A 112,457-nucleotide genomic window follows, 5' to 3' on the forward strand; every position below is an offset into this window, starting at 1 on the left:
GACCAGCACCACCAAAGCCTGGCGCTGCTGCAGCGGTGCGGGCCGCAGACTCGGTGGCAGCGGGTGCCTGTCAGGGATGTCAGTGCTTCGCATGTTTCATCACCGCCTCTTCAATCGCTTCAAAGCGGAATTCACGGGCCAGCTGACGCCACTGTGCGGCCAACTGGGCCTGTGCCGGACCGCTGGCTGCCCAGTCATCGAGCCACCGCAGAACCCCTCGGGCGTAGCCCAGGCGCAGACATTCCAGCAGCGAGGCCTCTTCGCCGGGCTTGAGCAAGGCGGCCTTATCCTCCGGCGCGGTGGGTGGCGGTACCGGCCCAGAGGCTGACCGATCGGACTCAGCCACCTCGATCCAGTCGATCGACAACTGTCGTCCCAGCCAGCCCAGCAGCTCCTCGCGCCGGACCGGCTTGACCAGAAAGTCCTGTGGCAACAACCCCTGGCCATGGCCCGGGTCCGTCTGCAGCAGCCCCTTGTCGAAGGCATTGGCCGACACGATCGCCATCGGCACCGACGACCAACCTCCCGCCAGCAGGCGCCGCCGGGTCTCCCAGCCATCAATGCCTGGCATGGCCAGGTCCAGCAGGATGACATGCGGTGCCGCAGCATCACCAGGCTGCAAGCCGTCCAGCCACCGGAGCGCGTCGTCACCACTGGTCGCCATCTGCACCTCGAACCCCAGTGGCTGCAGCCAGCGGGTGACCAGCTCACGGTCGGCTTCCTCGTTGTCGACCACCAGCACCCGGCGTCGCGGCCCCGAGTATCCTTTCATGGCCTGAACGGCTGGACGTTGGACCACCACATCCCGCAACTCGGGCAGAAACAGGCGGACCGTGAACACCGTGCCTTGCCCCGGGGTGCTGCGCACGGACATCTCCCCTCCCATCAGATCGGTGAGCATGCGTGCAATGGTCAGCCCCAGGCCGGTTCCATTGCTGCCGGCCGCCCCTGGCTGGGAGCCAGATGTCTCGCCCTGGTGGCCCCGCGCAAAGGGCTCGAACACGCGTGCCAGCTCTTCGGGACTCATGCCGGGTCCCGTGTCGCGGACCTCGAACTGCGCCATCTCGCGGGCGTAGGACACCCGCAGGCAAACACTGCCCTGCCGCGTGAACTTGACCGCGTTGCCCAGCAGGTTGATCAGGATCTGACGCAGGCGCTTTTCGTCGGCCCTCACGGTGAGCGGCAGGGTCTGCCGGCCCTGCATCACCGGCTCATAGACAAAGCTCAGCCCCTTGGCCGCCGCCTGCAATTCGAACAGGCTGGCCACCTCCTGAAGGCTGGCCGCAAACGCCATGGGGCGCACATCGAGTGCCAGCTTGCCCGACTCGATGCGCGCAATGTCCAGCGTGCCCTCGATCAGCGACAGCAGATGCTCACCACCGCGCCGGATCACCCGGATGGCGTGCGCGCGGTGCTCGGGCATGTCCGCGTCCTCCTGCAGCAGTTGCGCATAGCCGAGGATGCTGTTGAGCGGCGTGCGCAGTTCGTGGCTGATGGTGCTGATGTAGCGGGTCTTGGCCTGGCTGGCCGTTTCGGCCACGCGCCTGGCCTGCTGCAGGGCTTCGTCCGTCTTGCGATGCGATTCGATCTCTTTCATCAACAGGCGGGTCTGCCGGTTGGACTCCTCCTGCGCCACTTCCCGGCTCTTGTGGGCCAGCACCAGCCACCAGCAGACGGTGGCCGCCACCAACATCAGCACGGCATACACCCGCAGAAAACCGGAGCGTACCGCGGCATCCAGTGTCTGCGCCAGACCGGCGTCGCTGTCAAACAGCCGATCGCCAAGGCCGAGCAATTCCTGCCGGTACAGCAGCCCCAGCACCGCCGCCAAGGCAGGGGCGACCACCATCATCAGCAGCAGGTAATGCGCCAGTCCGCCCTTGAGGTAAGGCCATGCCCGCCTGGGCAGCACATGGCGCAAGGCCGACTGCCACTGGACCGACAGGCGCGCATGGGGCTTGCAGAGATCACCGCAGCGCGCATCCAGCGAGCAGCACAACGAGCAGATGTGGCCCTGGTAGGCGGGACAATGAGCCATATCGGGGCCTTCGTACTCCCGTTCGCAGATGACGCACCGGTGAACGCTCCAGCGGTGGTCGCTGCCCGGCGGCGGGGCGTACGGAGCGGGCTCCCTGGCCATGTAGTAGCGCCCCTTGGTGACCCTGGCAATGATCGGTGCCGCCACCAGTGCCGTCACCATGGCAATCACGGCCGAAAACGCCTGCGCGCCCTCTCCCATCAGTCCGATGTGGGCAGCGATGGAGAGCAACGAGGCCAGCCCCATGGCCCCGACACCCACCGGGTTGATGTCGTACAGGTGGGCGCGCTTGAACTCGATGCCCCGGGGAGACCACCCCATCGGCTTGTTGATGACCAGGTCCGCCACCACCGACATGATCCAGGCAATCGCGATGTTGGAATAAAGCCCGAGCACCTCACCAATGGCCTGAAACACATTCATCTCCATGAGCATGAACGCGATCAGGATGTTGAAGACCACCCAAACGACCCGGCCAGGATGGCTGTGCGTCAGGCGGGAGAAGAAGTTGCTCCAGGCCAGTGACCCGGCGTACGCGTTGGTCACGTTGATCTTCATCTGGGAGACGACCACGAACACGGCCGTGGCAGCCACCGCCCACCCGTAGGGAAGCAGGTACTCATAGGCCACCAGGTACATCTGGTTGGGATCGACAGCCCGCTCCACCGGCACCATGTGGGTAATGGCCAGGTGACACAGGACAGCGCCCCCCAGCATCTTGAGCACCCCGGGGACCACCCACCCCGGCCCCCCGGCGATCACACCGGCCCACCAGCGCCACTGGCGCCCTGGTCGCGCGGGCGGCATGAACCGCAGGTAGTCCGCCTGCTCACCCATCTGGGTGATCAGCGCAATGCCCACGGTCAAGGCAGCACCAAACAGGTGCCAGGAAAAGGCACCACCCTGACCATCTGCACCTCCGTAGTGCATCACCTGCCCGAATGCACCGGGTTCATGCCAGGCCACCGCCAAAAAGGGCACCACCATCAGGCCCAGCCACAAAGGCTGCGTCCACACCTGGAACCGGCTGATCACCGAGACACCGTGCGTCACCAATGGGATCACCACCACCGCACAGATCAGGTAGCCCCAGGCCGGCGGGATGCCCAGCGCCAGTTCCAGGGCATAGGCCATCACGGCCGCCTCCAGCGCAAAGAAGATGAAGGTGAACGAGGCGTAGATCAGCGACGTGATGGTCGAGCCGATGTAACCGAAACCCGCGCCCCGCGTCAGCAGATCCATGTCCACCCCATGGCGGGCCGCGTACACGCTGATGGGCAGCCCCGCCAGAAAGATGATCAGACCGGTGCACAGGATGGCCAGCGCCGCGTTGACAAAGCCGTACTGCACCAGCAGCGTTGCACCCACCGCTTCCAGCACCAGAAAGGAAGAGACGCCGAAGGCCGTGTTGGCCACCCGCCATTCACTCCACCGGCGAAAGCGCTGCGGCGTGTACCTCAGCGCGTAGTCCTCCATGGTCTCGCTGGCCACCCAGCTGTTGTAGTCGCGACGCACCTTGATGATGCGCTGGGGAGCTTCCCCGGGCGCCGGCGCGGCCTTGTCGGATGTCATGGGGGGCAAGGATTCGTGCGCGTTCACAGGGACCGAGTCGCAGTTTTCATGCCACGCGGCAACCGGGGCACGGTATTTGCTGAACCCCGGGTGACATTCAGGACGAGTGACACCATGGAACTGACCCCGAGAGAGAAAGACAAGCTGCTGATCTTCACCGCCGCCCTGCTGGCCGAGCGTCGCAAGGCGCGCGGCCTCAAGCTCAACTATCCGGAAGCGGTGGCGCTGATCAGCGCGGCCGTGATGGAGGGCGCACGCGATGGCAAGACCGTGGCCCAGTTGATGAGCGACGGTCGCAGCGTGCTCAGCCGCGACGACGTGATGGAGGGCGTGCCCGAGATGATTCCCGACATTCAGGTCGAAGCCACCTTCCCCGACGGCACCAAGCTGGTGACCGTGCACACACCGATTGCCTGATTCCCGGAGCCCCTCATGAAGCACCTCACCTCCCTCGCCCTCACCTTCGCTGCCCTTCCTGCCTTGGCCCATGAAGGCCATGGCCTGTTCGGCAGCCACTGGCATGCCACCGACACGCTCGGGTTTGTCGGTACGGCCGCTCTGATCGGCCTCGCCCTCTGGATGTCCCGTAAGTAAGGGATGCCCCAATGATCCCCGGCGAACTCCTGATCGATGAGGGCGAACACCCCCTCAACCCCGGCCGATCCCCGCTGACCCTCGTGGTCCAGAACACCGCCAACCGCCCGGTACAGGTCGGGTCGCACTACCACTTTGCCGAGACCAACGCGGCGCTGTCTTTCGACCGCGTCGCCGCGCGCGGCAAGCGCCTGAACATCGCCAGCGGCACCGCGGTGCGCTTTGAGCCCGGCCAGCAACGCACGGTGGAACTGGTGGACTTCGCCGGCGACCGCGTGATCTTCGGCTTCCGCGGCCTGACCCAAGGAAAACTGTGATGGCCAGCATCCCCAAACGCGCCTATGCCGACATGTTCGGCCCTACCGTCGGCGACCGGGTGCGCCTGGCCGACACCGGCCTCGTCATCGAGGTCGAGAAGGACTACACCCTGGCCGCCGGCGGCTACGGCGAAGAGGTCAAGTTCGGTGGCGGCAAGACCATCCGCGACGGCATGGCGCAATCTCAACGCACACGGGCCGAAGGCGCTGTGGACACCGTGCTGACGAACGCCCTCATCGTCGACCACTGGGGTATCGTCAAGGCCGACATCGGCCTCAAGGACGGCCGCATCGTCGCCATCGGCAAGGCCGGCAACCCCGACACGCAGCCGGGCGTGGACATCGTCATCGGCGCCGGCACCGAGATCATTTCCTGCGAAGGCTACATCGTCACCGCTGGCGGCATCGACAGCCACATCCACTTCATCTGCCCGCAGCAGGTGGACGAGGCCCTGGCCTCGGGCGTGACCACCATGCTCGGCGGCGGCACCGGCCCGGCCACCGGTACCTTTGCCACCACCTGCACACCTGGCCCCTGGCATATCGAACGCATGCTGCAGGCGGCCGATGGCCTGCCCATGAACATCGGCTTCCTGGGCAAGGGCAACGCCAGCCAGCCGGCACCACTGCGCGAGCAGATCAATGCCGGCGTCATTGGCCTGAAGCTGCACGAAGACTGGGGTACCACGCCCAGCGCCATCAGCAACTGCCTGGACGTGGCCGAGGAGACGGACACCCAGGTCGCCATCCACTCCGACACGCTCAACGAGTCGGGCTTCGTGGAAGACACCATCGCCGCGACCAAGGGCCGCACCCTCTGCGCCTTTCACACCGAAGGCGCCGGTGGCGGCCACGCGCCCGACATCATCCGCGTGGTCGGCGAGGCGAACTTCCTGCCCTCGTCCACCAACCCGACCATGCCCTACACCGTCAACACGCTCGACGAACACGTCGACATGCTGATGGTCTGCCACCACCTGGACGCGTCCATCCCCGAAGACCTGGCCTTCGCCGAAAGCCGTATCCGCCGCGAGACGATCGCAGCCGAGGACATCCTGCACGACCTGGGCGCCATCAGCATCATGAGCAGCGACAGCCAGGCCATGGGGCGGGTGGGCGAGGTGGTGATCCGTACCTGGCAGACGGCCGACAAGATGAAAGCGCAGCGCGGTTCCCTGGCGGAAGACAGCTCGCGCCACGACAACTTCCGCGTCAAGCGCTACGTCGCCAAGTACACGATCAATCCAGCCATCGCACACGGCATCTCGCACATCGTCGGCTCGCTCGAAGTCGGCAAATGGGCCGACCTGGTGATCTGGAAGCCGGCCTTCTTCGGCGTCAAGCCCGCCCTGGTGCTCAAGGGCGGCAGCATCGCGCTGGCCGCCATGGGCGATCCGAACGCGTCCATTCCTACACCGCAGCCGGTTCACTACCGGCCGCAGTTCGGTGCCCTCGGCAGCGCGCTGGCCAGGGGCAGCCTGAGCTTCGTCTCGCAGGCCGCGCAGGCGGCCGGTGTGGCGCAGCGCTACGGCCTGGCCAAGACCACGGTGGCGGTGCAGAACTGCCGCGGCGTCACCAAGGCCAGCATGGTGCACAACAGCTACTTGCCCAAGATGGAGATCGACCCGCAGCGCTACACCGTGCGAGCCGACGGCGTGCTGCTGACCTGCGAGCCCGCCAGCCGGCTTCCCATGGCCCAACGCTACTTCCTTTTCTGACCACTCCCACCACTCCCACCCCTCCCACCCATTCGACCATGAGCATGCTGCAGGCCTCCAAAGTCATCCCTCAGGGGCAGGGTCTCGCGCCGGTGCTCGTGCGGCGCGCAGCCACCCTTACCCTGGACTGGGACATCCGCCAGAAGAGCCGTTTCGACGCCACCGCCTCGGACGGCCGTCAAGTCGGTGTGTTTCTGCCGCGCGGCAGTGTGGTCCGCGGCGGGGATGTCCTGCTCACCCAGGACGGGTCGCTGCTTCGGGTGCTTGCAGCGCCCCAGGCGGTGCTGCGCATCACGCCCTGCACCGATCATGGACATCACCATTCACATGACCACGGCAGCTTTGCCCTGATGCGGGCCGCCTATCACCTGGGCAACCGGCACGTGCCGATCGAGCTTCGGCCCGATCACCTCAAGATCGAACCCGACCACGTGCTGGCCGACATGCTGCGCGCCATGCACCTGAACGTCACCGAAGTTCGGGAGCCTTTCGAACCCGAAGGCGGCGCCTATGGGTCGCACGGCGGTGGCGCCCATCACCATGGGCACGGTCACGACCACGACCATCACCATGGGTGATGGCGGCATGGCGGACGCCGGTCTGCTGCAAGTCTTGTGGATCGCTTCTCCGGCCCTGCCGGTGGGCGGTTTTTCGTACTCCGAAGGACTGGAAGCCGCGGTGGATGCGGGCGTCGTCTCCTGCGAGGACTCGGCGGCTCGCTGGCTGGTGGACCAGTTGCACCTGGGCCTGTCCCGCAGCGACCTGGCGGTGGTGGCGCAAGCCATCCCGGCCTGGCGTGAGGACGATGTCGAACGCATCCGTGCCCTGAACTGCTGGGTCCTCACCACCCGCGAAACTCACGAACTTCGGCTCCAGACCGAACAGATGGGCCGCTCCCTGGCCGAGTGGGCGCGCGCTCTCGGTGAACTGGGACAAGGGCTGACGCAGCGCCTGAACCGGGCGCAGCTTGCCCCACCCACCTACCCCGTAGCCTGCGCATGTGCCCTCGCCAGCAGCCCGGCTGGCCTGCGCAGTTCATTGCTGGGGTTTGCCTTTGGCTGGGCCGAAAACCTGGTGCAGGCCGCGATCAAATCCATTCCCCTGGGGCAGAGCGCCGGCCAGCGCATCCTGGCCCGCCTGGCACGGGAGATCCCGGCCGCGGTGGACCATGCCCTGTCGCTCGATGACGACCGGCGACAGGCCTTCACCCCCATGCTGGCCATCCTCTCGGCCCGTCACGAGACCCAGTACTCCCGCCTGTTCCGATCCTGAAGGCCTCCCTATGACCGCCCTGCACCACATCCCGAACCGCACCAAGCCACTGCCCCCCTTGCGCGTGGGCATCGGTGGACCCGTCGGCTCCGGCAAGACCACCCTGCTGGAAATGCTCTGCAAGGCCATGCGCGAGCGCTACGACCTCATCGCCATCACCAACGATATCTACACCAAGGAAGACCAGCGCCTGCTCACCGTCAGCGGCGCGCTGCCGGCCGAACGCATCATGGGCGTGGAGACAGGTGGCTGCCCGCACACCGCCATCCGCGAAGACGCCTCGATCAATCTCGAGGCCATCGACCGGATGCTGGATCAATTTCCCGATGCCGATGTGGTCTTCGTCGAAAGCGGCGGCGACAACCTGGCCGCCACCTTCAGTCCGGAGCTGTCGGATCTGACCATCTACGTGATCGACGTGGCCGCCGGCGAGAAAATTCCCCGCAAGGGAGGCCCCGGCATCACCAAGAGCGACCTGTTCGTCATCAACAAGACCGACCTGGCGCCCCACGTCGGCGCCGACCTGGAAGTGATGAAGCAGGACACCGCCCGCATGCGGCCGGACGCCCAGCGCCGCCCCTGGGTCATGACCAACCTCAAGACACTGGACGGCCTGCAGGAGGTCATCGGCTTCATTGAACAGCGCGGCATGCTGACAGCTGCCGCGACAGGCTAGAATTCAGGACTCCCGGAGACGTGGGAGAGTGGTTTAATCCAGCGGTCTTGAAAACCGCCGAAGGGCAACCTTCCGTGAGTTCGAATCTCACCGTCTCCGCCAAGACACCCACACCACGCGGCCACCAGGCCGCTTTTTTGTGTCTGCCTGTTTTCAGGCTGCCCACTGAGCGGTCGCCCGGTGCTCGCCTGGCATTTAATGACCGTTCGTCGGAAACCCGGGGCTCAGTACCCCGTTTGAATTCCTTGTAACTAAACCCTGGAGTCACACGAATACCTCTGCTCTCTGTGCAGGAGCAGGGCTCTTGCCGATATGTCTGTCAATACAACAGACAAAGGTCAAGGGGTTCGAGATGAGTGGCTTCTCCCTGCGCACATCCTCGCTGGTGATCGTCGGCGCCAGCCTGTTGTCGGCTTGCGGTGGCGGCGGTGGGGAAGAGGACGGACCGCAGGCTTTCGGTCCCACCCCCCAGGTGCCTGCGAGCGTTCCCGCCGCCCAGGCCTGCGACATCCCCGACTTTGCCGCGCAGATGCTGGCCGCCATCAATGAGGCGAGGGCCACCGCCCGCACTTGCGGTGGTACCTCGTTCGCTCCCGCCCGTGCACTGGCCTGGAACGACCAGTTGGCGCAGGCTGCGGCGAAGCACTCCAGCGACATGGCCAGCCGCAACTTTGTCTCGCACACGGGCTCCGACGGCAGCAGCGCCGCTGACCGTGCCAATGCGGCCGGCTACCGAGGTGCCGTTGGTGAGAATCTGGCTGGTGGACAGACCAGCGTCGGCCAGATGATGAACGAATTGCTGCGCAGTCCCGCACACTGCGCCAACCTCATGGATCCGGCCTACCGCACGGCGGGTGCGGCCTGTGTCAGCAACCGCAGCACCACCTACAAAACCCACTGGACGCAGATGCTGGGTCGTTGACCCGCCATCGACGACCAGTAGGCAGCCGCCGCTGCCCGCTCACTTGGCGGCAGGCGCTTCTCCCACCGCGTCGCGCACGCACTTCTTGGTGAAGCTGTTGCGGGCGGCACCGGCGAGCTTCTTGTCCGTCGCCGCCAGATCGCAGCTGGCTGCAGCGTCCTTCTCGCACTTCTTCAGGAAGGAGTTCTTGGCTGCGCCCGCCAGCCTCTTCTCTGCCGCCGCCGCATGGCAACTGGGCCCCTCCGCCTGCGCAGAAAGTGCAGACACCGACAGCAGCACCACGGCAATCGCCCGGAAAAACGGCATGGACATGACTCACTCCTCAAACAGCTTCTGGAGCGGTAAGTCTGCCACAGACCCGGGCACCCGCCACCTGGCTCAAGGTCCGGCACAAATGACCGATATATTGTCAAATATGTCAAAACTGCATCAAACATCAAGATTGATCAGATCATGTCTACCGCCGCCCAACCCAACCCGCTGCTGACTCTGCTGGACCTGGTGCCCAGCCCGCTGCTGCTTTTCAGCCCGGACGGGCGAGTCGCCTTCACCAACCGGACGGCCAAGGCCATGGGCGCCCGTCCGGCTCTGTCGCTCCCCGGTGACCCTGTCGTGCGGGCGCTGGTGCGCGACATCGGACAGGGTCAGATGGCGGTCGATCGAGTGATTGAGGTGGAGGTCAACTCCGACGACGGTGTGGCCCGGCTGCGCTGTGAGTGTGCGCCCAAGCCGATCGCTGGCCTGGTGGCCATGGCGGTCAGTCTGGTGGAGAAGCCGACGGCAGCTGCGTCAGGACCCGCAGGTGAGCCGACTGCGCCCAAGACGGAGCGCCTGACCCTGCAGCAAATCATGGAACTGCTGCGCGAGGAGCTGATGGGTGCCATGGACGGTGTCATCGCCGCGCTGCCGCAAGCCCCGGAGCCGGTGCTGACACTCAGGGAACGCGTCGAGCGGCTGACGGACATGGTCAACGTTTTCGGCGAGGACGTGCTCATTGGTGACGAACGCATGCTGATGCCCGAGATGGTGCGGGGCACCTGCGCGGAACTCGCCAACCTGGCTCGTGACCGCGCCGTCGATTTCATCTTCGAAGGTGAAAAGGAAGACCTCCCGCCGGTGTATGGCAGCCGAAAGCTGATCCGGCGCGCCCTCTATGAGTGCCTGCGCAATGCGGTCGACCACACCCGCCCTGCCAATGCCACCGCCCCCCGCTCGGCGGTGCGGATCTCGTTCCTGCCCACCGGCAGCCACCTGATGCTGAGCATCCGGAACATGGGTGTCCTCACCGCGCCGGTGCTCAACCGGTATGCGGGCGCCATCTTCCGCGCGGATCAGCATACCGAAGCCAAGGGCACGCCAACTTCCTCGACCCTGCGCATCGGCTTGCCCTTGACCCAGCGGATCATGCAGTTGCACGGTGGCCGGCTAAAGATCGAGGACGTGGATGACGAAATTGATGTCACGCTGGAGCTGCCCACGGGCGCCCCACTGAAGAACACCCAGCATCTGGACATGCTGCAGGCACAAATCTACGCAGAAGACCTGTCGAAACTGCTGGCCCGCAGCCGCGGCCGAAAGAACCCATCATGACTGTCCGAATTCTCATCGTCGACGACCAGCCCGATATCCGCAAGCTCATCAGCCTGACACTGCAGCATCTGGACGATGCGGAATTGCATGAGGCCGATAACGGCGGTGATGCGTGGCGACTGGCCCAGGACCTCAAGCCCGACCTGATGCTGCTGGATGTGATGATGCCGGGCGAACTCGACGGCTACCAGGTCTGCAGCAAAGTCAAGAAAGACCCCCTTCTCGGGCCTCGCACCAAGGTCATCCTGCTGACGGCCCGCGCCCAGAAAGAAGACCTCGAAGCCGGACAGCGCGCGGGCGCCGACGCCTACCTGACCAAGGCATTCAGTCCGCTCAAGCTGCTGGACAAGGTCGACGAGATGCTGGAGGCGCGGTCATGAGTGCGTGGCGGCTGCTTTCATCCGCCTGCCTGCTGCTGGCGGTGTCGCACTCAGCCCTGGCCCAGCCGGCTGTCCAACCCAGCTTGACCCTGGGTGTGGTGCCCCAGTTTCCTGCCGTGGAAACGCAGCGGCGATGGCTACCCGTGACCGAGTCGATCGGTCGCGCATGCTCGGTGCAGATCCGACTGGAGATCTCAACCGACATTCCGGAGTTCGAGGGCAAGTTTCTCGACGGCAAGTTCGACCTCACCTACGTCAATCCGTACCATGCCGTCATGGCCCACAAGGCACAGGGCTACGTGCCCTTGGTGCGCGATGGCGAGAAGCCACTCAAGGGCGTCCTTGTCGTCCAAAAGGACAGCCCGATCAAGCGTCTGAGCGAGCTCTCGGGATCGACGATTGCCTTCCCTGCACCCAATGCCTTCGGGGCCTCCCTGTACATGCGGGCACTTCTTGAACGGGAGCATCAGGTCCGTTTCATACCGGACTATGTCAAGACCCATGGAAATGCCTATCGACACGTCGTCAAGGGCGAGGCGGCGGCGGCCGGCGGCGTGATGGCCACATTCAATGCCGAGCGTCCGGAGATCAGGGAGCAGTTGCGGGTGCTCTATGAGACACCGGGCGCGGCCCCGCATCCCCTGATGGCACACCCGCGGCTCGACACGCCGATCCGACGCTGCATCACCGAGCACCTGACCCAAGCATCGCCGACGATGTCGACGCTGATGGCCGCCATCCAGATGTCACAGCCGGTCAGGGCCGACTATGCGCGTGACTACCAGCCGTTAGAGAAACTGGCGCTGGAGAAGTACGTGGTCCACGGAGCTCCTTGAGGCACACCGATGATCAACCCACTGCTGGCTGGGGGTCGCTGGTTTGCGCACCGACCCTTGCGCACCCAGATCCTGGCGCTGATACTGGTGTCCGCCGTCGTCATCATCGGCCTGGTGGGTTCGATATCACTGAGAAGCCGTCTGCAGCAGGCCGAGGACGAAGCCGTGGATTGGGCTGTGGCGCTGTCGGTCATGGCCGCCCGAACAGCGGCGGCACCGATGCTGGAAAAGGACTACACCACGCTGGAACTCCTGATCCATGACCTGATCGCCCTGCCGGGCGTCAAATCGGTCACTCTCGTGCAACCTGGCGCAGAGATCGCCATGGAAGCTCGGTACCACGCGGAAGGCAGCACCACCACCTACCCGATCAACAAGCGGGCACCGGTCCCCACGGCCGCCTTCCAGAGAGATGAAACCCACGTCCACGCCGTCAGCGCCCTGATGTACGAAACCGGTACGGGCAAGACTGCCGTATTCCAGCCGGAGTTGGCGTCTCGCTATGGGTGGATCGAGATCGAGATGAGCTACTCGGATCGGTTGGCATCGGCCCAGCGCGATTGGATCACCGCGAGCCTGATCTCGGGGATGCTGATCATGATCCTGGTCTGGCTGATGTCGGTCTTCCTGCGCCGGGTGTTCGGGCCCATCTCTCAGTTGGCCCGATTCGCTGCCAACCTGACAGGACGCCCCGGCGAAGTCATCCGCATGCGATGGGGCAGTCTTGAGGTCCGGGAACTGGGTAGAAGCCTCAATGAGGCATCCCGGCAACTGGCAGAGCGCATCGAGGCGGAACAAATCCGGCTGAGCCGGCTCCAGGGCATTCTGGACACCGCAGCAGACGCGATCCTGGGCATCACTGCGGATGGTGTGATCAGGAGCGCCAACCCGGCGGCGGAGCGCATTTTTGGCGTGCCCATCCAGGAACTGCTGGGCAACCGAGTGAACAAGCTGCTCAAAGACACCGACGCCGGGGCGATCGCGTCGTCGCTCGAGTACGGCATGCTCGTGAGCAACTCCACCACCAGAATCGCCAAACTGGAGATCAACGCCTACCGGCACGATGGCACGGAGTTTCCGGTGGAGGTCATGGTGGGCGAAGTCCTGAATGACCAGGAGCTGCGATACACCTGCATTGTCCGTGACCTCAGCGATACCAAGCTTGCAGAGGAGTACCTGGCCCTCTACAGCCGCGCGGTCGACTGTGCCATCAACGGCATCGCCATCAGCGACGCCAGGCGACATCCGCAGCCATTTGTGTACGTCAATCCGTCCTTCACCCGCATCACCGGCTACGCGCCTCACGAGATCCTGGGCCGGGACGGCAGCATCCTGGAAGGACCCGACACCAATCGAAGCGAAATCGACCTGCTCTACCGCGCACAGCAAAATGGCAGCGACTTCACGGTGGTGCTCAAGAACTACCGCAAAGGCGGCGCCCTGTTTCACAACAAGCTGTCGGTATCTCCGGTACGCAACGCCGACGGCGAGATCACTCACTACATCAACATCATCGAGGATGTCTCGGGACAGATCGAGGTCAAACAGCGCCTGATCGAGCGCACCGCCAGGCTGAACGCCACCTTTGATCTGAGCCCTGACGGCTTTGCGGTCTTTGACAAGGAAGGTGATCTCGTCACCAGCAACCCGGCATTCCGTGCCATGGTGGGAGATATTCCAGGCTGGTGTTCCCTCAAGCGCTTTGACAGCTGGTTTCACACCCTGTGCGAAGAGCCCGACGGTTGCCGACCGATCGAGGAAGCGATCAGGGACCGGCGCAAGGACATCATCGCCATTGCCCGACCGGCTCCCAAGATCCTGGAGCGGGAAATCCGCAAGAACGTGGGTGGCAGCGGCGAGACCATCCTCTACTTCCGCGATGTCACCCACCAGGTCGAGGTGGACCGGATCAAGAGCGAGTTTCTGGCCACGGCAGCGCACGAGCTGCGCACGCCATTGGCGAGCATCCTGGGTTTCACCGAGTTGCTGCTGCACCGCAAGTACAACGAGGACCGCCAAAAGGACATGCTGGCCACCGTCCACCGTCAGGGCACCCTGCTGCAGAACCTGATCCAGGAACTGCTGGACCTCTCCCGCATCGAGGCCCGGCAGGGCAAGGACTTCCACATCGTGGCCCATCGGCTGGCGGACATCGTCCGCAATGCTGTCGGAGGCATCACCAACGCCGACGAGGGTCGGGTCGTGCAGGTCCAGGAGCCGATGGAAGACCTGCTGGTCATGGCCGATGCGACCAAGATCGAACAGGCGCTGACCAACCTGCTGAGCAACGCCTTCAAGTACTCACCGAATGGCGGCACCGTGTCCTTGCGGGTCGAGTCGGCCGAACACGAGGGTGAACCCGTGGCCCTGGTGCACATCAGCGACCAGGGCATCGGCATGACGCCCGAGCAACTCTCCCGCGTTTTCGAACGCTTCTACCGCGCCGACACCTCCGGCAACATCCCGGGTACCGGGCTGGGGCTCAACCTGGTGCGGGAGATCGCCCAGATCCATGACGGGGATGTCACCCTGTCCAGCCAGTACGGCGTGGGTACCGTGGCCACCTTGCGTCTCAAACTGGCCTCCCTGACCACGGAAGAACCCGTCACGGCCAACGCCTAACCCCTCAGCGGGATCGTGCGTGCTGCCAATCATTCCGGCAGGAACATGGCCTGCAGATCGCTCAGGAAATCAAAACCCTGGGTCGTGGGCTTGAACCATCCGCCGTCCCTGGTCAGCCAGCCCCTGGCCAGTCCCTGATCGAGCCCCGGCTGAAACGCCGACAGGGGCAGACCTGTGCGACCCAGCGCATCCTGCAAATCAAATCCGTCTCGCAGTCGCAGCGCATTGAGCATGTACTCGAACGGCAGGTCGCGCCGCGCCACTTCATCCACCGACACGACCGCGTCGCCCCCCTGCGCTCGCTCCATGTAGAGCCTAGGTTCACGGGCACGCACCTGCCGCACCACCCGGTGCGCGAAGCTCAGCTTGCTGTGCGCACCTGCGCCAATGCCCAGGTAGTCGCCAAACTGCCAGTAGTTCAGGTTGTGACGGCACCGGTGCCCCGCCTTGGCGTAGGCGGACACCTCGTACCGGTCCATGCCGGCCGCTGCCGTCAGCTCCGTGATCCGGTCGAGCATCTCGTAGGCATCATCGTCCTCCGGCACCGACGGCGGAAACTTGGCGAACACCGTGTTCGGCTCGATGGTCAGGTGGTAGATGGAAATGTGCGGTGGCGCAAACGACAGCGCCGTGCGGATGTCCGTCTCGCACTGCGCCAGGGTCTGCCCCGGCAGCGCATACATGATGTCGAGGTTGAAGGTATCAAAAGCCTGCGCAGCCTCTTCCACGGCCGCCAGCGCATGTGAGCGGTCGTGCACGCGCCCCAGGGCCTTCAGATGCTCATCATGAAAACTCTGCACACCGATGGAAAGCCGGGTCACGCCGGCTTGCCGGAAGGCCCGGAATCGGTCCTTCTCGAACGTCCCCGGGTTGGCCTCGAGGGTGATCTCGGCACCGGCCTCCAGTTTGACCCGTGACCGCACCGCCGCCAGCAAGCGGTCAATGGCCTCGGGCGAAAACAGGCTGGGCGTGCCGCCGCCCAGAAACACGGTGTGCACCGTGCGGCCCCAGATCAGGGGCAACGCGGCCTCCAGGTCAGCCACCAGGGCATCGACATACGCCTGCTCGGGCATCATCTGTCCTGGCGCCGCCGTGGCCGACCACTCGTGCGAATTGAAATCGCAGTAGGGGCACTTCTTCAGGCACCACGGCAGGTGGATGTAAAGCGACAGCGGTGGCAGGCCCTGCAATTGCAGGGTACCTGGACGCATCCAGTGACCGATGTCACTCCAGTGCGGTGCAGCACTCATGGTTTGGTCAACCAGCGCTCCCGCATCAGTTCCAGCATCTGCTGTGCGGCTCGGCCCCGATGGCTGTTGGCGTTCTTGACCTCGGTGGGCAACTGCGCAAAGGTCTGGCCGAACTGCGGCAGGAACATGACAGGATCAAAGCCGAAGCCATTGTCACCGATCGGCTCCTCTGTGATCAGACCGGGTGCCCGCCCCGTGGCCACCAGCGGCTCCGGATCGTCGGCACTGCGCAAGGCCACCAGTGTGCTCACCAGCGCCGCGCGGCGATCGGTCACATCGCGCATCTGCTCCAGGAGCGCACGCACGTTGTTGTCGTCGCCCTTCTCGTAACCGAACTGCGTGGCGTAGTAGGCTGTGTCCACCCCTGGCAGGCCGCCAAAGGCCTCGACACACAAGCCAGCATCATCCGCCAGCGCAGGCAGGCCACTGACCCGGGCAGCATGGCGTGCCTTGGCCAGGGCGTTCTCGAGGAAGGTGCGGTGCGGCTCCGGTGCTTCAGGGATGCCCAGATCGGCCTGACGCACCAGTTCCACACCCAGCGGCGCAAACAGCGCCTGCAACTCCGCCAGCTTGCCCCGGTTGTTCGACGCGAGGACCAGCTTCATGCGCCCAGCGCCGCCTTCTGCGCGACGATCAGCTCGCTGATGCCTTTCTCGGCCAATGCCAGCAGGACGTCCATTTCCTTGCGGGTGAAGGCCACGCCCTCGGCCGTGCCCTGCACCTCCACGTAGTGACCGGCACCGGTCATCACCACATTCATGTCGGTGTCGCAGGTCGAGTCTTCCACGTACTCCAGGTCCAGCAGTGGCTGGCCATCCAGGATGCCCACCGAGATGGCGGCCACATGGTCCTTGATCGGCGAAGTCGTGAGCTTGCCGTCGGCAAGGAGCTTGTTGACCGCGTCCTGGGCCGCCACAAACGCCCCCGTGATGGCCGCCGTGCGCGTACCTCCATCGGCCTGCAGCACGTCGCAGTCCAGCGAAATGGTGCGCTCGCCCAGTGCCTGCAGATCGAACACGGCCCGCAGCGAGCGACCGATCAGCCGCTGGATCTCCTGGGTCCGTCCGCTCTGCTTGCCCTTGGCCGCCTCGCGATCGCTGCGGGTATGGGTGGCGCGCGGCAGCATGCCGTATTCGGCCGTCACCCAGCCCTCGCCACTGCCGCGCTTGTGCGGCGGCACCTTCTCCTCCACCGACGCGGTGCACAGCACCTTGGTGTGGCCGAACTCGATCAGTACCGAGCCCTCAGCATGCATGGTGTAACCGCGGGTGATGCGCACCGGGCGCAGGGCATCGTGGGCCCGGTTACCGGGCCGTTGGACTTCGCTCATGGGGTCTGCTTTCAGGAATGGCGTTCGGCCGTGCGCCGGATCGCCTCATTGATTTCGGCGATCGAACGCTCGATCGCCTCGTCGTCCAGATCTTCGAGGGTGGAATCGGGCACGCCCGACTGGATGGTGGACGCGAACACGCCCTCTTCGATGTCGTCGGTGGACACCCGGGTGGTCTGGAAGTCGTCGGGCGTCTCCCACTCCATGGACAGCACGGTGACGTTGTCGCAACGCGCGCCACCGCGCTTGAGCGCGGTCTCCACCAGCTCCGGGACTGCCTGGTCCAGCGTGTGCCGGGACAATTCGTAGACGATCTCGTGGTCCTTGACGGTTCCCCACAGCCCATCCGAGCACAGCAGGATTCGGTCACCCTGCAGGAGTTGCAGCGGCCCGGAGATGTCATACACCGGTTTGGCGGGCGAACCGAGGCAGGTGAAGAGGATGTTGCGGTTGATGTTGTCCGTGGAGCGACCCATGTGGGCCTGCTGCTCCATGTAGGAGTGGTCGCGCGTGCGGGTCACCAGTTCGCCGTTGCGGACCACATACAGACGGGAATCGCCGCAATGGATCCAGTGCAGCTGGCTGCGTTCGACCACCGCCGCCACCAGCGTGGTGCGCGGCGTGTCCAGCATGCCTTTCTCGGCGGCATAGCGGATGATCTGGTGGTGCGCGGCCATCAGCGAGCTCGACAGGAACTCGGGAACCTCACGCACCGTGGGCGTCGCCGCCTTCTGGAAATAGGCAGACACGGTCTGCAGGGCCAGCTGGGCGGCCATCGCGCCTTCCGGATGGCCCCCCATGCCGTCGGCCAGCACGAACAGCCCCGCCTCACGGGTATAGGCATAACCCATGCGGTCTTCGTTGCGCTCGCGACCGCCTTGGCGGCTGATCTGGTAGACCGAAAATTTCATCGGAACTTGGTGCCGGCGTCGGTCGATTTGCGCAGGGGCTTCTTGTCCGTCACGAGGTTGTCAAACTGCAGGCGCATTTTCTCGGCGACGGTGAGCTTGGTATAGCTTCGTTCGCTCTCGCGGCTGAGTTCTTTCTGCAAGGCAAACACCGACTGCGGACGCGACAGGGGATCGAGCGACATGCACCATTCCACCACCTCGATGAGGTTGTCGGAATAGACGCCGCGCAAACGGGAGAGCGCAAGCGACAGACGGTCCTTTTCCAGGCGCTGGGGCGCGTCATTCGGGGGATAACCCTGCATGCTGGCATAGATGCAGGCACCGATCGCGTAGATGTCGGTCCAGGGACCCATGGACGAATCCCGGCGGTACATCTCCGGCGCAGCGAACCCGGGGGTGTACATCGGCCGGATGAAATTGCCTTCCTTGCTCAGCACCTCACGCGCCGCGCCAAAGTCGATCAGCACCGCCCGGTTGTCGTCGGTCACGAAGATGTTGGCCGGCTTGATGTCCAGATGCAGCATCTTGTGCTGATGCACGATCCGCAGCCCCCGCAGCACCTCGTCGTACAACGAGCGGATGGTGGACTCTCGGAACACCTTCTGCTTCTTCAGCTCACGCGCGGTGATGATGAACTCCTGCAGGGACGCGCCCTCCAGGTAGTTCATGACCATGTAGACCGTCTCGTTCTCGCGGAAGAAGTTCAGCACGCTCACCACCGACTGGTGGGAGATCTGTGCCAGCGCACGACCCTCCTCGAAGAAGCTCTTGAGGCCAAGCCGGTAGAGCGACAGCTTCTCGGGCTGCACCTGGGGCAGGAGTTCTCCCGGTGCGCGAGTGGCCAGCGACGAAGGCAGGTACTCCTTGATGGCGACCTGCTGCCCTTCGGTGTCCACGGCCAGGTAGACGACCCCGAAGCCGCCGGCGGCCAGCTTCCGGACAATGCGGTAGCCACCAATCACGGTATCGGGCGGCAGGGAAGCGGGTTTGACCTTTGACATAATGCGCAGAGAGTCCGGAACGCCTTGTTTGGGACCATGCAATCCAAGGGCCTCACAACGGCCCCACAAGTCCGATGGCAGTTTACAGCATGACCGGCTACGCCACGGCCCAAAGTGGTACCGCAGCCGCCACCGACGCCCCCCGCGCCGCCCTGGGCATCGAGATCCGATCGGTCAACAGCCGCTTCCTGGACCTGACCTTCAAGCTGTCGGACGACCTTCGAGGCGCCGAGCCCGCGCTGCGCGAACTGCTGCAAAGCCGGCTCAAACGCGGCAAGGTCGAGGTCCGGGCCTGGATCGAGGGCCGTCAAGATGCCGCCACCCGCACCCCCAGCCCCCACGATCTGCAGAAACTGGTGGCCTTGCAGGACGGCATTCAGGCCTGGTGCCCCAAGGCCGCCCCCCTTTCGGTGGCGGAAATCCTGCAGATCACCTCTCGCCAGTCCGCTCAACCAGGCGACTGGCAGGATACCCTGATGGACCTTGGGCGTCAGGCCATGGAGGCGTTTCTGGCCTCCAGGGCCCGTGAGGGCGCCAAGCTGGTCGAGATGCTTCTGGACCGGCTTCGGCAACTGCGCCAGCTGGCGCGTGATGCCCAGCCCCTGATCCCGGCCCTGGTCGAGCAGCAGCGCCAGCGCTTTCTCGACCGCTGGAACGAAGCCCTCGGATCAGCCGGCGCCCAGACAGGCAGCGAAGCTGCCCAGGACCGCGCCCTGGCCGAGGCCACCGCCTATGCCATCCGCATCGACGTCGCCGAAGAGCTCACCCGGCTGGATGCCCACCTGGCTGAAATCGAGCGCCTGCTGGGCAAGGGTGGTGACGTGGGCAAGCGGCTCGATTTCCTGATCCAGGAACTGCACCGCGAAGCCAACACCCTTGGATCCAAGTCGTCCAGCCTGGAACTGACCCGCATTTCCGTGGACATGAAGGTGCTGATCGAGCAGATGCGCGAACAGGTCCAGAACCTTGAGTGAGCGCCGTTTCGGTAAACTCGGCAGATGGAATACCCCGGCAACCTGTTCGTCGTCGCCGCCCCCAGCGGGGCTGGCAAATCCAGTCTGGTCAAGGCCTTGATGGAGCTGGACAAGCGTGTCTCTCCCTCGGTGTCACACACCACACGGGCACCCCGAGGCCAGGAGGTGCATGGCCGCGAGTACTACTTCGTCAGCCACGAGACCTTTGACCAGATGGTCGCCCAGGATGCGTTCCTGGAGTGGGCTCATGTGCACGGCAACCGCTATGGCACCTCCAAGCACGCGATCGAACAGCGCATGCAGCAAGGCGCGGACGTGGTGCTGGAGATCGACTACCAGGGCGCCCTCCAGGTCAAACGTATCTTCCCCAACGCGGTGCTGGTGTTCATCCTGCCGCCCAGCTGGGAGGAGCTCCGCTCCCGCCTGGAGCGCCGCAACGAAGACAGCGCCGATACCATCGAACTCCGGCTGAAGAACGCCGCCCTGGAAATGGTGCATGCCCGGGAGTTCGATTTCGTTATAATCAACGAGTTATTCGAGCGCGCCTTGTTCGACCTCAAGGCCATCGTCCACGCGCAACGTCTGAAGTACGTTGCCCAGCGTAACGCCCGCAGCGATACGTTTGAAGCGCTCAACATCCATTGAATCCGCTTCCCGCCCGAAGCCCACCCGAGAACGCTATGGCACGCATCACCGTCGAAGATTGCCTGGAGAAGATCCCCAACCGCTTTCAGCTGGTGCTGGCTGCGACCTACCGTGCCCGCATGCTGAGCCAGGGTCACGCGCCCAAGATCGAGAGCAAGAACAAGCCAGCGGTCACCGCCCTGCGCGAGATCGCCGACGGCAAGGTCGGCCTGGAAATGCTCAAGAAGGTTCCGACCTGATCTCAGCCCAGACCCCATGAAAAAACCCGCCGCTGGCGGGTTTTTTCATGGCCGAGAAGCACCCGAGCGCATCAGGCGGCCCCGATGTTCGGCACCAGGGCGCCGGCATCCTGACCGGCCTTGTGTGCAGCCGTGAAGGCCAGCATGCGGTCGATCGGCAGGCGGGCACGGTCAATCAGCGCCGGATCGACATGGATCTGGTTGGCACCCGTCTCCAGCACCCGCGCCACGCCGGCCAGGCCGTTCATCGCCATCCAGGGGCAATGCGCACAACTCTTGCAGGTGGCGCTGTTGCCAGCGGTCGGTGCCTCGATGAACACCTTGTCCGGGTTCTGCTGTCGCAGCATGTGCATCATGCCGTTGTCGGTGGCCACGATGAATTCGCGGGCATCCATCTCACGCGCCGCCTTCAGGATGCCCGAGGTCGACCCCACCGCATCGGCCAGCGCGACCACATCGGCCGGGCTTTCGGGGTGAACCAGCACCTTGGCGCCCGGGTGCTCCTTCTTGAGCAGCTCCAGTTCGATGGCCTTGAACTCGTCGTGCACGATGCACGAACCGGTCCACATCAGCATGTCGGCACCGGTTTCGCGCTGGATGTAGGCGCCCAGGTGCTTGTCCGGCGCCCACAGGATCTTGTGCCCCTTGTCCTTGAGCGCCCGCACGATGTCCAGCGCGCAGCTGGAAGTGACCAGCCAGTCGGACCGGGCCTTCACGGCAGCGCTGGTGTTGGCGTAGACCACCACGGTGCGGTCCGGATGCTGGTCGCAGAAAGCGCTGAAGGCATCGATCGGGCAACCCAAATCGAGCGAGCAGTTTGCGTCCAGATCGGGCATCAGCACCGTTTTTTCGGGGCTCAGGATCTTGGCAGTTTCGCCCATGAAGCGCACCCCGGAAACCACCAGGGTCTGCGCCGGGTGGTCCCGGCCAAAACGCGCCATCTCCAGCGAATCGCTGACGATGCCACCGGTCTCGACGGCCAAGTCCTGCAGATCCGGGTGCACGTAGTAGTGCGACACCATGACGGCGTTGCGTTCCTTGAGCAGTTGGCGGATGCGCGACTTCAGCGCCACCCGCTCGTCGGGCGACGGCTCTTTCGGTACCCGCGCCCAGGCGTGTTTGGTCGGACAGGCCGGCTGTTCGTATTCGACGTCGATGACGCCGTCGGCGGTGGCGGTATTCATGGCGGAGTGTCCTCAGAGCGACTCGAATCGCATGGAGAAATCAACGGCCTTGACATCCTTGGTCAGGCCTCCGATGGAAATGCGGTCGACGCCGGTTTCTGCAAGGGCCCGCACCGTCTGCAGGTTCACACCCCCCGAAATCTCCAGGATCGCACGGCCGGCGTTGCGCCGCACGGCCTCGTGGAGGGTCGGGATGTCCATGTTGTCCAGCAGGATCATGGTCGCCCCGCAGGCCAGGGCCTCATCCAGCTGGGCCAGCGTCTCGACCTCGATCTCGACGAACCGGGCCTGTGGCGCCGTGTCCCTGACCCGCTGCAGCACAGGCGCAACGCCACCGGCAGCCGCGATGTGGTTTTCCTTGATCAGCACAGCGTCGTACAGACCGATGCGGTGGTTGACACCACCACCGGTCTTCACCGCGTACTTCTGGGCCAGGCGCAGGCCGGGCAAGGTCTTGCGGGTGTCCACGATGGCCGCCCGGGTACCTTTGACCGTCTCCACAAACGTGGCGGTCTTGGTCGCCACCGCCGAGAGCAGCTGCAGGAAGTTCAGCGCCGTGCGCTCGGCTGTGAGCAGGGCCTGCGCCCTGCCCTCGATGTGCAGGACCACCTGGTCGGGCGAGCAATGCTCGCCTTCGCCCACATGCCAGGTCAGGCGCGCCTGCGGGTCACAGGCCAGGACCGCAGCCTCCACCCAGGGGCGCCCGCAGATGACCGCGGATTCACGCGCCAGGATGCGGGCACGCGCCGGTCGACCGGCATCCACCAGGGCAGCGGTCAGGTCGCCGCCGCCCACGTCTTCGGCCAGTGCCCGGGACACGTCCGAACGGGCCAGATCGGCCAGATCGTCGGCCGAGAAATCGGAGAAGTGCTTCATGGGCTCCGAGCATAACGCCAGTGAGATCCCCACATCGTCTATAGTGCGCCCCATCTTTTCACCTCGCAAGGGGATGACGATGAACGCAACCACGACCAGCTCGAACAACGCCACGCCGTACGGTACCCTGCCGGCGGCCTCTCCCCTGCCGCAGCGCAAGCCCGTCAGCCTGCCACGCTTGGCTGAGATGCGCGAACGCGGCGAGAAGATCACCATGCTGACGGCCTACGACGCCACCTTTGCCGCCGTGGCCGACGCGGCAGGGGTCGAGTGCATCCTGGTCGGCGATTCGCTGGGCATGGTCTGCCAGGGCCTGGCCAGCACGGTCGGCGTGACGCTGGAGACGATGCGCCACCACACCGAGTGCGTGGTGCGTGGCCTGCAGCGGGTCCAGGCCACGGCCTGGGTCATCGGGGATCTGCCCTTCGGCAGCTACCACGAGAGCCCCGAGCAGGCACTGCGCAGCGCCACGGTGCTGATGCAGGCCGGTGCGCACATGGTCAAGCTCGAAGGCGGCGGCTGGACCACCGACACCGTGCGTTTCCTGGTCGAACGCGGCATCCCGGTCTGCGCCCACCTGGGGCTGACCCCGCAGACGGTGCACTCCCTCGGGGGCTATCGGGTCCAGGGCCGGGGCCATGACGCAGGCGAACAACTCAAGCGTCAGGCGATTGAGTTGCAGCATGCCGGTGCGGCGATGCTGGTGCTGGAGATGGTGCCCGCCGCCCTGGCCACCGACATCACCCACCAGCTGCACAGTTGCCACACGATCGGCATCGGCGCCGGCAAGGGCACTGCCGGGCAGGTGCTGGTCATGCACGACATGCTGGGGATCAACCTGGGAAAGAACCCCAAATTCGTCCGCAACTTCATGGAGGGCGCCACCAGCGTGCGTGGCGCCATGGAAGCCTACGTTCGCGCCGTCAAGGACGGCACATTCCCGGACGACAGCCTCCACGCCTGGTAACCAACACATGAAAATCGTCCACACCATTGCCGACCTGCGTGCGGCCCTGGCTCCCTTCGAGTCGCCCGCCTTCGTGCCCACCATGGGCAACCTGCACGACGGTCACCTGAACCTGGTGCGCACCGCCAAGCCCCTGGGGGACGTGACCGTCGCCAGCATTTTCGTGAACCGGCTCCAGTTTGCCCCTCACGAGGACTTCGATACCTACCCGCGCACCCTGGAGGCCGACTGCGCCAAGCTGGCGCCGGCCGGCTGCGACATCGTGTTCGCACCGTCAGAGAAAGACCTGTATCCGCAGCCCCAGGGCTTCAAGGTCCATCCACCCGCGGAGTTGGCCGACATTCTGGAAGGTCACTTCCGGCCGGGGTTTTTCACCGGCGTCTGCACGGTGGTGATGAAGCTGTTCCAGTGCGTGTTTGCCGAGGCCAAGGGCCCCCGCTACGCGGTGTTCGGCAAGAAGGACTACCAGCAGCAGATGATCATCCGCCGCATGGTCGACCAGTTTGCCCTGCCGGTGACGGTGGTCAGCACCGAAACCGAACGCGCAGCCGACGGTCTGGCGCTGAGCTCCCGCAACGGGTATCTGAGCGAGAGCGAGCGGGCCGAAGCCGTGCAGCTGTCACTGGCCCTGCGTGACCTGGCACGGGACGCGCTGGCGGCCGGCAGCTCGCTGCCCGATCATCAGGCCGGGCTGGAACAGCGCGCCCTCCAGGCCCTGACGGCTCGCGGCTGGCAGCCCGACTACCTGACGGTGCGTCGCCGTATCGACCTGCAGTTGCCCGATGCTGCCGACGCGGTCACCGGCCAATCGCTGGTGGTCCTGGGTGCCGCCCGGCTGGGCAAGACCCGCCTGATCGACAACTTCGAGATCTGAAGCCTACAGGGCTTCCACCTTGGGGTCGCGACCCATGAGCGTAGCGACCGCTTGGGCCGGCGCCAGCTTGCCCTCCAGCAAGGCCACCACGCCTTCGCTGATTGGCATTTCAACCCCGAGGGCACGGGCGCGCTGCACGACGGTGCGGGCACTGTAGACGCCTTCGGCGACGTGTCCGAGCGAGTCGATGGCCTGCTGCAGGCTCAGGCCCTGGGCCAGCAGTTGCCCCACGCGGCGATTGCGCGAGAGGTCACCCGTGGCGGTGAGCACCAGATCGCCCAGACCGGACAGCCCCATGAAGGTATCGGCCCGGGCGCCCAGCGCCAACCCCAGCCGGGTCATTTCGGCCAGGCCCCGGGTCACCAGCGCGGCGCGGGCGTTCAGGCCCAGGTCCAGCCCGTCGCACAGGCCAGTGGCAATCGCCAGCACGTTCTTGACGGCACCACCGACCTCGACACCGACGATATCGTCGTTGGCATACACGCGCAGACTGGGGCTGTGGAAGGCCGCCACCAGCGCCTCGCGCACCACTTCGTGCTCACTGGCGGCCACCAGTGCCGTGGGCTGGCCGCGAGCGACTTCCTGCGCAAAGCTGGGGCCGCTGAGCACGCCCGCCAGCAAACCCGGTGCCACCTGAGCACGGATTTCATGGCCCAGAAGCCCCCCGGTGCCGTCCGCCTGAGGGGCTTCGAAACCCTTGCAAAGCCAGGCCACCGGCACACGGACATCGCGCAACGTGGCGAGCATGCCCCGCAAAGCCGCCATGGGAGACCCGATGACAACCAGGTCCGGCGCCTGGTCGCCGGCAACGACCGTCCCCAGAGAACCAGAGACCACTTGCAGAGGGGCGGGAAAAGGCAGTCCGGCCAGGTAGCGCCGGTTTTCACGGGCTTGCTGCATGGCAGCAGCCTGCTCGTGGTCCCTGGCCCAAAGCACCACGGACGAGCCTTGCCGACGCGCGGCGCTGATGGCCAGCGCCGTTCCCCAGGCACCTGCCCCCAGGACAGCAATGCGCATGACCAGGCGACTTACTGGGTGACGATCTTCGGTGCGTCGGCCGCCTGCTGGGCCTGTTGCTGCTCGTACATGGCCTGGAAGTTGATTTCGGCCAGGTGCACGGGCGGGAAACCGCCGCGCTGGATCAGGTCGGCCACGTTGCCACGCAGATAGGGATACACGATCTGCGGGCAGGCGATGCCCATGATGGGACCCATCTGGTCTTCCGGCAGGTTGCGGATTTCGAAGATGCCCGCCTGCTTGACCTCGACCAGGAACACGGTCTTGTCCTTGATCTTGGTGTGCACGGTGGCGGTCACGGCGATCTCATAGACACCGTCGGCCGCCGGCTGCGCTTCCACGCCCAGCTGGATGTCGACCGACGGCTGCTCCTGTTCCAGCAGGATGGCCGGGGAATTGGGTTGCTCCAGCGAAGACTCTTTCATGTAGATGCGCTGGATCTGGAAAACGGGATCTTGGTCGGCCATGGATGACTCTCGGTGGTTGGCAAGCAAAAACCCGCCGGGGAAAGACGTTCCCGCAGCGGGCACAAGGGGCAATTATGTCAGCCCGGCAAGAGCGGCCGGGCGCGCCTGTCACTCAGGCCTGCAGCAGCGGAACCAGTCCGCCCCGGGCGTCCAGCGCGTGTAGGTCATCGCAGCCACCGACATGCTGGTCCCCGATGAAGATCTGAGGGACGCTGGTGCGTCCGGTGATTTCGGTCATGCGGGCTCGCACCTCCGGCTTCCCATCGACAACGATCTCTTCGAAGTCGTGCACACCGCGCTCGCGCAGCAAGGACTTGGCCCGGCTGCAATAGGGGCAGAAGTCACTGGAGAAAATCTTTACGTGGGCCATGAGGTCTCCTTCGATGCCGATGGTCAGGCTTTTTCAACCGGCAGGCTCGCCGCGCGCCAGGCACCCATGCCGCCGGCCAGGGATTGGGCCTTGTCGTAACCCAGCTTGCGAGCCACGGCCACCGCCCGGCCCGAACGTGCACCAGAAGCGCAGACCATCACCACGGGCAGTGCCTTGTTCTTGACCACCTGCGGCAGGCGGGATTCGAGCTCGTCCAGCGGAATGTGACGGGCGCCCACCACGTGGCCAGCGGCGAATTCGTCGGCAGAGCACACGTCGATCACCTGCGCCTTCTCACGGTTCATGAGCTGCACCACTTCGTTCGGGTTGAGGCCACCGCCACGGGCGGCACCCCCCAGGGCAGGCCATAGCAGCATGCCACCGGAAGCGATGGCGATGGCAAACAGGGTCCAGTTGTCAAGAAAGAAGCTCACAGGGTCACCTTAGTCGTTGAGGCGGAGATTTTAGAATGTCGGGCTGGCATGCGTGGGCGGTGGTCCATGCAGACCCCGCTTTCCCGCCCCATCACCCTTCCAAACCGACCGCCTACCCATGTACAAGCTCGTCCTCATCCGCCACGGTGAATCCACCTGGAACCTCGAAAACCGCTTCACCGGCTGGACCGATGTCGACCTGACCCCCACCGGCGTCTCCCAGGCAATGTCGGCCGGACAGCTGCTCAAGGCCGAGGGCTACGACTTCGACATCGCCTACACCAGCGTGCTCAAGCGTGCCATCCACACGCTCTGGTATGTGCTGGACGCCATGAACCTGACCTGGCTGCCGGTGGTCAAGAGCTGGCGCCTCAACGAACGGCACTACGGCGCCCTGCAGGGCCTGAACAAGGCCGACATGGCCAAGCAGTATGGTGACGAGCAGGTGCTGGTCTGGCGCCGCAGCTACGACACCCCGCCACCAGCACTGGAGCCGACCGACCCGCGCTGCGAGCGTGGCGACCGTCGCTACGAAAAGCTCAACCCGTCGGATGTGCCCCTGACGGAGTGCCTCAAGGACACCGTCGCCCGCGTGATCCCGTTCTGGAACGAGGCCCTGGCGCCCGCCATCAAGGGCGGCAAGCGGGTGGTCGTCGCCGCCCACGGCAACTCCATCCGTGCGCTGGTCAAGTACCTGGACGGCATTTCCGATCAGGACATCGTGAACCTGAACATTCCCAACGGTATTCCCCTGGTCTATGAACTCGATGCCGAGCTCAAGCCCATCCGCAGCTACTACCTGGGCGATGCAGAGGCCGCCGCCAAGGCCGCCGCCGCCGTGGCAGCCCAGGGAAAAAAGGCCTGACACCGCGCTTGGTCGATCACGATACCCGGGATTGCGGAACCGATCCCGGGCTTTGTTGTCCAAGGTGTATATTGGCCTGATGGCAGGGCTGTGAGCAAACTGCCGGTTATGGATTGGGGTCCTCGGGATGGGTAAGCAAGTCAGTCAGAAATTCCGCATCGCGGGCTGGGTCGCCGTCGGCGCCGTGGCCGGCGCCTTGACCACGGTCCAGCTGCAGGCGGTGGCCCGCGGCTCGCTGGCACCACTCCCCCTGGAGGAGCTGCAACAGTTGGCGGCCGTCTTCGGGATGGTCAAGAGCGACTATGTCGAGCCCGTGGATGAGAAAAAGCTCATCTCCGAAGCCATCTCGGGCATGGTGTCCAGCCTGGACCCGCACTCCCAGTACTTCGACAAGAAGTCCTTCAAGGAATTCCGTGAAGGCACCACCGGCCGCTTCGTGGGCGTTGGTATCGAGATCACGATGGAGGATGGTCTGGTCAAGGTGGTGTCCCCGATCGAGGACTCCCCCGCCTTCCGGGCCGGCCTGAAGTCGGGTGACCTCATCACCAAGATCGATGACACCATGGTCAAGGGCCTGACCATCAACGATGCCGTCAAACGCATGCGCGGTGAACCCCGCACCAAGGTGCTGCTCACGGTGTTCCGCAAGGATGAGAACCGCACCTTCTCGGTGACCATCACCCGCGAGGAGATCAAGACGCAAAGCGTCAAGTCCCGCGTGGTCGAACCGGGCTACGGATGGGTGCGCGTGTCCCAGTTCCAGGAGCGCACGGTCGAAGACTTCGCCCGCAAGGTCGAGGAGATCTACAAGGCCGAGCCCAAGCTCAAGGGCCTGGTCCTGGACCTGCGCAATGACCCGGGTGGACTGCTGGATGCCGCGGTGGCCCTGTCGGCCGCCTTCCTGCCCGAGAACGTCACGGTGGTCTCGACCAATGGACAACTGGAAGAGAGCAAGTTTGTCTACAAGACCATCCCGCAGCACTATCTGCGCCGCGGAGGCACCGATCCGATCAAGCGACTGACCGAGGCGACACGGGGTGCCCTCAAGACCGTGCCACTGGTGGTGCTGGTGAACGAGGGATCGGCGTCCGCCAGCGAAATCGTGGCCGGCGCGCTGCAGGACCACAAGCGGGCCACGATCATGGGCAGTCAGACCTTTGGCAAGGGATCGGTCCAGACGGTGCGCCCGCTGGGTCCGGACACGGGTCTGAAGCTCACCACTGCCCGCTACTACACCCCCAGCGGCCAGACCATCCAGGCCCGCGGCATCATCCCGGACGTGATGGTGGACGAAACACCGGAAGGCAACGTGTTTGCTGCCCTGCGCACGCGGGAATCGGACCTGCAGAAGCACCTGGGCAACGGGAACGGCAATGGCAACGACAAGAACGGGGTCGACAAGCCGCTGACCGACGCCGAGCGTGCGGCCGAACAGCAGCGCGAGCAGGAACGCGAGCAGGCCCGCAAGCGCCTGGAAGAAGAGGCCCGCAAGAACCCGGGGCAGCGTCTGGTGCCTGAACTGGGCAGCGAGAAGGACTTCCAGCTGCAACAGGCCCTCAACCAGCTCAAGGGCAAACCGGTGGTGGTCAGCAAGACGCTCACCGCCCGCCCTGACGAGAAGAAGGAAGACTGAGCCACGCGCTGTCCGGCCAACACCGGGCAGTGCCCACTGCCATGGACGATACCCAGCTGCTGCGCTACTCGCGCCACATCCTGCTCAACGAGCTGGGCGTCGAAGGGCAGGAACGCCTGCTGGCGTCGCACGCGCTGGTCATCGGTGCTGGCGGACTGGGTTCTCCGGTGGGCTTGTACCTGGGCAGTGCCGGCGTGGGACGCATCACGGTGGTGGACCATGACGAAGTGGACGCCACCAATCTGCAGCGGCAGATCGCCCACAACCTCGCCCGGGTGGGTCACCCCAAAGCCGAATCGATCCGGGAGGCCATCACGGCCATCAACCCGGACCCGGTGATCACGGCCATCCGGCAGCGGGCCGACGAGGCCCTGCTTGATCATCTGGTGCCTTCAGCCGACGTGGTGATCGACTGCACCGACAACTTCACCACCCGGCACCTGATCAACCGCCTGTGTTTCCGTCACGCCAAACCCCTGGTGTCCGGTGCGGCCATTCGCATGGATGGCCAGCTCAGCGTGTACGACCCCCGCGATGCCGCGTCCCCCTGCTACGCCTGCGTCTTTCCCCCGGAAACGGCGGTGGAGGAGGCCCGCTGCGCAACGATGGGCGTCTTTGCACCGCTCGTGGGCATCGTCGGCACGATGCAGGCCGCGGAAGCGCTCAAAATCCTGTCCGGCATCGGTTCAAGAATGACCGGACGGCTGTTGATGATCGACGGCAGGGATCTGGCCTTTCACAGCCTGGACCTGCCCCGTCAGATCCATTGCCCCGTCTGCGCGCAACGCGGCACCGGTCAGCGCTGAGGACAAGGCCCGTGCCGGCGACGGAAGTCGCGCGGCTCTTCCGAAGGTTGAGCAAACAGGCCACGGCGCAAGGCGCGCGCCAGCAGTTCCTCCATGGCATAGGGGCCGGAGCTGTTCTGGTAACGGTAGGACCACGCATGACCTTCACGAACCAGCCAGGCACCCACATCACCCTCTTCCACCTTGAGTCGTGCCAGGGGGCGGCCATAGCGATCGAGATGGCGGGTCCGCACCTGCACGGGTTGGTCCTGCAGGTGGCGCGCCAGCGCATCGCGTGAGGCTTCACCACCAGCCTGGCAGATTTCCGGCGCATCGACCCCATCCAGGCGCAGCTTGATCCTGGGCCCGCCCTCCTCCGGCTCGACCCACAAGGTGTCACCATCGTGGACATGGACCACGCGCGCGAGAAACTCCTGGGGCACATCCCCACCCCGCGCCTGGGCATACGAACCCACGAGGGCAACAATGAGCGCCGTGGCGATGGCACGCCACCAAGCCAGCGTCGAAAAATCAGGAAAGGACATGCACCGAGTCTGCCACGCCCTGAGCGGCCACTCGACCCTGTTCGGGGGATCAGACCGCCATGTAGCGGCCTGGCCGGTGATTGATCGCCAGGGACAGGTTCAGCACCACGGCCCCCACCACGGACCAAAGGACCTGTGCTCCACCGACCACCACCAGCGCCACAAGGACAATGGCGCAGTCCATGACCATCTGGATGTGTCCGGCGCGCCAGCCATAGCGCTCCTGAAGCCACAGCACCAGCACATTGAAGCCCCCCAGGCTGGCCCGGTGGCGGAACAGCATGAGCATGCCGGCACCGGTCAGCAGGCCGCCGGCAATGGCTGCAAAGCCGGTGTTCAGTGCAGCGATATCGATCCAGGCCGGTACCAACTCGGACAGCAAGGCCAGCAGCGCCACCGAGGCAAAGGTCTTGGCCGTGAAAACGGGGCCCATGCGGCGCCAGGCCAGCCAGTAAAAGGGCATATTCACGAGGAAAAACAGCAGGCCGAAGCTCCACCCGGTCGTGTAGTGCAGCAGGAACGCCAGACCGGCCGTGCCGCCGGTGAACAAGCCGGCGTGGCGGAACAACACCACACCCAGGGCCACGAAGAGTGTCCCGGTCAGCAGCGCCTGGACGTCCTCATAAGGCCGATGGGCGGTGGTGGAAGCGACGTCGGAAGCGGACACGGCGCGGCGGGATAGGATGGACATGGTGGCGGCGGTGCATCAACCCAGCCAGTTGGCTGGACGCGCGAGTGTCCCTCAACCCGGCCTGTCCTGACCTTGATGCAGGTCAGTTCTGGGCGAAATGGGCTCGATGGGCCAACACAGGCCGCTCAGGCACCCAGGATCCAGCCTTCCAGCGGATCGAAAGCCGGCAACCCCCAGTGCTCGTCGCCCCTCTCGTGCAGTTGCCAGGCCCAGGCCGCCTGAATCAGGCACAGCACGGCATCCAGACTGTCGCCGCTGGCATCGTCGGCCAGGGCATCACGCTGGCTGTGGGTGAGCCTCAGCCGCAAGCCAGCGTCGCGCATGAGCGGCGGATCCCCGTTCTCCAGGGCATGAATGAGCGTTCGCCGGGCAATCAGGCGATCGGCGGTCTGGCGCCGGACCTCATCGCTCTTGTAGCTCGTGGCCCCCAGTACCGATCGGGCGAGCAAGCCCGGATAAGCCTCCAGCGCAATGCGTCGTGGATCTCCGGTCGCCAGCCCGGGGAATTCCGCGCCCGCACCGAGCAGCCTGGGCACACCCGCGTGGAGCATGAAGGCCACCGGCGGATTGACCCATTTCATGCTCGGACTGGAACCGGCCGGTCCGTCGGTGGCGCGGTGGGCAAATTTGCCACCGATGGGGCGCTGGTGGCAGAAGGCCGCAAAGGCATCCCGGATGTCCTGCCGGGAAAGGCTGGCGTAGTGGCGGATACAGTCCACCCAGCTGGTCGGCCAGCCCAGGTGTTCGACAAGCTCTCGCGGCAATCCGAACGGCAAATCGAATCCCCCCACCCAGGGCAGGTGGGCATCGTCGGCCAGCCAGGCGGCCCAGTCGTCCAGGGACTCGAAGCGGTCCTGGCGCTGCAGAACCACCCTGCCACGATCCACATGGCCCACCGCATGCACGATGGCCTTGCGGCGCGAGGGCGCGCTGCTGAAATCACATCCCAGCAGGGTGGTCAAGGCGGCTCAGAATTCGATGGGGCAGAGACCCATGCCAAACCAAGGCCAGGCATGGAAACGCAATACCGGAGCCTCAGGCGCGGCCGATGATCGACGCCGTGGCCATGAGCTCCTCCAGCAGGGCCAGGGAGACCTTGCCCGAGACGCTGTAAGGGTCGAACTCGGGCCGCTCGGAGTATTTCAGCACGATGGAAGTGTTGAGCTTGGACAGGTTGACCTGACCCATGGTCCAGCCACCGAACCGGCGCTCGCTGATCTCTTCGTAGTGCAGCAGAACCACATCGCTGTGGCGCTTGTCCTCGACGATGTGGTTGTAGAGGCGGTTGACCGAATCGCGCCCGCCTTCGATGGCCTGAAGGAACACGCCACCGCCGTAGCACAGCACACCCGTGATGCCGTTGTGCAGGTTGTGGGCGCGCGAGACCTCCAGGATGGACTCGATGGCGGACTTGGAGCAGTCCTTGTCGACTGCGCGGCTGACGTAGAGCAGACGGACCAGCATGGTGGATCAGGCTTTGCGAGGAATCAGGGAAAGGAACTCACGGCGCAGGTTGGCGTCCTTGAGGAACACACCGCGCATGACCGAATTGATCATCTTGCTGTCCATGTCCTTCACACCGCGCCAGGCCATGCAGTAGTGGCTGGCCTCCATGACGATGGCCAGGCCATCGGGCTGGGTTTTCTCCTGGATCAGGTCGGCCAGCTGCACCACGGCCTCCTCCTGGATCTGGGGACGCCCCATGATCCATTCGGCCAGGCGGGCGTACTTGGACAGTCCGATCACGTTGGTGTGCTCGTTGGGCATCACGCCGATCCAGATCTTGCCGATCACCGGGCAGAAGTGATGTGAGCACGCACTGCGCACCGTGATCGGGCCGACGATCATCAGCTCGTTGAGGTGCTCCGCATTGGGAAACTCGGTGACCGTCGGGCCCTTGACGTAGCGACCGGCGAACACCTCGCGGAGGTACATCTTGGCCACGCGGCGGGCGGTGTCCTCGGTGTTGTGGTCGTTGGCCGTGTCAATGACCATGGCGTCCAGCACGCCCTGCATCTTGGCCGTGACCTCGTCCAGCAGCAGCTCCAGCTCGCCGGGCTGGATGAACTCGGCGATGTTGTCGTTGGAATGGAAGCGGTGGCGCGCGGCCTTGAGACGCTCGCGGATCTTGACCGAGACGGGGGTGCCTTCTCCGTCGTCGAGCTGTTCGGTGTGGCTCATGGGTGTTCCGGATTTCATCAGCATGGGCCATGCTAACACCGGACCCGACGGCCCCGCCCCTGCTGGGGGCATCCGCGGCGACGGCGCTTCCGCGCCCTCAGTAGCGGTGTCCGGTCACGAACAGCAGCGTGCGCATCACCACGAAGGCGATGCGGTCCAGCACCCGCTGGTGCCAGGGCCTTGACCCGAGTGCGCCCGCGTCCAGCGTCTGTCCTGCGTGCTCCACCAGCGCATCGAGCCGCTGGTGCAGCAGTTGGGCAAAGCGCCGGTCGGTGGTCATGACGTTGGCTTCGCGCGCCAGCAACAGCGACAGCGGGTCCAGGTTGGTGGACCCGACGGTCGCCCAGGCCTGGTCCACCACCGCCACCTTGGCGTGCAGCGCGCTGGGCGCGTACTCCCGGATGTCGATGCCGGCGTCGATCAGCTTCTGGTACACCGGCCGGGCCGCACGGTACTGGAAGAAGTTTTCGTAGCGGCCCTGCATCAGCAGCCGCACCCGCACCCCGCGCGCGGCGGCCATGGTCAACGCACGCCGCAGTCGCCGGCCCGGGATGAAATAGGCGTTGGCGATCACGATGTCCTGGCGTGCCGCACCCAGCGCCTTCAGGTAGGCGCGCTCGATGTCGTGCCGGTGGCTCACGTTGTCGCGCAGCAGCAGCGCCGCGCGGGCGTCGTTGACACCCACCGGCCCCTCGCTGACCAGCACCGACGCTTCGTCTTCCGCATCGGCATTCACCCGCGACCCCATACCGGTGTAGACCTCGATCTTGCGCAGCAGACGCGTGAAGTCGCCGATGGGCCGGGTTTCGCGCAGCGCATCCCAGGCCGCCACGAACTCGCGCTGCCGGGCCTTGCGCACCGCCTGCAGGCGCCACCAGAGCTGCTCCATGGTCTCCACCATGTCGTCCACCAGGGGCCCGGCCACGCGCAACGCGAAATCCAGACGCGGTATCTCCAGCCGGCCCAGCGCCACGTCGTCGCGGTCGTCGATGATGTTGATGCCGCCACAGAAACCCACGGTGCCGTCCACCACGCACAGCTTGCGGTGCAGGCGCCGCCAGCGGCTGGGAATCAGCAGCCCGAGCCGGCCCAGGGGGGCATACACGCGCCAGCGCACGCCTGCGGCCGCGAACCGGCGCTGCCATTCGGGCGGCACCTCGGGCGTGCCCACACCGTCGACCACCAGCCGCACCTGCACGCCGCGGCGCGCGGTGCGCTCCAGCGCCTCGGCCACCGTCAGCGCGGAACCGGCGAAGTGGAAGATGTAGGTTTCCAGGTGCACCACGCTGCGCGCGGCATCCATGGCCTCGACCAGCGCCGGGAACAAGGCGTCGCCCCCCTCCAGCAGCAGGAGCTGGTGCCCGGGACGGGGTGAGGTGGCGCGCCGGCGGTCGGCCAGCGGCCCGGCAGGGACGGGCGTGGTCACAGTTCCAGCTCGGCGATCAGCGGCAGGTGGTCGGACATGCGGGTCCAGGCGCGCCCGTGCGGCACATGGGCGCTCAGGGGCTTGAGCCCGCGCATGTAGATGCGGTCCAGGTGCAGGATCGGCAGGCGCGCGGGGTAGGTGGGCAACCGGACGCCGTCGAAAGTCCGCAGGTCCAGGGCCGCCATCGGCTTGAGCAGCTGGGCACCCCAGTCGTTGAAGTCGCCGGCGACAATCAGCGGCGCGTCGGACGGAACCTCCTGCGCCACATAGCGGCCCAGGCGCTGGACCTGGCGCTCGCGGCTGGCGTGGATCAGGCCGAAATGCACCACCACGACATGCACCTCGCGCCCTTCGACCAGCAGCTGCACGTGCAGCAGGCCGCGCTGCTCGAAGCGGTGGTCGGAGACGTCCGAATGGCGCGTGTCCAGCACCGGCCAGCGCGAGAGCAGCGCATTGCCGTGTTCGCCGTGGCGCGTCACCGCGTTGGTGCGGTAGACCGACTCATAACCTTCGGGCGACAGGTAGTCGGCCTGTTCGAGTTCGGGCCAGCGGGTGAAGTGCTTTTCCAGCTTGCGGTGGTGACGCCGGACCTCCTGCAGACAGACGATGTCGGCGTCGAACTGCTCCACCGCATGTGCAAGGTTGTGGATCTCCAGGCGGCGCGCCGGCCCCAGGCCTTGAACGCCCTTGTGGATGTTGTAGGTCGCGACTCGCAGGATGCTCATGCGGTGAATGATCGCATGGCCGAGCCGTGCGCAGCGGCGCAGCGCGGGGATTTCAGAACCCGCTTTCGCGGATGAAAACCGAGGCGACTTTGCGGAACACGCCGGCCGCGACCGACTCGGCCTCGCCCTCGATGCGCACGCGCACCGTCGCCGCCTGTTGCGTCGGCAGCGGCTCGTCGAGCACGATGCGGATGCGGAACAGGGCGTCGCGCACCACGGGGCCCTGCTGCATCTGGCCGTCCTTGGGCGGCGATGCCACCGTCGCGATCGGCCCGCCATGGGTGGCATCGAGCATGGGATCGGGCAGCACCAGGGTGCGCGACACATCGATGGCCTCGATGCGCCCGTCGGTCCAGGTCCGCGGGTCGGCCATCAGCCCGGCCCTCACCGGCTGGCCGACCTGCAGGCGTCCCAGGTGGGCCTCCTCGATGAAGGCGTCCACCACCCATTGGCGCTGGTCGACCAGCACCGCCAGCGATTCGCGCGGCTTGACCCACACCCCCGGGGCCAGCGCCGGATCGATGTCGCGCAGCTCGCCGGCGAAGGGCGCGCGCAGGGTCAGCCGTTCGCGCTCGTCTTCGCTGAGCTTCTGTTCGGCTTCGTAATAGGCCTTCTGGGAGTTGAGGGACTGCCGCTGCGCCTCGCCGTCCGGCAGACCCAGCAAACCGGCAATCTGGGCCTCGCGCGCCTGGGCCAGCTGGCGCGACTTGTCCTGCGCAATGCCCAGGATGGACGAGTCCAGGACGAACAGCACGTCGCCCGCCTTGAATTCGCGTTGCGTCGGCATCGAGACGATCTGCGCCGGAAACGGGGCATGGATGGATTGCTGTTCCTGCGCGTGGTACCAACCGTAGCCGGTGACCCGGCTGCTGAACGGAATCAGCAGCAGCACCAGTCCCGCCAGCAACACTGCGAGCAGCCAGATCTTGCGGCGGGATGTGATCTCGGCGCGGCGCTTTTTCCAGACTTCAAGTTCCTTCATGACGGGTCTTCCGATGAACCAGGCCAGCTCCAGCACCATCAGCAGGATGCCCAGTACCTTGAAGAAGAAGTAGTACACCAGCAAGGCGATGCCGAGAAACACCACCAGCCGGTACACCCAGGTGACCAGCGCGAATGCGATCAGCGCCCGCCGTTTGGGCTCCGGAAAGACCTCCGGCCAGCGGTCCTGGAAACCCAGCAGGGTGCGGCGCAGCCACACCTTGGCCAGCGCGGTAGACCGTTCGTGCAGGTTGGGCAGGTCCAGCAGGTCGCTGGTGATGAAATAGCCGTCGAAGCGCATGAACGGGCTGGCGTTGATCGCCACCGTCAACACCCAGCTGGTCGTGGCCAGGAAGAACATGCCGTTGCGGAAGGCGCCGTCGGGCGCCAGGGTCCAGGCCAGGGTCGCGATGCCCGCCAGGGCCAGCTCCACGGCGATGCCGGCGCTGGCGATGGCCAGGCGCTGCCTCGAGTTCCTGAGCCGCCAGCTCTCCCCGGTGTCGGTGTAGAGCATCGGCAGCATCACGAGGAAGGCCACCCCCATGTGGGCGACCCGCACACCGTAGCGGGTGGCCGCCAGCGCATGCCCGAGTTCGTGCAGGGTCTTGGCAAACAGCAGGGCCACGCCGTAGCCGAGCAACCCCTTCCAGGTCATGTTGTCGACCAGGGTGTGGGTGAACTGGTCCCATTGGCGCGACACCAGGAAGATGCCCAGCAGGGTGATCGCCATCACCACGAGGCCCACCAGCGGCATGTTCAGGCGCAGCAGGAAGGGCCGGATGGCGGCCAGCCAGGTCTGGGGCCGCACCAGCGGCAACCGGAAGAACAGGTAGTTGTGCAGCAGCGACTCGAAAAACGAGCGCTTCATGCTGTCGGCCCGCGCGAGCGCCTTGGCCACGTCGGCCTTGCCGGTGATGCGCAGCAGCTGGTTGTCGCCCAGGAATTTCGTCAGCGCGCGCACATCGTCCGGCGTGACGTTCAAAGGGGTCTGCTGGTTGACGGTGCGCACCAGCGTGGCCAGATCGTTGTCGGCCCAGTTCACCAGCAGCTCGAAATCGAGCCAGCCGATGCGGAAGAAACGGTTGGTCACCGGGTCCTGGATCATCCAGGCGGGTGTGCCGTCCTCGTTGGGGGCGGCCGGAAACAGGATCAGTTCGTCGCGGATCGGTGGCAGGGGTTGCTTCTTGGGCGGCGGTGCCTTGAGCTGGATGCGGCCCCCCGCGGCCGGAACGGAGGAGCCGGTGCTCACAGCCCGCTCCACTCTCGCAGGTGGGCCAGCGGACGGCGGAACAGGTAATAGCCCAGCAGCACCCAGTCACCGGAAATGCGCGCCGTGCCTCGCAGCCCGATCCGTGGCAGTTCCGTGCCGGGATCGAACTTGGCCCGCAGCTTGTAGGACGCGACATTGTCCGGGCTCAGAGTCGACTGGTAACTGGCCTCGATGAGACTGCCGGACCGCGGGCTGAGGGGCTCGGTGTGCAGGAACAGGCGCACCGGCGCCGCGGGTTCCAGGTTGATGGCATCGGCCACCGCGAGCCAGATCTGGATGCCGCCGTCTTCGGGCTGCGCCAGCTGCATCACGCGTTCGCCGGTCATGACCGGTCGGCCGATCCAGTCGTTGGTGTCCGAGAAGATGGCGATGCCGTCGCGATCCGCGCGCACTTCCACCCGCTGCGCCTGGGTCTCCACCGCGGCCAGCTCGGCCTCCTTTTCGCGCACCCGCCCGAGGGCGACGGCGACGTCGGCCTTGCTCTTGAGGTCGTCGAACGCGCGCTGCTGCGCGATGTGGGCGTCGGCCTGCGCGATTTCCAGGGCCTTGCGCGCCACCGCCAGCCGGTTCAGAAGGGACGAGTCGTCCAGCGAGAACAGCAGATCACCCGCCTTCACCCGGGCGTTGGGCGAGACGGCGAACGAACCGACCACGCCGTCCTGCGGCGCCGCCACGGCGGTGGCGTTGAGGGCCACCACCTCAGCCGGCGCCAACACCGAAAGACGCACCGGAATGAACAGGCTGGCCAGCAGCACGGCGGCCAGGATCCAGCGGTTGCGCTTGTTGGTCATGGACCGCAACCAGCGCCAGCGGTCCGGAGAGGTCTGGCGCATGCTGGCCAGGCAATATCCGTAGGTGGCGTGCAAACGGCCCAGCAGCCCGCAGGCGGCGTCGGTCCACGGCTGCTCCGCGGCGTAGAGCACCATGCCCTTGAATGCACCGGTCCGGTCGCGCAAGGGCACCAGCGCCAGGTGCTCGGGCAGCCACTCGCTCCAGCCCGCGGCATCGTCGGGGGATGCGTCGGCGAAGTCGAGCCGATGGATTGCGCCGTCGCGCGGAAGCCGCTGGGCAAAACGGCTGAGCCAGACGGCGAACGGCGAGTCGTTGGCCACGCTGACCAGGCCCGAAGCGGCCACCAGCCGCAGCCGGTCGCCCTCCAGCTCGAACATCGCCGCCTGACGGTAGGGTGTGAGCGCGTGGGTTTCGTTGACGATGGTGAACCGCAGCGCGGCCACCGTCGCCGCTTCCAGCGCGCGGGCTTCGATCTGCAGCAGAACGCCCAGATCCGTTGCGTCGCTCATGACCGACTCACCGCATGCCGGTGAACGAGGCGACTCCACTCATGCCAGGCAGCAAGTCCGGGTGGGACTTGGTCATGGTCGCTTCCAGCTCGATGGTCTGGCTCACCGGGTCGACGCGGCCGTTGATGCGGTGCACCCGTGCCTGGTAGGTCTTGCCGGTCTCGTCGATGGTGACATCGAACAGCTGACCCATCTTCAGGTTCGAGATCCAGCTGGACGGCACGTTGAGCTTCATCAGCAACAGGCCGCTGCGCACCAGATCCAGCAGCGGCTGGCCGGCCGACACCGTCATGAAGCTGCGCACATGCAGCTTGGCGGTGCGTCCGTCCCAGGGCGCACGGATGCTGCACTGGGAAATCTGGAACTGGTAGAGCTCGACCTGGGCCTTGGCCTTGGCCACGGCGCTGGCGGCGAGCGCCACCTCGACATCGCTGGCCTGTTCCAGGCCCTGCATGCGCAGCTTGGCTTCGTACTGGTCGGTGGCCGCGGCCTGGTCGGCCTTGGCCATGGCCAGGCGGGCCTGGGGCTCGTCGCAGTCCATGGAGACCAGCACCGCGCCCTGCCGGAACGGAACGCCCAGCCCGACGTGGAGCTTGGCAATGCGGCCAGGCACCGGGCTGGCGAGCACCGTCTCGCCCGCGGGCAGCACCAGCACCCGCACCGAAGAGGCGGCAGCCGGTTCGGCCGCGGGTTTGGGGGCCGGGGCCGGAGCGGCCGCCGGGGCCTTGGGAGCAGCCGCTGGCGACTGGGCCGACGCCACGCTGGACAGCGAGCCCAGCAGGAGGGCTGCGCCCACGGCGCGCCAGGGGTTCAGAGCAAAGAGATCAGTCAACATTCAGCCAGGATTTGATATCGCCAAGATTGGCATTGAGCGCCGCCATCAGGCTCGACTCGTACACCGATGCACGCGCGTTGGCCGGGATGGTAGTGGCAAAACGGGCTTGCTGGGGCTTACCCGACTCGTCGGTCAGCTTGAGCGTCCAGGAGGCCTTCTCCACACCATTGCTTTCGGCAGAGGCGAACTCCAGCTTGAGCGGAACGCCGTCCTTGGCATCGGTGGCGATCTGGTGGCGTCCGAGCAGCTCGGTCACCAAGGCCTTCATGCGCACCTGCTGGACCGGATCCTGGATGCCGGCCAGGTTCACGTTCACCGCGGCCGCGCGGCCGAACAGGTTGGACGACAGCGAGAAGGCATCCTTCTCGGTGGCCTGCAGATGACCCTTGACGCGCTCGGTCAGCTGGGCCAGGTCGTTGCCTTCGAAGTCGTCGGCGATCGGGTCAAAGCCCAGCGTGTTGTAGAGACGGCCGAAAGCGATGTGTGCATTCGCGTAGGCATTGGCACGCTGGTAGGCGCCCAGCACGGCACGGGCCTGGGTGCGGATGGCTTCCAGCTCGCTTTCCAGCTTGGCCGTCACCGAGGCCTTGGTGAAGGCGGCCAGACGGGTGTCGACTTGCGAGGCCTGATCGGCCAGCTTGAAGTCCTCGAGTGCCATGCGATAGCGCTCGGCACTGACGCGGGTCTGCGTCAGGATGGCCATGGACAGCGCCATGCGACGGGCTTCGTCGGTGGCCTCCTGGTATTTCTGGGCATCCTTGAGCGCGGGCAAGGCGACCAGGCGCATCAGGTTCCACGCCAGGCTGACACCACCTTCGGACCAGCTGTTGTTATAGGTGAAGACGTTGGAGTCGTGACGGCGGCCGTAATTGAAGGTGATGCCGGGCAGCATGCCCAGAATCTGCTTGCGGGCCTCGTCGGCCGTGATGCGCTTGCGGAAGTCCTCTTCGCGCAACTCCGGACGCTGCAGCAGGGCCATTTCTTCCAGCTTGGCCACATCGCGGGGCGCGGCGGGCAACGCGGTCTCGTTCGCCTCGGCCACCTTGAAGTCCACGCCCGGGGGCACGTTTATGAGTGCCGCCAGCTCGCGCTTGGCGAAGTCCAGATCCTGGCGGCGCTGGTTCAGCAGCGTGGTGGCGTCCAGCAGGGCACGCTGATAGGCCAGCGCCAGACCCGGCGGAATGATCTTCTGGGTCTCGGCTTCACGCGAGCGGTTGAGCGCCAGGGAGGCGCGCTGCAGCACGTCGTCGGCCTGCGCATTCAGGCGCTGGGCACCCAGGGCGCGCCAGTAGGCGGCGCGCACATCCTGCAGCAGGTTCTGCACCACCTTGCGGCGCCGCTCTTCGGCGATCAGGAACTGGTCGCCCTGCTGGCGCGCGCGGTAGTACGACACGCCGAAATCCAGCACGTTCCACGAGAACTCGATGCCGCGCAGCGAGCGGCTGCGCTCGTCGGACGTGGTCGGGCGGTCCGAGAGTTCGCCATCGAGGATGCCCACGCTCACACCGCCCGAGTCGTTGCTGCGGCGGGTGTACCCGGCCGACGCCACCATCTGCGGCAGCATGTCGTAGCTGGCGTAGTCGGTCAGGCCCTGGGCCAGGGCCGACTCCATTTTCTTGAGCCGGTAGTCCAGGTTGTACTTGAGCGCACGGGCCACCGCCTCTTCCATGGTGATGGGCGCGGCGATCGGAGCCTGGTCGACATACATCCGGGCCGTGTCCGACTTGACGCGTTCGCGCACCTCGTCTGCGGTGATCGCCTTGGGCGTCACCGAACACCCGGCCGCCACCGCCGTCACCGCCAGAGCCACCAGGGTACGGGGAAGACGCTGGACCGCACCGGAAAAGGTCATTTGTTGCTTGTTCATGGGATGTCCTCTAAAGATATGTTGTTCAGCTGGAGACGGTGGAACGGGTGATCGGACGGGCACTGACCGCCCGGTCCTTGGCAAACTGCTGGAGCTGGTTGCGCAAGCCTGCCGCGGCGCGGGGCTTCTCCACCACCTTCTCCTGAACCGGCGCCACCTTCACAGGCTCCTGCGGCACAGCCTCCACCGGCGCGGCCTTGGCCACCGCCTCCTGGCGGGGCTCAGGCGTTTCCAGCTCGGCCAGCTTGACCGGACCTTCCGGCTGCGGCGCGCCCAGGGCGAACGGATCGAACAGCGTCGAAACACCAGGCGTTGCCGAGTTGTTGGCATCCAGCGAGGTCGAGCGCAGCATCGATTCGAGCTGCGAGGAACGCACGGCGTGCTGTACCCAAAGGCTCGGATCGGTCGAGATCGGCTGGTGACGCACGGCGTGCTGCACGTAAAGCGCCGGACGCACGGTCTGGACCTCACCGTAGCCGAGCTCCCGGATCAGCCCGATGTGTTCACCGCGCGAGTTCTGCTCGAACAGCAGGCTGTCGGGCAACTGCGCCATGGCCTCACCCAGCAGCGGAGCGCTGGCCTGCAGCGTGCCCAGCGGCGACGATGCAAGACCTCGTTCACCGCTGGCGTCGGCCACCGCATACAGCACATGCAGCGCACCGGGGGACGGCGGCAACACGCTGGGCACGCGGGGCGTTTCGCTCTCGGGTTCACGCCAGTCCGGATTGCTCGGCTCTTCCGGACGAGGCGGTGGCGGCGGCGGCGGCGGCGGAGGCGGTGGGGGCGGTGGGGGCGGCGGCGGTGGCGAAGGCTCGCTCGAAATCGCAGCAAACGACAGCACGGCGGACGACGTCGCGCTTCCATCGCTGACGGTGTAGGTCGCGCTGGGAATCGGCCCCGTGTAGCCCGGCACCGGCGTGAACGAGAACGAACCATCCTGGTTGATGACCAGGGTGCCCACACCCGGAATGGTGGCGGTGTCGCCCGGCCCGAAGGTACCCGGCACACCCGTGACCGTGAAGCCGGTGACGGTCAGCGGATCACCGTTCGGGTCGGTGTCGTTGGTCAGCACATTGCCCGTGACCGGGGTGTTGACCGCGGTCGGCAATGGCCCGTCGTTGTTGGCCACCGGCGCGGCATTGGGCACATCACCGAAGCTCAGGACGGCGCTGTCGGTCGCACCCTGACCATCGCTGATGGTGTAGGTGGCGGCCGGCACCGGACCCTCGTAGCCGTTGGACGGCGTGAAGGTGTACGCACCGTTGGCACCGATCACCAGCGTACCGATCGGATTGCCCGTGTCGTCGGTGATGGTCGCGGTCTGACCTGCGGTGAAGTTCTCGGGAACGCCGTCGCCGTTGGTGTCCACGGCAAAGCCCGTGACCGTCAGCGGATCGCCGTCGACGTCGCTGTCGACACCGGAGCCGTTGTTGTCCGTCAGCACATTGCCCGACACGGGGGTGTTGGGTGCGGTCGGGATCGGACCGTTGTCGGTCGCCACCGGCGCATCGTTCACCGGAGTCACCGTGAGGCGAATCGTGGCGGTGGCGGTGGCGCCGTCGGGGTCGGCCACGGTGTAGACCACCGGGATCGGCGTCGTCGTGTTGAAGTCCGGCTCCGGCGTGAACGTCAGCGTCCCGTCCGGGTTGAGCACCAGCTCGCCAATGGGATCCCCACTGACCGGGTCGTTGATCACCACCGGCGTGCCCGGGGTCACGTTCACACCGTTGATCTGCGTGATCTGCAGCGGCTGGCCTTCCGGATCGCTGTCGTTGGTCAGCGGGTTGAACGTCACCGGCTGGTCTTCCTGACCGCGCACGTTGTCGTTCTGCGCCACCGGCGGATCGTTGGACGCATCCACCACCAGGCTCAGCGTGGCACTGTCGGTGCCGCCGTTGCCGTCGTCGATCGTGTAGACCACCGGCGGCACCGCTCCTTCGAAGCCCGGCACCGGGTCGAACGTGTAGCTGCCATCCGGGTTGATCGTCAGCTCGCCCACGTTGGGAATCGTCAGCGGAACACCCGGTGTGCCCGTCAGTCCACCGGCCGTAAAGCCCGAGACGGTCAGCGCATCGCCGTCCGGATCGCTGTCGACACCGCCGGCCGCAGGGCCGTTGCCGTCGTCCGTCAGCAGGTTGCCGCTGACGTTGGTGTCCGGCGTCGTGATGGCGCTGTTGTCTTCGGCCACCGGCGCATCGTTGAGGCCCGTGACGTTGATCGTCAGCGTCGCCGTGGCGGTCTGGCCGCTGGGGTCGGTGATGGTGTAGGTGAACACGTCCTGCACCGTCGTACCCACCGGCAGCGCCTGCGCCGCCGCAGTGGGCGTGTAGCTGTAGCTGCCGTCCACGTTGAGCACCAGCGTGCCGTAGTCGCCCAGCACCGGCGCACCCACGCCGCCCGCTGCGCCATCGACCGCGCTGACCGACAGGCTGTCGCCGTTGGGGTCGCTGTCCACACCGCCCGGTGCAGCACCACTCTGGATCACGCCGTTGGCGGCCGAGACCGTCAGCGGGGTGTCTTCGTTGGTCGCGTTCGTGTCGTTCTGCGCCACCGGCGCCAGGTTGGCCTGTCCGACGTTGACGGTCACCGTCGCACTGTCGGTGGCGCCGCTGGGGTCGCTCACCGTGTAGTCGAAGTTGGCCGGGCCCGTGAATCCAGGCGCCGGCGTGAACACCAGCTGTCCGCCCACCAGGGCCACCGTGCCGTTGGGCACCGTGACGGGGGCGCCACCTTCGGTGATCGGCTGGCCGTTGACGGCGCTCACCGTCAGCGGGTCTCCGTCCGGATCTCCGTCGTTGCCCAGCACGTCGATCGTCGTCGGCGTGTCCGCCGGCGTGACCGTCGAATCGTCGCCGGCCGTCGGCGGGTCGTTGACCGGGGTCACTTCCACCGTCACCGGCGCATTGAGCTCGTTGCCCAGGCGGTCTTCCACGGTGTACTCGAAGCTCACCGGTCCGTTGTAGCCCGGCTCGGGCGTGAACACCAGCACGTCGTCCGTCGGGTCGCTGTTGCCTCCGTCGTTGAGGCTGACCACGCCGATCGGCAGGCCCGTCACCGGGTCCGTCAGCGTCACCGGCGTGCCCGCAGAGATCGGCGTGCCGTTGATCTCGGTGATCGTCAGCGGCCCTTCGCTGCCCGGGTCGTCGTTGCCCAGCACATCGATCGTCACCGGCGTGTCTTCCGGCGTGGTCGCCGCATCGCCCACCACCGACGGCGTCTCGCTCAGCGGCGTCACCGTGATGTTCAGCGTGGCCGTGTCCGTCCCACCGTTTCCATCGCTCACCGTGTAGACCACTTCGGGGATGTCGCCCACAAAGTCCGGCTCCGGATCGAAGCTGTAGCTGCCGTCGCTGCTCAGCGTGAGTTGCCCCACACCCGCAATCGTCACCGGCGTGCCCACCGTGCCGGGCACACCACCCACGGTGAACGCACTGACCGTCAGCACATCACCATCGACGTCGCTGTCCACACCGTCGCCCGTGTTCTCCGTGATCACGTTGCCGCTCACGGTCACATCCTGCACCGTCGTGTCCACGTTGTCGGTGGCCACCGGCAGATCGTTCACCGCTGCCAGCGTCAGCGTCAGCGTCGAGGTGTCCGTGCCACCGTTGCCGTCCGAGACGGTGTAGGTCGCCACCGGGATCGCGCCCGCGTAGTTGGGCGCCGGCACGAAGCTGTAGCTGCCGTCGGCATTGATCGTCAGCGCCCCCACCCCGGCAATCGTCGCCGTCTGGCCCGCCGTCAGCGTGTTGCCTCCGACCGTGAACTGCGTGATGCTCAGTGCATCACCGTCCACGTCGCTGGCGTTGTTCAGCAGGTCACCAGCGGCGCCGTCGGCCACCGTCAGCGTCGTGTCTTCCGTGACCGTGTTGGTCTCGTCGCCGTCCACCGGCCGATCGTTGACCGGCGCGATGTTCATCGTCACCGTCGCCGTGTCCGTACCCCCACGACCGTCGTCGATCGTGTACTGGAACGTCACCCCGTTGCCGTTGAAGTTCGGGTTGGGCGTGAAGGTCAGCGTGCCGTCCGGGTTCAGGCTCAGCACCCCCTCGGGCAGCGTCACCGGCGTCGTCGTCGTGATCGGCGCGCCGTTGATCTCGGTGATCGACAACGGATCACCGTCCGGATCCGTGTCGTTGGACCTCGGATCGAAGCTCACCGGGCTGTCCTCGCTGCCCGCCACCACGTTGTCCTGCGCCACCGGCGGGTCGTTCACATCGTCCACCACCACGCGCACGTTGGCCGTGTCCGAGGCCGTGCCGTCGCTGATCGTGTACGTGAAGTCCACCACCCCGTTGAATCCGGGGGCGGGTGTGAAAGTGACCGTGCCGTCGGGATTGAGCGTGGCCGTGCCGTTGGCCACCGGCACCGTGTCGCCCGGCGTCACCGCCTGGCCATCGATCTGCGTCACGGTCAGCGTCTCGCCGTCGACATCCGTGTCGTTGCCCAGCACCGGGATCGTCACCGGTGTGTCTTCCGGCGTCGTGCGGTTGTCGTCCACCGCCACCGGCGCGTCGTTCAGCCCGTTGACCGTGATCGTCAGCGTCGTCGTGGCCGTCAGACCGCCCGGGTCGGTCACCGTGTAGGTGAACACGTCGCTCTGGCTCTCGCCATCGTCCAGGCCCTGTGCCGCTGCGTTGGGCACATAGGTGTAGCTGCCGTTGGCGTTGAGCGTGAGGTTGCCCCAGGTGCCTGCCAGCACCGAGCCCACCGTCCCGGCCGTGCCGCCGAAGGAGACCGCGCTGACCGAGAGCGTGTCGCCGTCGATGTCCGTGTCCGTGCCGACCGCGCCCAGGATCACCCCGTTGGCCGCGCTCACGTTCAGGGACACGTCTTCCGTCGTGCTGTTGGTGTCCGGGTTCGCTTCGGGTGCGTCGTTGACACCACCCACATTGACCGTCACCGTCGCCAGATCGGTGCCGCCGTTGCCGTCGCTGATGACGTAGGTGAAGGTGTCGGTTCCCGTGAAGTCCAGGTCCGGCGTATACACCAGGTTGCCACTGCCATCGAGCACCACCGAACCATTGGCCGGATCGCTGAAGCTGATGACCGTCAGCGGGTCGTTGTCCACGTCGCTGTCGTTGGAGCGCACCAGGATCGTCACCGGCGTGTCTTCCGGCGTCGTCGTGTTGTCGTCCACCGCCACCGGCGCGTCGTTGACCGGCGTGACCGTCACATTCACATCTGCCGTCACCGGCGTGGTGCCGTCCGTGGCGGTGTAGGTGAAGGTCACCGGGCCGTTGTAATCGGGCGCCGGTGTGAAGGTGATCGTGCCATCGGGGTTGAGCGTGGCCGTGCCGTTGGCCACCGGCACCGGCACGCCCACCGTCGCCGCCTGGCCATCGATCTGCGTCACGGTCAGCGTGTCGCCGTCGGCATCGCTGTCGTTGTCCAGCACGTCGATGATCACCGGCGTGTCTTCCGGCGTGGTGGCCGCGTCGTCCGAGATCGAGGGCGTGTCGTCCAGCGGCGTCACCGTGATGTCCAGCGTGCTGCTGTTGCCCGTGTTCGTGGTGTAGGTCACCTGCGGCACCGTGCCGTTCCAGTCGGTCTCGGGCGTGAAGGTGTAGTCGCCGTTGCTGCCCAGCGTGAACGTGCCCACCCCGGCAATCGTCGCCGTCTGGCCCGGGGTGTAGTTGGTCGGATCGCCCGCCACCGTGAAGCCGCTGACGCTCAGCACATCGTCCACGTCGACGTCGTTGGCCAGCACATTGCCTGTGGCCGGAATGTCTTCCGGCGTGGTGTCCGTATCCGGCGTGAGCACGCTCGGGTCGTTGACCGCCGTGATGTTCAGCGTCAGCGTCGAGGTGTCCGTGCCTCCGTTGCCGTCGCTCACCGTGTAGGTCGCCACCGGGATCGCGCCCGCGTAGTTGGGCGCCGGCACGAACGTGTAGCTGCCGTCGGCATTGATCGTCAGCGCACCCACCCCAGCGATCGTCGCCGTCTGGCCCGCCGTCAGCGTGTTGCCGTCGACCGTGAACTGCGTGATGCTCAGTGCATCACCGTCCACGTCGCTGGCGTTGTTCAGCAGGTCACCGGCGGCCCCGTCGGCCACCGTCAGCGTCGTGTCCTCTGTGACCGTGTTGGTCTCGTTGCCGTCCACCGGCCGATCGTTGACCGGCGCGATGTTCATCGTCACCGTCGCCGTGTCCGTACCCCCACGACCGTCGTCGATCGTGTACTGGAACGTCACCCCGTTGCCGTTGAAGTTCGGGTTGGGCGTGAAGGTCAGCGTGCCGTCAGGGTTCAGGCTCAGCACCCCCTCGGGCAGCGTCACCGGCGTCGTCGTCGTGATCGGCGCGCCGTTGATCTCGGTGATCGACAGCGGATCACCGTCCGGATCCGTGTCGTTGGACCTCGGATCGAAGCTCACCGGGCTGTCCTCGCTGCCCGCCACCACGTTGTCCTGCGCCACCGGCGGGTCGTTCACATCGTCCACCACCACGCGCACGTTGGCCGTGTCCGAGGCCGTGCCGTCGCTGATCGTGTACGTGAAGTCCACCACCCCGTTGAATCCGGGGGCGGGTGTGAAAGTGACCGTGCCATCGGGGTTGAGCGTAGCCGTGCCGTTGGCCACCGGCACCGTGTCGCCCGGCGTCACCGCCTGGCCATCGATCTGCGTCACGGTCAGCGTCTCGCCGTCGACATCCGTGTCGTTGCCCAGCACCGGGATCGTCACCGGTGTGTCTTCCGGCGTCGTGCGGTTGTCGTCCACCGCCACCGGCGCGTCGTTCAGGCCGTTGACCGTGATCGTCAGCGTCGTCGTGGCCGTCAGACCGCCCGGGTCGGTCACCGTGTAGGTGAACACGTCGCTCTGGCTCTCGCCATCGTCCAAGCCCTGTGCCGCTGCGTTGGGCACGTAGGTGTAGCTGCCGTTGGCGTTGAGCGTGAGGTTGCCCCAGGTGCCTGCCAGCACCGAGCCCACCGTCCCGGCCGTGCCGCCGAAGGAGACCGCGCTGACCGAGAGCGTGTCGCCGTCGATGTCCGTGTCCGTGCCGACCGCGCCCAGGATCACCCCGTTGGCCGCGCTCACGTTCAGGGACACGTCTTCCGTCGTGCTGTTGGTGTCCGGGTTCGCTTCGGGTGCGTCGTTGACACCACCCACATTGACCGTCACCGTCGCCAGATCGGTGCCGCCGTTGCCGTCGCTGATGACGTAGGTGAAGGTGTCGGTGCCCGTGAAGTCCAGGTCCGGCGTGTACACCAGGTTGCCGTTGACATCGAGCGTCACCGTGCCGTTGGCCGGGTCGCTGAAGCTGGTGACCGTCAGCGGGTCGTTGTCCACGTCGCTGTCGTTGGAGCGCACCAGGATCGTCACCGGTGTGTCTTCCGGCGTTGTCGTGTTGTCGTCCACCGCCACGGGCGCATCGTTGACCGGCGTGACCGTCACGTTCACGTCTGCCGTCACCGGCGTGGTGCCGTCCGTGGCGGTGTAGGTGAAGGTCACCGGACCGTTGTAGTCGGGCGCCGGTGTGAAGGTGATCGTGCCGTCGGGGTTGAGCGTGGCCGTGCCGTTGGCCACTGGCACCGTGACGCCCGGCGTCACCGTCTGGCCATCGATCTGGGTGACGGTCAGTGTGTCGCCATCGGCATCGCTGTCGTTGTCCAGCACGTCGATGACCACCGGCTGGTCTTCCGGCGTCGTCGCCGCATCGTCCGAGATCGAGGGCGTGTCGTCCAGCGGCGTGACCGTGATGTCCAGTGTGCTGCTGTTGCCCGTGTTCGTGGTGTAGGTCACCTGCGGCACGGTACCGTTCCAGTCGGTCTCGGGCGTGAAGGTGTAGTCGCCGTTGCTGCCCAGCGTGAACGTGCCCACCCCGGCGATCGTCGCCGTCTGGCCCGGCGTGTAGCTGGTCGGATCGCCCGCCACCGTGAAGCCGCTGACGCTCAGCACGTTGTCCACGTCGACGTCGTTGGCCAGCACATTGCCTGTGGCCGGAATGTCTTCCGGCGTGGTGTCCGTATCCGGCGTGAGCACGCTCGGGTCGTTGACCGCCGCGATGTTCAGCGTCAGCGTCGAGGTGTCCGTGCCTCCGTTGCCGTCGCTCACCGTGTAGGTCGCCACCGGGATCGCGCCCGCGTAGTTGGGCTCCGGCACGAAGGTGTAGCTGCCGTTGGCGTTGATCGTCAGCGCACCCACCCCGGCGATCGTCGCCGTCTGGCCCGCCGTCAGCGTGTTGCCCGCCACCGTGAACTGCGTGATGCTCAGCGCATCACCGTCCACGTCGCTGGCGTTGTTCAGCAGGTCTCCGGCGGCACCATCGGCCACCGTCAGCGTCGTGTCCTCCGTGACGGTGTTGGTTTCGTTGCCGTCCACCGGTGCGTCGTTGACCGCCGCCATGTTCAGGGTGAGCGTCGAGGTGTCCGTGCCACCGTTGCCGTCCGAGACGGTGTAGGTCGCCACCGGGATCGCACCCGTGTAGTTCGGCTCCGGCACGAAGGTGTACGAGCCGTTGGCGTTGATCGTCAGCGCACCCACACCGGCAATCGTCGCCGTCTGGCCCGCCGTGAAGGTCGTCGCATTGCCCGCCACCGTGAACTGGGTGATCACCGGGGTGCCACCGTCCACATCCGTCGTGTTGTTCAGAAGGTCACCGGCGGAACCATCGGCCACCGTCAAGGTGGTGTCCTCCGTCACCGTGTTGGTCTCGTTGCCATCCACCGGAGGGTCGTTGACCGCCGTGATGTTCAGCGTCAGCGTCGAGGTGTCCGTGCCCCCGTTGCCGTCCGAGACCGTGTAGGTCGCCACGGGAATCGCACCCGTGTAGTTGGCCACCGGGGTGAAGCTGTACGAGCCGTTGGCGTTGATCGTCAGCGCACCCACACCGGCAATCGTCGCCGTCTGGCCCGCCGTGAAGGTCGTCGGGTTGCCCGCCACCGTGAACTGCGTGATGCTCAACGGGTTGCCATCGACGTCCGTGGCGTTGGCCAGCAGGTCCTGCGGCGAACCGTCGGCCACTGTCAGCGTCGTGTCTTCCGTGACGGTGTTGGTTTCGTTGCCATCCACCGGCGCGTCGTTGACCGCCGTGATGTTCAGCGTCAGCGTCGAGGTGTCCGTACCCCCGTTGCCGTCGCTCACCGTGTAGGTCGCCACCGGGATCGGACCGGTGTAGTTCGGCGCGGGCACGAAGCTGTACGAGCCGTTGGCGTTGATCGTCAGCGCACCCACCCCGGCAATCGTCGCCGTCTGGCCCGCCGTGAAGTTCGTCGCATTGCCCGCCACCGTGAACTGCGTGATCACCGGCGTGCCACCGTCCACATCCGTCGTGTTGTTCAGAAGGTCACCGGCGGAACCATCGGCCACCGTCAAGGTGGTGTCCTCCGTCACCGTGTTGGTCTCGTTGCCATCCACCGGAGGGTCGTTGACCGGATTGACCGTGATGTTGACGGTGTCGGTGTCTTGCAGCCCCGCGACGTCGGTCGAGCGGACCGTGAGCACCGCCGGGCCGAAGTAGTTTGCCGTCGGCTGATAGGAAATAGACGCCAGGGCAGCGTTGATCTGTGCCGCTGTTCCGGACAAAGTGAGGGTGCTGCTGCCATTGGCGCCGGCCGAGATGGTCGCGCCACCAGCCAAACTCACGTTGAGCACACCGTTGGTCACCGTCAGTTGCGTGGTCGACAGGTTTCCATCCGGATCACTGGTGGAGACGCCCGTGATGTTGAGCGTGCCATCCTCAGGCATGGTTTGCGCACCAGGCACCACGTTGAGAGGTGGTCGGTTGTTCAGTCCGAAGTCGATGTTCAGGTTGGTTGACCCGATCTGGGTCACATCTGCGTTCGCATTGGTGTTGCCGCCCGCGGTGGTGTAGGTGCGACCGGCCCCAAGAACACCACCCGTGTCCGTGACTTGCACGATGTAGTTGCCGGGCAGCACCCCAGTGAACAGGTAGTTGCCGTTGGCGTCGGTCGTGTCGATGGCGAGCACACGCTCCCCGGCATCCACCACCCCGTTGTTGTTGACGTCGTCCACCAATCGCACGGTCACACCCGCGATGCCGGAATCGACGCCGTCAAAGGTCCCGTTGTTGTTGGCGTCGGTGAAGATGCGGTCACCGATGTTGGCAGTTGGCGGGGTCCACGACGCCGCATCGTTCAAATCGCCCAGCGCCGTGGTGCCATCGGTGGTGATGTTGATGGCCGTGCCGATCGTGGCACCGGTCGTCGGGTCAATCTGCTGGATCTGACTATCCAGTCGGTAGTTGTTGCCAGCCTGGCTTTCTGCCATCTGGGTTATCCCTCCGCCGTGGGTCAGTGCCGCCGTTGCGGTCACCGCTGTTCCCGCGGCGTTGAGCGTATAGCTGGTGAGCGAGTAGGCCTGCATGCTCAGCAGCGAGTTGGTCGAGGCGCTGTAGCCAATGTCTCCCCAGCCAATGGAATCGCCAGTGATGTTGGGCACCAGCAATGTGACCGAACCGGCGGCCGTATTGAGCGAACGGCCATCGGCGGACAGGACAATGCGATAGATGGAATCGTCATAGTCCGCTCCAGCCCCATCGCCGCCGAAATTGTCCTCAATGCCCATGTAGAGGGCGCCATTGGCATACACAGCGCCGCCACTGCCCACACCGCGAGCGCCAACGGCGATGTTGCCCGCCGTACCGTTGCTGGTCAGATCGGCGTCCACCAGGATGTGGACGTTGTTGATGAAGTCGTAGGCGAACAGCGCCCGGTTGGTGTTGAGTCTGTCGTTGGCAACGTAGTAGATCAGGCCGGCCGCCTGGTTGACCGCCAGGGAGTTCTGCAGGGTGCCCGTGGACACGCCACCCACCGTTGCAGGAATCGTGGTGAGCAGGGTCGCCTTGCCGGTCGTGAGATCGATGCTGTAAATCTCTTTGCCGACCGTACCGATCACGGCGCCAGCCCCCACGTTGGCGGGGGTGGTGAGCACGCCGGCCCATTCGGAGGCCGTGATCACGGTGGTTTCGATGCTGTCGCCCACCCGGGTTTCCAGCACCCAGTCGCCACCCAGCAGGTCGGTACCCGTGTTGTCGTCGGAAGCCAGGACGTCGGCACCGGTTGCGTCGGCCAAGGCCGCGACGAATGACTCGCCCTCGGGCGTGGACGACACCTCGCAGCCGTACAGCAGCAGGTCGGCCTCTTCGGACAGCGCTGCACGGATCACCGCAAGCTCATCGGCGTGCTCGCCCGCCAGTGTCGAGGCGTTCAGCACCGAATTGCCCAGCTGCAGCTGCCCTGGCGTGCCGTGGCTGATGATGTGGATGGCGTCAATACCTGTGCGGCCGTTGAGGATCTCGGCCATCTGCTCCATGCCGTCCCGGTTGGCATCCAGTACGTGCACCTCACCCGGATGCCACTGCAGGTGGTTGCCGAGCTCGGCCGCCACGGAGTCGATGAAGATGACCTCCACACGCTCATCGGAATCGGTTTCGAGCGCCACGGCATCCTGCTCGCTCGGATCGTCCGCTTCCGCAGCGGTCTCAGTCGGTGCCTCCGCATCGGCTTCCATGTCGGTCTCAGCGCCTTCGGCAGCCTGATCGTCGCCAGGTGCCGCCGACTCCACCGCTTCCACCGGCTGCTCAGCGGTCGTCTCCGGTTCTTCCGAATCCGAGTCCGCCGGACTGGTGTCTTTCGCATCCTCATTCACCGCAGGGGCGGTTGCAACGGCGACCGGCTCGGGAGCAGCCGCCGGATCTTCAGCCTCAACCTCGTCGACCACAGCCGCGTCGGCGGGCGCCTTGTCGGTGGAAGTCTCGACGACGGTCGCCGGCAAGGCGGCGTCGAACACGATGCGCTGCTCCAGCGCAATCTGGCTCGAATGCGCCCGCTCCGGGGAACGTCGCGCCTTGCGGCCCGACGACACCTTGCACCCACCGGCCGTCGCCGCTTCGGACGCTGCCACATAGGTACCCAGGGTTTCGTTCCAGATTGACTTGTATGACTTGTTCATGCTGGTGAAGGATTTTTGTAACAAGATGCTACAGAGCACCCATATTGTTACTGACAATGTATCGGTCTAATCTACCAAAAAATGAGCTTACTTTTGTAGACGTTGAAGGCGCACAAGGGGCACTTGCATCACCTTTTCGTGACTTCTTACACGACTACGTGACAAGGTCTTTCACCAATTCGTGGGGATCGGCGGCCGTTGGAAACGCCGCACGTCCCGATCTGTCAGGACGAATCTGCCAACCTCGACAGCCACAGGATGGCCTCCGCATTTGAGAACGAAAAGCAAAGGTCTGCCGCCTCCAGGCGCGGCAACCACATCTGATTGCGGTGCTCTCGGGGATTGAGCGTGACCGTGGTCGGGGCCGGCACACACAACCCAAACACCCGCTCTGTGTTCTGCCAAACGCCAGGGGCGTAACGGTGTCGCCACTCGGGATAGATCTCGTACGTGTTCTGAAGGCCCCAGTCGCTCAGTTGATGGCCTGGCGCTGTCACATCCAGTCCGGTTTCTTCCATCACCTCCCGCGCCGCCGCCACCTCGAAGGGTTCGTCCTTGGCATCCAGCGACCCGGTCACCGACTGCCAGAACCCCGGCGCAGTGGCGCGCTCGATCAGCAAGACCTCCAAAGCCGGTGTGTGGACGACCACCAGCACCGACAGGGGAATCTTGAATGAGGCGGTCATGCGGACGGTGAAGAACAAAAAAAAAGGGCGCCCGCAGGCGCCCCATACTAGCCCAAACCAGCTTCACGCAGGTTGCGGATTTCGCAAGCGGATGTGCAGTTCGCGCAGTTGCTTTTCGTCCACCGGGCTCGGCGCCTGGGTCAGCAGGCACTGGGCGCGCTGGGTCTTGGGGAAGGCAATCACGTCGCGGATCGACTCGGCGCCGGTCATCAGGGTGATGATGCGATCAAGACCGAAGGCCAGGCCACCGTGAGGGGGCGCGCCGTACTGCAGCGCGTCCAGCAGGAAGCCGAACTTGAGCTGGGCTTCTTCGGGCGTGATCTTGAGCGCATCGAACACCTTCTGCTGCACGTCGGCACGGTGGATACGGACGGAGCCGCCACCGATTTCCCAGCCGTTGAGCACCATGTCGTAACCCTTGGCGATGCACTTCTCGGGCGCAGTGACCATCCAGTCTTCGTGGCCATCCTTGGGCGCGGTGAAGGGGTGGTGCACGGCGGTCCAGCGGTCGGCCTCTTCGTCGTACTCGAACATCGGGAAGTCCACCACCCACATCGGGGCCCAGCGGTCTTCGAACAGGCCGTTCTTCTTGCCCAGGGCGCTGTGCCCGATCTTCAGGCGCAGCGCGCCGATGGCGTCGTTGACGATCTTGGCCTTGTCGGCACCGAAGAACAGGATGTCGCCGTCCTGCGCGCCGCTGCGCTTGAGAATCTCATTCAGGGCCGTGTCGTGGATGTTCTTCACGATCGGGCTTTGCAGGCCGTCGCGGCCCTTGGCCAGTTCGTTGACCTTGATCCAGGCCAAGCCCTTGGCACCGTAGATCTTGACGAACTCGGTGTAGGCGTCGATCTCGCTGCGCGGCATCTCGGCGCCGCCGCGCACGCACAGGGCCACCACACGGCCGCCCTTCATCTGCGCCGGCGCGCTGAACACCTTGAAGTCCACGTCGGCCATGACATCGGTGAGTTCGGTGAACTCCATCTTCACGCGCAGATCGGGCTTGTCGGAGCCGAAGCGGTGCATGGCGTCGTTGTAGGCCATGATGGGGAACTCGCCCAGGTCCACGCCCAGGGTGTTCTGGAACACCGTCTTGATCATGCCCTGGAACATCGCGCGGATGTCTTCCTCGGTCAGGAACGAGGTCTCGATATCGATCTGGGTGAACTCGGGCTGGCGGTCGGCACGCAGGTCCTCGTCGCGGAAGCACTTGGTGATCTGGTAGTAGCGGTCGTAGCCGGCCACCATCAGCAGCTGCTTGAACAGCTGGGGCGACTGCGGCAGCGCGAAGAACTGGCCGTCGTGCACGCGGCTGGGCACCAGGTAGTCGCGCGCGCCTTCGGGCGTGCTCTTGGTCAGCATCGGCGTTTCGATGTCGATGAAGCCGTTGGCGTCGAGGAACTTGCGCACTTCCATGGCCACGCGGTAGCGCAGCATCAGGTTGTTCTGCATGTAGGGCCGGCGCAGGTCCAGCACGCGGTGCGTCAGGCGCGTGGTTTCGCTCAGGTTGTCGTCGTCCAGCTGGAACGGAGGCGTGACCGAGGGGTTGAGCACCTTGAGCTCGTGGCACAGCACTTCAATCTGGCCGCTCTTGAGCTTGTCGTTGGTGGTGCCTGCGGGGCGTGCGCGCACCAGGCCGGTGACCTGCACGCAGAACTCGTTGCGCACGTCTTCGGCGGTCTTGAACATCTCGGCGCGGTCGGGATCGCACACCACCTGCACATAGCCTTCGCGGTCGCGCAGGTCGATGAAGATCACGCCACCGTGGTCGCGGCGGCGGTTGACCCAGCCGCAAAGTTGCACGGTTTGGCCCAGCAGGGCCTCGGTCACCAGACCGCAATAGTGGGAACGCATGGACATGAAAGAACTCTCGAAGGGCGTCAGATCCGGGCTGACTCGGACGCCGATGGGACAGAAGGGGTGCCTTTGGCGCCGGACGGCACGATGACACCCATGGAAATCACATAAGTCAAGGCTTCGTCAACACTCATGGCCAGTTCGACACAGTCGCTGCGCCGAGCCATGACGAAGTAGCCCCCCGTGGGGTTGGGCGTGGTGGGGACGTACACGCTGACAAAGTCCTGGGGGTTGAGGTACTGGGCCACATCGCCGCCTGGGGCACCGGTCACAAAGCCGATGGTCCAGAGACCTTCACGGGGCCACTGGAGCAGCACCGCCTTGCGAAAGGCGTTGCCCTTCTCGGAAAACAAGGTATCCGATACCTGTTTGACGCCGGAATAGATGGACCGCACCACCGGAATCCGGTGCAGCAGCGCATGCCACCAGTTGACGAGCTTGTTGCCGATGATGTTGGAGGCCAGCGCACCAATCGACAGCAGCACGCCCAAGGCAAACAGCACGCCCAGGCCGGGCACCTTCACGCCCAGCCAGCGCTCAGGCTGCCAGGCGGCAGGCAGCACCTGCAGGGTCTGGTCCAGCGTGGACACCACCCATTCCAGCACCCACAGGGTGATGATGAGAGGTGCGAGGACCAGAAGTCCTGCCAGCAGCCACTTGCGCACGGCGTTCATCACGGACGGTCGGCCTCAGTGACAGGCACAGGAGCCACCGCAGGGGGTGGCGGCCGACGACGATGAGCTCGTGCTGTCGGACGCCGCAGGGGTGGATTCGGCAGCCGCCGCTGCGGGCGCCGAAGCAGCACCCGCCGCCGCAGAGGATCCGCCCGACCCGCCGCGGAAATCGGTGACATACCAGCCCGAACCCTTGAGCTGGAAACCGGCCGCCGTCAGCTGCTTGCGGAAGGTCTGCGCCCCGCAGGCCGGGCAATCGGTCAGGGGCGCGTCGGAGACTTTTTGCAGGACGTCCTTGGCATGGCCGCAGGACTCGCACTTGTAGGCATAGATCGGCATGGCGTGAACGACAGGAAAGCCCGGACGGCATGCCCTGCCCGTCAGATCGGCCAGCGCTTGCCCCGGAAAGTTGAACAAAACCCGTCATTATAGATACGGGCACACCCGGCGTCCTTCAAGGGCGCCTGCCTCACCAGAGGCGGATCCGCACGAGCACTTGCGTCACGATCAGGCCCAGCAGGAAGCCTATTCCGCCGTAGATGATGCCTTGCAGCAGACGGTTGGTGCGCCGCTGCTCGGCCAGGAGCAGTTCCAGCTGCTGGTCAGACACCCTGCTGCGCTGCTGCGCCAGGGCGTCGTGCAGCAAGCGGGGCAAGGCGGGGAGCAACTTGGCGTACTGCGGCGCCTCGGCCTTGAGCTGCTGCAGCAGGCGCTGGGGACCGATCTGCTCGGCCATCCAGCGCTCCAGGAAAGGCTTGGCAGTGTTCCACAGATCGAGCTCGGGATCCAGGTCACGGCCAAGGCCTTCAATGTTGAGCAGGGTCTTCTGCAAGAGAACCAGTTGCGGCTGGATCTCGACATGAAAGCGGCGGGACGTCTGGAACAGCCTCATCAGCACCATGCCCAGGGAAATTTCCTTGAGAGGGCGATCGAAATAGGGTTCGCACACCGCCCGGATGGCCGACTCCAGTTCGTCCACGCGGGTCTCGGGGGGCACCCAACCACTCTCGATGTGCAACTCGGCCACCCGCTTGTAGTCGCGCCGGAAAAAAGCGGTGAAGTTCTGGGCCAGGTATTCCTTGTCGAACTCGGTCAGGGTCCCGACAATCCCGAAATCCAGCGAGATGTAGCGCCCGAACGTCTCGGGCGCAACGCTGACCTGGATGTTGCCGGGGTGCATGTCGGCGTGAAAGAAACCGTCGCGGAAGACCTGGGTGAAGAAAATCGTGACACCGTCCCGTGCCAGCTTCGCGATATCCACGCCACGGTCACGCAATTCATCCACCCGGTTGATGGGAACGCCGTACATGCGCTCCATCACCATCACCTCCGTCCGGCAGTAGTCCCAGAACATTTCCGGAATCATCACCAGATCCAGACCGGTCATGTTGCGGCGCAACTGGGCGGCATTCGACGCCTCGCGCAGCAGATCCAGTTCGTCGTGCAGGTACTTGTCAAATTCGGCCACCACCTGGCGCGGCTTCAGGCGCTTGCCGTCGGCCGAGAGGGTCTCCACCCAGCCGGCCATCATGCGCATGAGGCTCAGGTCCTTCTCGATCACCGGCAGCATGTTTGGCCGCAGGACCTTGACGGCGACCTCGCGGCCGGCATACCGCGGATCCTTGAGCGTGGCGAAGTGAACCTGTGCGATGGAGGCGCTGGCCACCGGCACCTGATCGAAGCGCTCGAACACCTCGTCCAGACGCTTGCCGAAGGCCCGTTCGATGGTGGCGATGGCCACCGGTGTCGGGAATGCCGGAACCCGGTCCTGCAAGCGGGCCAGCTCGTCGGCAATGTCCGGCGGCAACAGATCCCGACGCGTGGACAGCACCTGTCCGAACTTCACGAAGATCGGGCCGAGCCTCTCCAGCGCCTCCCGCAGGCGCTGTCCACGGGGCGCATTCAGATTGCGACCAATGGAAACGACACGGGAAACCAGCCGGATGCCCGGATGCCGGAAACTTGAGAGCACCAGTTCATCCAGCCCGTGCCGCAGCACCACCCACAGGATGAAGACACCCCGGAACAGGCGCCTCATGCCGGGCGCCCGGAGCTTTCGCCAGCCGCCGGTGCGCCTTCATCGGGCCGCGCAGACGATCCACCGGAAACCTTGCCCACAAAAGCCCTCAGTCCGTGTGCCGCGGTGCTGGCGGCTCTCACCAGCGTGTGCGCGGCCGCATCGCCGACGAACCGGGACAGATCTTCTTCGACATCCCAGCGCACGTTGTCCACCAGCCAGGCCACTTCGGCCGCCAGTTGCACATCGCCCTGGATATCGACCTTCGGCTTGTCCCCGGACAGCACCGACCGCGCGATGTCCAGCGGTGAGGACTGCGTGAGCGTCACGGTGAGATCGGTTTTGGACTCTGGTGCTACCCGCTCGACCAGTCCGGCAGGCGTGGCCGCCAGCGCCAGGTGAATCTCACCCCATTGCATCCGCACCGGCTTGCCGACCTGGCGACGCAGGCGATCCTGAGCCTGCGGCTCCTGGATCAGCACATGGTTGAGGAAGAGCACCACCCGGTTCTGCAACTCGTCGATCATCCACTCGGGTGGCTGCAAGGCAGAGATCAAGCCCTGGAGACCTCCGGCCAAGCCGGAACGATCGGAACCAGACGGAAAGCGGGGGCTGTTGTTTCGCATGATGCCCCGATTTTGACGGATAAAAGCGCCCGCCAGCGGCGGTACCCGGAAAGAGCGTGCTTACTGGAGTGCTTGCACCCCGGAGACCAGCCAGGCACCTTCGCTGGCCTTGGGTCGGGTGATGTTCCAGATCTCCCGGAAGGGACTGGGCCCTGCCGCACCTGCCTCCCGGCTCATCCCGGAGAACTCGACACTGGCCACATAGTCCTGATCGTGGTCCTCGACCCCCAGCAACTGGGCGTCGAGCATCAGCACTTCGGTGCGAGAAGAGGCACCAGGCGTGGTGCGCTCACGCTCGGCGAGCTGGGCCTGAATCTGGTGGAGCATCCCTTCGGTCATCATGGCGCGAAGACTGGGCACATCCGACCGGTCCCAGGCCTCCTGCAGGCTCAGGAAGTTGGACTTGGAGGATTGCAGGAAAGCGTCGGCATCAAAACCATGAGGCACCGCATGGGCAATCCCAGCATCCATCGGGAACTGCGGCGCGATGGCGGCGGCCTCCCAGGGTCGGGCAGAGGCATCGTTGCCGACGTTCTTGGGGCTGTAGTCGCGTGGCAGGCGGGACTCCGGGCGTGACTGGCCCGATGCTTCTCTGACCACAAGGCGTTGGCCGGCGTCACCCGCGCGCGAGCGCAGAACCATCACGCCCACGATACCCAGGGCCGCCAGCCCCACGACCATCCACATCCAGCCCGCCATCTCGTCCTCCCGAAATCAGGGCATCAACACTTGATACCCATGTGCAGCGCGACCACGCCCGCGCTGAGGTTGTGTACGTCGACGTGGCCAAACCCCGCCGTCTTCATCATCTGCCGCAATTCCTCCTGGCCAGGGTGCATCCGGATGGACTCCGCCAGATACCGGTAGCTGTCCTCATCCTTCGCCACCCAGCGCCCCAACAGCGGCAGAACCTTGAAGGAATACCAGTCATAAGCCTTTTCGAGCGGCTTGGCGACCCGGGAAAACTCCAGAACCAGCAGTTTCCCCCCCGGTTTGAGGACGCGGCGCATCTCCGCGAGGGCCTGGTCCTTGTGGGTCATGTTGCGCAAACCAAACGCCACCGTGACGATGTGAAAGCTCTCGTCGGCAAACGGCAGTTTCTCGGCGTCGCAAACCATGGTGGGCAACACGACCCCAAGATCCAGCAGCCGGCTGCGCCCTTCGCGCAGCATGGCTTCATTGATGTCGGTGTGCACCACGCGCCCGGTCAGACCCACGCGACGCGCGAACGCCAGCGACAGATCGCCCGTACCGCCGGCAATGTCCAGCACCTGATCGCCCGGCCGGGGATTGGCCACATCGATGGTGTAGCGCTTCCAGACCCGGTGCAGACCCGCCGACATGAGGTCATTCATCACGTCGTACTTGGGCGCAACCGAGTCGAACACGCTGCGCACGTGCCGGGCCTTCTCCTGCTCGTCAACCGTCTTGAAGCCAAAATGGGTGGTCGCCATGGTTCGTTGTCTCCGTCGTCGCTCAGTGGCTGCCGCAGGCATGGCCTGACTTCACGGGCATCGGCGCATCGCGCTCGACGCCCGCTTCCTGCAGACGACGGAAGTAATCCTGCCAGAGCTCGTCCTGCTTCGATCCGAGGAAATAGAGGTAATCCCACGAGTAGATGCCCGAACTGTGACCGTCCGAGAAATTGGGCTGCACGGCGTAGTTGCCCACGGCCTCGAGTTCGACGATGGTGACGTCACGCTTGCCGGTCTGAAGGGTTTCCTGGCCAGGGCCATGGCCTTGGACCTCGGCCGAGGGCGAATAGACCCGCAGCAGCTCAAAAGGCAGGCGGAAGGTCTGACCGTCAGAGAACGCGATCTCCAGCACCTTCGAGGCGCTGTGCACCGTGATGTCCTGCGGCGTGGGGGTGTCTTTGTTCAGTCCTGCCATGGGGTTCTCCGAAGGGTTCAGACCAGCACGCGCTCGATGCCGCCCTGGTTGGCTTTTTCCACATACTGGGGCAACCAGTTCTCGCCCAGGATCTGGCGCGCCATTTCGACCACGATGTAGTCGGCTTCCAGCAAGCCGTTCTGCAGGTCGTCGGTGTAGCGCGATAGGCCCTGCAGACAGCTGGGGCATGAGGTCAGCATCTTGATGTTGGCTTTCTCACCGACCGTCCCGGCCGCGCGCAGGGCCGCCTCGCCCTTGCGGATCTCCTCTTCCTTGCGGAAGCGGATCTGGGTGGAAATGTCCGGGCGGCTCACACCCAGGGTTCCGCTTTCCCCGCAGCAGCGCTCGCTCTTCACCACAGCGTCGCCCACCAGGGCCTTGACCGTCTTCATGGGGTCCTGCAGCTTCATCGGCGTGTGGCAAGGGTCGTGATACAGGTAGCCGCCCTGCCCCGCCGGCAGCGTGATGCCCTTCTCCAGCAGGTACTCGTGAATATCGATGATGCGGCAGCCGGGGAAGATCTCCTCGAATTTGTAGCCCTGCAACTGGTCATAACAGGTGCCACACGAGACCACCACCGTCTTGATGTCCAGGTAGTTCAGCGTGTTGGCCACGCGGTGGAACAGCACCCGGTTGTCGGTGATCATCTGCTCGGCCTTGTCGAACTGGCCCGAGCCGCGCTGAGGGTAGCCGCAGCACAGGTAGCCCGGCGGCAGCACGGTCTGCACGCCCGCGTGCCAGAGCATGGCCTGCGTGGCCAGGCCCACCTGACTGAACAGACGCTCCGAACCGCAGCCCGGAAAGTAGAAGACCGCCTCGGTCTCACTGGTGGTGGCCTGCGGGTTGCGGATGATGGGGACGTAGTTCTTGTCCTCGATGTCCAGCAACGCGCGGGCCGTCTTCTTGGGCAGCCCGCCGGGCATCTTTTTGTTGATGAAATGGATCACCTGCTCCTTGATGGGAGCGGTGCCCAGCGTGGCCGGGGGCGCGCTGGTCTGCGCCCGGGCCGCGGGCTTGAGCAGCTTGTTGGCCAGGCGCTGGGCCTTGAAGCCCACATCCACCATGGCCGAGCGCATGAACTTGATGGTCTCGGGGTTGGTGGCATTGAGGAAGAACATGGCCGCGGCATTGCCGGGGCGGAAGCTCTTCTGGCCCATCTTGCGCAGCAGGTTGCGCATGTTCATCGACACGTCGCCGAAATCGATCTTCACCGGGCACGGCGTGTAGCACTTGTGGCAGACGGTGCAGTGATCGGCCACGTCTTCGAATTCTTCCCAGTGCTTGATGCTGATGCCGCGGCGCGTTTGCTCTTCGTAAAGGAAAGCCTCGATCAGCAGCGAGGTGGCCAGGATCTTGTTGCGTGGGCTGTAGAGCAGGTTGGCACGCGGTACGTGCGTGGCGCACACCGGCTTGCACTTGCCACAGCGCAGGCAGTCCTTGACCGAGTCGGCGATGGCGCCGATGTCGCTCTGCTGCATGATCAGCGACTCGTGACCCATCAGGCCGAACGAGGGTGTGTAGGCATTGGCCAGATCGGCCTGGCGCACGCTGGCATCGCGCGCCACCAGCGCCTGGTGCGCCGCGCCACGCAGCAGCTTGCCCTTGTTGAAACGCCCCTCGGGGTCGACCTTGGCCTTGTATTCGGCGAACGGGTTCAGCTCGTCGTCGCTGAGAAACTCCAGCTTGGTGATGCCGATACCGTGCTCACCCGAGATCACGCCGTCCAGACTGCGCGCCAGCACCATGATGCGGGCCACCGCCTCGTGCGCGGTCTGCAGCATCTCGTAGTCGTCGCTGTTGACCGGGATGTTGGTATGCACGTTGCCGTCACCGGCGTGCATGTGCAGCGCCACCCAGACGCGGCCCTTGAGCACGCGCTTGTGAATCGCGTTGCATTCGGCCAGGATGGGGCCGAAGGCCGCGCCGCTGAAGATCTGCTGCAGCGGGGCGCGGATCTGCGTCTTCCAGCTGGCGCGCAGCGTATGGTCCTGCAGTTGCGGGAAAAGCGTGTCCACGTCGCGCAGCCAGCCAGCCCACAGGGCGCGAACCTCGCGCACCAGCGCCAGCGCCTGTTGCACACGGTCTTCCAGCAGTTCGGCGTTGGGCAGGTCGTTGGCGTCGTCGGTCTTGCCCAGCGGCAGGCTGCCCCGGGCAAAGAAGGCCTCCAGCGCGTCGCACAGCTTGAGCTTGTTGCGCAGCGAGAGCTCGATGTTGATGCGCTCGATGCCCAGGGTGTACTCACCCATGCGCGGCAGCGGAATCACCACATCTTCGTTGATCTTGAAGGCGTTGGTGTGCTTGGAAATCGCGGCGGTGCGCTTGCGGTCGAGCCAGAATTTCTTGCGCGCCTCGTAGCTGATGGCCACGAAGCCTTCGCCGCTGCGGCCGTTGGCCAGGCGGATCACCTCGCTGGTGGCGCGGGCCACGGCGTCGGCGTCGTCACCGACGATATCACCGATCAACACCATCTTGGGCAGGGTGCCGCGCTTGCTCTTGGTGGCGTACCCCACGGCCTTGAGGTAGCGGTCGTCCAGGTGCTCCAGGCCAGCCAGCAGGGTGCCGCTGCGCTTCTGCTCGGCAAACATGAAGTCCTTGATCTCAACGATCGAGGGCACGCCATCCTTGGGGTTGCCAAAGAACTCCAGGCACACAGTGCGTGTGTGCTCGGGCATGCGGTGCACCACCCAACGGCCGCTGGTGATCAGACCGTCGCAACCCTCTTTCTGGATGCCCGGCAGGCCGCTCAGGAACTTGTCGGTCACATCCTTGCCCAGGCCTTCCTTGCGGAAGGTCTTGCCCGGGATGGCCAGCTGCTCGGTGCGCAGGTGGGTCTTGCCGTCGGCGGCGAAGTACTTGAGCTCGAAGGTGGCGACCTCGGCGTCGTGGATCTTGCCCAGGTTGTGGTCGAGGCGGGTGACCTCCAGCCACTCGGCCTGCGGCGTCACCATGCGCCAGCTCACCAGGTTGTCCAGCGCCGTGCCCCAGAGCACGGCCTTCTTGCCGCCTGCGTTCATGGCAATGTTGCCGCCCACGCACGAAGCCTCGGCTGAGGTCGGATCGACCGCGAACACGTAGCCCGCACGCTCGGCCGCGTCGGCCACGCGCTGCGTCACCACACCCGCCTCGGTCCACACCGTGGCCACGGGCTGTGCATGACCGGGAATCGAAACGTGCTCGACCTCGGTCATCGCTTCGAGCTTCTCGGTGTTGATGACCACGCTCTTCCAGGTCAGCGGGATGGCGCCCCCGGTGTAGCCGGTGCCGCCCCCGCGCGGGATGATGGTCAGTCCCAGCTCGACACAGCCCTTGACCAGGTGGGCCATCTCGGCTTCGGTGTCGGGCGTGAGCACCACGAAGGGGTATTCCACCCGCCAGTCGGTCGCATCGGTCACGTGCGACACGCGCGAGAGGCCGTCGAACTTGATGTTGTCCTTGGCGGTCAGCTTGCGCAGCACCTTGTTCGTGCGCTGGCGCAGTTCGGCCATCTCTTCAAAAGAGCGTGCAAACGACTCGACCGCCCCTCTGGCCGCGGTCAGCAGTTGGCCCACCAAGGCGTCACGTGCCGGGTCGTCCTGCGGCGTCCGGCGCTTTTGGACCTCACCCAGACGGTGATGCAAGGCATCGACCAGGGCCGAACGGCGCTTGGGGTTGTCCAGCAGGTCGTCCTGCAGGTAGGGATTGCGCTGCACCACCCAGATATCGCCCAGCACCTCGTAGAGCATGCGGGCGGAACGGCCTGTGCGGCGCTCGTTGCGCAACTCATCAAGCAGCACCCACGCCTGGGAGCCAAGCAGGCGCAAGACAATCTCACGATCCGAAAACGACGTGTAGTTGTAAGGGATCTCGCGAAGCCGGGGGGCGTCAGCCGCCTCGGCTGCCTGCAGGGACAGTGGGGTGGGGGCGTTCATGGGAGCTGGAGTCTCTCAGCAGGGACCGCTGAACCTTTGATGGTACCTCAGCGACACATGGGCCCACTCGCCCTATGGAAACCCCTGTTGTCATGTGTCATAAACGCGGTTGCAATCTTTTTGACACATTCAGACCGTAGGCTTCGCGGCTTGCACAACAACCTCAGGAGAACACGTCATGCGCCTTCCTTCACTTCGCAGCATTTCCCTGGCCATCGCGCTCGGCACCCTGGGTACGGGCTCTGCCCTGGCCCAGACCGAGATTCAGTGGTGGCACTCCATGGGAGGCGCGCTCGGCGAGTGGGTCAATGACCTGGCCAAGGATTTCAACGCCAGCCAGAAAGAGTACAAGATCGTGCCCACCTTCAAGGGCAGCTACGACGAGTCGATGACGGCGGCCATCGCTGCCTTCCGCGCCGGCAATGCCCCCCACGTCCTGCAGGTCTTTGAGGTGGGCACCGCCACGATGATGGCCAGCAAGGGGGCCATCGTGCCCGTGGGCGAAGTGATGAAGAAGGCGGGCGTCACCTTCGACGCCAACGCCTACGTGCCCGCCGTGGCTGGCTACTACACCGCCCCCAATGGCCAGATGCTGAGCTTCCCCTTCAACAGCTCGACCACGGTGTTCCACTACAACAAGGACGCCTTCAAGGCGGCCGGCCTTGACCCCAACAGCCCGCCGAAGACCTGGCCCGAAGTGGCGCTGGCGGCAGGCAAGCTCAAAGCCGCGGGTCACAAGTGCCCGTTCACCACCAGCTGGGTCAGCTGGACCCAGCTCGAGAGCTTCTCGGCCTGGCACAACACCGAGTTCGCGACCAAGGGCAACGGCATGCGCGGCATCGATGCCCGCCTGAGCTTCAACTCGCCGCTGCATGTGCGCCACATCGAGAACCTGGGCAACATGGCCAAGCAAGGCCTGTTCGTGTACAAGGGTCGTGGCAACGCCGCGGACGCCACCTTTGTCTCGGGCGAATGCGCCATGACCACGGGTTCGTCGGCGCTGTACGGCAACATCAAGCGCAACGCCAAGTTCGAGAGCGGCATCTCCACCCTGCCCTACTACCCGGATGTCCCCGGTGCACCCCAGAACACCGTCATCGGTGGTGCCAGCCTGTGGGTGATGGCTGGCAAGAAGGAAAACGAGTACAAGGGGGTGGCCCAGTTCTTCGCGCACCTGTCCAAGGCCGAGGAAGCGGCCAAGAGTCACCAGCGCACCGGCTACCTGCCGCTGACCAAGGCCTCCTACGAGCTGACGGAAAAAGCCGGCTTCTACAAGCAGAACCCGGGTACCGACGTTTCGGTGGAACAGATGATCCGCAAGACCACCGACAAGTCGCGCGGCATCCGTCTGGGCAACTTCGTCCAGATCCGCACCATCAACGATGAAGAACTGGAGCAGGTCTGGGCCGGCAAGAAGTCGGCCAAAGAGGCACTGGACACCGCTGTGAAGCGCGGCAATGAACAGCTGGAGCGCTTCCAGAAGGCCAACCAAGGCAAGATGTAATCATGGATCCGGCGGCGCGCCGCCGGGTCGCCTTTCTTTGACACCGCCCGAGGAATGTCCTGCCGGGCGGTGTTGCCTTTGATGGATCTCCATGGAAAAACGCGTCCGATTTCAGTCTGCCTGGCTGCCCTGGCTGCTGGTGGCCCCGCAGATGGCGATTGTGCTGGTCTTCTTCTTCTGGCCGGCTGCCCAAGCCCTGTACCAGAGCGTGCTTCAGCAGGATGCCTTTGGCACCTCCACCGAATACGTGGGCCTCGAAAACTTTGAACGGCTGTTCAACGATGACACCTACCTGGCGTCCTTCAAGACCACCGCCATCTTCTCGGTGCTGGTGGCTGTCTGCGGGTTGAGTATCGCGCTGCTGCTGGCGGTGATGGCCGACCGGGTCATCCGAGGGGCCGGTCTGTACAAGACGCTGCTGATCTGGCCCTATGCCGTGGCACCCGCGGTCGCCGGTGTGCTCTGGGTGTTCATGTTTGCTTCCCCCATGGGTGTGGTGGCCTACGCACTGCAGGTGGTGGGCGTGGAATGGAACCACATGCTCAAGAGCGAGCACGCCATGGCCCTGATCGTCATGGCGGCGGTCTGGAAGCAGATTTCCTACAACTTCCTGTTCTTCCTGGCCGGTCTGCAGTCGATCCCCCGCTCCCTGATCGAAGCCGCCGCCATTGATGGCGCCACGCCCTGGCACCGTTTCTGGACCATCGTGTTCCCCTTGCTCTCGCCCACCACCTTCTTCCTGCTGGTGATCAACGTTGTCTACGCCTTCTTCGACACCTTTGCCATCGTCGATGCGGCCACGCAAGGTGGTCCTGGCAAGGACACCGCCATCCTGGTCTACAAGGTCTACTACGACGGATTCAAGGCATTGGACATGGGCGGATCGGCTGCGCAATCGGTGATCCTGATGGCCATCGTCATCGTGCTGACGGTGATCCAGTTCCGCTATGTCGAGCGCAAGGTGCAGTACTGAAAGCAGCCAAATGATCGAACGACGCCCCTTCCTCGACATCCTGGCCCACGCCATCCTCATCATCGGCGTGGCCATCGTGGCCTTCCCGGTGTACCTCACCTTGGTCGCCTCGACCCAGTCGGCCCAGGAGATCGCCCAAAGCCGTCCGCTTTCCCTGCTGCCTGGCTCACACTTCCTGGAAAGCTATCGGCTGGCGCTCTTCGGGGGAGAAACCAGCATGGGCAGCAAGCTGCCTGCCGGCGGCCCCATGATGCTGGTCAGCCTGATCAGCGCCCTGGTGATCGCCATCGGCAAGATTGCCATCTCGCTGCTGTCGGCCTTTGCGATCGTCTACTTCCGGTTCCCCCTGCGGAATCTGGTGTTCTGGATGATCTTTGTCACCCTGATGCTCCCGGTCGAGGTGCGCATCGGCCCCACCTACGAGGTGGTCTCCAACCTGGGCATGCTGAACAGCTATGCAGGCCTGACCGTGCCCTTGATTGCTTCGGCCACGGCCACTTTCCTGTTCCGGCAGTTCTTCCTGACCGTGCCGGACGAACTGGTCGAGGCAGCCCGCGTCGATGGTGCCGGCCCGATGCGTTTCTTCAAGGACGTGCTGCTGCCCATGTCGACCACATCGATCGCGGCGCTGTTCGTCATCCAGTTCATCTACGGCTGGAACCAGTACCTGTGGCCCTTGCTGGTCACCACCGACGAGTCGATGTACCCGATCGTGCTGGGCATCAAGCGCCTGATCGCGGGCGAGGCCTACACCGAGTGGAACGTGGTCATGGCCACCGCCATGCTGGCCATGCTGCCCCCGGCCCTGGTCGTCATCCTGATGCAGAAGTGGTTCGTCAAGGGCCTCGTCGATACCGAAAAATAAACCGATCTGTCATGGCATCCCTCTCCTTTCGCAACGTCGTCAAGCAATACCACCAGGGCAAGCAGTCGCTGCAGGTGATCCACGGGGTCAACGCAGAGATTGCCGATGGTGAGTTCATCGTGATCGTCGGTCCGTCCGGCTGCGGCAAGTCCACGCTTCTTCGGATGGTCGCGGGTCTGGAAGAAATCACCGGTGGCGAGATCTGCATCGGCAGCCGGGTGGTCAACCGGCTGGAGCCCGCCGCGCGGGACATCGCCATGGTGTTCCAGAACTACGCGCTCTATCCGCACATGAGCGTGTTCGACAACATGGCCTACGGCCTGAAAATCCAGAAACTGCCCAAGGACGAGATCCGCGCGCGGGTGGAGAAGGCCGCCGGGATTCTCGAGCTGTCGCACCTGCTGGAACGCAAACCCCGACAGCTGTCGGGCGGCCAGCGCCAGCGCGTGGCGATGGGGCGTGCGATCGTCCGCCAACCCCAGGTGTTCCTGTTTGACGAACCCCTGTCCAACCTGGACGCCAAGCTGCGGGCACAGACACGCCTGGAAATCCAGAAGCTGCACCGGGAACTGGGCATCACCAGCCTGTTCGTGACACACGACCAGGTTGAGGCCATGACCCTGGCCCAGCGCATGATCGTCATGAACGGCGGACACATGGAGCAGTTCGGCACCCCGGAAGAAGTCTATGCCCGCCCGGCAACAACGTTCGTGGCCAGCTTCATCGGCTCACCCCCGATGAACCTGCTCAAGGATGTGCCAGGCGGCCGACCGGGCAGTCTGCTGGGCATCCGTCCGGAGCATCTGGACATCGCCGATGGCGGTTGGCAGGTCCAGGTCTTGACCGTCGAGCTGCTCGGTGCCGAGCGCCTGATCCACACCCGACTGGCTGGCGAACCCTTGATCATTCGCCTGCACGAGGACCAGGGCGCCCCCGTCGTGGGCAGCACCATCAGCGTCAAGCCGCGGGAAGACAGGGTGCACTGGTTCGATGCCGAGACCGGGAGGCGTCAGTGAAGCCCTGGCCCTACCCGCGCTGGATCGCCCACCGGGGCGCCGGCAAACTGGCCCCGGAAAACACCCTGGCGGCCTTTCGCCTTGGCGCGCAGCATGGCTACCGCATGTTTGAATGCGACGCCAAGCTCAGCGCCGACGGCCAGGTCTTCCTGCTGCACGACGCCACCCTGGAGCGGACCACCAATGGCAGCGGCACCGCAGGAGAACTGCCATGGTCTGCGTTGTCACGGCTGGATGCAGGCAGCTGGCATTCGCGAGGGTTCGCCGGAGAACCGGTTTGCACGCTGGAAGCGCTGTCCCGCTGGTGCCTGGCCAACGCCTGCTTGCTGAACATCGAAATCAAACCCACACCTGGGCAGGAGCACGAGACCGGTACCGCGGTCGCCCGCGAAGCGGCCCGCCTGTGGGCCGGTGCGGCTACCCCACCACTGCTCACATCGTTCCGGCCCGAGGCCTTGGCGGCCGCCCAGGCCGCTGCACCCCACCTGCCCAGAGGTTTGCTGCTGGATTCGCTGTGGAGCGGATGGGAGGGTTTTGCGCAGTCCCTTGAATGCGTGGCTCTGGTGTGTAACCACGCGCTGTGGGATGAGGCACTCGTGGAGGAGGCCCGCCGCATGGGCCTGCGGCAACTGAGTTACACGGTCAACGACGAATGGGCGGCACAACGCCTGATCTCTCTGGGTACCGACGGCATCATCACCGATGCGGTCGACCGGTTTGCACCGGCAGATCCGTCCTGATGGATGAGCGTCAGGACCGGCGCAAGTACCAGGCCATGCTGCCCTGCGCCAGCACCAGTGCGGCATAGGTGGCCATCTTGCCGTCTCGACCGAACCAGATGAGGCCCGCCAGCAGGACCCCGAAGCCGGCCAGACTCAGCCAGAGCGTGTCCTTGATGAACCCCCTCCAGCGGGTTTTTCCCCAGCGCAGGCGGGGGATCAGCGACAGCATCAGCGCGACCACCAGGGCGGGGGCGAAAAAGTTGGCCACATGCCCCAAGGCAGCAATCGCAGTCATTGAATCGTCCGAAGTGAGGCGTCGTTGGAGTCGGGGCAAGGGAATTTTATAATCCGTCAATGTCTGTCTGGGCGCTCGGCATCAATCACCACACCGCTCCGCTCGATTTGCGCGGGCGGTTTGCGTTTGCGCTCGACCAGATCCAGCCCACGCTGCACGGCTATCGCCAGAGTCTTGCCCGCCAACCCGAAGCGACGCTGCTGTCCACCTGCAACCGCACAGAGCTGTATGGCGCCGGTGACCAGTCGGCCGTCGAGCCGACCCTGGACTGGCTGGCCAGTATGGGCGGGGTCAGTCCCCATGTCCTGCGCGACCACGCGTACATCCTTCGTGAGGACCAGGCCGCACGGCATGCGTTCCGCGTGGCCAGCGGCTTGGACAGCATGGTGCTCGGTGAAGCCCAGATCCTGGGCCAGATGAAGGACGCGGTGCGTGCAGCCGACGAAGCAGGAGCATTGGGCACCACCCTGCACCAGTTGTTCCAGCGGTCGTTTGCGGTGGCCAAGCAGGTACGCACCTCCACCGAAATCGGCGCCCACTCCATCAGCATGACAGCGGCAGCCGTGCGGCTGGCTGGCCAGCTCTTTGAAGACCTCAAGGACATCAAGGTGCTGTTTGTCGGCGCCGGCGAAATGATCGAACTGGCGGCCACGCATTTTGCGGCCAAGACCCCCAAGGCCATGGCCATCGCCAACCGCACGCTGGAACGCGGTGAAAACCTGGCCAGCCGCTTCGGCGCCCAGGTCATGCGACTGGCCGACATTCCCGATCGCTTGCACGAGTTCGACGCCGTGGTCAGCTGCACGGCCAGCACCCTGCCCATCATCGGACTGGGGGCGGTCGAACGGGCGCTCAAGCGTCGCAAGCACCGCCCCATGTTCATGGTGGACCTGGCGGTGCCCCGGGACATCGAGATCGAGGTCAAGGGTCTGGATGACGTGTTTCTTTACACGGTGGACGATCTGGCCTCTGTGGTGCAGACCGGCAGGGACAACCGGCAGGCCGCCGTGGCGCAAGCCGAAGCCATCATCGATGCCGGTGTGCTCAGCTTCATGCACTGGCTGGAGCAGCGCGATCCGGCCAAGGGCGTGGTACCCCTGATCCAGCAGATCAACGCCCAGGCAGACGCCTGGCGAGCCGCTGAGCTGGCTCGGGCCAAAAAGCTGCTGGCCCGCGGCGAACCTGTCGAGGCTGTTCTGGAAGCTTTGTCCAAGGGGCTGACGCAGAAGATGCTGCACGGCACCCTGGCCGAATTGCACGCGGGTGATGCCGAGACCCGTGCGGCCACAGCACAGACGGTCTCGCGTCTGTTCCTGCGCGAAAAGTCCTAGCGACCTCCACTGGCGCCTCTCGCGCCCAGCACGGCCCGCCGGCCCCGTGCGCATCCGACCGTCGCCGTCGCACCATTTCGCCTAGCCATGAAACCCTTCGTCCGCGACACCCTGCTGCGCCAAAAGGCGCGCCTCCACGAACTCGACGCCCTGCTGTCCGCGCCCGACGTGGTAAACGATCTGGACCGGTTTCGAAGCCTGAGCCGGGAACATGCCGATGCCTCGGTGATCGTTGAAGCCTTCAGCCGGTATCTGCAGCGAGAAGCCGATCTGGCGTCCGCCCACGAGATGCTGGACGATCCTGACATGGCCGAGATGGCGCAGGAAGAGATCGACTCGGCGAAGGCAGACCTCGAACGACTCGATGGTGAACTGCAGCAATTGCTGCTGCCCAAGGACCCCGACGACGCCCGACCGGCCTATGTCGAGATCCGCGCGGGCACGGGCGGCGACGAGTCGGCGCTGTTTGCGGGTGACCTGGCACGCATGTACACCCGCTATGCCGACAGCCAGGGCTGGACCACCGAGATCGTCAGCGAATCGCCCAGCGAGCTCGGCGGCTACAAGGAGGTGGTGCTGCGGGTGGCCGGCCGTGGACCGGAAGCACAGGTATATGGCCAGTTGCGCTTTGAATCCGGTGGCCACCGCGTGCAGCGGGTGCCCGCCACCGAGACGCAAGGCCGCATTCACACCAGCGCGGCCACCGTGGCCGTGATGCCCGAACCCGATGAGGCCGAAGCCATCCAGCTCAACCCGGCCGACCTGCGCATCGACACCTTCCGTGCCAGTGGTGCCGGCGGTCAGCACATCAACAAGACCGACTCGGCCGTGCGGGTGACCCACCTGCCCACAGGCATCACCGCCGAATGCCAGGATGGCCGCAGCCAGCACAGCAACAAGGCCAAGGCACTGCAGGTGTTGGCCGCACGGCTGCAGGAAAAAGACCGCAGCGAACGCGCCGCCAAGGAGGCCGCCACCCGCAAAGGCCTGATCGGTAGCGGCGACCGCAGCGACCGGATCCGCACCTATAACTTCCCTCAGGGACGCCTCACCGACCACCGCATCAACCTCACCCTCTACAAGCTGCTTCAGGTCATGGAAGGCGATCTGGGCGACGTCATCCATGCCCTGCAAGTGGCACGGGGTGCCGAACTGCTGGCAGAGCTGGAGCAAAGGCACACGACATGAATGAAAACCTGTCTGTGGGCCAGTTGCTGGTCGAAGCTCAGGCCCGCGGTATGCCCAGGCTGGACGCGCAGATCCTGTTGCTGACTGCCCTGGAGCGTGATCCACACGACAGGGCCTGGCTGTGGGCCCACAACCAGGATGCCGTTCCTCCCCAAACGGCGATCCGGTGGCGTGATCTCTGCGAGCGTTGGCAGGCAGGCGAACCGGTGGCCTATCTGGTGGGTCACAAGGAGTTTTACGGACTGGATCTGCAGGTCGATCCTCGGGTGCTGATTCCGCGCCCCGACACCGAGACCCTGGTGGACTGGACGCTGGAACTGATCAGAGCTGCAAAGGCACCCCTGCATGTCATCGATCTGGGCACCGGCAGCGGCGCGATTGCCCTGGCCCTGGCCAGCCAGAAGGTGCCTGGACTGCAGGTGACCGCGACCGACGCCAGCGCGGATGCGTTGGCTGTCGCTGAATCGAACGCACGCCGCCTGGCACTGGCGGTTCGCTTCTGCCAGGGTCCTTGGCTGGGCGCGGTACCCGGTGAACGGTTCGACATCATCGTCAGCAATCCGCCCTACATCGCTGAAGGTGATCAGCACCTCGACGCTCTCCGTCATGAGCCCTCATCCGCGCTGGGCAGCGGTCCAGACGGGCTGTCGGACATCCGCACCATTGTGAAGCAGGCACCCGATCACCTCAGAAACGGTGGCTGGCTGCTGTTCGAACACGGCCATGACCAGTCGGCTGAGGTGCGCAGCCTGCTGAGCCACGCCGGGTTTTCCCAGGTCACCAGCCACACCGACCTCGCGGGCATCGAGCGCTGCACCGGCGGCCAATGGCTTGAGCGGCGATAATCGAGTATTCCACTGGGCTTTGTCCCGGTGCTGATTCACCCCTCCAAGCCTTCAGGATTTCAGCCATGAGCGACGTTCAGAGCCAGATCGACCAGTTGGTCAAATCCCACGACATTGTGCTCTTCATGAAGGGCAACGCCAGTTTTCCCATGTGCGGCTTTTCCGGCCGCGCCGTGCAGATCCTCAAGGCCTGCGGTGTCGATCCCAAGAGCCTCAAGACCGTGAATGTGCTGGAGGATGACGGCATCCGCCAGGGGATCAAGGACTACAGCAATTGGCCCACCATTCCGCAACTCTATGTGCGCGGCGAGTTCATCGGCGGGTCGGACATCATGATGGAGATGTACGAATCCGGTGAGCTGCAGCAGGTGATTGCCGGGCAGGCCTGATCACCAGCACACCTCGTCCACAAGCCACCTTCGGGCGGTTTTTCATGCCTGTGGGGATCCGCGCAACAGGAGGTCCGGAACCCGGTTTTTCCAGTCTTGAGGCCAGGCACCTCTTGTGCTTGAATGAAGCTGTCGATGACTCCATACGGGAGATGTCTCATGTCTTCATGCAGCCTCGTTCCCTCCTCTTCGATGGGCCTGCCGATTGCCCGCATGCGCCGCGTGTTTGACGCCAGCGATGTCGAGCGCAAGCTGGCCCAACTGCAGAACAACGGCGCTGATCGCGATCAGGAGCCGCTGCGCAACACCTGGCAGCGGATGCTGGATCGTGGACCCCAGCGCTTCGCCGTCAAGCCATCTGGCATCCCCGACATGGCGCCGCTGTACGAGCGGCTGCCCAACTTCACCGATCCGCTGGACGACGTCCGGCGGCACGTGGCCCTGAGCCAGGACAGTCACGACAGCCTGCAGGTGACCCCCATGCTCCTGCTGGGGCCACCGGGCGTCGGCAAGACGCACTTTGCCCGCCAGATCGCCGATTTGCTGGGTACCGGCATGAGCCTGGTCCCCATGAGCAGCATGACCGCCGGCTGGCTGCTCTCGGGTTCCTCATCCCAATGGAAAGGCGCCAAACCGGGCAAGGTGTTTCAGACGCTGGTCGACGGAGAGTACGCCAACCCGGTCATCGTGGTGGACGAGATCGACAAGGCCAGCGCCGATGCCCAGTACGATCCGCTGGGATCCCTCTACAGCCTGCTGGAACACGACACGGCCCAGAATTTTGTCGACGAGTTTGCAGAGGTCCCGATAGATGCCAGCCAGGTGATCTGGATCACGACGGCCAACGACGAGCGCGCCATCCCTGAACCCATCCTGAACCGGATGAATGTGTTCGAGATCCAGCCACCGTCACCGGAGGCCGCGCGACGAATCGCAGGCAATCTCTACCAGGCCATTCGCCGGGAACACGATTGGGGTGCGCGATTTGAGCCCGAACCGAGGGCGGACGTGCTGGATCAGCTTGCGAATCTGGCGCCCAGAGAGATGCGCCGAGCACTGATGACCGCCTTCGGCAATGCCCGGCTGGACAACCGTTTTGCGCTGGAAGCGGACGATCTGCCCAGGACCCCGTCTGGCCGCAGCCGCATCGGCTTCATGCAATGACCCCGACTGAATGAAGTTCAGGCATCCGGGTGGGCCCAGTTCCGTGCGGCGGCATAGACCGCGTTCGGATATTCACTGCGCCCGCGGCTGCCGTTGTAGCGACCCAGGGCCATGAACGTGTCCCCACGCTCCCGGTCCAGGTAGTGGCGCAGGATCACGCAACCGAAACGGATGTTGGTCTGCATGTGAAACAGGCGGCCCACGTCGCCGTCACCGATCAGGCGTGACCAGAAAGGCATGATTTGCATGTACCCCCGAGCCCCGACCCGGGAAATGGCGAACTTGCGGAACGCACTTTCCACCTGAATCAGCCCGAGCACCAGCGTGGTGTCCAACCCGGCACGCCGGGTCTCATACCAGACCGTCTGCAGGAATTCGATCCGCGTCTGAAAGTCCGGCTTGCGCCGGTGCAGGCGGTCACTCATGGCGGCCAGCCAGCGAAGGTACGCCAGACGCTTGTCGGTCTCCGTGAACTCGGGGACAGGGGGGGCACTGTTGGCTATCGCCGCACTCAGGGCCGTACGCACCGAATCGGCCAGCGGCTCTTCCAGTTGCCCACCCGCCAGAACAGGCAGCGACCAGCCCCCGAGGGTGGAACCTGCCAATACCCCCAACAGCAATCCGCGTCGACCCGGATCGGTCACAGTTTCCACCGCACGCTCAGGCCGCCAGGCGTCCCCGGACATGTGCCACGACCTCCACCAACGGGAGCTTGGTGGGTTCCGCATCGCGACGGTGCTGGTACTCGACCATGCCCTCCTTCAGACCGCGGTCGCCGATGGTCACCCGATGAGGCACGCCAATCAGTTCCCAATCCGCAAACATGGCACCCGGACGCTCACCCCGGTCATCCAGGATCACATCCACGCCGGCGGCCAGCAGGCCCTGATAGACCTCATCGGCGGCGGCCTTGACCGCCTCGCTGCGGTCAGCCCCCACCGGACACACCACCACGGTGAAGGGAGCAATCGCATCCGGCCAGATGATGCCTCGCTCGTCGTGGTTCTGTTCGATGGCGGCCGCTGGCAGGCGCGTGATGCCAATGCCGTAGCAGCCCATCTCAAAGTGCTTGGGCTTGCCGTCGGTGTCCAGGAAGGTCGCGTTCATGGCCTTGCTGTACTTGGTGCCCAGGTAGAACACGTGGCCCACCTCAATGCCGCGTTCGATGACCAACGTGCCCTTGCCGTCGGGTGAAGGATCGCCCTCGACCACGTTGCGGATGTCGGCCACGAAGTCCGGTTCAGGCAAGTCGCGGCCCCAGTTCACACCCGTCATGTGGAAGTCCACCTCGTTGGCACCGCAGATCCAGTCGGCCATCACGGCCACCTCGCGGTCGGCGATCACCTGCACAGGCTTCTTCATCCCCAGCGGCCCCAGGTAACCCGGTTTGCAGCCGAAATGCTCTTCGATTTCAGTGACCGTGGCGAAGCGGAAGCCGAGGTCCAGCCCAGGCACCTTGCTCACCTTGACTTCGTTCATGTCGTGATCGCCACGCAGCAACAGCAACCAGACCACGGTCTTGACAATTTCGTCGCGCTCGTTGATCTCGTCGGTGGCCAGCACCAGCGACTTGACCGTGGTGGCCAGCGGCACGCCGAGCAACTGGGCCACATCGGCGCAAGTGCTCTTGCCCGGTGTTGGCGTCTTTGCCATCGGCCTGACTGCAGCCGGACGCGGACCGGCGGGCGGCAACGCCTCGGCCTTCTCCATGTTGGCCGCGTAGTCGCTCTGGGGGCAGTAGACGATCGCGTCTTCGCCCGTGGCGGCGATCACCTGGAACTCCTCGCTCAGGTCGCCTCCAATGGCGCCGCTGTCGGCCGCCACCGCCCGGTAGCGCAGGCCGAACCGGTCAAAGATCCGGCGGTAAGCAGCAGCCATCACCTGGTAACTGGCCTTGGCGCCGGCCTCGTCGCGGTCAAAGGAATAGGCGTCCTTCATGATGAACTCACGGCCACGCATCAGGCCAAAGCGCGGACGACGCTCGTCGCGGAACTTGGTCTGGATCTGGTACAGGTTTTTGGGTAGCTGTTTGTAGCTTCGCAGTTCCTGGCGTGCGATGTCAGTAACCACTTCCTCGCTGGTGGGCTGGATCACGAAATCCCGATCGTGCCGGTCCTGGATACGCAGCAACTCCGGCCCCATCTTTTCGAAGCGTCCCGTCTCCTGCCACAGCTCGGCCGGCTGCACCACCGGCATCGTCAATTCCACCGCGCCGGCGCGATTCATTTCCTCGCGCACGATGGCTTCCACCTTCTGGATCACGCGAAGGCCCATGGGCATGTAGTTGTAGATGCCGGCACCGAGCTTGCGGATCATGCCGGCGCGGGTCATCAACTGATGGCTCACCACCTCGGCGTCGGCAGGAGCTTCCTTGAGGGTGGTGATCAGGAACTGGGAGGCTTTCATGAACAGGCAATCCGCCAGAAGGCAGCGATAGGTTGAAACAGGGATTCGAAGGCTGATTGGCCCCGCAAAACAGACAGCGCCAACACTGGTGTTTACCCGGTGACGCCCACCAGAGGCGCCCAATTTTTACGCAATCCGGCACGCGCGATGCATAATCCAGACAGTTCAAAAATTTGGGGAAGATTATGCTTGACAGAGAAGGCTTCAGGCCGAATGTCGGCATCATTCTGCTCAACCAGAGAAACCAGGTGTTCTGGGGCAAACGCATCCGTTCCCACTCCTGGCAGTTTCCGCAAGGTGGCATCGACCGGGGAGAGACACCCGAGCAGGCCATGTACCGGGAGCTCCACGAGGAGATCGGACTCAAACCCGAGCACGTGACCATCGTGGCCCGCACGCGAGACTGGTTGCGCTACGAAGTGCCCGACCGCTTCATCCGCCGCGATGCGAGGGGTCACTACAAAGGTCAGAAGCAGATCTGGTACCTGTTGCGTCTGGTGGCCCAGGACTGGCATCTCAACCTGCGTGCGACCAGCCACCCGGAGTTCGATGCCTGGCGATGGAACGACTACTGGGTGCCGCTGGATGTGGTGGTGGAGTTCAAACGCGGCGTCTACGAGATGGCCCTGACCGAACTCGCCCGCTACCTGCCTCGAAGTGACAACCGCAATCGCTTCCTGCGGGGACACAACCGCCACCGAAGCGTCGACGCCATCCCGGTCAAGACCGCGGCTGGGTGCCACATCGAACTGCCGCCTGGCGCCAGTTTCGATCCGGATCCGCAGTCCTGTGGCTATACGGACGAGAACCCGCAGACGCCAATCCGTCAGGGCTGAGTCCAGGCGGGGTCAGCCGCGGATGAGCACCAGGTTGTCTCGATGGATCATCTCGGGCTCGGCGGCATATCCCAGCAGCCGCTCGAAGTCCTGCGATGAGCGGCGGCAAATCAGCCGCGCTTCCGAACTCGCGTAGTTGGCCAGCCCCCGGGCGACTTCCTGACCACGCAGGTCCCGGATCGCGATCACGTCCCCGCGGGAGAACTCGCCGGACACCTCGGTCATGCCAATCGGCAAAAGGCTCTTGCCTTCGCCCACAATTTTGTCCACCGCGCCGTCGTCAACCACCACCGAGCCCCGCAGCTGGAGGTGATCCGCCATCCACTGCTTGCGCGCCTGCTGTTTGGCCGTCTGCGCCACCAGGCAGGTGCCAATGGCCTCACCATCGCACAACCGCTGCAGCACCTGTGGCTCGCGACCCCAGGCGATGACCGTGGATGCTCCCGACCCCGCGGCCCGCTTGGCCGCCAGGATCTTGGTGATCATGCCGCCCTTGCCGATGCCAGACCCCGCACCGCCCGCCATGGTCTCCAGTTGCGGATCGCCCGCACGTGCGGCGTGCACGAACCGGGCGTCCGGCTGCTTGCGCGGATCGGCAGTGAACAGCCCCTTCTGGTCCGTCAGGATGATCAAGACATCAGCGTCCACCAAGTTCGCCACCAGCGCCCCCAGGGTGTCGTTGTCACCGAACTTGATCTCGTCGTTGACCACCGTGTCGTTTTCGTTGATCACAGGCACCACACCCAGCTGCAATAGCGTGAGCAGCGTCGATCGGGCATTGAGGTACCGCTCGCGATCCGCCAGGTCCGCATGGGTCAGCAACACCTGCGCGCTGCCCACGCCGCATTCGCGCAGCTTGGTCTCATACATCTGGACCAGACCCATCTGACCAACCGCCGCAGCGGCCTGCAACTCGTGGATTTCCTTGGGCCTCGTGCGCCAACCCAGGCGCTTCATGCCTTCGGCCACCGCACCGCTGCTGACCATGATCAGTTCACGCCCTTGCTTTACCAGCGCAGCCAGTTGCTGACTCCAGTGACCGATCGCCTGCTCGTCCAGTCCCCTCCCCTCATTGGTGACCAGACTGGACCCCACCTTCACCACAATCCGGCGCGCAGCACCAACCACCGAGGGCAGTGAACGGGCCGCTTCGGCGTCCGTCACCAGGTCATCAACGAGTTCGCTCATGGGCATTCATCCAGAACAAGGGGGCAAGCGGCGCGTCAGTGTCCGCCCGCAAAGCGCGGATCGACATCGACCGGAGGCTGCTCGGTACGGTGTTCGCGTGCGATGTGCTCGTACACCTTCTGGACCAGAAACTCGCATCCCTCACGGGTCAACGCAGAGATCTCGAACACCGGCCCTTTGTAGCGCAGACGCTTGACGATGTCCTTGACCCGCGATTCACGCTCCTCGGCCGGGACCATGTCCAGCTTGTTGAGCACCAGCCAGCGTGGCTTGGCATGGAGTGCCGGGTCGTACTTCTTGAGCTCGGCCACAATGGCCTTGGCCTGCTGCACCGGATCCACGCTGTCGTCAAATGGCGCCACGTCCACAAGATGCAGCAGCAGCCGCGTGCGCTGCAAATGCCGGAGAAACTGGTGGCCAAGACCGGCGCCCTCCGAGGCGCCTTCGATCAGGCCCGGTACATCGGCGACGACGAAGCTCTTTTCGGGCCCCACCCGGACCACCCCCAGGTTGGGGTGCAATGTGGTGAACGGGTAGTCCGCAATCTTCGGGCGGGCGTTCGAAATCGCGGCAATCAGCGTCGACTTGCCTGCGTTGGGCATGCCCAGCAGGCCCACATCGGCCAACACTTTGAGCTCCAGCCTCAAGGTCCGGCGCTCACCGGGCCATCCCGGCGTCTTCTGACGCGGGGCCCGGTTGGTCGAGCTCTTGTAGTGCATGTTGCCGAAACCACCGTCGCCACCCTTGGCCAGCGTGACCTGCTCGCCCGGCTGCAACAGTTCAAACAGCACCGCGCCAGTCTCTGCGTCAGAGACAATGGTGCCCACCGGCAGGCGCAACACAATGTCATCGCCCTTGACCCCGAACATGTCGGAGCCCTTGCCATGCTCGCCCCGCTGCGCCTCGAAGCGACGGGTGTAGCGGAAGTCAACCAGCGTGTTCAGGCTCGCGTCGGCGACAGCCAGAACGTGTCCCCCGCGTCCACCGTCACCGCCATCAGGTCCGCCGAACTCCTTGTACTTCTCATGACGGAACGACGCGCAGCCGTTGCCGCCGTCGCCTCCAGCGACATCGATCGTGGCCTCGTCCACAAACTTCATGACTGTTTCCCCGGAAATCACCAACAGAAAAGGCCCGCATTGGGCGGGCCTTTCCACTAGGATGCTGCCATCCTGTCGCGATCGGCGCGAACCCTGCAGTCCGCGCCAACATCATCACACGGGTGTGATGCTCACGACCTGACGGTTCAGCGCGCCTTTGACTGCAAAGGTCACGTGGCCGTCCACGGTGGCAAACAGGGTGTGGTCCTTGCCCACGCCGACGTTCGTGCCGGGGTGGAACTTGGTGCCGCGCTGACGCACGATGATGGAACCGGCAGACACCAGTTCACCACCGAAGGCCTTCACACCGAGCATCTTGGGCTTGGAATCGCGCCCGTTTCGCGTAGAGCCGCCGCCTTTTTTCTGTGCCATTTCAAACTACTCCTCAGGCAGAGATCGAGGCGATCTGCAGCTCGGTGAAATTCTGACGATGACCCTGGCGCTTCTGGTAGTGCTTGCGACGGCGCATCTTGAAGATGCGGACCTTGTCGTGACGACCATGAGCCACCACGGTGGCTTTGACAGTTGCGCCGGACACCAGGGGCGTACCCACCTTCAGTTCAGCGCCGTTGCCGACAGCCAGAACCTGGTCGATGACGATCTCCTGGCCCACATCCGCAGCAATCTGTTCTACTTTGATTTTTTCGCCGGCAGCCACGCGATACTGCTTGCCACCGGTTTTTATGACCGCGTACATATGAACCTCTAGAAGAAACCCGCCGCCCTATTGCGACGGAACTCGGCGAACAATATCCACCGAACCGCGAATTTTAGCATGCCCTGCAAAACACAAGCAAGCCTTCTCTTGCAAAGGAGTGCCGGTCTTCGCCGCACCTGCGCCCACCGAGGAAGATGGAGCGCCTTTTTATAATCCGGCAACCTTTGACCAACCTGCGAGCCATTTTGTCCACCGCCACGCCTTCGACCCCGCACCCCCTGGATCTGGTCCGACCGGACATGCTGGAGGTCGACCGGGTGATCAATGACCGGCTCACCTCCGACGTTCCTCTGGTCAAGGAAGTCGCACAGTACATCATTTCTGCTGGCGGCAAGCGCCTGCGTCCGGCGCTGCTGCTGCTGGTCAGCGGCGCGCTGGGCAGCCCTCATCCCCATCGACACACCCTCGCTGCGGTGGTCGAGTTCATCCACACGGCCACCCTGCTGCACGACGATGTCGTCGACGAATCCACGTTGAGGCGTGGACGGGAGACCGCCAACGAGCGCTTTGGCAACGCCGCCAGCGTGCTGGTCGGCGATTTCCTTTACTCCCGAGCTTTCCAGATGATGGTGGATGTGAACAACATGCGCATCATGCAGGTGCTCTCGGACGCGACCAACGTGATCGCCGAAGGGGAAGTCCTGCAACTGATGAACATGCACGATGCCAGTCTGGATGAGGCCGCCTACTTGCGCGTCATCCGGTCCAAGACCGCCAAGCTTTTCGAGGCCAGCGCCCGCCTGGCCGCCATTCTTCACGGCTGCAGTTCCGTCACCGAGGAGGCCTGCGCGACTTACGGCCAGGCCCTGGGTACTGCTTTCCAGGTGATCGACGACGTGCTGGACTATGAGGGTGACGCCAACGAACTTGGCAAGAACCTGGGGGACGATCTGCGTGAAGGCAAGGTCACGCTGCCCATCATCTGCGCGCTGCAGCGAGCATCAGTGGCCGAAAAAACCATGATCGTTCACGCCATCGAGAATGGCGACGTTGAACATCTGGATGACATTTTGAAGATCGTGCGCGCCACCGGGGCCCTGGATGTGGCCAGGGCCAGTGCCATGGCCGAAGCCAACAGGGCCATCGAAGCCGCCCGGCAACTGCCGGACAACCCGTTCCGCAGCGCCATGGTGCAACTGGCCGCGGCATTGCAGGACCGGCGCTCCTGACCACCAGAACGCGGCGCATCTGATGCCACCTCGACACCGATAGCCACCATGAGCGCCAAGATACTGATCGTCGACGACCAGGCTGACATCCGCAAACTGTTGCGGATCAGCCTCCAGTTGCGCGAAGACACCGAATTGTTCGAAGCCGCAGACGGTGAGTCGGGGTGGGCGCTCGCACAAGAGCTCCAGCCGGACCTGATTCTGCTGGATGTCATGATGCCCGGCATTGATGGATACGAAGTCTGTCGGCGGGTCAAGAGCCACCCGCTCCTGAAGGAACGCAGTAAGGTCATCCTGATCAGCGGGCGGATTCAGCCCGAAGACGTGCAGGCAGGCGTGCTGGCTGGCTGCGATGCCTACCTTCCCAAGACAACGGGGCCAGCGAAGCTTTTGGACAAGGTGGACAGCATCTTGGCAACATAGCCGCTGCAACGCCGCAAATGAGCACCTTTCCAGTGCTATACTTGCGGGCTGTTTCGCGCATTATCTCGACATCGTGAGCAGCGGAAGACCAGCAGGTCGTCCACACAGATCCCAGCGGGATCCTTCGGGGTGTAGCTTAGCCTGGTAGAGCGCTACGTTCGGGACGTAGAGGCCGGAGGTTCGAATCCTCTCACCCCGACCAGATTTCTGAATTACATTTGGTCACAAGGTGTCTTTTCAACGACACCTTCGTCGACTCGTCTGCACAACGGATGCAAGCCCGAAGTCGGGAAATCAACACAATCTGCGTCAAAATCAACTGGCAAGTTGTTGATTTACGATAGATTACGGGTTTATGGCATTGATGGACAGCGCACCACAGGAAATCACGTCCATGGCACTTCCCGGGCTGGGACGTGCCTTGGTGGGTGCTGGCAAGCTGGGGCAACGGGCGGCCGAAGACATCTACAAGAAGGCGCAGACATCACGAACCAGCTTCATTGTCGAGCTGATGGGTTCGGGCGCGGTCTCCGCCTCGGATCTCGCGCACACCATGTCCACGGCGTTCGCCGCCCCGCTGCTGGATCTGGACGCGATCGACACCGGAAGACTGCCTCAAGGTCTGCTCGACGCCAAGATCTGCGTCGACTACCGCATCATCGTGCTGAGCAAGCGCAACAACCGCCTGATGGTCGCGACAGCCGACCCATCGGACCAGCAGGCGGCGGAAAAGATCAAGTTCGCCACCCAGATGGGCGTGGACTGGGTCATTGCCGAATACGACAAGCTCGGCAAGCTCGTCGAAAGCCAGAACGCCTCGGCCAACGAGGCGATGGACAACATCATCGGCAACGACTACGAGTTCGATGATCTGGCCGAGGAGTCGGCCGCCACGGAAACCGCGGACAAGGCGATGACCTCGGAGGTGGACGACGCCCCGGTGGTCAAGTTCCTGCACAAGATGCTGATCGATGCGTTTAACATGCGCGCATCCGACCTGCATTTCGAGCCATACGAACACAACTACCGCGTGCGTTTCCGCATCGACGGCGAGTTGCGCGAGATCGCCTCGCCACCGGTAGCGATCAAGGACAAGCTCGCCTCCCGCATCAAGGTGATTTCCCGGATGGACATCTCCGAGAAGCGGATACCCCAGGACGGCCGGATGAAGCTGAAGGTGGGACCCGACCGGGTGATCGACTTCCGCGTGAGCTCCCTGCCCACCCTGTTCGGCGAAAAGATCGTGATCCGTATTCTGGATCCGAGCAGCGCACGGCTCGGGATCGATGCCCTGGGTTACGAGCCGGAAGAGAAGGCACGGCTGCTGGATGCCATTTCGCGACCCTACGGCATGGTGCTGGTCACCGGCCCGACGGGCTCCGGCAAGACCGTGTCGCTGTACACCTGCCTGAACCTGCTGAACAAGCCGGGGATCAACATTTCGACCGCCGAGGACCCCTCGGAAATCAACCTGCCCGGCGTCAACCAGGTTAACGTCAATGAGAAGGCGGGGCTGACCTTTGCCGCCGCCCTCAAGGCATTCCTGCGCCAGGACCCGGACGTCATCATGGTCGGTGAGATCCGCGATCTGGAGACGGCCGACATTTCGATCAAGGCAGCCCAGACGGGGCACCTGGTGCTGTCGACACTGCACACCAACGATGCACCCACCACGCTGACACGGATGATGAACATGGGCATTCCCACGTTCAACATAGCATCGAGCGTGATTCTCATCACCGCCCAACGCCTGGCCCGAAGGTTGTGTCCAACCTGCAGGGAGCCGCTGGATGCCCCCCGCAAGGCACTGCTGGAAGCAGGATTCAAGGCCGAGGAGCTTGATGGCACCTGGACACCCTACCGCCCGGTCGGCTGCTCCGCGTGCAACAACGGCTACAAGGGACGGGTCGGCATCTATCAGGTCATGCCCATCTCGGAAGAGATCCAGCGCATCATTCTGCGCGGAGGCAGTGCGCTGGACATTGCCCAACAAGCGAGCAAGGAAGGCGTCCGCACGCTCCGGGAGTCCGGCCTTCTCAAGGTGCGCCAAGGGCTGACCTCGCTGGAAGAGGTCCTGAGCGTGACCAACGACTGACATACAAGCAACATCTGACAGGGGTTTCGAATGGCAACGGCAGCATCGAAGAGCGTCAAGGACTTCGTCTTTGAGTGGGAGGGCAAGGATCGCAACGGCCGAACCGTGCGAGGAGAAACCCGGGCGATCGGAGAAAACCAGGTGCTGGCGGCCCTGCGGCGGCAGGGTGTCGTGCCCAGCAAGGTCAAGAAGCGCCGCATGCGTTCGGGCAAGCGGATCAAGCCCAAAGATATTGCCATCTTCACCCGCCAGTTGGCCACCATGATGAAGGCCGGTGTGCCTCTGCTGCAGGCCTTTGACATCGTCGGTCGTGGCAACCCCAACCCCAGTGTCACCAAACTGCTCAATGACATCCGGACCGATGTCGAGACCGGCACATCGCTCAGTTCCGCGTTCCGCAAGCACCCCCTGTACTTCGACAGCCTGTACTGCAACCTGGTCGAAGCCGGCGAAGCCGCGGGTATTCTGGAAGAGTTGTTGGACCGGCTGGCCACCTACATGGAGAAGACCGAAGCGATCAAGTCCAAGATCAAATCGGCGCTCATGTATCCGATCTCGGTGATCGTCGTTGCCTTCGTGGTGGTGGCGGTGATCATGATCTTCGTGATTCCGGCGTTCAAAGAGGTGTTCTCCAACTTCGGGGCTGACCTTCCCGCGCCCACGCTGTTCGTGATTGCGATGAGCGAGTTCTTTGTGGAGTACTGGTGGCTGATCTTCGGCGGCCTGGGCGGCGGCGGCTACTTCTTCATGCAGGCCTGGAAACGCAACGAGAAGGTGCAGATGTTCATGGACCGGGTGCTGCTCAAGATGCCCATCTTCGGTGCCTTGGTGGAGAAGTCGGTGGTTGCCCGGTGGACCCGAACACTCTCGACCATGTTTGCCGCCGGGGTTCCACTCGTCGAGGCTCTGGACTCGGTGGGCGGCGCTTCGGGCAATTCGGTGTATGCGATGGCCACCGACAAGATCCAACAGGAGGTCTCGACGGGTACCAGCCTGACCAATGCCATGACCAACGCCAACATCTTCCCTTCCATGGTCCTGCAGATGTGCGCGATCGGTGAAGAGTCGGGTTCGATCGACCATATGCTGGGCAAAGCCGCCGACTTCTACGAGCAGGAAGTCGATGACATGGTCGCAGGCCTGTCCAGTTTGATGGAGCCGATCATCATCGTCATTCTGGGCTCCATCATCGGTGGCATTGTCGTGTCGATGTACCTGCCCATCTTCAAGCTCGGTCAGGTCGTCTGATGTCGGTGGCGTGGGCGGAAGCCGCGATTCTGGCTGTACTCGGTGCACTCGTCGGTAGTTTTCTGAATGTGGTGATCCACCGCCTTCCGCGGATGCTGGAGCGCCGCTGGAGCGAAGAGTGTGCCGCTTTGCATGCCGACATGGCACCAGGCGCCACCAGCCCGCCTGCAGAAGCGGGTACCTACAACCTGATGGTGCCAAGGTCGGCGTGCCCACATTGCGGTCACCAGATTCGCTGGTACGAAAACATCCCCCTCATCAGCTACGCCTTTCTCCGTGGTCAGTGCTCGTCGTGTGCGGCCTCCATCAGCCTGCGATATCCGATGGTCGAACTGTGCACTGCCCTGCTCTTTGCCTGGTGCGGCTGGCGTTGGGGTCTGAGTTGGGAGGCGCTGGCCTGGGCCGGATTTTCCGCTGCACTGGTCGCATTGACCGGTATCGACTGGGACACGACGCTGCTTCCCGATGACATCACGCTGCCGCTGCTCTGGGCCGGGTTGGTGCTCTCTGCCATGGGGATCCTGTCGGTTCCGTTGAAAGATTCGCTGTGGGGCGCGGTAGGGGGATACCTTTCGCTCTGGCTGGTCTACTGGGCCTTCAAGCTGGCCACGGGCAAAGAGGGCATGGGCTATGGTGACTTCAAGCTCTTCGCGGCGTTGGGTGCCTGGTTCGGCTGGAGCGCTCTCATTCCACTGATTCTGATGGCATCTGTGATCGGCGCGATTACAGGTATCGGCATCAAGCTGTTCAGCCAGTTGCGGGAAGGAGGCTATGTGCCCTTCGGTCCATTCCTCGCGTTGGCGGGGTTGACGGCCATGATCTCCGGCGCAGACAGCATTCTGGCGGCCATCGGCCTTTGAACCCAACGGCGCACATGAGCATCCGTGTGGGCCTGACCGGCGGCATTGGCTCTGGCAAGAGCACCGTGGCAAGACATCTTGAGGCCCGGGGCGCTTGGGTAGTTGATGCCGACGCCATTGCCAAGGCAGCCACCGCACCACTGGGAGCGGCCATCCCCAGCATCCTGGAGGCCTTTGGTTCCGAATATGTGGCGGCCGATGGTTCCATGGACCGTCAGCGCATGCGCGCGCGGGTGTTCCAGGACTCTTCGGCAAAGCTCAAGCTAGAGAGCATCATCCATCCCATCGTCAGCCAACAGACCATGGCCATGGCTGCCCAGGCAGGTCTGCGCCCGGTGGTGTTTGATGTTCCGTTGCTGGTCGAATCCGGGCACTGGCTGCACAAGGTGGACTGGGTCTGGGTGGTGGACTGTCAACCGGAAACCCAGGTGCGGCGCGTCCAGGAGCGCAGCGGCTGGAGCCGCGACAGCATCGAGGCGGTGATTGGTCAGCAGGCTTCCCGTGAACAGCGCCTGGCCGCTGCTGATGCCGTGGTTTTCAACGAGGGCGTCAATCTGCAGGAGTTGCACTCGCTCATTGACGATCTGGCCGTCCGGTTCGGGCTATGATGGCCAAAAGATGCGTCAATGCAATTCCAGCTCACTGACACGAAGCTCGCTGTGATCCTGTACGAATACCCTTTCAACGAACGCATTCGAACCTACCTGCGTCTGGAGCAACTCTTCAGACGGTTGGCAGAGTTGATGAACCGCCCTCATGCGCTGGATCATCATTTCGCGATCCAGACCATTTTCGAGATCATGGACGTGGCCTCCCGCGCCGACATGAAATCCGACGTACTGAAAGATCTGGAGAAGCACAAGCAGCAGCTCAATGCTTATCGCGGCAATCCGGCCATTTCCGAACAGGCGCTCGACGCCGCCATCGCCCAACTGGATGACTGCTTCACGAATCTGAACGCACTCAGCGGCAAGACGGGGCAGAGCCTGACCGAAAATGACTGGCTGATGAGTATCCGCAGCAGGATCGGCATCCCCGGTGGGACCTGTGAGTTCGATCTGCCCGCCTACTTTGACTGGCAGCACCACCCCTCGCAGGAACGGCAGGCGGATCTGCAGTCCTGGGCAGCCACGCTAGCCCCTTTGGCAGATGCCATCGTGCTGTTGCTCAAGATGTTGCGTGAATCCGGATCACCCCAGAAGGTGGTCGCCCCGGGAGGACAGTTCCAGCAGACGCTCCCACAGGGTCGGACTTTTCAACTGTTGCGACTGCGGATGGACTTGTCCACCGGCTGGATCCCGGAGATCAGCGGCAACCGCCTGATCGTGTCTGTGCGATTGCTGTCGCTCGGTGCCGATCAACGCTTGCACCCGATCCAAACCGACGGAAGCTTCGAGTTGACGCTGTGCTCCTGAGGCATCGGGCGACATGAGTTCCAAAGTGGATGATCACGGCCAAGACGCCGCACACGTCAGAACCGTCCGCTGCCCTGCCTGCGGCGGACCCAGTGTGTACGGTCCTTCGAATCCCTTTCGACCATTCTGCCGTGATCGCTGCAAGCATCTCGACCTGGGTGCATGGGCCTCGGAGAGGTTTGCCCTGCCCCAGGAATCGCCAGAGGATTTGCTTTTGACGGGCAGTGCTGAAGGTCAGCGGCGCGCTGACTGATCAACGAGGTGCCACGGCCGCTTCTTCGGCCAGCCAAGCCAGGACCGGCACGGTCCCGGGAAGGACCGGATGGCAACGCACCGGCAGGGATTCCCAGGAAAAGGTCTGGCCTTCATGCATGCGAAGCGAGCCTGCCCACTCATACACCTTGCAGAAATGCAGGCGCACCAAGGCGTGGGGATAGTCGACGGTCGAGGCTCGCCAGGGTTGTACCTTGCCGATGACCACGCCGATCTCTTCCTGGAGTTCGCGGCGCAGGGCCTGCTCGACGTCTTCCCCTGACTCCAGTTTGCCTCCCGGGAACTCCCAGTAGCCCTCATAAACCTTTCCGGGCGGTCTCGTGGTCAACAGATATCGTCCGGCCGAATCGATCAGGACACCGACCGCCACATCCACCAATGGCCGCACGGTGGCACCCTGTTGCCCTCCGCCATCCACCACCAGAACGGGGTCTGTCATGGGCAGGCCTCTCCTCAGGCTACCTTGCCATGGGAACCCGCATAGTCCCTGGCAAACTGATAGGCGACGCGACCGCTTCGTGAGCCACGCTCCAGCGCCCACACCAGTGCCTGCGGCCTGGCCGCCTCGGCGTCCGCTGCAGACACACCAAACGACGCAAGCCATTGCACGACGATGCTCAGGTACTCATCCTGGCTGAAAGGATAGAAACTCACCCACAACCCGAAGCGCTCGGACAGCGAAATCTTTTCCTCCACCACCTCGCCAGGATGGACTTCGCCATCTGTCGTGTGCGTGTAGGAGAGGTTCTCCTTCATGTACTCAGGCAGGAGATGACGGCGGTTGCTGGTGGCATAGACCAGCACATTCTGTCCGGCCGCCGACACCGATCCGTCCAGAATCGACTTCAGCGCCTTGTAGCCGGCTTCCCCGTCCTCGAAGCTGAGATCGTCGCAGAACACCACGAAGCGCTCGGGCCGACCCGACACCACATCCACAATGTCCGGCAGGTCCACCAGATCCACCTTGTCCACCTCGATCAGGCGCAGCCCCTGTGGCGCGAACTCATTGAGGCAGGCCTTGACCAGCGATGATTTGCCGGTACCGCGGGCGCCGGTCAGCAACACATTGTTGGCAGGGAGTCCATGGACAAACTGGCGTGTGTTGCGCTCGATCCGCTCTTTCTGCCCGTCGATCTCCTGCAAATCCGCCAGGCGCATCTGCGCCACATGCCGAACCGGCTCCAGCACGCCATGTCCGCTGCTGCGCTTGCGATAGCGAAAGGCAATCGATGCACTCCAGTCCGGTGCACCCAGCGGCTGTGGCAGCACCGATTCGATGCGAGCCATCAGCTGCTCCGCACGATCGAGCAGATGCTCAAACTTTTCGTTCATGGCAATCGGTCAGGAGCGGTAGTCGGCGTTGATGGTGACGTAGTCGTGACTGAAGTCGCAAGTCCAGACCGTCTCAGCGGCCGTGCCGCGCCCCAGCCCGACGCGCACCAGAATCTCGGCATCCTTCATCACGCGCTGACCGTCCGCCTCCCTGTAATCCGGATGGCGCCCGCCAGAACGGACCACATGCACGTCCCCCAGATACAGGTCGATCTTGCCCACATCGAGATCATCGATGCCGGCGTAGCCCACAGCGGCCAGAATCCGGCCCAGATTGGGATCGCTGGCAAAGAACGCCGTTTTCACCAAGGGCGAATGCGCCACCGCGTAGGCGGCCTTCAGGCATTCGTCCGACGTGCGTCCACCCTCAACCCTGACAGTGATGAACTTGGTCGCGCCTTCGCCGTCGCGGACAATGGCGTGCGCCAGGAACTGTGCAACCTGAGTCATCGCAGCAAGCAGCGCAGCCGCATCGGGCGAATCCAGGTTGTCCACCGGGTTGTTGCCGGCCTGCCCAGTGGCCATGACCACGAAGGAATCGTTGGTGGACGTGTCGCCATCCACCGTCACCCGGTTGAACGACACATCGGCCAGGCGCAGCGCCAGTGCATTCATCACCGAGGCCGACATTGCCGCGTCAGTGGCCATGAATCCGAGCATCGTGGCCATATTCGGCCGGATCATGCCGGCGCCCTTGGCGATGCCGCTGACCGTGACGGTCTTGCCACCGACCGTGGCCTGGCAACTCATCGCCTTGGGCAGCGTATCGGTGGTCATGATGCCCTCAGCCGCCTTGAGCCACTGGGCGCCGGTGGCGCCCTCCGGTGTGGCCGCATCGGCCATCGCGGCAGGCAAGCCCGCCAGCAGTCGCTCCATGGGCATCGGCTCCATGATCACCCCGGTGGAGAACGGCAGCACCTGCTCATGGGGAACACCCAGGGCGCGCGCCACCGCAGACGCCGTCTGACGGGCATCCATCAGGCCAGGTTCACCCGTGCCGGCGTTGGCGTTGCCGGTGTTGATCACCATGGCCCGAATCCCCTGCCCGGCGGCCAGGTGGTCACGGCAGACCTGCACCGGGGCGGCGGCATACCGATTGCGTGTGAACACGGCGCCGACGGTGGTGCCTTCATCGAGGAGGAACACCGTCAGATCCTTGCGATTGGCCTTTCGGATACCGGCTTCGGCCACACCGATGCGGACCCCGGGGACGGCCAGCAATCGCGAAGGGTCAGGTCTTTCGAGCAGGACGGGCATGTGTTCCTCTTGGGTTTCTGGGTATGGTGATCAGCGAGGCCGCAATCTCAGGTCAACTGTCCGTGGCAATGCTTGTACTTCTTGCCGCTGCCGCAAGGACAAGGATCATTGCGGCCCACGCGAGGGACGGCTGCAGCGACCGTGCTGGTATCCGTGACGCTCTCGGGCTCGCCCGTTTCTGTCGGCGCCGTGTAGGTGACATTGGCCAGTTGCTCCGCTTTGGCCTCCAGCTCCTGCGCAGCCTCGGTCACCTGCTCGGGCGACTGGATGCGCACGTTCATCAGGATGCGGGTGACGTCGTTGCGAACAGTGTCAAGCAACTGACCGAACAGCACAAACGCTTCGCGCTTGTATTCCTGCTTGGGCTGCTTCTGGGCATAGCCACGCAGGTGGATGCCCTGGCGCAGGTAGTCCAGCGCGGCGATGTGCTCGCGCCATTGGCTGTCGAGTGTCTGAAGCAGGACCACCCGCTCGAACTGCGTGAAGTTCTCCTCGCCAACCTGTGCCACCTTGGCTTCAAAAGCCTCACGTGCGGCACTCACCACTTTCTCAATGATGTCATCGACTTCAACACTGTCGGCGCTGGCGACCCAGGCCGCGACAGGCAGATCGACAGACCAGTCGTCCTTGAGGGCGCGTTCCAGACCTGGCAGATCCCACTGCTCCTCGACACTGCCGGGCGGCACGAACTGATGGACCAGATCGGCAAAACAGCCATCACGCAGATCACCGATCTGGGCCCGCAGGGACGCAGCATCGAGGATGTCGTTGCGCTGCTGGTAGATCACCTTGCGCTGGTCGTTGGCGACATCGTCGTATTCAAGCAGCTGCTTGCGGATGTCGAAGTTGCGCGCCTCCACCTTTCGCTGCGCACTCTCAATGCTGCGGGTCACCATTCCCGCTTCAATGGCTTCACCCTCGGGCATCTTCAGACGATCCATGATCGCGCGCACCCGGTCGCCCGCGAAAATCCGCATCAGGGAGTCGTCCAGGCTCAGGTAGAAGCGCGATGAGCCTGGATCGCCCTGGCGACCCGAGCGGCCGCGCAACTGGTTGTCGATGCGACGGGATTCGTGGCGCTCCGTGGCGATGATGCGCAGTCCTCCCAAGGCTTTGACCTTGTCGTGGTCAGCCTGCCACTGCTGCCGGACGGCCTGGATTCGCTGGGCCTTCTGCTCCTCGCCAAGGGAGGCATCGGCCTCGATGGCCGAGACCATCTTCTCCAGATTTCCCCCCAGAACAATATCGGTTCCGCGACCCGCCATGTTGGTGGCGATCGTGATCGCTCCCGGGCGCCCGGCCTGGACGATGATGTCGGCTTCCCTCGCGTGCTGCTTGGCGTTGAGCACCTCGTGAGGCAGCTTCTCGGCGATCAGCAGTTGGGAAATGATCTCGGAGTTCTCGATCGACGATGTACCCACCAGCACCGGCTGGCCACGCTCATGACATTCGCGGATGTCGGCAATGGCCGCGACGTACTTTTCCTTGGTGGTCTTGTAGACGCGGTCGAGCTCGTCCTTGCGCTGGCTCGGTCGATTGGGCGGAATGACCACCGTCTCCAGACCGTAGATTTCCTGGAACTCGTAGGCTTCGGTGTCGGCCGTGCCCGTCATGCCGGACAGCTTGGTGTACAGGCGGAAGTAGTTCTGGAAGGTGATGGATGCCAGCGTCTGGTTCTCTGGCTGGATCGCCACGCCCTCCTTGGCCTCCACCGCCTGGTGAAGACCATCGCTCCAGCGACGTCCCGACATCAGGCGGCCGGTGAACTCATCAACGATCACGATCTCACCGTCCTGAACCACGTAGTGCTGGTCACGGTGATAGAGGTGGTGAGCCTTCAGGGAAGTCACCAGGTTGTGGAGAAGGGCGATGTTCGACGGGTCGTACAGTGAGGCGCCTTCGGGCAGCAGGCCGGCCCGGGACAGCAAGCGTTCGGCGTTCTCATGCCCTTGCTCGGTCATGTGAATGGAATGCGCCTTTTCGTCGACGGTGAAGTCCCCCGGCTTGATCACCCCCTCACCGGTGCGGGGGTCGGCTTCTCCTTCCTGACGCACCAGATGGGGCACCAGTTGTTTGATGGCCAGGTACACCGGCGTCTGATCTTCGGCCTGACCGCTGATGATCAGCGGGGTACGCGCCTCATCGATCAGGATGGAGTCCACCTCGTCAACGATGGCGTAGTGAAGCGGCCGCTGGACGCGATCCGAGGCTTCGTACACCATGTTGTCACGCAGATAGTCGAAGCCGTACTCGTTGTTCGTGCCGTAGGTGATGTCGGCTCGGTAGGCTGCCTGCTTTTCCTCGCGCGCCATCTGCGCAAGATTGATACCCACCGACAGACCGAGGAAGTTGTAGAGACGGCCCATCCACTGGGCGTCGCGTGTCGCGAGGTAGTCGTTCACCGTCACCACGTGGACACCCCGACCGGCCAGCGCGTTCAGGTACACCGGCAAGGTGGCTGTCAGTGTCTTGCCTTCGCCGGTGCGCATTTCGGCCACCTTGCCACTGTGCAGGGCAATGCCGCCGATGAGCTGCACATCGAAGTGGCGCATCTTCATGACACGCTTGCTGGCCTCGCGCACGACGGCGAACGCCTCAGGCAACAAGGCATCCAGGGATTCCCCCTGAGTCAGCCGCTGCCTGAATCGCTCGGTCTGCGCCCGAAGCTCATCATCGGAGAGCTTCTCAAACTGGGGTTCGAGGCCATTGATACGGTCAACCGTCTTGCGGTAGGTCTTGAGCAAACGGTCGTTGCGGCTACCAAAAATTTTGGTGAGGAAGTTCGTGGCCATATGGGGAGCGGTCACTGCACCATCAACATGCTGGGCGCAGGATCCACATCGGAATAGAGGAATCGGACAGGGGATAGGTCAACGCTCCACATCCGCCCGCAGACGGGCGGAATGCGGGCGCCACCCCGGAAGGTTGCCGGCCATTTTACAGATGGCCAGCAGCGGCGCTGTCAGCGGACGGGAGGCGCCTGGCGTCCCGGCAGAAGGCCAGCGAGGCTCTCGCCGGCACTCAGGAACCGGCGGGGATCCTGCGGCACACCGGAGACGAGCACCTCAAAGTGAAGGTGAGGCCCAGTCGAACGACCCGTGCTGCCCACATCGGCGATGTGCTGGCCGCGCTTGACGAGATCGCCTTTTTTGGTCAGCACACGCGAGGCGTGGGCATAACGGGTGATCAGATCGTTGCCGTGATCGATCTCGACCATGTTTCCGTAGGCGGGGTGGTACTCCTGAACCACCACCACGCCGCCGGCGGCCGCCAGGATCGGCGTGCCCGTGTCGGCGGGGAAATCCAGGCCCGTGTGCAATGCGGCCCGACCGGTAATGGGATCAATGCGGAAACCAAACGGCGATCCGACGTTCCCATTGGTCACCGGCTCCTGCGTGGGGACCATGCTGCGCTGGATCTTCTGGTCGAACAGGCGAGATTCGACCGCCGTCAACCAGTCGATGCTGGTGCCTGCCGTCGACTCGAGATTGGCCATGGCCAACTGGAACTCTTCCGGCGTCAGCGGTTTGGATCCGATCAACGCTCCGCCTGAGGCAGGTGGTGTACGGAACTCGGCCGGATCGAATCCCGCCAAGCCCGCCACACGCTCGCCAAGCGACTCGATCTGGACCATGCGTGCCTGCATCTCACCCAGCTTGCGGGCCATCGCATCCAGGTTGTCGCGCATGTACAACTTGTTGGCGTCGAGCTCTCCCTGAGAGACCAGCCTGGCCATGGAGCTGAAACCAGGCCAGCCCTGACGCACACCCTCCAGAAACACCCAGTGGTAAGTGGCGACAGCCCCCAGCATCAACAGCCCTGAGCCCGCCAGGGCCATCAGAATCAGCTTGAATCCGTTGAGATGCAAGGCGCGGCTGCGCGCCAGCCAAGCGTCCGTGATAATGATGTGCACGCCTTACATCCTTCCTTGCACCCGCAGGCTCACCTGCAATGTATCAGCCCATGAGTCCCGTTGTCCGTCGCCAGACGCTGTGGTCCCTGAAGCAGGCCGCCGAAGAGGCTCCCTCGCTGGCCGCTCTACAGGCGCGCATTCGCGCCTCTGCTGCGTGCCTCGAAGCTGTCAACCCCCTCATCCCGATCCCGCTGCGGGGACTCGTGCAATCGGGCCCGCTTGAAAACGGAGAATGGTGCCTGCTGGTCAAATCGTCCGCGGCGGCCACCAAACTCCGGCAACTGCTCCCGACGATGGTCAAGGAGCTCACCCGCAAAGGGCACGAGGTTACCGGCATTCGGATCAAGATCCAAGCCCTCGGACGATGAGCGGTGAAACGACCTGCGGTGCGGTCGTTTCATCAAAGGTGGTGCCGCTTGTCTGACTCGAACAGACGACCTATCGCTTACAAGGCGAGTGCTCTACCAACTGAGCTAAAGCGGCAACGGCTGAATTCTACTTGACGCGCTTGAGGGCAGGTCGTGGGCCCTTCGGACCTTGCGGGCCACCACCCTCGCCATCCGCTGCCTGACCTGGGGCTGCGGAGTCGTCGGTCGACACCGCTCGCAAGGCGGGTCCGGCATGACGCTCAGCATCTGCCTGGGGTGCATCTGGAGCATCGGCAGCCGGAGCCTGAGGCGCAGGAAAGGCCATGCCCTGCCCGTTCTCCCGCGCGTAGATGGCCACCACATGACTCACGGGCACCAGGATCTCTCGCGCCACCCCGCCGAAACGCGCCTTGAACTCGATCCAGTCGTTGCCCAACTTCAGGCCGCTGGTGGCATCCAGACTGACGTTCAGGACGATTTCGCCGTTGTTCACGTACTCGGAAGGCACCTGCACCGAGCGGTCGACGTGCACCGCCATGTACGGTGAAAAACCGTTGTCCGTGCACCACTCGTGCATGGCACGAATGAGATACGGGCGGGTGGAGGGCAGGTCTCGGTCTTGGGGATTCATTCGAAGAACCATCTGGCCGCCACGACAGGCAAGTCATGGCGGCAAGCCGGGATCATTTGCGCATGACCTTCTCGGACGGCGTCAGCGCTTCAATGTAGGCGGGGCGAGAGAAGATGCGCTCAGCGTACTTGAGCAACGGGGCAGCGTTCTTGCTGAGCTCGATGCCGTAGAAGTCCAGGCGCCACAGCAGGGGCGCAATGGCGACATCCAGCATGGAGAAGTTGTCCCCCAGCATGAACTTGTTCTTGAGGAACACAGGAGCCAGCTGGGTCAGGCGGTCGCGGATGTGCGATCGCGCCTTCTCCAGTGCTTTCTCATTGGCCTTCGATGCGCGGTTCTCGAGCACCGACACATGGGTGAACAGTTCCTTCTCGAAGTTCAGCAGGAACAGCCGCACACGGGCACGGTCCACCGGATCACCAGGCATGAGTTGCGGGTGAGGGAACCGCTCGTCAATGTACTCGTTGATGATGTTGGACTCGTACAGGATCAGGTCGCGCTCGACCAGGATAGGAACCTGCCCGTACGGGTTCATCACACTGATGTCTTCCGGCTTGTTGTAAAGGTCGACGTCACGGATCTCGAAATCCATGCCTTTCTCGAACAGCACGAACCGGCAACGGTGGGAATAGGGGCAGGTCGTGCCCGAGTACAGGACCATCATGAGGGGAGCTCCTTAATGCAAAAACAGTGGAGGACCTGAACGCACGACGGCGAGGTCCTGCCACTGCACAGGTCGGCGGTCACAGGAACGCGCCGACGGGTATGGACTTACTTGACGTCTTTCCAGTAAGAGGCGTTCAGACGCCAGGCAACCACGGTAAATGCCGCAAGGAACAGCATCACCCAGACACCGAGACGGACGCGCGTGTTCTGTGCCGGCTCACCCATCCACTGCAGATAGGCCACCAGATCACCCACGTTCTGGTCAAACTCGGCCTGATTCATGGTACCGGGCTTGACCTGTTCCCAGCCCTTGAGGACTTCCACTTCGTGACCATGACTGGTCACCTTCTGCATGACCGGCTTCTGTTCACCCTGCAGTTGCCACAGCGGATTGGGCATGCCCACGTTGGGGAAAGCCATGTTGTTCCAGCCGGTTGGCTTGGCTTCATCCCGATAGTAGGTGCGCAGGAAGGTGTACAGGTAATCGGCACCGGTGTAGCCCTTGCCTGCGCGCGAGCGAGCGATCACCGTGAGATCGGGCGGGTTGGCACCGAACCAGGCCTTGGCCTGCTTGGGATCAATGGCCGCCTTCATGGTGTCACCGATCTTCTCGGTGGTGAAGGTCAGGTTTTCGGCAATCTGCTTGTCGGTCAGACCGATGTCACGCAGGCGGTTGTACCGCATGAAGGCCGCCGAATGGCAGCTCAGGCAGTAGTTGACGAACAGCTTGGCACCATTCTGCAGGGCCGCCATGTCATTGGTGCGGTTGGGCGCCTTGTCCATGGGAATACCAGGACCACCAGCCGCCAGCACCGAAGCCGACAGGCCGAGCGAGAGCGCGAAACCCAGAAGGATCTTTTTCATTTGCATGTTTCTCCGCAAGTTGCTGCCGGGTTTCAGTGGGGTTTGAAGGTCACTCTGGCAGGCACGGGCTTGAACTCACCCAGACGCGACCACCACGGCATCAGCAGGAAGAAGCCAAAGTAGAACAGCGTGCCGACCTGTGAGACGCGCTCACCGATGGGGGACGGCGGCAGGATACCCAGGTAGCCCAGGATCAGGAAGTTGATCACGAACACGGCGTACAGCCACTTGTTCCAGCTCGGGCGGTAGCGGATGGACTTGACCGGGCTGTTGTCCAGCCAGGGCAGGAAGAACAGGATGATCACGGCGCCGCCCATGGCGACCACACCCCAGAACTTGGCGTCGATGGCCAGCATCAGGGCAGAGACCACGACGGCGCCACCCACGATCACCAGCTTGAAGAAAGCGCCTACCTTGGCCTTGAGCACACCCAGGATGGCACCCAGGATCACACAGGCGATGAGCACGTACATCATCTCGGTGGTGATGGCACGCAGCATCGAATAGAACGGCGTGAAGTACCAGACCGGGGCGATGTGAAGCGGCGTGACCAGCGGATCGGCCGGGATGAAGTTGTTGTACTCGAGGAAGTAGCCGCCGAACTCGGGCGCAAAGAACACGATGGCCGAGAACACCATCAGGAACAGCGAGACGCCAAACACGTCATGCACGCTGTAGTAGGGATGGAAGGGAACACCGTCGGCCGGCGCATTCTTGGACCAGCGGTTGCCCTTGGGGCCTGCCTTGATCTCGACGCCGTCCGGGTTGTTGGAACCCACTTCGTGCAGGGCGATGATGTGCGCCACCACCAGACCCAGCAGCACCAGCGGCACAGCGATCACGTGGAAGCTGAAGAAGCGGTTGAGCGTGGCATCACCGACGACGAAGTCACCGCGGATCAGCAGAGCCAGGTCAGGACCGACGAACGGAATGGCCGAGAACAGGTTCACGATCACCTGGGCACCCCAGTAGGACATCTGGCCCCAGGGCAGCAGGTAGCCCATGAAGGCTTCGGCCATCAGCACCAGGAAAATGGCACAACCGAACACCCACACCAGTTCACGCGGCTTGCGGTAGGAACCGTAGATCAGACCCCGGTACATGTGGAGGTACACCACCACGAAGAATGCCGAGGCACCCGTGGAGTGCATGTAGCGGATCAGCCAGCCCCAAGGCACATCGCGCATGATGTACTCGACCGAGGCGAACGCCAGATTGGCGTCGGGCTTGTAGTGCATGACCAGGAAAATGCCGGTGACGATCTGGATCACCAGCACCAGCAGGGCCAGCGAACCGAAGATGTACCACCAGTTGAAGTTCTTGGGCGCGTAGTACTCCGCCATGTGCTCGTTGAACAGCTTGGACAACGGGAAACGGTTGTCCACCCAGTTCAGCAGCTTTTGGCCCGCGGGAGCGTCGGGAGAGATTTCTTTGAATTCAGCCATGGATTGCCTCTGTGGTCAGTTCAGCCTGCTCAGGCCTTCTTCTCTTCACCGATCAGGACCGTGGTCTCGGAGGTGTAGTAGTGCGGCGGAATTTCCAGGTTGTCCGGCGCCGGCTTGTTCTTGAACACGCGGCCGGCAACGTCGAAGGTCGAACCGTGGCAAGCGCACAGGAAACCGCCCTGCCAGTTGTCGGGCAGCGAAGGCTGGGGGCCGGGCGTCAGCTTGTCCCCGGGCGAGCAGCCCAGATGGGTGCAGATGCCCACAGCCACCAGGATTTCCGGCTTGATGGACCGATGGCGGTTCTTGGCGTATTCCGGCGTCGGATAGGCCTTGCGATCGGAATTCGGATCGGCCAGATCGGCCTCGATCTTCTCGAGGGCAGCCAATTGCTCGGGCGTGCGGCGCATGACCCACACGGGCTTGCCCCGCCACTCCACCACCACTTTCTCGCCGGGAGGGATGGCCGACACATCCACTTCGATGGCAGCACCGGCGGCCTTGGCCCGCTCCGAAGGTTGGAAAGTGCTCACGAACGGGACGGCGACGGCTGCCGCTCCCACGCCGCCCATGGCGCAGGAGGTGATCAGCCAGGTCCGACGACTGCTGTCCACAGTCGAATCGACGGTTGCTTCACTCATGGGGATCTTTCAAAGACGTTTCGAAACGGGAATTAGGGTCAACCCGTGATTCTACCGGACCTGTCAAGGGCCTCTGTCGCATTCCAAAGCAGCCCAGTGCATTAATGGCGCGACAGCAACCGGCAATCGGTCACGCTCCAGGAATCACCACCTCAGGGCTCGCAAAGTAATACCATGGTGCTCGGTGACAATCGCGCCGGGCTTCTGGCAGCGAGGACGCGCTGGAAGCATCCCAAACAACCTCAGGAGAGCACACATGGGCATGATGCAGGAGTTCAAGGAATTTGCCGTCAAGGGCAATGTCATCGATCTGGCGGTCGGCGTGATCATCGGCGGGGCATTCGGCAAGATCGTCGGCTCGCTGGTCGACGATGTCATCATGCCGGTGGTCGGTTCGGTGTTCGGCAAGCTGGATTTCTCCAACCTGTTCATCACCCTGGGCGCCGCCCCGGAAGGCACAGCCAGAACGCTGGCCGCCATGAAGGAAGCGGGCGTACCGGTCCTGGCCTACGGCAACTTCATTTCTGTCGGTATCAATTTCCTGATCCTGGCCTTCGTGATCTTCCTGATGGTCAAGCAGATCAACCGCCTCAAGCGCCAGGAGCCCGCTGCCCCACCGGCCCCACCCACGACACCGGAAGACGTTCTGCTGCTGAGGGAAATCAGGGACAGCTTGCGCAAATGACGGGCTGAGCGCCCTCAGGGAGGTGCTGTCATGTCCAAGGCGGCATCCCAGGCGGCCACCAGACTGGACGGATCTGCCCTGCCCGTACCCGCCAGATCGAAAGCCGTGCCATGGTCGGGGCTGGTGCGCACAAACGGCAAGCCCAACGTCGTGTTGACGCCGTGCTCCAGCCCGAGCAACTTCACCGGAATGAGTCCCTGGTCGTGGTACATCGCTACGACCACATCGAAGGCTCCCTGGCGTGCGCGCATGAACACCGTATCGGGCGGATGCGGCCCTGAGACATCAATGCCCTCTGCCCGCGCTGCCTCCACCGCAGGCGCAATGACTCGCAACTCTTCGGTGCCGAACAAGCCGCCTTCCCCTGCGTGGGGATTGAGCCCCGCGACTCCGATGCGGGGGCGCTCACCGCCACGAACGCGCAGGCACCGATCGGTGATGCGAATGGTTTCGAGAACCCGGTCGGTGGTGACCAAGTCGATGGCCTTTTGCAAGGCGACATGGATGCTGACCAGCACGGTGCGCAGTCCGGGGCAACTCAGCATCATGCGCACCGGCACCTGGTCGATGCGGCACCCCAGGTGATCGGCGGCGAGCGCCTGCAGGTACTCGGTGTGCCCCGGGTGATCGATGCCGGCAGCCGCCAGCGCCTCCTTGTGAATGGGGGCGGTGATCATGCCCCTGCTCCAACCGGACAACACCCGCCGGGCCGCCGCCGCGATCGCATCGGCCGCGAGTTGTCCCGCACCCGCACTGATCCGCCCCATGGGCGGCAAGTCGGTCGCCGGCGAACCCGTCTGCACGACGCGGAGCACCCCGTTTTCCCCGCCGTCCCAACTACCTTCACCAACCCACTCCTGCAAAACGGGCAGAGACAGGTCTGTCTGTGAAACCAGCCGCTCCCTGGCCGCCTGCAGGACCGCCCAGTCACCGACCACCAGAACATCCGACAAGCGCTCCGGATGCCGGGCCGCAGCACTCAGGATGATCTCCGGACCGATACCGGCGGGATCGCCCATGCTGATGAGCAAGGGAGGACAGATGTTGTTCATCCTGAGGGCGCCCGTCAGGCGGGATTCGGTATCTCGATGAATTGGTGCTCCAGCCCCAGCAGGGCTGCCACATGCGCACCCACCGCTGGAGCGCCAAAGCGTTCGGTGGCGTGATGACCACAGGCCAGGTAGCCGACACCGCACTCTTGCGCCAGATGCGCCTGGGGTTCCGAGATCTCTCCGGTGACGAACACATCCGCACCGGCGGCAATGGCTGCCTCGAAGTAGGACTGAGCCCCACCCGTGCACAACGCGATCCGCCGCACAGGGCGTTGTGCATCGCCGACGAGTGTCACCGGGCGCCCCAGAAGCAACTCGATGTCACTCGCCATGTCCGCCATGGAGGCCCATGGGCGCTCGCCGATGAACCCAAGGGACTGCTCACCAAAACGACCTTCCGGCCCGTCAGGCACCACCACACCCAGGCGGTCAGCAAGCTGGGCGTTGTTGCCCAACCGGGGATGCGCGTCCAGCGGCAGGTGATAGGCCAGCAGGTTGATGTCGTGGGCCAGCAGCCGGGACAGGCGCTGCTTCATCCAGCCTGTCACTCGCCCATCCTGACCGCGCCAGAAAAGGCCGTGGTGCACCAGGATGGCATCGGCACGGGCAGCGATCGCCGCATCAATCAAGGCCAGACTGGCGGTCACGCCGGAAACCAGGCGACGTATCTCTGCCTTGCCCTCCACTTGCAGACCATTGGGTCCGTAGTCTCGAAAAAGTGATGGCTCAAGCAGTTGATCCAATGTGGTGCACAACTGCTGACGGGTGACGACGCCGGATGAAGAACTCATCCCGGCATTTTGACACCCCGACGCCTCAGCGACGCTGCTGCGCTTCCGACTCCAGCATCTTGCGATTGAAGAAACGGTAGAACCAGACCGCCATCACGATGATGAAGGCCAGAACGCCGACGCTGAACAGACCATAGTCGGTCGAGAAAAGATCCACCATTGCTTTCATATGCTTCCTCCGGTCGTTGTTGACTGCGAGTGATTCGACCCCGGATGCGACAACACCGCATTGACCTGCGTCAACCGGCTTGAAGTCCACGGGCAGCGTCACCAAATCACCGACAATCTCAGACACAACGGGCATTGGTGCCCATTCGCGACCGGCATCATGAAAAGACTCTGGCTCCTGTTTGCCCAAACCGTCACCATTCTGGTGGCTGCCTACTTCGTGGTGGCCACTCTCAAGCCAGGCTGGCTGGACCGCCGACCATCTCTGCCGATGGTGGTGCCCGTGATCGAAGCACCCAGCACGGGCGGCACGCCTGCGGCCGCTCCCGGCAGCCTGCGTGCGGCTGCCCAGGCCGCTTCACCCGCGGTGGTCAGCATCAACACCAGCAAGACGGCCGAAGCCCCCCAAGGCATCAATGACCCCTGGTTCCGCTTCTTCTTCGGTGACCAGGGGTCTGCCCAGCAGCAGTCGGGCCTCGGCTCCGGCGTGATCGTGAGTCCTGCCGGATACATTCTGACCAACAACCATGTGATCGAGGAAGCCGATGAAATCGAGGTGGTGCTCGTCGACGGCCGGCGCACGGTGGCACAGGTGATCGGCACGGACCCGGAAACGGACCTGGCGATCCTGAAGATCGCGCTCGACAACCTGCCCGTGATCACCCTGGGGGACTCCGACGCACTGGCGATCGGCGATCAGGTGCTGGCCATCGGCAACCCGTTTGGCGTTGGTCAGACGGTCACCAGCGGCATCGTCAGCGCGCTCGGTCGCACCCAGCTGGGCATCAACACCTTCGAGAACTTCATCCAGACCGATGCGGCGATCAACCCCGGGAACTCTGGCGGCGCGCTGGTGGACATAAACGGCCGATTGATGGGCATCAACACAGCCATCTATTCCCGCTCGGGCGGATCGATGGGCATCGGGTTTGCCATCCCGACGTCCACCGCACGCAGCGTGATGGAGGCCATCGTGCGCGATGGACAGGTGACACGGGGATGGATCGGGGTCGAGCCCCAGGACCTGACGCCCGAGCTGGCCGAAAGCTTTGGTCTGGGGCAAAACGGTGGGGTGATCATCACTGGCGTGCTCCAGAACGGGCCAGCGTCAGTGGCGGGTATCCGGCCGGGTGATGTCATCACGCAGGTTGGCGATCGCACCGTCACCAACGTGCCGCAACTGCTGTCAGCGGTCGCGGCACTGCCCCCCGGCAAGCCCGCCACCGTGGTGTTGCTGCGCAAGGCGGGTTCACAGACCGTGGAAGTGGTGCCAGGACGTCGGACCCCTCAACGCCTGCAGTCCCAAGCAAGATAACGGCAGATCACCATCGCGGCACCGTCGGGCCGGCAACCACCACCGGATGTGATTCGCAGGAGAAGATTCAGGCTTCTTCCTGCGCCTGCGGAGCCGGCTTGACAAACCACCGCGCACCCCAGATGCCCAGCTCATAGAGCAGGCACATCGGAATGGCGAGTGCCAGCTGGGAAATGACATCGGGCGGCGTCACGATGGCAGCGATGATGAAGGCCACCACGATGAAGTAGCCCCGGAATTCCTTGAGCTTCTCGATGGTGACCATGTTCATCTTCACCAGGAGCACCACCACGACGGGGACCTGGAAAGCCAGCCCGAAGGCCAGATAGAGGGACAGGATGGCCTCGACATACGAGGCAATGTCGGGCGTGGCCGCCACACTGGCTGGCGTGAAGTTCTGGATGAATCCGAACATCTTGTCCAGCACGAAAAACTGGACGAAGGCGATACCAATGTAGGCCAGAACGCTTCCCAGGACAATCAAAGGAACGGCGAACCGCTTCTCGTGGCTGTACAAACCGGGTGCAACGAACGCCCAGATCTGGTACATCCACCAGGGAAGCGACAGCAACAGGGCCGCCATGGCCAGGACCTTCAGCGGCACGAAAAACGGCGAGAACACGCCCACGGCGATGAGCTTGGCATCGGGCGGCATGTGGGCCCTGATCGGCACCGCAATGAGGTCGATCAGACCGCTGGGGCCCGGCCAGATGGCCAGAACGCCCATGCACACCCCCAAGCCCACCATGGCGTACAGAAGCCGGTCCCGCAACTCCATGAGATGCTGGACGAACGGTTGCTCCGTGCCGGCGAGTTCGTCGTCAGGTTGTTTGGAAGAGGTCATCAGCGCACTGTCGGATTGGATCGCGGGCGAAAACGGGCCACACGGGCCGCACCCGACTGGGCCCTGGTACGCACACCTGCACGGGCCTTGTACCACTGGGGCATGGCGCCCTGCTTGACGCGCCAGTTCTTTTTGGGATGCCGGTAGACGGGGTAAAGGTCAGTGCCGATTCGGTTGAGGGCATCCGAGTTGTCCGAAGACGCCTCGGCGGAGCCCTCAAGGCCCGCGGTGGCCTCTTGCCAGGACTTCTCGAAGTCGGATGCACCGCTCTGGATGGAGGACTCGACGTCCTTGGCGGCCGACTCCACCGACTCCTTCATCTTCCGAAGCTCGTCGAGCTCCATGGACCGGTTGACTTCCGCCTTGACGTCCGCCACATAGCGCTGGGCTTTGCCCAGCAGGGTTCCCACGGTTCTGGCCACGCGCGGCAACTTCTCGGGGCCGATGACGACCAGCGCCACCGCCCCGATCAGGGCGAGCTTGGAAATGCCCAGATCGATCATGTCAGGCAGGTCAGAAGGTTAGAGGCCGCCGGACGAGAAGTCCAGGGCCACAGGGCGACGCTTCAGCTTTTTTGCTTTGCTTCGACGTCGATGGTGGTCTGCTCAGCCTTGGCGGCCTGGGTGACCTGGGGGTTGGCGGGCGGAGCAGATGCCGCGTCAGCACCACCGTCCTTCATGCCGTCCTTGAAACCCTTGACAGCCCCACCGAGATCAGACCCAAGGTTCTTCAGCTTTTTGGTGCCGAACACCATCACGACGATCAGCAGCACGATGAGCCAGTGCCAAATCGAGAAACTTCCCATACGATTCTCCAGTATCTGAAATGGCGACCAGCGCCTTGGTGTTGGATTCTACGCCGGCACAGGGGTTCAATGCAGGCGTGCAAGGGTATTCCTAGACCCGGTTGACGTCTGGACGGGTTGGGACGTCATCCCCGGGCCCACGGCCGCGGCCCACCCATGACGTGGACATGCAAGTGATGCACCTCCTGCCCCCCTTCCGCCCCCGTGTTGCACACGATGCGAAATCCCCCTTGCGGATACGGATTGCAGCCCTGCTCAACGGCCAGACGGGGTGCCAAGCCCATCATTTTGCCCAGCAGTCGCTCGTGAGTGGTATCGACCTGGGCCATGGACGGAATGTGGAGCTTCGGCACCATGAGGAAGTGCACCGGCGCCCAGGGAGCAATGTCGTGAAAGGCATAGATATCCTCGTCCTCGTAGACCTTCCTGGACGGGATCTGGCCAGCAATGATTTTGCAGAAGATGCAATTCGGATCGTGTGAGCTCATGAGTTGGTGTCTTCAGTCAGGCATGGACTGGCTGGCGTTCATCCGGACCATGCCCTTGACGATGCGGTAGAGGAACCAGATGGAAATGATGGCCCAGGCGACCATCCCGGGGATCAGCAGCAGGAGCCACAGAGGGATCGTCACCACATAAAGAACCCCCGCCCACAACACCGTACGAATGCGCCAGGAAAAATGGCTGGCCTGCCAGGAGCCCGCTGCATCATCCTTTTTCACCAGGTCGATGATCAGCGCCACCAGCAGAATGCCGATACCGACCTGAGCGCCCGGCACGACAGCTGCCACTGCTACGATCAGGTGCAGCAGGTAGCTGATCCAGCCAATGGTCTTGAGGGACTCGGCCTTTTCGTCCCCCTTGGCCTGAACATCGGTCACGTCGGTCTCATCGCGCATGAAGGGCTCCAGAAAAGGCTTGTTCTCTCTACTCCGAGGCTTCGCGGATCTGCGCCTTGCGCAAGGCCTTTTCTTCCAGTCCGCTGAGGCCTTCGCGGCGCACCAGTTCTGCCACCACGTCGGCAGGTGCCTTGCCGTAGTGGGCGAGCGCGATCATGCTGTGGAACCAGAGGTCGGCCACCTCATTGACCAGCTTCTGCACATCGCCTCCGTGATCGCAGTCTTTGGCTGCCATCACTGCCTCGGTGGCCTCTTCGCCGACCTTCTTGAGGAAAGCGTCCGGCCCCTTGTGCAGCAGGCGCGCAACATAGCTTTTCTCTGGGTCACCGCCGTTGGCCGGCTTGCGGCTCTCGATGACCGCGGCCAGACGCGCGAGAGAGTCTGTGTCGGACATGGCACTCATTTGTAGATGGATTGCGGGTCCTTGAGCACCGGATCAACCGGCACCCACTGCCCATTCTGGTGGCTCTGGAAGAAGCAGCTGTGGCGTCCGGTATGGCAGGCAATGCCGGGCTCGTGCCCCAGCTGCGTCACCTTGAGCAGCACCACGTCGTTGTCGCAGTCCAGCCGGATATCGTGCACCGTCTGTACATGCCCCGACTCCTCGCCCTTGAACCAGAGTTTGTTGCGCGAACGGCTGAAGTACACCGCCCGGCCGAGTTCGGCCGTCTTCTGCAGGGCCTCGCGGTTCATCCACGCAAACATCAGGACGTCGCCCGTGGCGGCCTCCTGCGCAATCACTGGCACCAGTCCTTGCGCATCCCATTTGACGGCGTCAAGCCAATCGGCATTCATGTTCACAGCCTCACGGGTATACCACGCTCGGCCATGCGCTGCTTGGCCTGAGCCACGGTGTACTCACCGTAGTGGAAGATGCTGGCGGCCAATACGGCGTCCGCCCCGCCCTGCTGCACGCCGTCGGCCAGGTGGTCGAGGTTGCCCACGCCACCGGAGGCAATGACGGGCACACTGACGGCGTCGGCCACCGCACGGGTCAGCTCAAGATCGAAGCCGCTCTTGGTGCCATCGCGGTCCATGCTGGTCAGCAGGATTTCACCGGCGCCATACTCAGCCATCTGACGGGCCCAGACCACGGCATCCAGACCGGTGTTCTTGCGGCCACCGTGGCTGTAGACATCCCAGCCAGCGCCGCGAGCGGCGAGATCTTCACCCTGACGGCGCTTGGCGTCGATGGCCACCACGATGCACTGGGAACCGTACTTGTCGGAAGCGTCGCGGATCACCTGCGGGTTGGCAATGGCGGCCGAGTTGAAACTGGTCTTGTCGGCCCCGGCGTTGAGCAGCCGCCGAACGTCCTCGACCGTGCGGACACCGCCACCGACCGTCAGCGGAATGAACACCTGAGAAGCGACGTCCTCGATGATGTGCAGGATCAGGTCGCGGCCATCGCTGGTGGCGGTGATGTCCAGAAAGGTCAGCTCGTCGGCGCCCTGCTCGTTGTAACGGGCCGCGATTTCTACCGGGTCACCCGCGTCGCGGAGCTCGACGAAGTTGACGCCTTTGACGACGCGGCCACCGGTCACGTCCAGACAGGGAATGATGCGTTTAGCCAGCATCCGTCATCCGTTCAACTCGTCGGCCAAGGCCTGCGCCGCCTGGAAATCCAGGTCACCGCTGTAGATGGAGCGGCCGCAGATCACGCCCTCGACGCCCTCTTCTTCCACCGCACAAAGCCTGCGGATATCGTCCATGTTCGAGAGGCCACCTGATGCAATCACGGGGATCGTCAGCGCCTGCGCCAGCTTGACGGTGGCCTCGATGTTGATGCCACTGAGCATGCCGTCACGACCGATGTCGGTGTAGATGATGGACTCGACGCCGTAATCCTCGAACTTCTTGCCCAGATCCACCACCTCGTGACCAGTGAGCTTGCTCCAGCCATCGGTCGCGACCTTGCCGTCCTTGGCGTCCAGACCCACGATGATGTGTCCGCCGAAGGCCGTGCAGGCATCCTGAAGGAAGCCGGGGTTCTTGACGGCGGCGGTGCCGATGATGACGTAGCGCAGTCCGGCGTCGAGGTAGCGCTCGATGGTGTCGAGGTCGCGAATGCCGCCGCCCAGCTGGACGTCCACTTCGGCGCCCACCTCCTTGAGGATGGCGCGGATCGCCTGCTCGTTCTTGGGCTTGCCGGCAAAGGCGCCGTTGAGATCCACCAGGTGCACGCGACGGGCACCTTTGTTGACCCAGTTGCGAGCCATGGCCGCCGGGTCTTCACCGAACACGGTGGATTGATCCATGTCGCCCTGTTTGAGGCGAACACACTGGCCGTCTTTGAGATCAATGGCGGGAATCAGCAGCATGGTAAGGCGAGCCTGTCGGCGCTTAGGGGTTCCAGGTCAGGAAGTTGCGATAGAGCGCCAGCCCCTGGTCGGCACTCTTTTCGGGGTGAAACTGGGTGGCAAAAATGTTGTCGCGGGCGATGGCAGCGGCAAAGCGGCCTCCGTAATCCGCTTCACCGACACAGTGTGCCGGGTTGGACGGACGGGCAAAGTAGCTGTGCACGAAGTAGAACCAGGCGCCATCCGGAATGCCCGCCCAGACAGGATGCACGGCAGCGGCCAGCTGGTGAAAAACCTGGTTCCACCCCATCTGGGGCACCTTGTAGCGGCTGCCATCGGGCTGGGTCATGCCCGCCAGGCGGAAACGGACCACCTCGCCGGGCATCAATCCCAAACCATCGGTGGGCCCCTCTTCGCTGCGATCGAGCAACATCTGCATGCCGACACACACACCGAACAAGGGCTTGTGGGCGGCGGCGTGCAGGACGGCCGCCTTCAAGCCGGACGCGTCGAGCTCTCGCATGCAGTCACCCATGTGGCCCTGACCGGGCAGTACCACCCGGTCGGCCTCAAGCACCGCCTGCGGGCTGGCGGTCACGACCACGTCGAAACCGACGGCGTCGGCCACATGCATCACCGCTTGGGACACCGAGCGCAGGTTCCCGCTGCCGTAGTCCACCACGGCCACTGTCTTGCGTTTCATCAGACTTTCCGGGGGATCAGAGCGAACCTTTGGTGGAGGGAATCACGTCGCCCATTCGCGGATCGCGTTCGAGCGCCATGCGCAGCGCGCGGGCAAAGGCCTTGAACACGGTCTCACACTGATGGTGGGCGTTGACACCCTTGAGATTGTCGATGTGCAGGGTCACGCCAGCATGGTTGGCAAAGCCCTGGAAAAACTCGAAGGTCAGCTGCGTGTCGAACGCGCCAATCATGCCTGCGGTGAAAGGCACGTGCATGTGCAGGCCAGGCCGTCCGGAAAAATCGACCACCACCCTCGACAGCGCCTCATCCAGCGGCACGTAGGCATGACCGTAGCGACGGATGCCCTTCTTGTCACCGACCGCCTTGGCAAAGGCCTGGCCAATGGTGATGCCCACATCCTCGACCGTGTGGTGACCATCGATGTGGAGGTCACCCTGACACTCGACCGCCAGATCGATCAGGCCATGGCGTGCGATCTGGTCCAGCATGTGGTCGAAAAAACCGATGCCGGTCGCCAGGCGGGCAGCACCGGTTCCGTCCAGATTGACGGACACACGGATCTGCGTCTCGGCGGTTCGACGCTGGACATCGGCCACACGGTCGGTGGCGCAGGCGGCGGGAATGGGGGCGTTCATAGTTGGGATCGCAGGGCGTCGATCATCTGCACATTTTCGTCAGGGGTTCCGACGGTCAGGCGCAGACAATTGCCGAGCAATGGATGCATTTTAGAAACATTCTTGACCAGCACGCCACGGGCTTTCAGCCCTTCAAAAGCTCGCTGGGCATCCGGCACCCGCACCAGCACCATGTTGGCCTGGCTGGGGAACGGGTGAACGCCGGGCATGGTCGCCAGCGCGGCGATCAGGCGCTCGCGCTCGGATCGGATCGTGGCGGCCTGCTGGGCAAACACTTGAGCATGCTCGAGCGCAAACAGCGCGCACTCGGCATTGAGCACGCTGACGTTGTAGGGCGGACGCAGTTTGTCGATCTCGTGCACGAGCGCGCGGGGACCGACCATGTAACCCAGCCTGACACCAGCCAGACCGAACTTGGAGAGCGTGCGCATCAGCAGCAGATTGGCGTTGGCGGCCGGATGGGCGCGGATTTCGTCCAGCCAGCTGTGGCTGGAGAACGGCTGGTAGGCTTCGTCCATGACCACCAGACCGCCATACGTGGCAGCCTCGGCGATCAATCGCCGGATCACATCGGCGTCCCAGAGGTTGGCCGTGGGATTGTTCGGATAGGCCAGGTAGGTGATCGTCGGCTTGTGGGCACGCATGGCGGCCAGCATCGCCGCCTCGTCCAGTTCGAAGTCTGGTGTCAGGTCCACGCCGTGGAAGGCCAGACCTTGCAGCTGCGCGCTCATCGCGTACATCACGAAGCCAGGCAAAGGCGCCAGGATACTGGCCCCCGGCATGTCGCAGCCCATGGCGAGCAGGGAGATCAACTCGTCGGAGCCGTTGCCCAGCATCAGGGCGCAGCCTTCGGGCAAATTGACATACCGGGCCAGTGCCTGCTTGAGGTCTTCGATGCGCGCACCGGGGTAGCGGTTGATGGCGACAGCGCCCAGGCGTTCGCCCAAGGCCTTCTGCAGTTCGGGTGGCAGCGAAAACGGGTTCTCCATCGCGTCCAGCTTGACCATGCCGGTGGAGTCCTGGATGGCATAGGCGTGCATGGACTGGATGTCCTGCCGGATGTGCTGCAGCGGATTCGTTGTGGTCATCGCGTTCATTTCACGCCTCGCATCGGGGGGACCTCGTTCAGGCGCAACTCGGCGGCGCGGGCGTGCGCCTGCAGGCCCTCACCATAGGCCAGCTCGGCAGCAATGACGCCCAGCGGCTGGGCACCGGCCTGGCTGACCTCGATCAGGCTGCTGCGCTTCTGGAAGTCGTACACGCCCAGCGGCGAGCTGAAGCGCGCGGTGCCGCTGGTGGGCAGCACATGGTTGGGGCCGGCGCAGTAGTCACCCAGACTTTCGCTGGTGTAGGCGCCGAGAAAGATGGCGCCGGCGT

The 112,457-nt window shown here is 64.2% G+C and carries 111 protein-coding genes and 3 tRNA genes (2 of these 114 cut by a window edge); 44 read left to right on the forward strand and 70 right to left on the reverse strand.

Annotation, left to right across the window (positions count from 1 at the left end; translation table 11 throughout):
* Both ACFQNJ_RS08770 and ACFQNJ_RS08775 read right to left on the reverse strand, forming a co-directional pair.
* A protein-coding gene (locus tag ACFQNJ_RS08770; RefSeq protein ID WP_382256169.1) for a response regulator transcription factor crosses the window boundary here: on the reverse strand, positions 1-93 show its start. It extends 963 nt beyond the left edge of the window; the window shows 93 of its 1,056 coding nt (coding positions 1-93); the start codon lies at positions 91-93; the stop codon falls past the left edge of the window.
* Positions 80-3,610 (reverse strand): hybrid sensor histidine kinase/response regulator, encoded by a 3,531-nt coding sequence (locus tag ACFQNJ_RS08775; protein ID WP_382256172.1) that lies wholly within the window; start codon positions 3,608-3,610, stop codon positions 80-82. The genes ACFQNJ_RS08770 and ACFQNJ_RS08775 overlap by 14 nt, the downstream gene beginning before the upstream one ends.
* 114 nt (positions 3,611-3,724) lie before the next feature.
* Between ACFQNJ_RS08775 and ACFQNJ_RS08780 the strand changes: the two genes are divergently transcribed.
* From ACFQNJ_RS08780 to ACFQNJ_RS08820, 9 genes are all read left to right on the forward strand, one after another.
* Complete coding sequence (locus tag ACFQNJ_RS08780) at positions 3,725-4,027, forward strand: urease subunit gamma (protein WP_382256174.1); 303 nt, start codon at positions 3,725-3,727, stop codon at positions 4,025-4,027.
* 15 nt (positions 4,028-4,042) lie between these two features.
* Positions 4,043-4,204, forward strand: a complete 162-nt coding sequence (locus tag ACFQNJ_RS08785; RefSeq protein WP_382256177.1) for a hypothetical protein — start codon at positions 4,043-4,045, stop codon at positions 4,202-4,204.
* Between the two features lie 11 nt (positions 4,205-4,215).
* A complete protein-coding gene (locus tag ACFQNJ_RS08790) occupies positions 4,216-4,521 on the forward strand; it encodes an urease subunit beta (protein ID WP_382256180.1) in 306 nt (101 codons plus the stop codon).
* Positions 4,521-6,239 carry an urease subunit alpha gene (ureC, locus tag ACFQNJ_RS08795; protein ID WP_382256182.1) on the forward strand — a complete coding sequence of 573 codons (1,719 nt, stop codon included), beginning with the start codon at positions 4,521-4,523 and terminating at the stop codon, positions 6,237-6,239. Before ACFQNJ_RS08790 ends, ureC begins: the two co-directional genes overlap by 1 nt.
* A gap of 44 nt (positions 6,240-6,283) precedes the next feature.
* Positions 6,284-6,817, forward strand: coding sequence for an urease accessory protein UreE (gene ureE, locus ACFQNJ_RS08800; protein WP_382256658.1), 534 nt, complete (start codon positions 6,284-6,286; stop codon positions 6,815-6,817).
* Positions 6,780-7,511, forward strand: coding sequence for an urease accessory protein UreF (locus tag ACFQNJ_RS08805; protein ID WP_382256185.1), 732 nt, complete (start codon positions 6,780-6,782; stop codon positions 7,509-7,511). Before ureE ends, ACFQNJ_RS08805 begins: the two co-directional genes overlap by 38 nt.
* Before the next feature lie 10 nt (positions 7,512-7,521).
* A complete protein-coding gene (gene ureG / locus ACFQNJ_RS08810; RefSeq protein WP_382256188.1) occupies positions 7,522-8,187 on the forward strand; it encodes an urease accessory protein UreG in 666 nt (221 codons plus the stop codon).
* Between the two features lie 14 nt (positions 8,188-8,201).
* A tRNA-Ser gene (locus ACFQNJ_RS08815) sits at positions 8,202-8,289 on the forward strand.
* A gap of 250 nt (positions 8,290-8,539) precedes the next feature.
* Positions 8,540-9,109: a CAP domain-containing protein gene (locus ACFQNJ_RS08820; protein WP_382256191.1), complete on the forward strand. Its 570-nt coding sequence runs from the start codon at positions 8,540-8,542 to the stop codon at positions 9,107-9,109.
* A 39-nt stretch (positions 9,110-9,148) separates the two neighbouring features.
* Here ACFQNJ_RS08820 and ACFQNJ_RS08825 read toward each other — a convergent pair whose 3' ends face one another.
* Positions 9,149-9,421 carry a hypothetical protein gene (locus tag ACFQNJ_RS08825; protein WP_382256192.1) on the reverse strand — a complete coding sequence of 91 codons (273 nt, stop codon included), beginning with the start codon at positions 9,419-9,421 and terminating at the stop codon, positions 9,149-9,151.
* A gap of 141 nt (positions 9,422-9,562) precedes the next feature.
* On the opposite strand from ACFQNJ_RS08825, the gene ACFQNJ_RS08830 reads away from it, so the two are divergent.
* Genes ACFQNJ_RS08830 through ACFQNJ_RS08845 form a run of 4 tightly spaced genes read left to right on the forward strand, consistent with a single transcriptional unit; the run spans position 9,563 to position 14,537 of the window.
* Positions 9,563-10,699 (forward strand): sensor histidine kinase, encoded by a 1,137-nt coding sequence (locus ACFQNJ_RS08830; protein WP_382256194.1) that lies wholly within the window; start codon positions 9,563-9,565, stop codon positions 10,697-10,699.
* The gene (locus tag ACFQNJ_RS08835) at positions 10,696-11,079 is read left to right on the forward strand and encodes a response regulator (protein ID WP_374642254.1); all 384 of its coding nucleotides are present in this window, start codon (positions 10,696-10,698) and stop codon (positions 11,077-11,079) included. Before ACFQNJ_RS08830 ends, ACFQNJ_RS08835 begins: the two co-directional genes overlap by 4 nt.
* On the forward strand, positions 11,076-11,915 hold the full coding sequence (locus ACFQNJ_RS08840) for a phosphate/phosphite/phosphonate ABC transporter substrate-binding protein (RefSeq protein WP_382256196.1): 840 nt from the start codon (positions 11,076-11,078) through the stop codon (positions 11,913-11,915). The genes ACFQNJ_RS08835 and ACFQNJ_RS08840 overlap by 4 nt, the downstream gene beginning before the upstream one ends.
* 9 nt (positions 11,916-11,924) lie before the next feature.
* Positions 11,925-14,537 (forward strand): PAS domain-containing sensor histidine kinase, encoded by a 2,613-nt coding sequence (locus ACFQNJ_RS08845; RefSeq protein ID WP_382256199.1) that lies wholly within the window; start codon positions 11,925-11,927, stop codon positions 14,535-14,537.
* Positions 14,538-14,566: 29 nt separating this feature from the next.
* Here the strand turns inward: ACFQNJ_RS08845 and hemW are convergent, their stop codons facing one another.
* From hemW to ACFQNJ_RS08870, 5 genes are read right to left on the reverse strand one after another with little or no spacing between them, the layout of a single operon-like run.
* Positions 14,567-15,787: a radical SAM family heme chaperone HemW gene (hemW, locus tag ACFQNJ_RS08850; protein ID WP_382256201.1), complete on the reverse strand. Its 1,221-nt coding sequence runs from the start codon at positions 15,785-15,787 to the stop codon at positions 14,567-14,569.
* Positions 15,784-16,392 (reverse strand): RdgB/HAM1 family non-canonical purine NTP pyrophosphatase, encoded by a 609-nt coding sequence (gene rdgB, locus ACFQNJ_RS08855; protein WP_382256204.1) that lies wholly within the window; start codon positions 16,390-16,392, stop codon positions 15,784-15,786. Before rdgB ends, hemW begins: the two co-directional genes overlap by 4 nt.
* Positions 16,389-17,117 carry a ribonuclease PH gene (rph, locus tag ACFQNJ_RS08860; protein ID WP_374642244.1) on the reverse strand — a complete coding sequence of 243 codons (729 nt, stop codon included), beginning with the start codon at positions 17,115-17,117 and terminating at the stop codon, positions 16,389-16,391. Before rph ends, rdgB begins: the two co-directional genes overlap by 4 nt.
* Before the next feature lie 11 nt (positions 17,118-17,128).
* Positions 17,129-18,028: a PP2C family protein-serine/threonine phosphatase gene (locus ACFQNJ_RS08865; RefSeq protein ID WP_374642242.1), complete on the reverse strand. Its 900-nt coding sequence runs from the start codon at positions 18,026-18,028 to the stop codon at positions 17,129-17,131.
* A complete protein-coding gene (locus ACFQNJ_RS08870) occupies positions 18,025-19,029 on the reverse strand; it encodes a serine/threonine protein kinase (RefSeq protein WP_374642240.1) in 1,005 nt (334 codons plus the stop codon). The genes ACFQNJ_RS08865 and ACFQNJ_RS08870 overlap by 4 nt, the downstream gene beginning before the upstream one ends.
* Before the next feature lie 74 nt (positions 19,030-19,103).
* On the opposite strand from ACFQNJ_RS08870, the gene ACFQNJ_RS08875 reads away from it, so the two are divergent.
* The 3 genes from ACFQNJ_RS08875 to rpoZ are packed head-to-tail and all read left to right on the forward strand — an operon-like array spanning position 19,104 to position 20,887.
* Entirely contained in the window at positions 19,104-20,003 is a 900-nt protein-coding gene (locus ACFQNJ_RS08875) for a YicC/YloC family endoribonuclease (protein WP_382256209.1), read from the forward strand.
* Positions 20,004-20,027: 24 nt separating this feature from the next.
* Complete coding sequence (gene gmk, locus ACFQNJ_RS08880; protein ID WP_374642237.1) at positions 20,028-20,648, forward strand: guanylate kinase; 621 nt, start codon at positions 20,028-20,030, stop codon at positions 20,646-20,648.
* 35 nt (positions 20,649-20,683) lie between these two features.
* Positions 20,684-20,887 (forward strand): DNA-directed RNA polymerase subunit omega, encoded by a 204-nt coding sequence (gene rpoZ / locus ACFQNJ_RS08885; protein WP_234266845.1) that lies wholly within the window; start codon positions 20,684-20,686, stop codon positions 20,885-20,887.
* Positions 20,888-20,958: 71 nt separating this feature from the next.
* Here the strand turns inward: rpoZ and nadA are convergent, their stop codons facing one another.
* Positions 20,959-22,071, reverse strand: a complete 1,113-nt coding sequence (gene nadA, locus ACFQNJ_RS08890; RefSeq protein ID WP_382256212.1) for a quinolinate synthase NadA — start codon at positions 22,069-22,071, stop codon at positions 20,959-20,961.
* A gap of 12 nt (positions 22,072-22,083) precedes the next feature.
* Entirely contained in the window at positions 22,084-22,947 is an 864-nt protein-coding gene (gene nadC / locus ACFQNJ_RS08895; RefSeq protein WP_382256214.1) for a carboxylating nicotinate-nucleotide diphosphorylase, read from the reverse strand.
* Between the two features lie 79 nt (positions 22,948-23,026).
* Between nadC and panB the strand changes: the two genes are divergently transcribed.
* Both panB and panC read left to right on the forward strand, forming a co-directional pair.
* On the forward strand, positions 23,027-23,914 hold the full coding sequence (gene panB, locus ACFQNJ_RS08900; RefSeq protein ID WP_382256217.1) for a 3-methyl-2-oxobutanoate hydroxymethyltransferase: 888 nt from the start codon (positions 23,027-23,029) through the stop codon (positions 23,912-23,914).
* Positions 23,915-23,921: 7 nt separating this feature from the next.
* Complete coding sequence (panC, locus tag ACFQNJ_RS08905) at positions 23,922-24,788, forward strand: pantoate--beta-alanine ligase (RefSeq protein ID WP_374642229.1); 867 nt, start codon at positions 23,922-23,924, stop codon at positions 24,786-24,788.
* 3 nt (positions 24,789-24,791) lie between these two features.
* Here panC and ACFQNJ_RS08910 read toward each other — a convergent pair whose 3' ends face one another.
* The 4 genes from ACFQNJ_RS08910 to ACFQNJ_RS08925 form a co-directional block, all read right to left on the reverse strand.
* A complete protein-coding gene (locus ACFQNJ_RS08910) occupies positions 24,792-25,805 on the reverse strand; it encodes an NAD(P)H-dependent glycerol-3-phosphate dehydrogenase (RefSeq protein WP_374642227.1) in 1,014 nt (337 codons plus the stop codon).
* Positions 25,806-25,816: 11 nt separating this feature from the next.
* Positions 25,817-26,272, reverse strand: coding sequence for a protein-export chaperone SecB (gene secB / locus ACFQNJ_RS08915; RefSeq protein WP_374642225.1), 456 nt, complete (start codon positions 26,270-26,272; stop codon positions 25,817-25,819).
* A gap of 112 nt (positions 26,273-26,384) precedes the next feature.
* Positions 26,385-26,642: a glutaredoxin 3 gene (gene grxC, locus ACFQNJ_RS08920; RefSeq protein WP_382256222.1), complete on the reverse strand. Its 258-nt coding sequence runs from the start codon at positions 26,640-26,642 to the stop codon at positions 26,385-26,387.
* A 23-nt stretch (positions 26,643-26,665) separates the two neighbouring features.
* Positions 26,666-27,076 (reverse strand): rhodanese-like domain-containing protein, encoded by a 411-nt coding sequence (locus tag ACFQNJ_RS08925; RefSeq protein WP_382256225.1) that lies wholly within the window; start codon positions 27,074-27,076, stop codon positions 26,666-26,668.
* Between the two features lie 118 nt (positions 27,077-27,194).
* Here ACFQNJ_RS08925 and gpmA point away from each other — a divergent pair, with 118 nt between their 5' ends.
* The 3 genes from gpmA to ACFQNJ_RS08940 all read left to right on the forward strand — a co-directional run bounded on the left by gpmA (position 27,195) and on the right by ACFQNJ_RS08940 (position 30,380).
* Complete coding sequence (gene gpmA / locus ACFQNJ_RS08930; protein ID WP_382256228.1) at positions 27,195-27,941, forward strand: 2,3-diphosphoglycerate-dependent phosphoglycerate mutase; 747 nt, start codon at positions 27,195-27,197, stop codon at positions 27,939-27,941.
* A gap of 127 nt (positions 27,942-28,068) precedes the next feature.
* Positions 28,069-29,574: a S41 family peptidase gene (locus ACFQNJ_RS08935; protein WP_374642217.1), complete on the forward strand. Its 1,506-nt coding sequence runs from the start codon at positions 28,069-28,071 to the stop codon at positions 29,572-29,574.
* 41 nt (positions 29,575-29,615) lie between these two features.
* Positions 29,616-30,380, forward strand: a complete 765-nt coding sequence (locus tag ACFQNJ_RS08940) for a HesA/MoeB/ThiF family protein (protein WP_382256231.1) — start codon at positions 29,616-29,618, stop codon at positions 30,378-30,380.
* Here ACFQNJ_RS08940 and ACFQNJ_RS08945 read toward each other — a convergent pair.
* The 22 genes from ACFQNJ_RS08945 to ACFQNJ_RS09050 form a co-directional block, all read right to left on the reverse strand.
* Positions 30,371-30,904 (reverse strand): thermonuclease family protein, encoded by a 534-nt coding sequence (locus ACFQNJ_RS08945; protein WP_382256234.1) that lies wholly within the window; start codon positions 30,902-30,904, stop codon positions 30,371-30,373. The genes ACFQNJ_RS08940 and ACFQNJ_RS08945 overlap by 10 nt on opposite strands.
* 49 nt (positions 30,905-30,953) lie before the next feature.
* The gene (locus tag ACFQNJ_RS08950) at positions 30,954-31,595 is read right to left on the reverse strand and encodes a YitT family protein (RefSeq protein ID WP_382256237.1); all 642 of its coding nucleotides are present in this window, start codon (positions 31,593-31,595) and stop codon (positions 30,954-30,956) included.
* 125 nt (positions 31,596-31,720) lie between these two features.
* Positions 31,721-32,557, reverse strand: a complete 837-nt coding sequence (locus ACFQNJ_RS08955) for a DUF429 domain-containing protein (RefSeq protein WP_382256240.1) — start codon at positions 32,555-32,557, stop codon at positions 31,721-31,723.
* Between the two features lie 73 nt (positions 32,558-32,630).
* Positions 32,631-33,059, reverse strand: a complete 429-nt coding sequence (locus ACFQNJ_RS08960; RefSeq protein WP_374642208.1) for a BLUF domain-containing protein — start codon at positions 33,057-33,059, stop codon at positions 32,631-32,633.
* Positions 33,060-33,065: 6 nt separating this feature from the next.
* Positions 33,066-33,776, reverse strand: coding sequence for a GTP cyclohydrolase I (folE, locus tag ACFQNJ_RS08965; RefSeq protein WP_382256243.1), 711 nt, complete (start codon positions 33,774-33,776; stop codon positions 33,066-33,068).
* Positions 33,777-33,873: 97 nt separating this feature from the next.
* Positions 33,874-35,202, reverse strand: a complete 1,329-nt coding sequence (gene clsB, locus ACFQNJ_RS08970; protein ID WP_382256246.1) for a cardiolipin synthase ClsB — start codon at positions 35,200-35,202, stop codon at positions 33,874-33,876.
* Positions 35,199-35,927, reverse strand: a complete 729-nt coding sequence (locus ACFQNJ_RS08975; RefSeq protein WP_382256249.1) for an endonuclease/exonuclease/phosphatase family protein — start codon at positions 35,925-35,927, stop codon at positions 35,199-35,201. The genes clsB and ACFQNJ_RS08975 overlap by 4 nt, the downstream gene beginning before the upstream one ends.
* 52 nt (positions 35,928-35,979) lie before the next feature.
* Entirely contained in the window at positions 35,980-38,157 is a 2,178-nt protein-coding gene (locus ACFQNJ_RS08980; protein ID WP_382256252.1) for a site-2 protease family protein, read from the reverse strand.
* Positions 38,154-39,479 (reverse strand): efflux RND transporter periplasmic adaptor subunit, encoded by a 1,326-nt coding sequence (locus tag ACFQNJ_RS08985; RefSeq protein WP_382256255.1) that lies wholly within the window; start codon positions 39,477-39,479, stop codon positions 38,154-38,156. The genes ACFQNJ_RS08980 and ACFQNJ_RS08985 overlap by 4 nt, the downstream gene beginning before the upstream one ends.
* Positions 39,480-39,486: 7 nt before the next feature.
* On the reverse strand, positions 39,487-40,314 hold the full coding sequence (locus ACFQNJ_RS08990) for an efflux RND transporter periplasmic adaptor subunit (RefSeq protein ID WP_382256258.1): 828 nt from the start codon (positions 40,312-40,314) through the stop codon (positions 39,487-39,489).
* On the reverse strand, positions 40,304-42,181 hold the full coding sequence (locus ACFQNJ_RS08995) for a TolC family protein (protein ID WP_382256261.1): 1,878 nt from the start codon (positions 42,179-42,181) through the stop codon (positions 40,304-40,306). The genes ACFQNJ_RS08990 and ACFQNJ_RS08995 overlap by 11 nt, the downstream gene beginning before the upstream one ends.
* 25 nt (positions 42,182-42,206) lie before the next feature.
* Complete coding sequence (locus tag ACFQNJ_RS09000; RefSeq protein WP_382256264.1) at positions 42,207-54,089, reverse strand: Ig-like domain-containing protein; 11,883 nt, start codon at positions 54,087-54,089, stop codon at positions 42,207-42,209.
* A gap of 224 nt (positions 54,090-54,313) precedes the next feature.
* Positions 54,314-54,775, reverse strand: a complete 462-nt coding sequence (gene nudB, locus ACFQNJ_RS09005) for a dihydroneopterin triphosphate diphosphatase (protein WP_382256267.1) — start codon at positions 54,773-54,775, stop codon at positions 54,314-54,316.
* A 63-nt stretch (positions 54,776-54,838) separates the two neighbouring features.
* On the reverse strand, positions 54,839-56,632 hold the full coding sequence (gene aspS, locus ACFQNJ_RS09010; RefSeq protein WP_382256269.1) for an aspartate--tRNA ligase: 1,794 nt from the start codon (positions 56,630-56,632) through the stop codon (positions 54,839-54,841).
* A 20-nt stretch (positions 56,633-56,652) separates the two neighbouring features.
* Positions 56,653-57,303 (reverse strand): DUF502 domain-containing protein, encoded by a 651-nt coding sequence (locus tag ACFQNJ_RS09015; RefSeq protein ID WP_382256271.1) that lies wholly within the window; start codon positions 57,301-57,303, stop codon positions 56,653-56,655.
* 15 nt (positions 57,304-57,318) lie between these two features.
* The gene (locus ACFQNJ_RS09020; RefSeq protein WP_374642569.1) at positions 57,319-57,642 is read right to left on the reverse strand and encodes an FmdB family zinc ribbon protein; all 324 of its coding nucleotides are present in this window, start codon (positions 57,640-57,642) and stop codon (positions 57,319-57,321) included.
* A 130-nt stretch (positions 57,643-57,772) separates the two neighbouring features.
* Positions 57,773-59,341, reverse strand: coding sequence for a ubiquinone biosynthesis regulatory protein kinase UbiB (gene ubiB / locus ACFQNJ_RS09025; RefSeq protein WP_382256273.1), 1,569 nt, complete (start codon positions 59,339-59,341; stop codon positions 57,773-57,775).
* Positions 59,338-59,877, reverse strand: coding sequence for a hypothetical protein (locus ACFQNJ_RS09030; RefSeq protein WP_382256275.1), 540 nt, complete (start codon positions 59,875-59,877; stop codon positions 59,338-59,340). Before ACFQNJ_RS09030 ends, ubiB begins: the two co-directional genes overlap by 4 nt.
* A 129-nt stretch (positions 59,878-60,006) precedes the next feature.
* The gene (locus ACFQNJ_RS09035) at positions 60,007-60,645 is read right to left on the reverse strand and encodes a Tim44 domain-containing protein (protein WP_382256278.1); all 639 of its coding nucleotides are present in this window, start codon (positions 60,643-60,645) and stop codon (positions 60,007-60,009) included.
* Between the two features lie 23 nt (positions 60,646-60,668).
* On the reverse strand, positions 60,669-61,400 hold the full coding sequence (gene ubiE / locus ACFQNJ_RS09040; RefSeq protein WP_382256280.1) for a bifunctional demethylmenaquinone methyltransferase/2-methoxy-6-polyprenyl-1,4-benzoquinol methylase UbiE: 732 nt from the start codon (positions 61,398-61,400) through the stop codon (positions 60,669-60,671).
* A gap of 22 nt (positions 61,401-61,422) precedes the next feature.
* Positions 61,423-61,836, reverse strand: coding sequence for a gamma-butyrobetaine hydroxylase family protein (locus tag ACFQNJ_RS09045; protein WP_382256283.1), 414 nt, complete (start codon positions 61,834-61,836; stop codon positions 61,423-61,425).
* A 17-nt stretch (positions 61,837-61,853) separates the two neighbouring features.
* Positions 61,854-65,744 (reverse strand): DUF3683 domain-containing protein, encoded by a 3,891-nt coding sequence (locus tag ACFQNJ_RS09050; protein ID WP_382256286.1) that lies wholly within the window; start codon positions 65,742-65,744, stop codon positions 61,854-61,856.
* A gap of 178 nt (positions 65,745-65,922) precedes the next feature.
* Between ACFQNJ_RS09050 and ugpB the strand changes: the two genes are divergently transcribed.
* From ugpB to ugpQ, 5 genes are all read left to right on the forward strand, one after another.
* Positions 65,923-67,248, forward strand: a complete 1,326-nt coding sequence (gene ugpB, locus ACFQNJ_RS09055; RefSeq protein WP_374642542.1) for a sn-glycerol-3-phosphate ABC transporter substrate-binding protein UgpB — start codon at positions 65,923-65,925, stop codon at positions 67,246-67,248.
* A 91-nt stretch (positions 67,249-67,339) separates the two neighbouring features.
* Entirely contained in the window at positions 67,340-68,221 is an 882-nt protein-coding gene (gene ugpA, locus ACFQNJ_RS09060; protein WP_382256290.1) for a sn-glycerol-3-phosphate ABC transporter permease UgpA, read from the forward strand.
* Between the two features lie 10 nt (positions 68,222-68,231).
* A complete protein-coding gene (gene ugpE / locus ACFQNJ_RS09065; protein ID WP_374642538.1) occupies positions 68,232-69,086 on the forward strand; it encodes a sn-glycerol-3-phosphate ABC transporter permease UgpE in 855 nt (284 codons plus the stop codon).
* An 11-nt stretch (positions 69,087-69,097) separates the two neighbouring features.
* Entirely contained in the window at positions 69,098-70,102 is a 1,005-nt protein-coding gene (locus tag ACFQNJ_RS09070) for a sn-glycerol-3-phosphate import ATP-binding protein UgpC (protein WP_382256293.1), read from the forward strand.
* Positions 70,099-70,842 carry a glycerophosphodiester phosphodiesterase gene (gene ugpQ / locus ACFQNJ_RS09075; protein ID WP_382256295.1) on the forward strand — a complete coding sequence of 248 codons (744 nt, stop codon included), beginning with the start codon at positions 70,099-70,101 and terminating at the stop codon, positions 70,840-70,842. Before ACFQNJ_RS09070 ends, ugpQ begins: the two co-directional genes overlap by 4 nt.
* Before the next feature lie 10 nt (positions 70,843-70,852).
* Here the strand turns inward: ugpQ and ACFQNJ_RS09080 are convergent, their stop codons facing one another.
* Positions 70,853-71,119 (reverse strand): hypothetical protein, encoded by a 267-nt coding sequence (locus ACFQNJ_RS09080; protein WP_382256298.1) that lies wholly within the window; start codon positions 71,117-71,119, stop codon positions 70,853-70,855.
* A 59-nt stretch (positions 71,120-71,178) separates the two neighbouring features.
* On the opposite strand from ACFQNJ_RS09080, the gene hemA reads away from it, so the two are divergent.
* The 5 genes from hemA to ACFQNJ_RS09105 all read left to right on the forward strand — a co-directional run bounded on the left by hemA (position 71,179) and on the right by ACFQNJ_RS09105 (position 76,036).
* Positions 71,179-72,450, forward strand: a complete 1,272-nt coding sequence (hemA, locus tag ACFQNJ_RS09085; protein ID WP_382256301.1) for a glutamyl-tRNA reductase — start codon at positions 71,179-71,181, stop codon at positions 72,448-72,450.
* A gap of 87 nt (positions 72,451-72,537) precedes the next feature.
* Entirely contained in the window at positions 72,538-73,638 is a 1,101-nt protein-coding gene (prfA, locus tag ACFQNJ_RS09090) for a peptide chain release factor 1 (protein WP_382256303.1), read from the forward strand.
* Positions 73,635-74,483: a peptide chain release factor N(5)-glutamine methyltransferase gene (gene prmC, locus ACFQNJ_RS09095; RefSeq protein WP_382256306.1), complete on the forward strand. Its 849-nt coding sequence runs from the start codon at positions 73,635-73,637 to the stop codon at positions 74,481-74,483. Before prfA ends, prmC begins: the two co-directional genes overlap by 4 nt.
* 65 nt (positions 74,484-74,548) lie before the next feature.
* On the forward strand, positions 74,549-74,872 hold the full coding sequence (gene grxD / locus ACFQNJ_RS09100) for a Grx4 family monothiol glutaredoxin (protein ID WP_374642524.1): 324 nt from the start codon (positions 74,549-74,551) through the stop codon (positions 74,870-74,872).
* 159 nt (positions 74,873-75,031) lie between these two features.
* Entirely contained in the window at positions 75,032-76,036 is a 1,005-nt protein-coding gene (locus ACFQNJ_RS09105) for an AAA family ATPase (RefSeq protein WP_382256310.1), read from the forward strand.
* A 17-nt stretch (positions 76,037-76,053) separates the two neighbouring features.
* Here the strand turns inward: ACFQNJ_RS09105 and ACFQNJ_RS09110 are convergent, their stop codons facing one another.
* Positions 76,054-76,722 carry a lytic transglycosylase domain-containing protein gene (locus tag ACFQNJ_RS09110; RefSeq protein WP_382256313.1) on the reverse strand — a complete coding sequence of 223 codons (669 nt, stop codon included), beginning with the start codon at positions 76,720-76,722 and terminating at the stop codon, positions 76,054-76,056.
* Positions 76,697-78,442 carry a proline--tRNA ligase gene (locus ACFQNJ_RS09115; RefSeq protein WP_382256316.1) on the reverse strand — a complete coding sequence of 582 codons (1,746 nt, stop codon included), beginning with the start codon at positions 78,440-78,442 and terminating at the stop codon, positions 76,697-76,699. The genes ACFQNJ_RS09110 and ACFQNJ_RS09115 overlap by 26 nt, the downstream gene beginning before the upstream one ends.
* 185 nt (positions 78,443-78,627) lie before the next feature.
* On the opposite strand from ACFQNJ_RS09115, the gene ACFQNJ_RS09120 reads away from it, so the two are divergent.
* Positions 78,628-79,278, forward strand: a complete 651-nt coding sequence (locus tag ACFQNJ_RS09120; protein WP_382256318.1) for an RNA pyrophosphohydrolase — start codon at positions 78,628-78,630, stop codon at positions 79,276-79,278.
* A gap of 12 nt (positions 79,279-79,290) precedes the next feature.
* Here the strand turns inward: ACFQNJ_RS09120 and proB are convergent, their stop codons facing one another.
* From proB to rplU, 4 genes are all read right to left on the reverse strand, one after another.
* Positions 79,291-80,466, reverse strand: a complete 1,176-nt coding sequence (gene proB, locus ACFQNJ_RS09125; RefSeq protein WP_382256321.1) for a glutamate 5-kinase — start codon at positions 80,464-80,466, stop codon at positions 79,291-79,293.
* A gap of 35 nt (positions 80,467-80,501) precedes the next feature.
* Positions 80,502-81,566, reverse strand: coding sequence for an Obg family GTPase CgtA (gene cgtA, locus ACFQNJ_RS09130; RefSeq protein ID WP_382256324.1), 1,065 nt, complete (start codon positions 81,564-81,566; stop codon positions 80,502-80,504).
* A 114-nt stretch (positions 81,567-81,680) separates the two neighbouring features.
* Positions 81,681-81,938, reverse strand: a complete 258-nt coding sequence (rpmA, locus tag ACFQNJ_RS09135; RefSeq protein WP_324344496.1) for a 50S ribosomal protein L27 — start codon at positions 81,936-81,938, stop codon at positions 81,681-81,683.
* Positions 81,939-81,951: 13 nt separating this feature from the next.
* The gene (gene rplU / locus ACFQNJ_RS09140; protein ID WP_374642511.1) at positions 81,952-82,263 is read right to left on the reverse strand and encodes a 50S ribosomal protein L21; all 312 of its coding nucleotides are present in this window, start codon (positions 82,261-82,263) and stop codon (positions 81,952-81,954) included.
* A gap of 260 nt (positions 82,264-82,523) precedes the next feature.
* Between rplU and ACFQNJ_RS09145 the strand changes: the two genes are divergently transcribed.
* The 9 genes from ACFQNJ_RS09145 to ACFQNJ_RS09185 all read left to right on the forward strand — a co-directional run bounded on the left by ACFQNJ_RS09145 (position 82,524) and on the right by ACFQNJ_RS09185 (position 89,747).
* Positions 82,524-83,453: a polyprenyl synthetase family protein gene (locus tag ACFQNJ_RS09145; RefSeq protein ID WP_374642567.1), complete on the forward strand. Its 930-nt coding sequence runs from the start codon at positions 82,524-82,526 to the stop codon at positions 83,451-83,453.
* 48 nt (positions 83,454-83,501) lie between these two features.
* Positions 83,502-83,876 (forward strand): response regulator transcription factor, encoded by a 375-nt coding sequence (locus tag ACFQNJ_RS09150; protein ID WP_382256327.1) that lies wholly within the window; start codon positions 83,502-83,504, stop codon positions 83,874-83,876.
* 125 nt (positions 83,877-84,001) lie between these two features.
* Positions 84,002-84,078 (forward strand) — tRNA-Pro (locus tag ACFQNJ_RS09155).
* Between the two features lie 153 nt (positions 84,079-84,231).
* Positions 84,232-85,971: a type IV-A pilus assembly ATPase PilB gene (gene pilB / locus ACFQNJ_RS09160; RefSeq protein WP_382256330.1), complete on the forward strand. Its 1,740-nt coding sequence runs from the start codon at positions 84,232-84,234 to the stop codon at positions 85,969-85,971.
* Between the two features lie 30 nt (positions 85,972-86,001).
* Positions 86,002-87,219, forward strand: coding sequence for a type II secretion system F family protein (locus ACFQNJ_RS09165; protein ID WP_382256332.1), 1,218 nt, complete (start codon positions 86,002-86,004; stop codon positions 87,217-87,219).
* On the forward strand, positions 87,219-88,079 hold the full coding sequence (locus ACFQNJ_RS09170; protein WP_382256335.1) for a prepilin peptidase: 861 nt from the start codon (positions 87,219-87,221) through the stop codon (positions 88,077-88,079). The genes ACFQNJ_RS09165 and ACFQNJ_RS09170 overlap by 1 nt, the downstream gene beginning before the upstream one ends.
* Before the next feature lie 14 nt (positions 88,080-88,093).
* Positions 88,094-88,687, forward strand: coding sequence for a dephospho-CoA kinase (gene coaE / locus ACFQNJ_RS09175; RefSeq protein WP_382256338.1), 594 nt, complete (start codon positions 88,094-88,096; stop codon positions 88,685-88,687).
* A gap of 51 nt (positions 88,688-88,738) precedes the next feature.
* A complete protein-coding gene (gene zapD, locus ACFQNJ_RS09180; RefSeq protein ID WP_382256663.1) occupies positions 88,739-89,494 on the forward strand; it encodes a cell division protein ZapD in 756 nt (251 codons plus the stop codon).
* A gap of 13 nt (positions 89,495-89,507) precedes the next feature.
* Entirely contained in the window at positions 89,508-89,747 is a 240-nt protein-coding gene (locus tag ACFQNJ_RS09185) for a DNA gyrase inhibitor YacG (protein WP_382256341.1), read from the forward strand.
* Here the strand turns inward: ACFQNJ_RS09185 and ACFQNJ_RS09190 are convergent, their stop codons facing one another.
* The 5 genes from ACFQNJ_RS09190 to ACFQNJ_RS09210 all read right to left on the reverse strand — a co-directional run bounded on the left by ACFQNJ_RS09190 (position 89,748) and on the right by ACFQNJ_RS09210 (position 96,269).
* Positions 89,748-90,206 carry an NUDIX domain-containing protein gene (locus ACFQNJ_RS09190; protein ID WP_382256344.1) on the reverse strand — a complete coding sequence of 153 codons (459 nt, stop codon included), beginning with the start codon at positions 90,204-90,206 and terminating at the stop codon, positions 89,748-89,750. It lies immediately after the preceding gene.
* Between the two features lie 14 nt (positions 90,207-90,220).
* Positions 90,221-91,099: an ATP-binding protein gene (locus ACFQNJ_RS09195; protein WP_382256347.1), complete on the reverse strand. Its 879-nt coding sequence runs from the start codon at positions 91,097-91,099 to the stop codon at positions 90,221-90,223.
* A gap of 9 nt (positions 91,100-91,108) precedes the next feature.
* Entirely contained in the window at positions 91,109-92,356 is a 1,248-nt protein-coding gene (gene argJ, locus ACFQNJ_RS09200) for a bifunctional glutamate N-acetyltransferase/amino-acid acetyltransferase ArgJ (protein ID WP_382256350.1), read from the reverse strand.
* Positions 92,357-92,403: 47 nt separating this feature from the next.
* Positions 92,404-95,148, reverse strand: a complete 2,745-nt coding sequence (gene secA, locus ACFQNJ_RS09205) for a preprotein translocase subunit SecA (protein ID WP_382256353.1) — start codon at positions 95,146-95,148, stop codon at positions 92,404-92,406.
* A gap of 170 nt (positions 95,149-95,318) precedes the next feature.
* Positions 95,319-96,269 carry a M23 family metallopeptidase gene (locus ACFQNJ_RS09210; RefSeq protein ID WP_382256356.1) on the reverse strand — a complete coding sequence of 317 codons (951 nt, stop codon included), beginning with the start codon at positions 96,267-96,269 and terminating at the stop codon, positions 95,319-95,321.
* Between the two features lie 50 nt (positions 96,270-96,319).
* On the opposite strand from ACFQNJ_RS09210, the gene ACFQNJ_RS09215 reads away from it, so the two are divergent.
* Positions 96,320-96,637, forward strand: coding sequence for a DciA family protein (locus ACFQNJ_RS09215; RefSeq protein ID WP_382256358.1), 318 nt, complete (start codon positions 96,320-96,322; stop codon positions 96,635-96,637).
* Positions 96,638-96,676: 39 nt separating this feature from the next.
* On the opposite strand, the gene ACFQNJ_RS09220 is transcribed toward ACFQNJ_RS09215, so the two are convergent.
* The 6 genes from ACFQNJ_RS09220 to petA all read right to left on the reverse strand — a co-directional run bounded on the left by ACFQNJ_RS09220 (position 96,677) and on the right by petA (position 100,881).
* Positions 96,677-96,752: transfer RNA gene (locus ACFQNJ_RS09220), tRNA-Thr, on the reverse strand.
* Between the two features lie 12 nt (positions 96,753-96,764).
* Positions 96,765-97,268, reverse strand: coding sequence for a ClpXP protease specificity-enhancing factor (locus ACFQNJ_RS09225; RefSeq protein ID WP_382256361.1), 504 nt, complete (start codon positions 97,266-97,268; stop codon positions 96,765-96,767).
* Between the two features lie 52 nt (positions 97,269-97,320).
* Positions 97,321-97,932, reverse strand: a complete 612-nt coding sequence (locus ACFQNJ_RS09230; RefSeq protein WP_374640163.1) for a glutathione S-transferase N-terminal domain-containing protein — start codon at positions 97,930-97,932, stop codon at positions 97,321-97,323.
* A gap of 107 nt (positions 97,933-98,039) precedes the next feature.
* Positions 98,040-98,798: a cytochrome c1 gene (locus ACFQNJ_RS09235; protein ID WP_382256364.1), complete on the reverse strand. Its 759-nt coding sequence runs from the start codon at positions 98,796-98,798 to the stop codon at positions 98,040-98,042.
* Positions 98,799-98,830: 32 nt separating this feature from the next.
* The gene (locus ACFQNJ_RS09240; RefSeq protein ID WP_382256366.1) at positions 98,831-100,243 is read right to left on the reverse strand and encodes a cytochrome b; all 1,413 of its coding nucleotides are present in this window, start codon (positions 100,241-100,243) and stop codon (positions 98,831-98,833) included.
* A gap of 29 nt (positions 100,244-100,272) precedes the next feature.
* On the reverse strand, positions 100,273-100,881 hold the full coding sequence (petA, locus tag ACFQNJ_RS09245) for a ubiquinol-cytochrome c reductase iron-sulfur subunit (protein WP_374640160.1): 609 nt from the start codon (positions 100,879-100,881) through the stop codon (positions 100,273-100,275).
* A gap of 256 nt (positions 100,882-101,137) precedes the next feature.
* Between petA and mscL the strand changes: the two genes are divergently transcribed.
* A complete protein-coding gene (gene mscL / locus ACFQNJ_RS09250) occupies positions 101,138-101,566 on the forward strand; it encodes a large conductance mechanosensitive channel protein MscL (protein ID WP_382256368.1) in 429 nt (142 codons plus the stop codon).
* Positions 101,567-101,580: 14 nt separating this feature from the next.
* Here mscL and pdxA read toward each other — a convergent pair whose 3' ends face one another.
* The 3 genes from pdxA to ACFQNJ_RS09265 are packed head-to-tail and all read right to left on the reverse strand — an operon-like array spanning position 101,581 to position 103,704.
* Positions 101,581-102,618: a 4-hydroxythreonine-4-phosphate dehydrogenase PdxA gene (gene pdxA, locus ACFQNJ_RS09255; protein WP_382256370.1), complete on the reverse strand. Its 1,038-nt coding sequence runs from the start codon at positions 102,616-102,618 to the stop codon at positions 101,581-101,583.
* Positions 102,619-102,632: 14 nt separating this feature from the next.
* A complete protein-coding gene (locus tag ACFQNJ_RS09260; RefSeq protein WP_382256373.1) occupies positions 102,633-103,409 on the reverse strand; it encodes a Nif3-like dinuclear metal center hexameric protein in 777 nt (258 codons plus the stop codon).
* 25 nt (positions 103,410-103,434) lie between these two features.
* Positions 103,435-103,704 carry a DUF3149 domain-containing protein gene (locus ACFQNJ_RS09265; protein WP_374640156.1) on the reverse strand — a complete coding sequence of 90 codons (270 nt, stop codon included), beginning with the start codon at positions 103,702-103,704 and terminating at the stop codon, positions 103,435-103,437.
* A gap of 33 nt (positions 103,705-103,737) precedes the next feature.
* Here ACFQNJ_RS09265 and ACFQNJ_RS09270 point away from each other — a divergent pair, with 33 nt between their 5' ends.
* Entirely contained in the window at positions 103,738-104,892 is a 1,155-nt protein-coding gene (locus ACFQNJ_RS09270) for a trypsin-like peptidase domain-containing protein (protein ID WP_382256375.1), read from the forward strand.
* 67 nt (positions 104,893-104,959) lie between these two features.
* Here the strand turns inward: ACFQNJ_RS09270 and tatC are convergent, their stop codons facing one another.
* The 13 genes from tatC to hisD all read right to left on the reverse strand — a co-directional run.
* Positions 104,960-105,736, reverse strand: coding sequence for a twin-arginine translocase subunit TatC (gene tatC / locus ACFQNJ_RS09275; RefSeq protein ID WP_374640154.1), 777 nt, complete (start codon positions 105,734-105,736; stop codon positions 104,960-104,962).
* Positions 105,736-106,239 (reverse strand): Sec-independent protein translocase protein TatB, encoded by a 504-nt coding sequence (tatB, locus tag ACFQNJ_RS09280; RefSeq protein ID WP_374640153.1) that lies wholly within the window; start codon positions 106,237-106,239, stop codon positions 105,736-105,738. The genes tatC and tatB overlap by 1 nt, the downstream gene beginning before the upstream one ends.
* A 62-nt stretch (positions 106,240-106,301) precedes the next feature.
* Positions 106,302-106,541, reverse strand: coding sequence for a Sec-independent protein translocase subunit TatA (gene tatA / locus ACFQNJ_RS09285; protein WP_382256378.1), 240 nt, complete (start codon positions 106,539-106,541; stop codon positions 106,302-106,304).
* A 125-nt stretch (positions 106,542-106,666) separates the two neighbouring features.
* A complete protein-coding gene (locus ACFQNJ_RS09290; RefSeq protein ID WP_382256381.1) occupies positions 106,667-107,029 on the reverse strand; it encodes a histidine triad nucleotide-binding protein in 363 nt (120 codons plus the stop codon).
* A 12-nt stretch (positions 107,030-107,041) separates the two neighbouring features.
* A complete protein-coding gene (locus ACFQNJ_RS09295) occupies positions 107,042-107,440 on the reverse strand; it encodes a DUF4870 family protein (protein ID WP_382256384.1) in 399 nt (132 codons plus the stop codon).
* A 28-nt stretch (positions 107,441-107,468) separates the two neighbouring features.
* Positions 107,469-107,834, reverse strand: coding sequence for a phosphoribosyl-ATP diphosphatase (locus tag ACFQNJ_RS09300; RefSeq protein WP_374640147.1), 366 nt, complete (start codon positions 107,832-107,834; stop codon positions 107,469-107,471).
* A gap of 5 nt (positions 107,835-107,839) precedes the next feature.
* Positions 107,840-108,235, reverse strand: coding sequence for a phosphoribosyl-AMP cyclohydrolase (hisI, locus tag ACFQNJ_RS09305; protein WP_382256387.1), 396 nt, complete (start codon positions 108,233-108,235; stop codon positions 107,840-107,842).
* A 2-nt stretch (positions 108,236-108,237) separates the two neighbouring features.
* The gene (hisF, locus tag ACFQNJ_RS09310) at positions 108,238-109,017 is read right to left on the reverse strand and encodes an imidazole glycerol phosphate synthase subunit HisF (protein ID WP_382256390.1); all 780 of its coding nucleotides are present in this window, start codon (positions 109,015-109,017) and stop codon (positions 108,238-108,240) included.
* A 3-nt stretch (positions 109,018-109,020) separates the two neighbouring features.
* A complete protein-coding gene (gene hisA / locus ACFQNJ_RS09315) occupies positions 109,021-109,761 on the reverse strand; it encodes a 1-(5-phosphoribosyl)-5-[(5-phosphoribosylamino)methylideneamino]imidazole-4-carboxamide isomerase (RefSeq protein WP_374640144.1) in 741 nt (246 codons plus the stop codon).
* A gap of 22 nt (positions 109,762-109,783) precedes the next feature.
* Positions 109,784-110,443 (reverse strand): imidazole glycerol phosphate synthase subunit HisH, encoded by a 660-nt coding sequence (gene hisH, locus ACFQNJ_RS09320; protein ID WP_382256393.1) that lies wholly within the window; start codon positions 110,441-110,443, stop codon positions 109,784-109,786.
* A gap of 16 nt (positions 110,444-110,459) precedes the next feature.
* The gene (gene hisB / locus ACFQNJ_RS09325) at positions 110,460-111,080 is read right to left on the reverse strand and encodes an imidazoleglycerol-phosphate dehydratase HisB (RefSeq protein WP_382256396.1); all 621 of its coding nucleotides are present in this window, start codon (positions 111,078-111,080) and stop codon (positions 110,460-110,462) included.
* Entirely contained in the window at positions 111,077-112,168 is a 1,092-nt protein-coding gene (hisC, locus tag ACFQNJ_RS09330) for a histidinol-phosphate transaminase (protein WP_382256399.1), read from the reverse strand. Before hisC ends, hisB begins: the two co-directional genes overlap by 4 nt.
* 5 nt (positions 112,169-112,173) lie before the next feature.
* Positions 112,174-112,457 carry the 3' portion of a histidinol dehydrogenase gene (hisD, locus tag ACFQNJ_RS09335; protein WP_382256401.1) on the reverse strand. Its footprint extends 1,108 nt past the window's final position, so 284 of the gene's 1,392 nt are visible here — the last part of the coding sequence; its start codon lies beyond the right edge, outside the window; the stop codon is at positions 112,174-112,176.

This window comes from Hydrogenophaga bisanensis, assembly GCF_042665135.1.
GTDB lineage: Bacteria > Pseudomonadota > Gammaproteobacteria > Burkholderiales > Burkholderiaceae_C > Hydrogenophaga > Hydrogenophaga bisanensis.

Coding starts and splice junctions, on each gene's coding strand:
- panC (WP_374642229.1), top strand. CDS start 23,922: ATGAAAATCGTCCACACCATTGCCGACCTGCGTGCGGCCCTGGCTCCC.
- petA (WP_374640160.1), bottom strand. CDS start 100,881: ATGAGTGAAGCAACCGTCGATTCGACTGTGGACAGCAGTCGTCGGACC.
- ACFQNJ_RS08830 (WP_382256194.1), top strand. CDS start 9,563: ATGTCTACCGCCGCCCAACCCAACCCGCTGCTGACTCTGCTGGACCTG.
- ACFQNJ_RS08785 (WP_382256177.1), top strand. CDS start 4,043: ATGAAGCACCTCACCTCCCTCGCCCTCACCTTCGCTGCCCTTCCTGCC.
- ugpA (WP_382256290.1), top strand. CDS start 67,340: ATGGAAAAACGCGTCCGATTTCAGTCTGCCTGGCTGCCCTGGCTGCTG.
- ACFQNJ_RS08945 (WP_382256234.1), bottom strand. CDS start 30,904: ATGTCCTTTCCTGATTTTTCGACGCTGGCTTGGTGGCGTGCCATCGCC.
- hisA (WP_374640144.1), bottom strand. CDS start 109,761: ATGCTGCTGATTCCCGCCATTGATCTCAAAGACGGCCAGTGTGTTCGC.
- grxD (WP_374642524.1), top strand. CDS start 74,549: ATGAGCGACGTTCAGAGCCAGATCGACCAGTTGGTCAAATCCCACGAC.
- nadA (WP_382256212.1), bottom strand. CDS start 22,071: ATGAATACCGCCACCGCCGACGGCGTCATCGACGTCGAATACGAACAG.
- ureC (WP_382256182.1), top strand. CDS start 4,521: ATGGCCAGCATCCCCAAACGCGCCTATGCCGACATGTTCGGCCCTACC.
- rplU (WP_374642511.1), bottom strand. CDS start 82,263: ATGTACGCGGTCATAAAAACCGGTGGCAAGCAGTATCGCGTGGCTGCC.
- gpmA (WP_382256228.1), top strand. CDS start 27,195: ATGTACAAGCTCGTCCTCATCCGCCACGGTGAATCCACCTGGAACCTC.
- hisB (WP_382256396.1), bottom strand. CDS start 111,080: ATGAACGCCCCCATTCCCGCCGCCTGCGCCACCGACCGTGTGGCCGAT.
- ACFQNJ_RS08870 (WP_374642240.1), bottom strand. CDS start 19,029: ATGTCAAAGGTCAAACCCGCTTCCCTGCCGCCCGATACCGTGATTGGT.
- argJ (WP_382256350.1), bottom strand. CDS start 92,356: ATGCCCGTCCTGCTCGAAAGACCTGACCCTTCGCGATTGCTGGCCGTC.
- aspS (WP_382256269.1), bottom strand. CDS start 56,632: ATGTCCATGCGTTCCCACTATTGCGGTCTGGTGACCGAGGCCCTGCTG.
- ACFQNJ_RS09215 (WP_382256358.1), top strand. CDS start 96,320: ATGAGTCCCGTTGTCCGTCGCCAGACGCTGTGGTCCCTGAAGCAGGCC.
- ACFQNJ_RS09225 (WP_382256361.1), bottom strand. CDS start 97,268: ATGAATCCCCAAGACCGAGACCTGCCCTCCACCCGCCCGTATCTCATT.
- folE (WP_382256243.1), bottom strand. CDS start 33,776: ATGAGCCACACCGAACAGCTCGACGACGGAGAAGGCACCCCCGTCTCG.
- ACFQNJ_RS09290 (WP_382256381.1), bottom strand. CDS start 107,029: ATGAGCTCACACGATCCGAATTGCATCTTCTGCAAAATCATTGCTGGC.
- ACFQNJ_RS09300 (WP_374640147.1), bottom strand. CDS start 107,834: ATGTCCGACACAGACTCTCTCGCGCGTCTGGCCGCGGTCATCGAGAGC.
- pilB (WP_382256330.1), top strand. CDS start 84,232: ATGGCATTGATGGACAGCGCACCACAGGAAATCACGTCCATGGCACTT.
- grxC (WP_382256222.1), bottom strand. CDS start 26,642: ATGGCCCACGTAAAGATTTTCTCCAGTGACTTCTGCCCCTATTGCAGC.
- ACFQNJ_RS08935 (WP_374642217.1), top strand. CDS start 28,069: ATGGGTAAGCAAGTCAGTCAGAAATTCCGCATCGCGGGCTGGGTCGCC.
- ACFQNJ_RS09105 (WP_382256310.1), top strand. CDS start 75,032: ATGTCTTCATGCAGCCTCGTTCCCTCCTCTTCGATGGGCCTGCCGATT.
- ACFQNJ_RS09145 (WP_374642567.1), top strand. CDS start 82,524: ATGCTGGAGGTCGACCGGGTGATCAATGACCGGCTCACCTCCGACGTT.
- ACFQNJ_RS09295 (WP_382256384.1), bottom strand. CDS start 107,440: ATGCGCGATGAGACCGACGTGACCGATGTTCAGGCCAAGGGGGACGAA.
- tatC (WP_374640154.1), bottom strand. CDS start 105,736: ATGACCTCTTCCAAACAACCTGACGACGAACTCGCCGGCACGGAGCAA.
- hisF (WP_382256390.1), bottom strand. CDS start 109,017: ATGCTGGCTAAACGCATCATTCCCTGTCTGGACGTGACCGGTGGCCGC.
- prfA (WP_382256303.1), top strand. CDS start 72,538: ATGAAACCCTTCGTCCGCGACACCCTGCTGCGCCAAAAGGCGCGCCTC.
- ACFQNJ_RS08875 (WP_382256209.1), top strand. CDS start 19,104: ATGGCAGTTTACAGCATGACCGGCTACGCCACGGCCCAAAGTGGTACC.
- ugpE (WP_374642538.1), top strand. CDS start 68,232: ATGATCGAACGACGCCCCTTCCTCGACATCCTGGCCCACGCCATCCTC.
- hemW (WP_382256201.1), bottom strand. CDS start 15,787: ATGAGTGCTGCACCGCACTGGAGTGACATCGGTCACTGGATGCGTCCA.
- ACFQNJ_RS09240 (WP_382256366.1), bottom strand. CDS start 100,243: ATGGCTGAATTCAAAGAAATCTCTCCCGACGCTCCCGCGGGCCAAAAG.
- panB (WP_382256217.1), top strand. CDS start 23,027: ATGAACGCAACCACGACCAGCTCGAACAACGCCACGCCGTACGGTACC.
- ubiE (WP_382256280.1), bottom strand. CDS start 61,400: ATGGCGACCACCCATTTTGGCTTCAAGACGGTTGACGAGCAGGAGAAG.
- ACFQNJ_RS09110 (WP_382256313.1), bottom strand. CDS start 76,722: ATGTCCGGGGACGCCTGGCGGCCTGAGCGTGCGGTGGAAACTGTGACC.
- hisH (WP_382256393.1), bottom strand. CDS start 110,443: ATGAAACGCAAGACAGTGGCCGTGGTGGACTACGGCAGCGGGAACCTG.
- ACFQNJ_RS08985 (WP_382256255.1), bottom strand. CDS start 39,479: ATGAGCGACGCAACGGATCTGGGCGTTCTGCTGCAGATCGAAGCCCGC.
- ACFQNJ_RS08865 (WP_374642242.1), bottom strand. CDS start 18,028: ATGAAATTTTCGGTCTACCAGATCAGCCGCCAAGGCGGTCGCGAGCGC.
- ACFQNJ_RS08995 (WP_382256261.1), bottom strand. CDS start 42,181: ATGAACAAGCAACAAATGACCTTTTCCGGTGCGGTCCAGCGTCTTCCC.
- ureE (WP_382256658.1), top strand. CDS start 6,284: ATGCTGCAGGCCTCCAAAGTCATCCCTCAGGGGCAGGGTCTCGCGCCG.
- ACFQNJ_RS09170 (WP_382256335.1), top strand. CDS start 87,219: ATGTCGGTGGCGTGGGCGGAAGCCGCGATTCTGGCTGTACTCGGTGCA.
- pdxA (WP_382256370.1), bottom strand. CDS start 102,618: ATGAACAACATCTGTCCTCCCTTGCTCATCAGCATGGGCGATCCCGCC.
- ACFQNJ_RS09020 (WP_374642569.1), bottom strand. CDS start 57,642: ATGCCGATCTATGCCTACAAGTGCGAGTCCTGCGGCCATGCCAAGGAC.
- secA (WP_382256353.1), bottom strand. CDS start 95,148: ATGGCCACGAACTTCCTCACCAAAATTTTTGGTAGCCGCAACGACCGT.
- ACFQNJ_RS08775 (WP_382256172.1), bottom strand. CDS start 3,610: ATGACATCCGACAAGGCCGCGCCGGCGCCCGGGGAAGCTCCCCAGCGC.
- ACFQNJ_RS08990 (WP_382256258.1), bottom strand. CDS start 40,314: ATGTTGACTGATCTCTTTGCTCTGAACCCCTGGCGCGCCGTGGGCGCA.
- ACFQNJ_RS08825 (WP_382256192.1), bottom strand. CDS start 9,421: ATGTCCATGCCGTTTTTCCGGGCGATTGCCGTGGTGCTGCTGTCGGTG.
- ACFQNJ_RS09185 (WP_382256341.1), top strand. CDS start 89,508: ATGAGTTCCAAAGTGGATGATCACGGCCAAGACGCCGCACACGTCAGA.
- ACFQNJ_RS08840 (WP_382256196.1), top strand. CDS start 11,076: ATGAGTGCGTGGCGGCTGCTTTCATCCGCCTGCCTGCTGCTGGCGGTG.
- ACFQNJ_RS09190 (WP_382256344.1), bottom strand. CDS start 90,206: ATGACAGACCCCGTTCTGGTGGTGGATGGCGGAGGGCAACAGGGTGCC.
- ACFQNJ_RS09080 (WP_382256298.1), bottom strand. CDS start 71,119: ATGACTGCGATTGCTGCCTTGGGGCATGTGGCCAACTTTTTCGCCCCC.
- rpoZ (WP_234266845.1), top strand. CDS start 20,684: ATGGCACGCATCACCGTCGAAGATTGCCTGGAGAAGATCCCCAACCGC.
- ACFQNJ_RS09150 (WP_382256327.1), top strand. CDS start 83,502: ATGAGCGCCAAGATACTGATCGTCGACGACCAGGCTGACATCCGCAAA.
- ureG (WP_382256188.1), top strand. CDS start 7,522: ATGACCGCCCTGCACCACATCCCGAACCGCACCAAGCCACTGCCCCCC.
- ugpB (WP_374642542.1), top strand. CDS start 65,923: ATGCGCCTTCCTTCACTTCGCAGCATTTCCCTGGCCATCGCGCTCGGC.
- tatB (WP_374640153.1), bottom strand. CDS start 106,239: ATGATCGATCTGGGCATTTCCAAGCTCGCCCTGATCGGGGCGGTGGCG.
- ACFQNJ_RS09045 (WP_382256283.1), bottom strand. CDS start 61,836: ATGGCAGGACTGAACAAAGACACCCCCACGCCGCAGGACATCACGGTG.
- mscL (WP_382256368.1), top strand. CDS start 101,138: ATGGGCATGATGCAGGAGTTCAAGGAATTTGCCGTCAAGGGCAATGTC.
- ACFQNJ_RS09235 (WP_382256364.1), bottom strand. CDS start 98,798: ATGAAAAAGATCCTTCTGGGTTTCGCGCTCTCGCTCGGCCTGTCGGCT.
- ACFQNJ_RS09270 (WP_382256375.1), top strand. CDS start 103,738: ATGAAAAGACTCTGGCTCCTGTTTGCCCAAACCGTCACCATTCTGGTG.
- hisC (WP_382256399.1), bottom strand. CDS start 112,168: ATGACCACAACGAATCCGCTGCAGCACATCCGGCAGGACATCCAGTCC.
- coaE (WP_382256338.1), top strand. CDS start 88,094: ATGAGCATCCGTGTGGGCCTGACCGGCGGCATTGGCTCTGGCAAGAGC.
- cgtA (WP_382256324.1), bottom strand. CDS start 81,566: ATGAAGTTTGTGGACGAGGCCACGATCGATGTCGCTGGAGGCGACGGC.
- ACFQNJ_RS08910 (WP_374642227.1), bottom strand. CDS start 25,805: ATGCGCATTGCTGTCCTGGGGGCAGGTGCCTGGGGAACGGCGCTGGCC.
- rpmA (WP_324344496.1), bottom strand. CDS start 81,938: ATGGCACAGAAAAAAGGCGGCGGCTCTACGCGAAACGGGCGCGATTCC.
- hemA (WP_382256301.1), top strand. CDS start 71,179: ATGTCTGTCTGGGCGCTCGGCATCAATCACCACACCGCTCCGCTCGAT.
- prmC (WP_382256306.1), top strand. CDS start 73,635: ATGAATGAAAACCTGTCTGTGGGCCAGTTGCTGGTCGAAGCTCAGGCC.
- ACFQNJ_RS08960 (WP_374642208.1), bottom strand. CDS start 33,059: ATGCTGGTCCGTCTGCTCTACGTCAGCCGCGCAGTCGACAAGGACTGC.
- rph (WP_374642244.1), bottom strand. CDS start 17,117: ATGAGCGAAGTCCAACGGCCCGGTAACCGGGCCCACGATGCCCTGCGC.
- ACFQNJ_RS09015 (WP_382256271.1), bottom strand. CDS start 57,303: ATGAACGCCGTGCGCAAGTGGCTGCTGGCAGGACTTCTGGTCCTCGCA.
- ACFQNJ_RS09260 (WP_382256373.1), bottom strand. CDS start 103,409: ATGAGTTCTTCATCCGGCGTCGTCACCCGTCAGCAGTTGTGCACCACA.
- ACFQNJ_RS08805 (WP_382256185.1), top strand. CDS start 6,780: ATGGGCACGGTCACGACCACGACCATCACCATGGGTGATGGCGGCATG.
- tatA (WP_382256378.1), bottom strand. CDS start 106,541: ATGGGAAGTTTCTCGATTTGGCACTGGCTCATCGTGCTGCTGATCGTC.
- ACFQNJ_RS08835 (WP_374642254.1), top strand. CDS start 10,696: ATGACTGTCCGAATTCTCATCGTCGACGACCAGCCCGATATCCGCAAG.
- ACFQNJ_RS09035 (WP_382256278.1), bottom strand. CDS start 60,645: ATGGCGGGCTGGATGTGGATGGTCGTGGGGCTGGCGGCCCTGGGTATC.
- hisI (WP_382256387.1), bottom strand. CDS start 108,235: ATGAATGCCGATTGGCTTGACGCCGTCAAATGGGATGCGCAAGGACTG.
- secB (WP_374642225.1), bottom strand. CDS start 26,272: ATGGCCGACCAAGATCCCGTTTTCCAGATCCAGCGCATCTACATGAAA.
- ACFQNJ_RS09165 (WP_382256332.1), top strand. CDS start 86,002: ATGGCAACGGCAGCATCGAAGAGCGTCAAGGACTTCGTCTTTGAGTGG.
- proB (WP_382256321.1), bottom strand. CDS start 80,466: ATGAGCGAACTCGTTGATGACCTGGTGACGGACGCCGAAGCGGCCCGT.
- ACFQNJ_RS08950 (WP_382256237.1), bottom strand. CDS start 31,595: ATGTCCATCCTATCCCGCCGCGCCGTGTCCGCTTCCGACGTCGCTTCC.
- ubiB (WP_382256273.1), bottom strand. CDS start 59,341: ATGAGGCGCCTGTTCCGGGGTGTCTTCATCCTGTGGGTGGTGCTGCGG.
- ACFQNJ_RS08975 (WP_382256249.1), bottom strand. CDS start 35,927: ATGAGCATCCTGCGAGTCGCGACCTACAACATCCACAAGGGCGTTCAA.
- rdgB (WP_382256204.1), bottom strand. CDS start 16,392: ATGAAGCTGGTCCTCGCGTCGAACAACCGGGGCAAGCTGGCGGAGTTG.
- nudB (WP_382256267.1), bottom strand. CDS start 54,775: ATGACCGCCTCATTCAAGATTCCCCTGTCGGTGCTGGTGGTCGTCCAC.
- ACFQNJ_RS09195 (WP_382256347.1), bottom strand. CDS start 91,099: ATGAACGAAAAGTTTGAGCATCTGCTCGATCGTGCGGAGCAGCTGATG.
- nadC (WP_382256214.1), bottom strand. CDS start 22,947: ATGAAGCACTTCTCCGATTTCTCGGCCGACGATCTGGCCGATCTGGCC.
- ACFQNJ_RS09115 (WP_382256316.1), bottom strand. CDS start 78,442: ATGAAAGCCTCCCAGTTCCTGATCACCACCCTCAAGGAAGCTCCTGCC.
- gmk (WP_374642237.1), top strand. CDS start 20,028: ATGGAATACCCCGGCAACCTGTTCGTCGTCGCCGCCCCCAGCGGGGCT.
- ACFQNJ_RS08780 (WP_382256174.1), top strand. CDS start 3,725: ATGGAACTGACCCCGAGAGAGAAAGACAAGCTGCTGATCTTCACCGCC.
- ACFQNJ_RS08845 (WP_382256199.1), top strand. CDS start 11,925: ATGATCAACCCACTGCTGGCTGGGGGTCGCTGGTTTGCGCACCGACCC.
- ACFQNJ_RS09230 (WP_374640163.1), bottom strand. CDS start 97,932: ATGATGGTCCTGTACTCGGGCACGACCTGCCCCTATTCCCACCGTTGC.
- ACFQNJ_RS08940 (WP_382256231.1), top strand. CDS start 29,616: ATGGACGATACCCAGCTGCTGCGCTACTCGCGCCACATCCTGCTCAAC.
- ACFQNJ_RS09070 (WP_382256293.1), top strand. CDS start 69,098: ATGGCATCCCTCTCCTTTCGCAACGTCGTCAAGCAATACCACCAGGGC.
- ACFQNJ_RS09050 (WP_382256286.1), bottom strand. CDS start 65,744: ATGAACGCCCCCACCCCACTGTCCCTGCAGGCAGCCGAGGCGGCTGAC.
- ACFQNJ_RS08790 (WP_382256180.1), top strand. CDS start 4,216: ATGATCCCCGGCGAACTCCTGATCGATGAGGGCGAACACCCCCTCAAC.
- ACFQNJ_RS09120 (WP_382256318.1), top strand. CDS start 78,628: ATGCTTGACAGAGAAGGCTTCAGGCCGAATGTCGGCATCATTCTGCTC.
- ACFQNJ_RS08820 (WP_382256191.1), top strand. CDS start 8,540: ATGAGTGGCTTCTCCCTGCGCACATCCTCGCTGGTGATCGTCGGCGCC.
- ACFQNJ_RS09000 (WP_382256264.1), bottom strand. CDS start 54,089: ATGAACAAGTCATACAAGTCAATCTGGAACGAAACCCTGGGTACCTAT.